The organism is Streptomyces sp. FIT100 (genome assembly GCF_024584805.1).
Lineage (GTDB): Bacteria > Actinomycetota > Actinomycetes > Streptomycetales > Streptomycetaceae > Streptomyces.
The window spans coordinates 4,065,885-4,178,596 of record NZ_CP075715.1; the positions used below are offsets into that span (position 1 = coordinate 4,065,885).

Here is a 112,712-nt window from a genome sequence, read left to right on the forward strand (position 1 = left end):
TCGACCGGATCCGAGCGGGCGACGCCGACGGCGCCGCCGCGTGCGTACGGCAGCATCTGGGCTGGGTCAAGGTCCTGGTCCGGGGTGAGGCCGGATGAGCGGCTCATCCGGGGCCCTGCCCCTCTCACTGCCGGGCGACCCGCCCGGCGGCCGCCGCGCCTACGCGGTCTGGGGCATCGGCGTCGCCGTCTACTTCGTCGCCGTGATCTTCCGTACGTCGCTGGGCGTCGCCGGACTCGACGCCGCCGACCGCTTCGACGTCAACGCCTCCGCGCTCTCCACCTTCTCCATACTCCAGCTGCTCGTGTACGCGGGCATGCAGATACCCGTCGGCCTGATGGTCGACCGGCTCGGCACCAAGAAGGTCCTCACCCTCGGCGTCGTCCTCTTCACGGCGGGCCAGCTCGGCTTCGCGTTCTCCCCCTCGTACGGCATGGCACTCGCCTCCCGCGCGCTGCTCGGCTGCGGCGACGCGATGACCTTCATCAGCGTGCTGCGGCTCGGCGCACGCTGGTTCCCGGCGCGGCACGGGCCGCTGACGGCCCAGATCGCCGCGCTGTTCGGGATGGCCGGCAACCTCGTGTCGACGATGCTCATCGCCCGGCTGCTGCACGGCCTCGGCTGGACCGCCACGTTCGCCGGCAGCGCGATCGCCGGCGTGGTCGTCCTCGTCCTGCTGCTGCTCTTCCTCAAGGACCATCCGGAGGGGTACGAGCCCGCCCCGGCCCGGCACACCGGGGCCGCCTTCGTCCGCCGGCAGATCGCCGCGGCCTGGCGCGAGCCCGGCACCCGGCTCGGTATGTGGGTGCACTTCACCACCCAGTTCCCGGCCATGGTCTTCCTGCTGCTGTGGGGGCTGCCGTTCCTCGTCGAGGCACAGGGCCTGTCGCGTCGCACGGCGGGCGAACTGCTCACACTGGTCGTGGTCGTCAACATGGCCGTGGGGCTGGTCTACGGCCAGATCATCGCCCGGCACCACGCGGCCAGGGCCCCGCTCGCGATCGGCACCGTCGGGGCGACGGCGACGGTCTGGGCCATGACCCTCGCCCACCCCGGCGACCAGGCGCCGATGTGGCTCCTCGTCACCCTGTGCTCGGTGCTGGGCGCCTGCGGCCCCGCCTCGATGATCGGCTTCGACTTCGCCCGCCCCGCGAACCCGCCCGAGCGGCAGGGCACGGCGTCCGGGATCGTCAACGTGGGCGGATTCACCGCCTCGATGGCGACGTTGTTCGCGGTGGGCGTGCTGCTGGACATGACCGGCGACAACTACCGGATCGCCTTCGCGTCCGTCTTCGTCCTTCAGGCGCTGGGCGTCGTGCAGATCCTGCGGCTGCGGGCGCGCACGGCGCGGCGGGAGCGCGAACGGCTGGTGGCGAGCCGGGTGGAGGCCGTGCACGTACCGGTGTGACCGCCCGTGCGGCTCGGCCCCGCGCGCTCGCCCGGCGGGGCTCGGTCCGCCCGTCCGCACGGCCCTGTCTGCACGGCCCCATCCGGGCGGGCGGGCCGGGATGAGGCCGTCCGGGCGAGGCCGTCCGGACTGGGCCGTCCGGACGAGGCCGACCGCTAGGGCGTGATCGCGAACGAGTCCAGGATGGCCGCCGCCAGCTCCGCGTCGCCCTCGACCTTGATCCGGTCGGCGACGGCCGCGGGCCTGACCCGCCCCGTGGCGAGCCGTACGTACGTCTCCCAGTCCAGCGCGAACGTCACCGCAGGACCCAGCGACGGCGCTCCGTCGATCGTGCCGTGCCCGTCCGCGTCGACACGGACGGTCCGCAGGAACTCCACGGGCCCGCTGACGTCGAAGACCACGGCGGAGTTCGGCGGTGCGCCCGCGTCCTTGGCGACGACCTTCGGCAGGACCGCGAGGAAGTTGTCGCGGGCGCCGAGTGCGGCGGGGGAGTCGAGGTTGCCCGGCTTGCCGAGCGCCGTCCGCAGATCCTGCTCGTGCACCCAGACGTCGAACGCCCGCATCCGGTACGCCAGCTCCAGCGTCTGCTCGGCGCCGAGCGGAGCGCGCACCATGGTCTCGGGCGAGCGGCTCTCGTTGCGCAGCTGCCGGTTCCGCCGGATGATCGTGTACTCGAGCTCGGAGGTCATCTCGGGCGCGGTGTGGTGGCGGCGCACATCGACCTGCATCTCCATGTAGCGCGAGAACTCACTGCGCACATGGTAGAGATCGCGGGGCAGCGTGTGGATCGGCCGGGGGTCACCGAGCATCTCGCACTCCATGCCGATGACATGCGACACGATGTCGCGCACCGACCACCCTGGGCACGGCGTTGCGCGGTTCCACTCACCCTCCGCGAGCGGCTGCACCAGCTCGGATATCGCTTCGATGGAGTGGGTCCAGGCGTCGGCGTAGGTCTGGAGACTGGGATGGACGGTCACGGAACCCCTCGGCGGTTGTGCGCGGGCTGGGTGCTGGGCAGCTCTGCCGGGGGTCTTGGGGGTGACCCCGGGACAGAACAGTACGCTGCCACCGGGCACCCCGGCAGTGCTTTCGTGTGACGATCGTAGGCCCGTGTTGACGACTCGAATGCCAGGACGGTGGTAGTGTGCGCGCCTCGCTCATTCAGATCGCAGTAGACCCGGACGAATCGGTTGATCCCCGTAGGCAGCGCGCCGCCTCGCTCGTACGCGCGCAGGCCGGCGCCGATCTCGTCGTCCTCCCCGAGCTGTGGCCCGTCGGGGCCTTCGCCTACGAGTCGTTCGCGACGGAGGCGGAACCGCTCGAAGGCCCCACGTACGAGGCGATGGCGAAGGCGGCGAGCGACGCGGGCGTCTGGCTGCACGCGGGCTCCATCGTCGAGAGGGACGCCGACGGGGCGCTCTACAACACCTCCCTCGTCTTCTCCCCCGCCGGCGAGCTCGCCCGCGCCTACCGCAAGATCCACCGCTTCGGCTTCGACAAGGGCGAGGCGGTGCTGATGGCCGCGGGCACCGAACTCGTCACCGTCGCCCTCCCCGACGCCACCCTCGGCCTCGCCACCTGCTACGACCTCCGCTTCCCCGAACTCTTCCGCGGCCTCGTCGACGCGGGCGCCGACACCCTCGTCATCGCCGCCGGCTGGCCCGAACGCCGCCGCGCCCACTGGACCCTCCTCGCCCGCGCCCGCGCCGTCGAGAACCAGTCCTACGTCCTCGCCGTCGGCTGCTCCGGCACCCACGGGGGCGTTCCCCAGGCCGGCCACAGCCTCGTCGTCGACCCCTGGGGCGAGGTCCTCGCGCAGGCCGGCCCGGACGAGGAGATCCTCACGGTCGACCTCGACCCCACGAAGCCGGCCGAGACCCGCGACCAGTTCCCGGCCCTGAAGGACCGCGTCCTGGGCCTCCCGACCCCTCGGTGACCACGGGGCGCGGGCGACCTCACCGAGTCCGTGGGCCCGTGGCGGAGTACACCGCCGTCCACGGCAAGAAGGCACCGCGGTCCTGCTGACCCCGCAGGTCGGCCGGTGCTCATGGGCGGATGGCAAGCTTGAAGCATGAACGATGCTGCCCCGGCGCCCACCCCCGCCCCCGCACCCCGCAAGCGTGCCCGTGTCCGTGCCCCCGAGCTGATCGGCAAGGGCGGCTGGATCAATACCGGTGGGAAGGACCTGAAGCTCGCCGACTTCCGAGGTCGCACATTGATCTTGGATTTTTGGACCTTCTGCTGCATCAACTGCCTGCACGTCCTGGACGAGCTGCGCGAGTTGGAGGAGAAGCACCGGGACACCCTGGTGATCGTCGGGGTGCACTCGCCGAAGTTCGTGCACGAGGCCGATCACCAGGCCGTCGTCGACGCCGTGGAGCGGTACGAGGTGCACCACCCCGTGCTCGACGACCCCGAGCTCGCGACCTGGAAGCAGTACGCCGTGCGGGCGTGGCCGACGCTGGTCGTCATCGACCCCGAGGGGTACGTCGTCGCGCAGCACGCGGGCGAGGGGCATGCGCACGCCATCGAGCGGCTCGTGGAGGAGCTGGAGGTGGAGCACGGGGCGAAGGGGACGCTGCGGCGCGGCGACGGGCCGTACGTGCCGCCGGAGCCGGCCGCGACCGATCTGCGGTTTCCGGGGAAGGCCGTCGTGCTGCCGTCGGGGAACATCCTGGTCTCCGACTCGACCCGGCATCAGCTGGTCGAGCTGGCGGCGGACGGTGAGACCGTGGTGCGGCGGATCGGGGACGGGGAGTTCCGGGAGCCGCAGGGGCTCGCGCTGCTGCCGGGGGGTACCTCCCAGGCCGGAGGCTCCGGGGGAGGCAAGGTGATCGTCGCCGACACGGTGAACCACGCGCTGTGCACGTACGACCCGGAGACCGGTGCGATCGAGCGGGTCGCCGGGACGGGGCGGCAGTGGTGGCAGGGGTCGCCGACGGCGGGGCCCGCCCTGGAGGTGGATCTGTCGTCGCCGTGGGACGTGGCCTGGTGGCAGGGCAGGGTGTGGATCGCGATGGCGGGCGTCCACCAGCTGTGGACGTACGACCCGGAGAGCGGGACGGTCGGGGTGGCGGCCGGTACGACCAACGAGGGACTCGTCGACGGTCCGGCCGCCGAGGCGTGGTTCGCGCAGCCGTCCGGGCTCGCCGCCACCGATGACCGGCTGTGGATCGCCGACTCGGAGACCTCGGCGCTGCGCTGGATCGACATCGAGGGCGTCGTCCACACCGCCGTCGGCACCGGACTGTTCGACTTCGGCCACCGGGACGGTGCCGCCGGCCAGGCGCTGCTCCAGCATCCGCTGGGCGTCACCGCGCTGCCGGACGGCTCGGTCGCGGTGGCCGACACGTACAACCACGCGCTGCGCCGCTACGACCCGGCGAGCGGTGAGGTGACGACGCTCGCCACCGATCTGCGCGAGCCGTCCGCGGCCGTGCTGGACGGTGACGAGATCGTGGTCGTCGAGTCGGCCCGGCACCGGCTGACCCGGCTGCGGCTGCCGGAGGAGGCCGTACGGGTCGAGGCGGTCGCCCATCGCACGCAGCGCGCTGCGACCGCCGTCGCCCCGGGCACGCTGCGGCTGGACGTGGTCTTCCAGGCCCCGGCCGGCCAGAAGCTGGACACGCGTTACGGCCCCTCCACCCGGCTGCTGGTCTCCTCGACGCCGCCGGAGCTGCTCGCCACCGGTGATGGCGCGGGCACGGACCTCTTCCGTGAGCTGGAGCTCGACCCCGCGGTGACGGAGGGCGTGCTGCACGTCTCGGCGATGGCGGCGTCGTGCGACGACGACCCGGCGAACGAGTACCCGGCCTGCCATGTCCACCAGCAGGACTGGGGCGTTCCGGTCCGGGTGACGGCCGAGGGCGACTCGCGGCTGGCGCTCGTGCTCGCGGGCATGGACGAGGGCGAGTAGGTCTTCCGACGGCCGGCACGGAAGCCCGGTACGGAGGTAAGCCCGGCCCGCAGGCCCGGCACGGAAACCGGCCCCGGCCCTGTCAGGGCCGGGGCCGGTGCGGGTGTGAGTGCGGGTGCCGGACGCCGCGTCAGCGGGGGTAGCCGGTCGAGCGGCCCTCTTCGGTGATCGTCGGTGCGACCGGTGGCACCACCGCCCGCCGCCGTCGCGCGATGCTGGTGAACGTGGCGACGCCGATGACGCCCACCGCCATCATGATCAGCCCGACCACGTCGAGGTTGACGCTCTCCACCTCCCAGTCGGTCGCGAAGGTGAGGATCGCTCCCGCACCGATCAGCAGGATGCAGCCTCCCAAGCCCATGATTCACCTCCGGAATCAGCTAGGGACACCGGGTACCCCGACCCGTGGCACCTAAGCGGGGGAGGCGGGCTGACGTCGGCTCAGTCCTCCAGGAACGCCACCAGCGCGTTCGCCAGCAGGTACGGGTCGTCCGCCCCGCACAGCTCGCGCACGCTGTGCATCGACAGGATCGCCACACCGATGTCGACGGTGCGGATGCCGTGCCGGGCGGCGGTGATGGGGCCGATCGTCGTGCCGCACGGCATCGCGTTGTTGGAGACGAACGTCTGCCACGGCACCCCGGCGCGCTCGCACGCCGCCGCGAAGACGGCGCGGCCGCTGCCGTCGGTCGCGTACCGCTGGTTGACGTTGACCTTGAGGATCGGGCCGCCGTTGGCGCGCGGGTGGTGCGTCGGGTCGTGGCGCTCCGCGTAGTTGGGGTGGACGGCGTGGCCGGTGTCGGAGGAGAGGCAGACCGTGGCGGCGAAGGCGCGCGCCCGGTCCTCGTAGGTGCCGCCGCGGGCGAAGACCGAGCGCTCCAGCACGGAGCCGAGCAGCGGGCCGTCCGCGCCGGTGTCCGCCTGGGAGCCGTTCTCCTCGTGGTCGAAGGCGGCGAGCACCGGGATGTACGAGAGGTCACCGCGGGCGGACACGGCGGCGAGCGCGGCCGTGCCGGCGTGCACGGAGAGCAGGTTGTCCATCCGCGGGCCGGCCACCAGCTCGCGGTCGCGGCCGAGGTGGGCGGGCGGCTCGACGGAGTGGGTCATCAGGTCCCAGCCGGTGACCTCGCCCGCCGCGAGCCCGGTCTCCTGCTCCAGGAAGGCGATCAGGTCGCCCTCGTCGACGGAGTCGCCCAGGCCCCAGATGGGCTGCATGTGCCGCTGCTTGTCGAGCTGGAGGCCCTTCTCGTGGATCGAGCGGTCCATGTGGATGGCGAGCTGCGGCACACGCAGCAGCGGCCGGTCGATGCTGACGAGGCGGCTCGTGCCGTCGCGCAGCGAGAGCCGGCCGGCCAGGCCGAGGTCGCGGTCGAGCCAGGAGTTGAGCAGCGGTCCGCCGTAGATCTCGACGGCGATCTGCCGCCAGCCGTGCGCGCCCATGTCGGGCTGCGGCTTGACCCGCAGATTGGGTGAGTCGGTGTGGGCGCCGACGATCCGGAACGGGGTGTGCGGCTCGGCGCCCTCGGGGACGTACCAGGCGATGATCGCGCCGCCCCGCAGCACGTACTTCCCGCCGCTGCCCGCGGCGGAAGCCGCTGATGTCACAGCGTCCCAGGCGTCGGCTTCCTCGACCTGCCGGAAGCCGGCCTTCTCCAGGCGCGCGGCGGCGTTGGCCACGGCGTGGTACGGCGACGGGGAGGCCGCCAGGAAGGACATGAGGTCGTCGGTGTGGCCGCGGTCGAAGGGGGCGGTTCCGAGGCGGGCGGGTTCGCTGCTCATGTTGCTCACCTTAACGAGGGACGGGGGCCCGCTCCCGGTGAGGAGCGGGCCCCCGTACGAGGGGATGTACCAGGAGGACTAGAAGGCGGCCTCGTCCAGTTCCATCAGCTCGTTGTCGACGCTCTCGGCGGTCTCGCGGGCGAGCGAGACGCCGGGCAGGACGTTCGCGGCGAAGAACTTCGCGGCGGCGATCTTGCCCTGGTAGAAGGACGCGTCCTTGGCGGATGCGGTCTCCAGCGCCTCGGCGGCGACCGCGGCGCCGCGCAGCAGCAGATAGCCGACGACGACGTCGCCGGAGGCCAGCAGCAGGCGGGTGGTGTTGAGGCCCACCTTGTAGATGTTCTTGACGTCCTCGCCGGTGGCGGTGAGGTCGGTGAGCATCCGGCCGACGATCGCCTCCAGGTCGACGGCGGCCTTGGCGAGCGCGTCGCGGGCGCCGGCCAGCTCCTCGCCGCCGGTGCCGACCGCGAGGAACTTCTTGATCTCCTCGGCCAGCAGGTTCAGCGAGGCGCCCTGGTCGCGGACGATCTTCCGGAAGAAGAAGTCCTGGCCCTGGATGGCCGTGGTGCCCTCGTAGAGGGTGTCGATCTTGGCGTCGCGGATGTACTGCTCGATCGGGTACTCCTGGAGGTACCCGGAGCCGCCGAAGGTCTGCAGCGACTGGGCGAGCTGCTCGTACGCCTTCTCGGAGCCGTAGCCCTTCACGATCGGCAGGAGCAGGTCGTTCAGGCCGTGCAGGGTCCTGGCGTCCTCGCCGGCGGCCTCCTTGACGGCGATCTCGTCCTGGACGGCGGCGGTGTAGAGGACGAGGGAGCGCATGCCCTCCGCGTACGCCTTCTGCGTCATGAGCGAGCGGCGCACGTCGGGGTGGTGGGTGATGGTGACCTTGGGCGCGGTCTTGTCCATGAACTGCGCCAGGTCGGGGCCCTGGACGCGCTCCTTGGCGTACTCCAGCGCGTTCAGGTAGCCCGTCGACAGCGTGGAGATCGCCTTCGTGCCGACCATCATGCGGGCGAACTCGATGATGCGGAACATCTGGCGGATGCCCTCGTGCTTGTCGCCGATCAGCCAGCCCTTGGCCGGGTGCCGGTCGCCGAAGGTCATCTCGCAGGTGTTGGACGCCTTGAGGCCCATCTTGTGCTCGACGTTGGTGGCGTAGACGCCGTTGCGCTCGCCGAGCTCACCGGTCTCCCAGTCGAAGTGGAACTTCGGCACGAGGAAGAGGGACAGGCCCTTGGTGCCGGCGCCGTGGCCCTCGGGGCGGGCCAGCACGTAGTGGAGGATGTTCTCCGACATGTCGTGCTCACCGGACGTGATGAAGCGCTTCACGCCCTCGATGTGCCAGGAGCCGTCGTCCTGCTGCACGGCCTTGGTGCGGCCGGCGCCGACGTCCGAGCCGGCGTCCGGCTCGGTGAGGACCATGGTGGAGCCCCACTGCTTCTCGACCGCGATCCGGGCGATCTCCTTCTGCTGCTCGTTGCCCTCTTCGAAGAGGATCCCGGCGAAGGCGGGCCCGGACGAGTACATCCATATCGCCGGGTTGGCACCCAGCACCAGCTCGGCGTAGGCCCAGATCAGGGAGCGGGGGGAGGTGGTGCCGCCGATCTCCTCCGGCAGCCCGAGCCGCCAGTACTCCGAGTCCATGAAGGACTGGTAGCTCTTCCTGAAGGAGGCGGGGACCGGTGCGGTGCTGGTCGCGGGGTCGAAGACCGGCGGCTTGCGGTCGGCGTCCTCGAACGACTCCGCGAGGTCGTTCTCCGCGAGGCGGGCGATCTCGTCGAGGATGCTCTTGGCGGTGTCGACGTCCATCTCCGCGAACGGGCCGGTGCCGTACAGCTTGTCGCGGCCGAGGACCTCGAAGAGGTTGAACTCGATGTCGCGGAGATTCGACTTGTAGTGCCCCATGGCGACGGCTCCGTAAGGGATCGGAAGGGTTCCTCGTACCGTACGCCGGTACGTCTACCAACTAGTAGCCACGATGATGCTACCCGTCGGTAATAACGTGCAACCCCGATCGCGCATCTGTGACGCGTCCCGCACGTTCCGGGTGTCTGCCGCCGTCTGCCGCCGTCTGCCACCGCCGGCCACCGCCGGCCGCAACGGCGGGTGGGGGGTGCGCGGAGGTGCCGATCCCCGTGCCGACCACAGCAGTGGCTGATGTGTAGTTATGCGGTTTATGGCATGAAAAATGGGGGAGTGCTAGCAAAGTCGGAAAATCCGACCTTTGGTGGGGGCGTTGTGGCGAATAAGACCCGCGCCCCTGACGTCGAGAAAGGATGACGATGCGAAAACTGATCATGCTCCCGCTCGCGCTCGCCCTGACTGTGATCCCGATGGTCGCAGGCAGTCCGTCCGCAGCCGCTGCGACGGGTTCCTTCGAGGTGTACGGGTTCGATGCCGAGCGAGAAGAGAGCTCCTCGACCCGATTAGACGACCCGGCCGACTGTGCCTGTCACAACACCGGGGTGGTCGGCACGACGGACATCGACAACAACACGAATGCCTTGGTGGTCATCTACCGGTTCTCCGGCTGCACCGGTGACCGCTTGGTGATGCAGCCCGGCGAGACGCGGTCCGAAACCAAGGGGAATCTGCCTGGCTGGGATCTCAGCAGCGCCAAATTCCTGACGGTGTAGAAGAGTTGGTCGAGGCCCGCGGCGCGTGGATCCCGTCGTGGGCCTCGACCGCGGTGCCTGCTGAGCCGGGGCCCGGGCGGCACCCGGGATCGGTACGCTGGGGGCATGTACGGCTACGACCAGAACCCCGGTGCCCAGCAGCACTACGGCGCTCCGCCGCAGCAGCCGATGGCCGGGGCCGGCGTGCCCGGTGGGGGGTACGGGCAGCAGGCGCCGCCCGGGTACGGGCAGCAGCCGCCGCTGTATCCGGAGCCGTCGCCGCCGTCGCTCGCCGATGCGGTGCGGGCGTTCACGACGGGGGCGATGTCGGCGGAGGACTTCCAGCAGATCTTCGCGACGTCGAAGGTGTACTGCCCGCGCGGCGACAACCCCGGGTTCCTCGCGCTGCACAACACGCAGCAGCCGGTCATCCCGATGTTCACGTCGCTCAAGGAGCTGCGGCGGTACGCGGGCAAGGAGTCGAAGTACTTCGTGATCACCGGCGCCGAGGTGATCGACCTGCTGCCGACCGGTTACGGCTTCGTCCTCGACATGGAGGGCGACCACCGGATGGTGTTCGACGCCAAGGCGGTCGAGCAGATGGTCGACTTCGCGATGCGGCGCATGTACGGCTGAGGTGCGGCCGGGGTGCGGCTTGCGCGGCACGGGATCCGGGAGCGCCCGGAGGGAATTCCCTCCGGGCGTTTCGTGTTGCGGGTGGCAAGAAGTTCAGCGTTCAACTAAACTTTGTCGCACAAGGAGGTCGTCCCATGCCTGCAGTGACTGTCGAGAACCCGCTCACCCTGCCGCGCGTCACCGCGCCGGCCGACGCCGTCGCCCGGCCGGTGCTCGCCGTGACCACGGCGCCCGGCGGTTTCGAGGGGGAGGGCTTCCCGGTGCGACGCGCGTTCGCCGGGATCAACTACAAGTACCTCGACCCGTTCATCATGATGGACCAGATGGGCGAGGTGGACTACGCGCCGGGCGAGCCCAAGGGCACGCCCTGGCACCCGCACCGCGGCTTCGAGACCGTCACGTACCTGATCGACGGCACCTTCGTGCACCAGGACAGCAACGGCGGCGGCGGCACCATCCGCAACGGCGACACCCAGTGGATGACCGCCGGCTCCGGGCTGCTGCACATCGAGGCCCCGCCGGAGGACCTCGTCATGTCCGGCGGGCTGTTCCACGGACTCCAGCTCTGGGTCAACCTCCCGGCCTCCGACAAGATGATGGACCCGCGCTACCAGGACATCCGCGGCGGCCAGGTCCAGCTGCTCACCTCGCCGGACGGCGGCGCGCTGCTGCGGGTCATCGCCGGTGAGCTCGACGGGCACGAGGGGCCGGGCATCACCCACACCCCGATCACGATGATCCACGCGACCCTGCGCCCCGGCGCGCAGATCACGATCCCCTGGCGCGAGGACTTCAACGGACTGGCGTACGTGCTCGCCGGGAGCGGCGCCGTCGGCACCGAGCGGCGCCCCGTCCACATGGGGCAGACCGCGGTCTTCGGCGACGGCGGCTCGCTCACCGTGCGGGCCGACGACAAGCAGAGCGGCGGTCCGCACGACGGCGACCTGGAGATCGTGCTGCTCGGCGGCCGGCCCATCCGGGAGCCGATGGCGCACTACGGGCCGTTCGTCATGAACACCCGCGAGGAGCTCCAGCAGGCGTTCGAGGACTTCCAGAAGGGGCGCCTGGGGACCGTCCCCGCGGTCCACGGGATGTGATCCCCTCCCGGAACCACCGAAGCTGACGCGGCGTCACCCGTCCGGCCCGACAGGCGGGACGGGCCGCCGCGCATATGGTCCGCTGGGCGGATGGAGCCCCGCGAGACACGTCAGCCCCGCGAACCCCTGCTGCCCACCCCGGTACGGCGCCTCGCCGCCTGGTGCGGGGTCGTGCTGCTCGTCGCCGCGGTCTGCGCCGTCGGCGTATGGCTGATCGTCGTCTTCAAGACCGCCGTCACGCCCGCGCTGCTCGCGGTGCTCGGTACGGCGCTCCTCGGCCCCCTCCACCGGCGGCTGGTCACGATGAAGGTGCAGCGCTCGCTCGCCGCGGGGCTGACCTGCGCCGCCGTGGTCGCCGTCGTCGGCGGGGCGGGGTACGTCGTGGTCACCGCGCTGGTCCAGAGCGGCGACCAGATCATCGCCTCGGTGCGGCAGGCCGCCCGGGCGCTCTCCGAGCACTTCGGAGCCCTGGGCACCTCCATCGACGACCTGGCGGCCAACTCCAAGGACCTGCTCGCCAAATTCGGCGGGTCCGCCGCCTCCGGGGTGATCTCCGGGCTGAGCGTCGTCGCCGAGGGGATCGCGATCGCGGTCCTCGCGCTGCTGCTGATCTTCTTCTTCCTCCGCGACTCCGACCGCGCCGTCGCCACCCTGCGCTCCCTCGCGCCGCGCGCCACCGGGGACACCGTGGAGGCGATGGGGCGGCGCGCCTTCGGGGCGGTCGAGGGCTTCATGCGCGGGACGACGCTGATCGCGCTCATCGACGCCGTCTGCATCACCGTCGGGCTGCTGATCCTGCGCGTGCCCGGGGCCGTCGGCCTCGGGGCGCTCGTCTTCGTCTTCGCCTACATCCCCTACCTCGGCGCGTTCATCTCCGGCTCGCTCGCCGTCCTCGTCGCGCTCGCCGACCGCGGCTGGGTGATCGCGCTCTGGGCGCTCGGCGTCGTCCTCGCCGTGCAGGTGCTGGAGGGGCACATCCTCCAGCCGATGATCCAGAGCCGTACGGTCCAGATGCACCCCGCGATCATCCTGCTGGCGCTCACGGCGGGCGCCGGCCTCGCCGGGATCCTCGGCATGCTGCTCGCCGTGCCCCTGACCGCCGCCGCCTTCGGTGTGATCGGCGAACTGCGCAAGCGCTACACACCCGTCGGCGAGCCCACCGAGGGCCCCGCCGGCAGCACCTCGGGGCCGCCGTCCGCCGGCCCCGGCTCGTAGAGCTCGAACCAGATCGACTTGCCCTCGCCTCGGGGGTCCACGCCCCACACGTCCGCGAGCATCTCCATCAGCAGCAGACCGCGCCCGGACGAGGCCATCTCGCCGGGCCGCCGGCGGTGCGGCAGCTCGTCACTGCCGTCCGAGACCTCCACGCGCAGCCGCCTGCTGCCGCGCTCACCCGCCGCCTCCGCCACCAGCAGCGCGTCGCCGTCGGTGTGCACGAGCACATTGGTGACCATCTCCGAGACCATCAGGACCGCCGCGTCGATCTGCTCCGCGTCCGCCCAGTCGTGCAGCAGGTCGCGCAGGTGCTGCCGGGCGATCGCGATCCGCTCAGGGTCGGCCTGGGCGACGGTGAGGGCCGTGCGGCGCGGGGCGCGCCGGGGCGGCCTGCCGTGCCGGGACAGCAGCAGGACGGCGATGTCGTCCTCGCGCCGGTCGGCGAGCGGGCCGGTCGTGTAGTGGGACGCCGGGCCGTGCACGGCCCGGACGAGCGCGTCGGCGAGCTTCTCCAGCTCCAGCGCTCCGCCGTCGTCGCGGTGGTCCTCCAGGACGGCGCGGATCCGCTCCCAGCCGCTGTCCAGGTCGTGCCCGCCGGTCTCCAGCAGCCCGTCCGTGCAGACCATGATCGTCTCGCCGGGCTCCAGCACGATCCGGGTGGTCGGGTAGTCGGTGTCCGGGTCGATGCCGAGCGGCAGTCCGCCGGCTGTGGGCCGCATGATGACCGTCCCGTCGGCCATCCGGATCGCCGGGTCGGGGTGCCCGGCCCGGGCGATGTCGAGGGTGCCGGTGGCCGGATCGCACTCCAGATAGAGGCAGGTCGCGAAGCGCGGCCCGCTGAACGGGCCGACCGGGTCCCCGTCGTCGTACGTCTCGCTCTCCGCGTACTCGTGCAGCCCCACCAGGAAGCGCGAGGCGCGCGAGAGCACGGCGTCCGGGCGGTGCCCCTCGGAGGCGTACGCGCGCAGGGCGATCCGCAACTGGCCCATCAGTCCCGCCGCCCGTACGTCATGGCCCTGCACGTCCCCGATGACCAGCGCGATCCGGCCGGTCGGCAGGGGGATCAGGTCGTACCAGTCGCCGCCCACCTGGAGCCCGCCGCCGGTGGGCACGTACCGCGCCGCCACCGACATGCCCGGGATGCCGGGCCCCAGCGACGGCATCATCGAGCGCTGGAGACCGCGCGACAGCTCCCGCTCGTTCTCCGCGACCCCGGCCCTGGCCAGTGCCTGCGCCAGCATCCGGGCGACGGTGCCGAGCACCGACCGCTCGTCAGGGGTGAAGGCGACGGGATGCCCGAAGGCCGCCATCCAGCAGCCCATCGTGCGTCCCGCGACGGTCAGCGGGACATAGGCCCAGGAATGGCGCTTGTAGCGCTCGATCAGCGGCCACATGGCCGGGTAGCGCCTGCGGTACTCGGCGGGGGACGGGATGTAGAGCGCCCGTCCGGTACGGATCACCTCGGCGGCCGGGTAGGCGGTGTCCAGCGGCATGTCGGCGAACGGGCCGCCGGCCGCCGGGTCGTATCCGTGCATGTCCAGGACGCGCAGCCGGTCGCCCTGGATCCCGAAGACGGCGAGTCCGTCCGGCGAGAAGCCCGGCATCGACAGGGAGGCGGCGACCCGCAGCACCTCGGCCGTGGACCGGGCCTCGGCCAGCGCCCACCCCGCGTCCAGCAGGAACGCCTCGCGGTTGCGGCGCCAGTCGCCGGTGACGGGGGTGCGTGCGGCGCTGGTGCCGGGCGGTGGCTCGGCGACCTCCTGGAGGGTGCCGGTGAGCTTGTACTCGCCGCTCTCGACGACCGGCTTGGAGCGGCTGCGCACGGTGCGCAGCACCTGGCCCTCGGCGTCCACGACGCGCATCCGGGCCTCCGCGAGGGTGCCTTCGGCGGCCGCGAGCGTGACGACCCCGTAGATCTCGTTCCAGTCGACCGGGTGGAAGCGGCTGCGCACGGCGGCCTGGGACAGGGTGACGAACCCTTTCCCGGCGGGGGCGGGGCCTTCCCGGAGTCCGGAGTCCTCCGTCGGCAGCCCGAGCAGCCGGGCGGCCTCGGCGTCGAGGGTCACCGTCCCGGAGGCGTTGTCCCAGCTCCACACGCCGGTCGCAATCGCGGCCAGGACGTCCTCGGTGCGCACTTTCCTACTGTATTCACGTTTACGCGGCATTTACCTCCCGGCTCCGCGGCAGGGCCTCGAATCCCTGGCGGGGCCGGGGGATCCCGACCCGGACGGTAACCTGGGTGGGTCTGCCCCCATCTCCATCGCGACGAAGACTGGATGATCGACGATGCATCGGTACAGGTCCCACACCTGCGGCGAGCTCCGCGCCTCTGACGTCGGCTCCGACGTCCGGCTGAGCGGCTGGCTGCACAATCGCCGAGACCTGGGCGGCATCCTCTTCATCGATCTGCGCGACCACTACGGGCTCGTCCAGCTGGTCGCCCGCCCGGGCACCCCGGCGAACGAGGCGCTGAGCCACATCACCAAGGAGTCCGCCGTCCGCATCGACGGCAAGGTCTCCGCCCGCGGCGCGGAGAACGTCAACCCGGAGCTGCCCACCGGCGAGATCGAGATCGAGGTCACCGAGGTCGAGGTGCTCGGCGCCTCCGCCCAGGTGCCCTTCACGATCAACACGGACGACGGCGTCAACGAGGAGCGGCGCCTGGAGTACCGCTTCCTGGACCTGCGCCGCGAGCGCATGCACCGCAACATCATGCTGCGCACCGCCGTCATCTCCGCCATCCGGCACAAGATGACCGCGCTCGGCTTCAACGAGATGGCCACCCCGATCCTCACCGCGAGCTCCCCCGAGGGCGCCCGCGACTTCCTGGTGCCGTCGCGGCTGAACCCCGGCAAGTTCTACGCGCTGCCGCAGGCCCCGCAGCAGTTCAAGCAGCTGCTGATGATCGCGGGCTTCGACCGGTACTTCCAGATCGCGCCCTGCTTCCGCGACGAGGACGCCCGCGCCGACCGCTCGCCGGGCGAGTTCTACCAGCTCGACATCGAGATGTCCTTCGTCGAGCAGGAGGACGTCTTCCAGCCGGTCGAGAAGCTGATGACCGAGCTCTTCGAGGAGTTCGGCGGCGGCCGCCACGTCACCTCGCCGTTCCCGCGGATCCCGTTCCGCGAGGCGATGATGAAGTACGGCTCGGACAAGCCGGACCTGCGCGCCCAGCTGGAGCTCGTCGACATCACCGATGTCTTCGAGGGCTCCGAGTTCAAGGCGTTCGCGGGCAAGCACGTGCGCGCCCTGCCGGTGCCGGGCGTCCAGGACCAGCCGCGGAAGTTCTTCGACCAGCTCGGCGAGTACGCGGTCGAGCAGGGCGCCAAGGGCCTCGCCTGGGTACGCGTCGGCGACGACGGCGCGCTGTCCGGCCCGATCGCCAAGTTCCTCACCGAGGAGAACGTCAAGGTCCTCACCGAGCGCCTGGGCCTCAAGCCCGGCCACGCGGTGTTCTTCGGCGCCGGGGACGTCGAGGAGGTCTCCAAGATCATGGGCGCGGTACGGGTGGAGGCCGCGCGCCGTGCGGGCCACTTCGAGGACAACGTCTTCCGCTTCTGCTGGATCGTCGACTTCCCGATGTACGAGAAGGACGCCGAGACCGGCAGGATCGACTTCTCGCACAACCCGTTCTCGATGCCGCAGGGCGGCCTGGAGGCCCTGGAGACCCAGGACCCGCTGGACGTCCTCGGCTGGCAGTACGACATCGTCTGCAACGGCGTCGAGCTGTCCTCCGGCGCGATCCGCAACCACGAGCCCGAGATCATGTTCAAGGCGTTCGAGATCGCGGGCTACGACCGGGCGACCGTGGAGCACGAGTTCTCCGGCATGCTCCGCGCCTTCCAGTACGGCGCCCCGCCGCACGGCGGCATCGCCCCGGGCGTCGACCGCATCGTGATGCTGCTCGCCGACGAGCCGAACATCCGCGAGACGATCGCGTTCCCGCTCAACCAGAACGCGCAGGACCTGCTGATGGGCGCCCCGGCGGAGGTCGACGACGCCCGCCTCAAGGAGCTCCACATCAGCGTCTACAAGGGGCCGGCGAAGCCGACGCCGTACAAGCCCACCAAGTGAGGCCGTGAGAAGGGGCCCGGAACCGTACAGGTTCCGGGCCCCTTCGGCGTTCGACCGTGCTTTCTGCGTCTTTCGCGTTTTCTGCCTTCCTCCGCGTTCATTTCGTGCTCCTTCCGAGTCGTTCGCGCCGGGCACGCCGACGGCGGGCTCCGTCAGCGGGAAGGGACACGACCGGTGACGGACCACGAGAGGACCGCGGAGTGCTGAGCACCCTACTGACCAGAGCAGCGGCGGCACGTCCCGCCGCCGTACTGCTGGCCGCCGTACTGCTGCTCGCGGGCTGCGCGACGCCCGCGGAGCCGCCGCCGCCGGCCCCCGGGCCGGAGCTGCCGACGAAGATCGTGCGGGCCGGGCCCGCGGAGATCCCCGGGCTCGGCCCGGACACCCGCCGCCTCATCCCGGACGGCACCTCCCAGGCCGTCGTCGTCACCGGCGAGGACGCGGACTCCAGCAACTCCGAGGTCGTCCTGTACGAGCGCGACCCCGGGCGCGGCTGGCAGGCCGTCGTCGGGCCCTGGCCGGCCCACAACGGACTCAAGGGCTGGACCGACGAGCACTGGGCCGGCGACAACCGCTCGCCGACCGGGGTCTTCGGCCTCACCGACGCGGGCGGCCGGCTGCCCGACCCGGGCACGAAGCTCCCGTACCACGAGTCCCCGTCGCTGTTCACCGTGGCCGGCACCGGCTTCCTGGGCGAGCCGCTGGAGGGCTCGTTCGACTACGTCGTGGCCATCAACTACAACCGCCGGCCGGGCACGTCGCCCCTCTACGACGAGGGCACCCGGCCCATGGGCTGGGACCGCGGCGGCGGCGTCTGGTTCCACGTCGACCACGACGGGCCCACGCAGGCGTGCGTGTCGCTGGAGCTGGACCAGATGCGGGAGCTGCTGCTGTGGCTGGACCCGGAGCGCGATCCGGTCGTGGTGATGGGCGACGGGGGATCACTGGCACGCTGACGGGCCGGCGCGCTGGGCCGCTGACGCGCGAAGGGCCCGGGAACCTCACGGTCCCCGGGCCCTTCGCGGCCGTCGTCGCTCCCGCGCCCGCTACTGCGCGGGCTTCTCCTCCAGGCGCGGACTGCATCTTCTGGGGGGCGACCCCCAGACCCCCGTGTGCTCCCGCGCCGAGGGTTCAGCCCTTCTTCGGCTCTTCCAGGCGCGGGAACAGCACCGCGCCCTTCGTGACCGTCGAACCGGCCGGGAGCCGGCCCCAGTCCGACGCGTCCTGGACCCGCTGGTCCGCCAGGGCGCCGAGTGACCCCTCCGCGCCCAGGGAGTCCCACAGCTTCTGCGAGGTGTCCGGCATGACCGGGTTCAGCAGCACCGCCACGGCCCGCAGGGACTCCGCCGCCGTGTACAGGATCGTCGCGAGGCGGGCCCGGCCCTCCTCCGACCCCGCTGCGTCAGCAGCATGATCGAATGCGGTCTTGGCGACCTTCCACGGCTCCTGCTCCGTGATGTAGCCGTTGACCTGCTTCACGAAGTCGAAGACCGCCAGGATGCCGCCCTGGAAGTCCAGCTCCTCGCCGATCTTCCGGTCGGCCTCGGCGACGGCCTTCGCCAGGCCCTCGTGGACCGCCTTCTCGGCCTCGCCGTTCGCCGTCGCCTCCGGGAGCGCCCCGCCGAAGTACTTGCCGACCATCGCGGCGACGCGCGAGGCGAGGTTGCCGTAGTCGTTGGCGAGCTCGCTCGTGTAGCGGGCGGTGAAGTCCTCCCACGAGAACGAGCCGTCCTGGCCGAACGCGATCGCGCGCAGGAAGTACCAGCGGTACGCGTCCACGCCGAAGTGCGAGGTCAGGTCCTGCGGCTTGATGCCCGTCAGGTTCGACTTCGACATCTTCTCGCCGCCGACCATCAGCCAGCCGTTGGCGGCGACCTTGCCGGGCACCGGCAGGCCCTGCGCCATCAGCATCGCGGGCCAGATGATCGCGTGGAAGCGGAGGATGTCCTTGCCGACGAGGTGCACGTTCGCCGGGAAGGTCGCCTCGAACTTCGCCGGGTTCTCGTTGTAGCCGACCGCCGTCGCGTAGTTGAGCAGGGCGTCGACCCACACGTAGATGACGTGCTTCTCGTCCCACGGGATCGGGATGCCCCAGTCGAACGTCGACCGGGAGATCGACAGGTCCTGAAGGCCCTGCTTGACGAAGTTCACGACCTCGTTGCGGGCGGACTCGGGCTGGATGAAGCCGGGGTTCTCGGCGTAGAACTCCAGCAGCTTCGGGCCGTACTCGCTGAGCTTGAAGAAGTAGTTCTCCTCCTTGAGGATCTCCACCGGCTTCTTGTGCACGGGGCACAGCTTCTGCCCGGCGAACTCACCCTCGCCGTCCAGCAGCTCGCCGGGGAGCTTGTACTCCTCGCAGCCCACGCAGTACGGGCCCTCGTACCCGCCCTTGTAGATCTCGCCCTTGTCGTACAGGTCCTGCACGAACTCCTGGACGCGGTCCGTGTGGCGCTTCTCCGTCGTACGGATGAAGTCGTCGTTCGCGATCTCCAGGTGCTCCCAGAGGGGCTTCCACGCCTCCTCCACGAGCTTGTCGCACCACTCCTGCGGGGTGACGCCGTTCGCCTCCGCGGTACGCATGATCTTCTGACCGTGCTCGTCCGTGCCGGTGAGGTACCACACCTTCTCGCCGCGCTGACGGTGCCAGCGCGTGAGCACGTCGCCTGCGACGGTCGTATAGGCGTGGCCCAGGTGAGGAGCGTCGTTGACGTAGTAGATGGGGGTCGACACGTAGAAAGCCTTCACGGCTTCGCTCGCCCCCTGCTTCTCGGATCCAGTGGCCGCCATGGTCGAAATCCTAACGGCCGACAGAAGATCGACTCACACGCGCGGGACGGGCCCGGAGCGGGCGGGCCCGCCCCGCGCGGTGGCGATCAGCTGTCGCGGCTGCCCAGCCATCCGGGGAAGCGGGCGAGGAGCCCCCGGTACAGCTCGTCGTCGGTGAGCTCGCGGGGGTCGGGCCCGGCGTGGAAGAACGCGGCGTTGCCGGCGTCCTCGTCGGCGTCGAGCTTGCGGAGGAAGTCGAAGCCCTTGGCCTCGTACTGGCCGAACGCCACGAACTGCCAGAAGAACGGCCTGCCGGCCGTGTCCGTGAGGGCCTGCCTGGCGGGCTGCTTCGCGTCGGGCGCCCCGTCGGTCTGGAAGACGACGAGGGCGGGGCCTTCGGCGCCGGACTTCTCGTAGTGCTCGACGACCTCCTCGACGGCGCGGTGGTAGCTGGTGCGCCCCATGTGCCCGGCGGCGGCGTGCATCTCGTCGACCCGGCCCTCGTGGTCGGTGAGCGTCAGCTCCCCGGCCCCGTCGATGTCGGTCGAGAAGAACACGACGTGCACGGTGGCGGCCTCGTCGAGATGCGCGGCGAGGGCGAGCACCTGCTCGCCGAGCTGCTGCGCGCTGCCGTCCTTGTAGTACGACCGCATCGACCCGGACCGGTCCAGCACCAGGTACACCCGGGCCCGCGCCCCCGCGGCCCCGGCGTCCTTGAGCACGGTGCCCGCGGCCTTGTACGCCCCCACGAGCCCTGCGGCCCGCGCCTTGAGCCGGGCGAGCGAGTGGGCGGGCTTACCGTCCCCGGCGCCCGCGCCCGCGCCCGCGCCCGCGCCCGCGATCGGCTCGTCCTCGGCGGGTGCGGCCTCTGTGCCGGGCGCAGGCGCCTCGGCGTCGACGGTGTCCGCGGCCGACGTGGCGGGCTCGTCCGTGGTGGTGTCGCCTTCGGTGACCTGCTCGGGCTTCTCCTCGGCGGCGGCCGCGACCGGCTGGTCCTCGGTGGCGTTCTGCTCGGCCTCGGCGCCCGTGTCCTCGGCGGCGGCCGCGACCGGCTCGTCCTCGGTGGCGACCGGCTCGTCCTCGGCGGGTGCGGCCTCGGTGCCGGGCGCAGGCGCCTCGGCGTCGACGGTGTCCGCGGCCGACGTGGCGGGCTCGTCCATGGTGGTGTCGCCTTCGGTGACCTGCTCGGGCTTCAGCTCGGCGGTGTCCGCTACCTGGGCGGCCTCGCCAGCGCCCGTGTCCGCGGCGGTGGCCGCGACCGGCTTGCTCTCAGCCTCGGCGGGTGCGGCCTCGGTGCCGGCGGTGTCCGTGGCCGACGTGGCGGGCTCGTCCGTGGTGGTGTCGCCTTCGGTGACCTGCTCGGGCTTCTCCTCGGCGGTGGCCGCGACCTGCTCGGCCTCGGTGCCGGGCGCAGGCGCGGGCGTCTCAGCGTCGGCGGTGTCCGCCGCCTGGGCGGCCTCGCCGCGCTGCTCAGGGATCCCGGTCGCGGTGGGTGCCTCGGCTTCGTCAGCCGTGTCGCTCCCGGTGTCCTCGGCCGTGGCGGACACCGGCGTCGCCTCGGCGGCCTCGGCGGGCTCCGCCTCGGTGGTGTCGCCGCGCTGCTCGGGGAGCGCCGTCGTGGCGGGTGCCTCTTCGGTGGCCGCCGTCGCCGGCTCGGCCTCGGCGAGCTCGGTCGTGCTTTCGGCGGCTTCCGGAGCCTCGTCGGTGCTGACGTCGGCTGCGGGCGCCTCCGTGGCGGGGTCGTCGTCGGTGGCGGGCGCGGGGTCCGCCTCGGGTGCGGCAGCGACCGGCTCGGCGTCCGCGTCCGCGGCCGCGTCGGCGGCCACCGCCTCCGCCTGGGGCGCAGGCGCGTCCCCGTCCGCGGCCCCGTCCCCGTCCGGCGTCACCGTCGCCGCTTCCGAGCGCGCCGACGGGATCGTCGGCCTCGGCGCCGGGGCGTCGAAGGCCGCCGCCACGAGGTCGGCCGCGCGGTCCTCGGGGGAGGGCGCCTCGGCCTGGGGCGGGACGGCGGCGGCGGTGGAGGTCGTCGCCGGGGCCACCGGGGACGACGGCTCCGTACGCTCGCGTCCGAACACCTTGCGCAGCAAGCTCCGAATGCCCATGGGCGAGGCCTTTCGCGTGAATTGGGTGCGATCCATGTCCGGTCCAGTGCGCCGGGGGCGGCAGCCCCGCATCGCCGGCCACGACGGACACGTAAGGTTAGCGGCCGCCCGTAGCTCAGCTCAGCAACCCCCTCCGGTGTCAAGACCGCCCCGGTCGACCCGCATTCATCCCTCGTTCATTTGTCCGCCGCCGCAGTGCACATGTGTGCGCCTAGCGTCACGGCCGGACGTATTCCGACACAATGTCGGCGCGGGGTGCGCCGAAGGGGATGGGGAAGAAGTGCGCAAGCTGCTGCCGCTCCTGAGCTCGAATCACGCGGGCGGCCGGTCCGCTCTCACGTGCCGTTACCGCTGTGGTGACGCCTGCTTCCACGAGGTGCCCAACACCAGCGACAACGAGTACGTCGGCGACATCATCGCCGGCGCGCTCTCCCGCCGCTCCATGATGCGTACGGCCGCCGCCGCGACCGTCGTCGCCGCCGCCGGCGGTGCCGTCGTGGCGAGCAACGCCCCGTCCGCGGAGGCTGCGGCCACCGCCTTCGGCGGCCACGGCCACGGTCACGGCGGCACCGCCGACGGCGCCCGCGGTCTCCGCTTCACGCCGGTCGCGCCGAACACCGCCGACCAGGTGACGGTCCCCGAGGGCTACACCCAGAACGTCGTCATCCGCTGGGGCGAGCCCATCCTCCGCAACGCCCCCGCCTTCGACGCCGACAAGCAGACCGCCAAGGCGCAGGCCGGCCAGTTCGGTTACAACAACGACTTCCTGAGCCTGCTCCCGCTGCGCGAGCACGGCCGCCAGGTACTCGTGGCCAACCACGAGTACACGGACGAAGTCCTGATGTTCCGGAACTACGACTCCGCCAACCCCACCCGCGAGCAGGTCGAGATCGCCTGGGCCGCCCACGGCCTCTCCGTCGTCGTGGTCCAGGAGGAGCACCGGAGCGGCAAGCTCACGCCCGTCACGCGCCACTACCTCAACCGCCGCATCACCGCGACGAGCGAGTTCCGGCTCACCGGCCCGGCCGCGGGCAGCGACCTGCTGAAGACCTCCGCCGACCCGACCGGCACCGAGGTCCTCGGCACGCTCAACAACTGCGCGGGCGGCACCACCCCGTGGGGCACGATCCTGTCCGGCGAGGAGAACTTCAACCAGTACTTCGCCAACGGCTCCAGCGCCACCGACAAGCGCTACGGCCTCGGCACCGCCGCCACCGAGCGCAAGTGGGAGCGGTTCGACAAGCGCTTCGACGCCGCCCAGGAGCCCAACGAGTCGCACCGCTTCGGCTGGGTCGTCGAGCTCGACCCGTACGACCCCGACTCCACGCCCCGCAAGCGCACCGCGCTGGGCCGCTTCAAGCACGAGGCCGCGCAGCCGCGGCTGACCCGCGACGGCCGCCCGGTCGTCTACATGGGCGACGACGAGCGCTTCGACTACTTCTACAAGTTCGTCTCGTCGAAGCGGATGAAGAAGGGCAGCAGCCGCGCCGACCGTGAGCACAACCTGACGCTGCTCGACGAGGGCACGCTGTACGTCGCCAAGCTCACCGGCGACTCCCCGGCCGCCGAGATCGACGGCACCGGCAAGCTCCCGAACGACGGCGAGTTCGACGGCAGCGGCGTGTGGATCCCGCTGGCCACCGGCGATGTCTCGCACGTCGAGGGCATGACCGCCGAGGAGGTGTACGTCTTCACCCGCCTCGCCGGTGACAAGGTCGGCGCCACCAAGATGGACCGCCCCGAGGACGTCGAGCCGAGCCCCCGCAGCGGCCGCGTGTACATCGCGCTCACCAACAACACCGACCGCGGCAAGGCGGGCAAGGCCGGCGCGGACGAGGCCAACCCGCGCAACCTCAACAAGCACGGCCAGATCCTGGAGCTCGCCGAGCACTGGGACGACCCGGCGAACGACGGCTTCGCCTGGCGGCTCTTCCTGGTCGCCGGTGACCCGAACGACCCGGCCACCTACTTCGCCGGGTACCCGAAGGAGGCGGTCAGCCCGATCTCCTGCCCGGACAACGTGGCGTTCGACCCGCACGGCAACCTGTGGATCTCCACGGACGGCGCCCAGCTCGGTTCGCACGACGGTCTGTTCGGTGTCGCCACGCAGGGCGAGCGGCGCGGTGAGCTGAAGCAGTTCCTCACCGTCCCGAAGGGCGCCGAGACCTGCGGTCCGATCATCCAGGACCGGCGCGTGCTCGTCGCCGTGCAGCACCCGGGCGAGATCGACGGCGCGACCGTCGACAAGCCGGCGTCCGCGTGGCCCGACGGACCGGGCCGCATCGTGCGCCCGTCGGTCGTCGCCGTCTACCGCAAGGACGGCCGCGACATCGGCGTCTGATCCGGCCTGATCGGAACGACAGGCCCTGAGACTCCAGTGACCCCTGTGGGCCCGGCCGCTCCCGCCGGGCCCGCAGGGAGGAGCAGCAGTCCGGGCTCGCCCGTCACTCCGGACCGGTCGCCGTGCGGAACCGTACGAACTGCTCCGCCGGATCGCCCGTGTACGACCACGGCACCCGTGCCGCCCGTGCGCCCAGCATCCCGAACAGCCCTCGCGCCAGCTCCGTCTCACCGGCGTAACAGGCGGCGTGGGTGAGGTAGTTGAGCTCGGGGATCTCCTCCGGGAGCACCGGGCCGTTCTCCCGGCCCCCGATCCAGCGCTCCCAGGTGCGCCGCACCTCCGACACCGCCAGCTCGTGCTTCCAGTGCTGGCCGAAGTCCGGTGCCGAACCTCCCGCCGAGGCCGCCCGGTGCCGTCGGCCCAGGGCGCCCTCGGCCACGTAACGGAACTCCTCCACCCGCGCGATCTGCACCAGCACGGGCAGCGGGGACCCGGGCGGCGCCGCGCCCGCCGCGTCGCGTGCGATGTCGTACATCGCGCCGTGCGTGCCGTGCCACCGCGCCGACCAGTAGCGCAGCAGCTGCACATGGCCCTCGATGCTGCCGGGGTCCCGGCGGCGCAACTCGTCCCACCAGCCGTGCAGTCGGCGCCGTCCGACACCGCCCTCGTACAGCCTGGCCACGGTCAGCAGCGACACCCACGGCATCGGGTCGGCGGGCGCGGCGTCCGCGGCGCCGAGGCAGACCATCACCGCCACGTCGACCCGGGCCGGGTCGACGGCCGCGCCCCGGCCCGCCGCGATGGCCTCGTCGAAGACGCGCACGACCTCGGTCGCGGCGCGCAGCACGGCCGCGTCCGGGTTGCCGGGTTCGGCCGCCCGCCAGGACTCGACCGCCGACGAACCCGCCGCCGCGTGCGCGAGCAGCCGTACCCGGTGCGTGCGCCGCGGCCAGTCCTCGCCGGTGGCGTGCAGCAGGTCCCGTACGCCCTGCCAGCGGCCGATCACGATGTCGTGACGGGCCTCGGTGAGCGCACGGTCGCCGGAGTCCGGGTCGAAGACGGGCTCGAAGCGGCGGCGGGCAGCGGCCATGGTGGCGCCTGCTTTCTGGGGTCTGCCTGCGTGCTGGTCCTTGGGGTGTGCTCCGGGGGCGCTGCGGCGCCGGGTGTCAGAAGTCCGTGGCCATGGCGTCCGAGCGGCGGCCGGAGCCGGAGCCCGGGTAGGGCGTCTCCACCTCGATCGCCCGGACCGCGTCGAGCTTCGCCGGCCGGTAGTAGGCGCTCCCCCGCCGCCAGTACCAGATCATCGGCACGAGCCCGGCCGCAAGGCCGCCCAGCCCGATGGCCACCGCCGCGCGGCTCAGCTCGCCCAGCGAGGCGAAGAAGGTCCAGAACATGAACACGGCGCCCAGCAGCGGCCACACCCCGCCGAGCAGGAAGTTCGCCGCCGAGGTGAGCAGCATCTTGCGGTACGCGACGACCGCGGCGATCCCGGCGAGTCCGTAGTAGACGGCGATCTGGAGCGAGATGGCGCTCACCGCGTCCGAGATGATGACGCCGACCGAGCCGAGCGCCGTCGCGGCGACGAACATCGCCAGGGCGACCGCGCCGACGACGGCGATCGCCACCCAGGGCGTGTTCCAGCGGCGGTGTACGGCGCCGAGCGCCGCCGGCATCGTACGGTCGCGGCCCATCGCGAAGAGCGAGCGCGTCACCTGGATGAGGGTGGTCTCCAGGGTGGCCACGGTCGACAGCATCACCGCGACGATCAGCAGCTTTCCGCCGACGCCGGGCCAGATCGCGTCACCGAGCACACCGAGGACGTTTCCGCTGCCCCCCTGGATCTGCTCGCTGGTGAGGATGATGTTGACGGCGATCGTGAACGCCTCGAAGAGCAGGAACACGACACCGACGCCGACGAGGGCTGCGAGTCCCGCCGTCCTGCGGCTGTTGCGGGTCTCCTCGCTGAGGTTGCTGGTGACGTCCCAGCCCCAGTAGTAGAACGCGGCGATCAGCGCGCCCGACGCGAAGCCCGACGCCCCGTCGAAGTGGCCGAAGCCCAGCCACGACCAGTCGAAGGCGTGCGCGGCGCCGTTGTGCAGCAGGGCGCCGAGGAGGAAGAGCAGCAGGAGGGCCAGTTCCACGCCGGACATGAGCAGCTGGGCGCGCACGGTCAGCCGGGCGCCGCCGAGGACGACGAGCAGCATGACCAGGAACCAGCAGGCGCCGACGGCCGTGGCGAGCACGGTGTTGTCAGCGAGGCCGGGGTCGACGAGTGCGAGGGTCATCGCGCCGGCCGGCAGCGAGCCGGCCACCATGAAGATCGTCGCCGAGACGACCAGGGCCCAGCCGGAGAGGAAGCCCAGGAACGGGTGGAGGGTGCGGCCCACCCAGGAGTAGCTGGCGCCGGCGTTGACGTCGATCCGCCCGAGCCGGCTGAACGCCAGGACGATGCCGAACATCGGTATCGCGCAGTACAGCAGCGCCGCGGGGCTGGCCAGACCGACGGCTCCGGTCAGGACCGCGGTGGTCGCGGCGAGCGAGTACGCGGGCGCGCTGCCCGCCACGGCCATCACGATCGTGTCGAACGTGCCGAGGACGTTGGGCTGGAGCCCTCTGCCGGAGTTGCTGGTCATCGAATGTCCTTGTGTGGCAGGGCATATGGCGATGGATCAACGGGGAACTGAGCGCATCGTAGTCGCCCCCCGTACCCTCGTCGGTATGGCGGAGACAGATACGGAAGGGACCGTTCGGGTCGACAGCTGGATCTGGTCCGTGCGGATCACCAAGACCCGCTCCCAGGCGGCGTCGGCCTGCCGGGCCGGCCACGTCCGTGTGAACGGCGACCGGGTCAAGCCTGCGCACCCCCTGAAGGCGGGGGACGAGGTACGGGTGTTCCACGCGGGCCGGGAGCGGATCGTGGTCGTGTCGAAGATCATCCGCAAGCGGGTGGGCGCGCCGGTGGCCGTGCAGTGCTACGTGGACAACAGCCCGCCTCCGCCGCCGCGGGAGTTCGCGGCGCCGATGGGCCTGCGGGACAGGGGCACCGGCCGCCCGACGAAGCGGGACCGCCGGGAGCTGGAGCGGCTGCGCGGGTCGGCCTCCCCGCCACCCCGCCCCTGACCGGGGCCCCGGCGTACGAGGCGGGGCTTCCGAAAGGCGGGGGCTCCCGGAAGGCTGGGCTCTCGAAAGGCGGGGGCTCCCGGAAGGCGGGACTTCCGAAAGGCGGAGGGCTCCCGGAAGGCCGGGCTCCCGAAGGCGGGGTTCCGCTGCGGATCGGGCGGATCAGCGCGGTGCGGAGGCGATCGCCCGCGCCGCCGCCACCTCGTGGCGGAGCGGCGCAAGGACCGAACGCTCGTCGCCCGAGAGGTCGGCCTGGACCGTGTACAGCTCCTTGCTCGAACGGAGCCCGTCCGCCAGTTCCCGCAGCTCGCGGGCGATCGACGCCACCTCGTCGGGCTCGGGCGGCTCCGCACCGTGCGTCACCCGCACCCGAGCCGCCGTCGTCGCGTCCGCGATGCGCTCGACGGCGACCGCCAGCGGCCACCACGCGGCCGCCCGTGTCCCCGTCGGCGGCGGCTCCGTCAGCGCCCGCTGGAACTCGGAGCGCACCGCCGACAGGTCCCGGTAGAGCCGGCGCCTGGCCCGCGCACGCTCGCCGCGCTCGACGTCGCCGTCCGTGGCGAAGGACAGCTCCACATAGCGCGCCGCGGCCCCGACGGAGTCGGCGAGCCGGTCGCCGATGCGGGTGTGCCAGCTCTCCGGCCACAGCAGATAGCCCGCGACCAGCGCGATCGCGCAGCCGATGAGGCTGTCGACGAGCCGCGGCCTGAGCAGCGCGGTGCCCTGCCGGTTGAGCAGGTCGGACAGGAGCAGGATGACCGGGGTGATCGCCGCCGTCTGGAAGGCGTACCCCTTCGCGGAGAACGCCGGGATCAGCGCGGCCAGCACCATCATGACGGGCACGTCCCACCAGCCCCGCTCCACCTCCGCCAGCACGGCCGCGGCGACGACGAGCCCCGCCGCCGTGCCGAGACCGCGTGCCACGGCCCGTGAGAAGACCGAGCCGAAGTCCGGCTTGAGGACGAAGGTGACGGTGAGCGCGACCCAGTACGAGCGGTCCAGGACGACGAGCGAGACCAGGGCCTGGGCGAGGCCGATGCAGAGGGCGAGCCGCAGGCCGTAGCGCCAGGACGCCTCGGAGAGCAGGACGTTGCGGGCCGTGCGGCGGGCCCGGATGCGCAGCGCGGCGGGCCGGCCGAGCCGGTCGTCGACGTTGTCCGGGTCCGGGTCGGCCTCGTGCACGACGGTGGCCGCGTGCCGCAGCGCGTCGTCGACGGCCCGCTCGGTGGGGGTGCGGGGCGGCGGCAGGTCCGGTCCCGGCGGTCCCGTGCGGCCCCGCTCGACGGCGTCCGCCAGGGCCCGGACCGCCGCCGGGATCGGCTCCGGCAGGGGCCGTCCGCGCTGGTGGGCGGCGGGCGCGGCCTCGACGACCGGGATGACGGCGTTGAGCTGGGCGAGCAGCCGGACGAGGGCCGGATTGCGGCCGTGGTCGCGGGTGCGGCGGGCGAGCACCAGGTCGTAGGAGGTGTTGAGGGACTGGGTGACGGCCTGCCGGCGTTCGTCGTACGTGGCCGTGTCGCTGTCCGCCGCCTCCAGCAGATCCGCGACGGCCCGGTAGGTACCGGCGACCGCCGAGCGCTCGGGCATGCCGCCGCGCAGCGGCCAGCCGAGGAGGGCGAGGGCGAGGACGACCAGCCCTCCGAGGGAGAGCAGCAGGGGCGCCGTCCACCAGGGCTGCGGCAGTGGCAGCCCGGCTCCGATCACCGCGTTGAGCAGCAGGAGCAGTCCGGACACGGAGGCGACCGCGCCGATCGACGAGATCATCCCGGAGACGAGCGCGACGAGGGTGAGCACGGCGACCGCGGTCCAGCCCCCGTCGTACACGAGCGTGCCGACGGTGACGCCGACGGCGCCGAAGAGCTGCGGGACCGCGATATTGAAGATCCGCATCCGGTAGGCGTCGGCGGTGTCGCCGATGACTCCGGAGAGCGCGCCCATGGACACGAGCGCCCCGTACTCCGGCCGGCCGGTGGCGAAACCGACCGCGAGCGGCGCGGAGAGCGCCACGGAGGCGCGGGCGACGGCGGCCCAGGGGATCGGCGCGGGCTGCGGGCGCAGGCCGGTGACCAGCCAGGCCGGCGGCGCCAGCCGCACACGGTCACGGTCCACGATGGTCACCCACTGTGCAGTGCGAGATCGACGAGCAGTGCGCGGTGGTCGGTGCCGGCGAGATCGAGGAACCGGGCACCGCGTACGCCGAAATCATCGCTCACCAGGACGTGGTCGATCTGCGCGCCCAGCGGCCGGGGCGCGGCGGCGGGCCAGGAGGGGGTCCGGGAGGCGCCCGCGGCACGGGCGCTGTCGTGCAGCTCCCCGGCGTCGAGGACGCGGCGGAAGGCGGCGTGGTCCTGGGTCGCGTTGAAGTCGCCCGCGAGGATCGTGGGCGTGCCCCTGCTCGCGGCGGCGTACGCCCGCACCCGGCCGAGCTCCGCGCGCCAGGCCCCGGTGCCGCCGGGCACGGGCGGCAGCGGATGGGCGAGCTGGAGCCGGACCGTGCGGCCTCCGATCCGGGCCTCGGCGCCCGGCATGGCCAGCGTGGCCGGGATGCCGGCGGTCAGGCGGGTGAGCGGGTGGACGGAGAGGATCGCCGAGCCGGAGGCGAGGTCTCCGTCGACGACGTGCCGGTACGGGTAGTCGGTGCGGGGGAGCTCGGCGGCCAGGGCGGCGGTGCAGGAGTGGTCGCACTCCTGCACGAAGAGCAGGTCCGGCTTCTCCTTGCGGACGGCGGCGATCAGGTCCCCGGTGGCCTGCCCGAACTCCACGTTGGCGGTGAGTACGCGGAGCCGGGCGACGACCGGGCCGCCCGGGGCGGTCGCGCCGGCCCCGTACGGCAGCGCGTACCAGCCCGTCAGGGCCAGGACGACGACCGCGGCGGCGGCGAGCGGGCGGTGCCGGGCGAGCGCGGCGAGGAGCAGCGCGAGGCCCCCGGGGACCAGCAGCCACGGCAGGAACGCGAGCAACTGCGGCACGGGGGTGTCGGCGTCCACGCCGGCGGCACGGCAGCCGACGACCGCGGCCGTGCCGACGAGCAGCGCCCCGGCGGCCCACGCGGCGACGCGCCTCGGGGCCGGCGGGCCCGTGCGGAGAGGGTCCATGCCCGTCGAACGCGTGGCGACGGGCAGGAGTTCTGCGGGCGCTGCGCCTGCGTCGGCTGTGTCCGCCGGCCGTCGCAGCGGCGGGGTCTCGGGGGGCCCGCAAGGCCGCCCCGAACGATGGGTCAGTGGCGCACTGCCTGGCCGATCACGGCCTGGGGCGTACCGGAGAGTGCGCGGTTGCTGCGGGCGTCGGCCGTCTTCGAGGCACCCGCGGGGATGTCCTCGACGGTGACGACGACGGCGTCGAGGACGTTGCCGTCGGCGTCCTTGAAGCTGACCAGGGCCGTGTAGTCCGCGGTGTTGCCGGAGCTGTTGGTGGCGGTGATCTCGGAGACGGCGCGGCCGTCCTCGTTCTTGGTCGGACCCGCCTTCACATCGTCCTTGGCGTTGATGGCGCCGCGGATGTCCCCCAGTTGGGCCGACGCCGACGCGACGACCTCACTCGCGCGCGCCGACAGGGATTCGGGGGTCTCCGTCGTGTCCGAGCATCCGACGAGCGACGCCGCGATCAGCGCGGCGGCGGCGAGGAGGGCGCCACTGGCGCCACGTACCTGTTCCATACGGCCAGACTGCGCCCGGTCGCCTCGTTCGGCCACTCGGGCGACCGAGGGAAAGCTACGGAGACCGGGACTGATCTCGTGGGTCTACCAGTTCCACTTGTTCGAGTTCTTCATGTACGTATACGACGCAATGGCAAGTGCTAGGGAAGTTATCCCCAGACCCAGCATCAGCAGCCGCTCGAATACGCCAAGGCTGAGGAGCGGGTTGACGACACTGGAAAACCCTACCAATACCCCTCCGCAACTGAGTAGCAGCATCCTCCAGCCAAGAAGCATGGCGCTGACGGTATTGATGAATCCTTTGGTGACCTTTCCGGATTTGGTTGAATTGAGCCAGGCTTTTATGGGCATTATGGCAGTCTGTTTCAGATGATGGAGGGCTTGGGGCGGTGGTCGAGTGGCCCGGGTTCGAGGTATCGGACGGGCCCGCCTTCGGGGAGCAGGTAGTCGACGATGGTGGCACCGAACGCCACAGGCCACCCGAAGATCTTAGCCCCTATTGCTCCGCCTGCTCCCACGACCAGTCCGACTTTCTGGCCTCCACTGATCGCGTACCCGAACGACTGGCCCACAATGAACGGTCCGATGAATCCCTTGAAAGATTGTTTCGCTTCATCGGTCCGTCCCAGCAGTGAGAGAGCCACAGTGTCGAAGAACCCTCGCAGGCTGAAGAATCCGACGATGTTGCGTACTTCGGGGGGCACTCCTGCGTCACTGTGCGAGGGGAATTGCGAGGAGTGGTCGTTCTTCGGGTCGTCCTGGGGCCTGTAGTGGTTGGCGGCGTCGGTCTCGGCCTGCTTGCGGGCGACTTCAATTGCGGCGAGCTGTTCCTGGTTGCGCTTCTCGGCGGCGGAGGCAAGTGCCTGCTGGGCCGCACGGCCGGCTTCGGCCGCGTCCTTGCCTGCGTCCAGGGCGGCCTGGCGTGCCGTGGCCGCCCTGGACGCAGCGGTGTCGGCGTAGCTGCTGGCCTGGGCGGCTGAGCTGGTGGCCTGGGCTGCCGAGTAGTTGGCTGCCCTGCTGGACTTCTGGGCGGTTGCCGCGGCGTCCTTGGCGAGTTTCGCGGAAGAGGCTGCTTCGGCGGCCGATTTGTCGGCAGCCTGTGCGCTCTCCTTGGCCCGCCGGGCTTGGTCTTGGGCGTCCGCCGCGGACCTATTGGCGGCGGCCTCGTACCGCTTGGCGTCTTCGGCCCGGCCACGGGCCCAGGCCGCTGCCGCGGCAGCGGTGTTGGCGTTCTCGTATGCCTCGGCAGTGGTGCGGGCCGCGATGCTGAGCTGGGTGCTGATGGCGGCTTCATGGGTGTACGTGTCTTGGTCGGCCTGGGCGGCCTTGTACTGGATCTGGGTGACGAAAACGTTCCTCATCCAGTCCGGTCCGGCCATGGCGATACGGGCGGCGGACTGCACATGCGGTCCGCCCTTGTCCAGGATGCGGAGCGTCTCCACCTTGTTGTCGTCAGCCAGGACGCGCGGGTACTCGGTGGTGAGGAAGGTACTCAGCGCCTTGGCCGAGCCGTCGTTGAGCGCCTTCGTCCCTGCTTCTCGCACACCTTTGCCGGCGCCTTCCATCAGTCGCAGGACCTGGATCCGGAATTCGTCACGCTGCCCCTCGAACATGCCAGTGGTCAGGAACTCCTCGACCGCCCGTGGACTGTCCTTGAGGGCCTGCTCGGCGGCAGCCGCGGTCTTGGCAGTGCCGATGGTGGCGACATGGAGGACGGTTTCCCGGTCGTCCTCCCGCTGTGCCGCAAGTCGCCCGGAGCCGAGCCAGTCGAGCATGTCCGTGTCCGTGCCGGACAAGGCATTGCCGGCGGCCATCCGAGTCCAGGATCCGTCATTGCCGATCAGGTTGAGCGCGGCCTCGCGCGCAAGGGCTGCCCCCGCCGCCTTGTCACTGGCCGCCTTCTCGGCGGCGTCAGCGAGGAGCTTCTTGGTCTCTTCGCTCATCCGGGCTGCCTGGGTCTGCGCGCGGTCGGTGGCTTGGTCCATCTCCTGGCCGAGCACGGCGAGCTGTCTGGCGTCCGCGATGGCGGCTGCTTCCTCCTGCTCGAGCCGGTACTGCTCGGCTTCGCGGGCGACCTTGCTGACAGTGGTGGCCTCGGTGGTGGCCTTTGCGGCGGCCTCGGCGGCCTTCAACGCCGCGTCGGCGTGGGCGGTGGCCTTCTTGGCCTCCGCGTCGGCCTCGCCCGCATGGTCGGCTGCCTCGTCAGCGGCCTTGGCTGCCTGCTCGGCGTGGCCGGCCGAAGCGTTGGCGTGCAGATGGGCCGCCCGCGCCGCATCGGCCGCCTGGGCCGCCAGGTTCTGCGCACGACCCGCGGACCTGGTGGCCTGGCCTGCCGCGGTGCGGGCGGTCGCGGCGGCTTCACGTGCCCGCTTGGCCTCGCTCGCGGCGACCCCGGACTGCTCACTGGCGCGGGCGGACGCGGCGGCGGCCGCGGCGGCGTTCTGCCCCGCCCGCGCTGCCGCTGCCGCGGAATCCCCGGCAGCCGCGCTCGCGTCCGCCGCGTGGCTCGCGGCCGCGGCGGCGTCCTTGGCTCCCGCGGCGGCCTCCCGCGCTACTTGGGCCGCCTTGCGGGCGTCTCCGGCCTTGCCCCGGTCCCCGATCGCCGCGTTCGCCGCGTTGTATGCGCGGGCTGCGGCCTGACCCGCCGCCGCGGCCGCGGACGCCGCGTTCGAGGCTGCCCTCGCCGCGGTCCTGGCGGCGGCGACGGCCGTGTTCGACGCCTCCACCGCAGTTCGTGCCGCTCCTGCTGCTCCTTCCGCGGCCTGTGCCGCCCGGTTCGCCGCCGCACTGGCGTTGTCCGCCTCGCCCTTGGCCTCAACGGTCTCCTTGGCAGCCTTTTCCGCCGCCTTCTTCGCCAGATCCGCGGCCACGTCGGCCCGGGCCGCTGCCTCCTTGGCCTGATCGGTCGCGGACTTGGCCTCCTCGCCGGCCTCCGTCGCGGCTTCGGCCAGCTGCGTCACCGTCATCAGCTCCTGGTCACGCGCCTGAGCCAGATACTGACCGTTCTCCAGGAAGCGAACGAGGTCCTGAGCCGTGCCGTTCATGGCACGTTTCCCGGCTTCCTGCAGAGCGGGACCCCCGGTGTTCATCAACTGCAGGACTTTGACGCGGTTGTCCTCGAAGGCAGCCTTGGGCCATCCGCTCTGCAAGAACGCGTCCAACGCCTGCGGGCTGCCGTCGTTCAGTGCTCTCTGGCCTTCGCGGTCGACCGCCCGGCCACCCTCACTCATCGCCCGCAGGACCGCGACCCTGCGGTCATCCTGCAAGTGCTTCTCGATGCCGGAGTTCACGAAGTCCAGCACATCCTGTTCAGAGCCCGACAGAGCCTTCTGCGCGGCCTCGGAAACCCCCTTCCCGGCCGTGGGCAGCAGCTTGAGGATCGTCACCCGCGCGTCCTCCGCCGAGGCCCGGCGCAGGCCGGTGGTGAAGAACTTCCGCAGATCTTCGTCATTGCCCAGCAGGGCTTTACGGGCTTCGCGTTTCACCCCCTTTCCTCCGGCCATCCACTCGCTCACCGCCTGCGCGCGGCTGCCGGAGGGAAGGGGCACACCAGCAGGATCGGCGGGGGCTGCCTGAGCCACGCTCGTGCAGAGCATGACAGCCGACGTGCCGAGCGCGACCACAGCTGCGCTCCTGGCCCGAGCACCACACAATGTGGCGCGGGACCATGCGGACCGTTTCATGATGAGGCCTCACCATCCTTAAAGAGAAGGGCGGAACGGGGAATCCATGACGGCCGTCGAAAACAGCCGCCTGACACCTCATCACGTGTAAGTCACAGGTAAATAAAGGACCAAAGTCCCGCAGCGGTTCGGCTTCGGCAGTGCTATCGGAAAGCCAACCCCCCGCTCTGCCTGCGGTTTTGCTCGTGGGACTTTCGTCCCTGCCGGACGCTCCAAGGCGTCAAAGTGCAGAAGAAGATGATCTTTGTCACGTTCCATTGGTCCTTCGGTCCCCGATGTGCATGAAATTCTTTGACACCCGGAGTGGTCGCAGTTCCGTCGCTGCTCTCGAATACCCAAGCCGGGCTGCCGACTTGCTCGGTCTCCTTCCAACTCCACAGAGAGGATTGGTTTTTCATGCGCGTGCGATGGCGCTGGATGATCCCCGCAGCGGCAAGTGCCAGCCTGCTGGTCGCCGGAATAGCCGGCGCGGCGGTCCCTACGGGAGAGGCCGTCACCAATGAGGCTTTGTCGATGCCTTCGGCGGTGGAAAGCTTCGACTACCCCGACGCGGAGAGGATCCTCAAGGAGAAGAACCTCAAGCTGAAGCGTGGTGACGGGCACATCGTGCTCGCCGAATGCGACAGCGCGCCGGGTCTCATGAGGTTCATCGGACGGGACCGGGAGGACTTCTGCTTCCGCACCATCGGTCCCAAGGGCTACCTCACGCTGGAGGTTCCCGACGTCACCGGTGTGCAGACCGCCGATCACAAGGCCCACATCGAGATGATCGTCGACGACAGGACCAAGTCCTACGATGTCGGCAAGAACGCTTGGGAAGGCATCGGCGAGACCACCGATCCCGAGAGCCGCGACCATGTGCTCGTCGAGATCCGCACCAGCAAGTAGCCCACCTCGCGCGGCTCACGGCTGGCCGGCCTGAATCACCTCCTCGACGCCGTCCCCCAGTTCGACAAGGAAGAACTCATGTCCTCTCGACGTTTCCGCACCGCCTGGGTCACCGGCCTGACCGCGGCTGCAGTGACTGGCGGCCTCATGTCTCCCGCCCCTGCGGGTGCTGTCGCCGGGCCGGTCGCGGCTGACGGTTACGCATTCACCGCCAAGGTGCTCGTCGGGGACGGTGCCCCGGTGCGTGGCTGTTCAGGGGCGTTGGTGTCCCGTGAGTGGATCGTGACCGCCGCTTCCTGCTTCGCGGACGACCCGGCCCAGGTAAGGGCGGGCAGGCCTGAGCAGAAGACCACCGTCATCGTCGACCGCGCCGACTTGTTCGCCGACGGTGCCCATACGAGCGAGATTGCCGAGCTGGTGCCCGCGAAGGGCCGCGACGTGGTGATGGCCCGCCTGGCTTCCTATGCCCCCGTCGACGTCGCCCCCGTCGCCCTGGCCGACACCCCGCTGGCCGCCGGTGACGAGGCGACCTTCGCCGGACTGGGCCGGACCGGGACCGAGTGGGCGCCGAACAAGGTCCACACCGCGGCCTTCAAGGTCGACAGCGTCACCGACACCACCCTGTTCATCTCCGGCAAGACCCGGACCGACTCGGCCTGTCAGGGCGACAGTGGCGGCCCCCTCCTGCGCGAGACCGACAACGGCACCGAGCTCGTGGGTATCGGCATCCGCTCCTGGCACGGTGGCTGTCTGGGCGAGTCCGATACCCGTACCAACGCCCAGGCGGTCCGCACCGACGACCTCGTCGAGTGGATGAGTGCCACGGTCAACCAGACCTGGGCCCGTCAGCTGGCGGCTGGGGACTTCACCGGCGACGGCAAGACGGACGCGATCGCCATCGACAAGAACGACAACAAGCTCCACGCCCATCCCGGCGATGGCAAGGGCGGCTTCACGGGCCGCCGCCAGATCGGCGTGCAGTGGGACACCAGCCGTGTCATCACCGCCGGTGACTTCACGGGCGACAACAAGTCCGACATTGTCGCGATCCGCGACAACGGAGTCCTGCTCACGTACCCGGGCAACGGCGCCGGCGGCTTCGGGACGGCCGTCACGGCGGGCACGGGCTGGAACAGCATGCGCCTTCTGGCCGTCGGCGACTTCACCGGCGACAAGAAGACCGACCTGCTCGCGGTTCACGACGACGGCACCCTGTACATCTACCCCGGCACCGCGGACGGCAAGGTAGGCCGCGGCATCGTGGCCGGTGCGGGCTGGTCCGGTATCCGCCTGATCGCCGGCGGCGACTTCAACGGCGACGGCAGGGCCGACGCCACCGCCGTCCACGACAACGGCACCCTGTTCAGCTATACGAACAATGGCAAGAACGGCTTCAACCCGGGCACCGCGGTCGGCTCCGGATGGAAGAGCACCCGCCTGATCACCGGCGGCGACTTCGACGGTGACGGCAAAGCCGATCTCCTCGCCCTGCGGGGCGCCAGCACCTTCTACACCTACCTCGGCAACGGTAGGGGCAACTTCTCCACCCCGGTCATCACCCAGCCCTGACCGCCCAGCCATGGTCAGCCCCGGCAGCGCTGTGACGCGGTAACGGGCGACGAACGCACTCGTCAGGCCGCAGGTTCGGCTGCCCCTCGCCGGTCACGAACCGCTAGGGGGTGTGGGGGCCAGATTTCCCAGGGCGTCGATCAGCAGCTCGACGCCGAAGGCGAACTCCGCCTCGTGGTCGTTGACCGCAAGGACCGGCGCGACCTTCGCCACCGCCGGGAAGCCGGAATCCGCGAAGTACGCGGTGCGGACGGCCTCCCGTGCCGCCGTGTCGCCCTCGTCGGCAGCGCCGCCGCCCAGCGCCGTCGAGCCGTGGAACTGCCGCAGCAGCGTGCCCACCTGAAAGGAGATGAACAGGCGCAGCGCGTGCACCGCCGTCTCCTCGTCGAAGCCGTGGTCGAGCATCATCGCGAGCATCGTGTCGACCGGTGCGAGCGCCGTCGGCGTCGACAGCTGGCGCATCAGGACCAGTTCGCACGCGCGCGGGTGGCGCAGCGACGCCTGTCGGAAGGCGTACGCGATCGAGCGGATGCCGTCCTCCCAGCCGCCGGTCATCCGCCGGGGCATCCGCATCTCGGTCGTGATGAACTCGGTGACCCCGTCCAGGATGTCCGCCTTGCTCCGCACATGGTTGTAGAGCGACATCGCCTGCACCCCCAGGCGTGCCGCGATCCGGCGCATGGAGAGCGCGTCCACGCCCTCCTCGTCGATGATCGCCAGCGCCGCCCCGACGATCCGCTCCCGGGTCAACGGCTCACGGGTTCGGGGGAGTTCGCGTCTGGTTCCGTGGGCCATGGGTGGCCGCTCCTCTTTCGGGTGGCTACGCGCGGTAACGCTTGACGGCTTACAGCGTAAGTGCTTCGCTCGTGGCTCGTACTTACGGTGTAAGTGGCACAACTGCGGTGGAGGCAAGGTGAAATGTGGCCATCCACGTCAGCACAGCCACCATCCTCTCCCAGCCCGGCCCCCCGCCGGGTCTCCCCCTGGCAGCAGGAGGCACAGATGTCTGTGCGTACCACCCCCGTTCCCCGGCACCCTGTCCCCCAGCGGCGCTCGCGCGCGGCCCGTACGATCCACCACCTCGACTGCGCCCCCCTGCGCCCCATCGGCGCCGCTCCGCTCGTCTCGCACTGCCTGCTGATCCCGACCGGCAGCGGACTCGCCCTCGTCGGCACGGGGCTCGGCGCGGCGGAAGTCTCCGACCCGCGGCGGCTCGGGGCGCTGTTCCGCCGCACGATGCGTCCCGAGCTCGATCTCTCCCGTACGGCCGTGCACCAGGTGCGGGCGCTCGGCTACGACCCGTACGACGTCACCGACATCGTGATCACCCACCTCGACCTCGACCACGCGGGCGGCATCGCCGACTTTCCGCAGGCCAGGGTGCATGTGATGGCCGATGAGTACCGCTCGGCGATGCGCCGCGACACCCGGCTCGAAGTGAACCGCTATCTCCCCGCGCTGTGGGCGCACGGCGTCGACTGGGTCGTCCACGACACCGCCGACTCCGACTGGTTCGGCTTCCCCGCGGCCCGGGTGCTGCGCGCACCCGACATCCTGCTGGTGCCGCTGCCGGGCCACACCCGCGGCCACAGCGCGGTCGCCGTCCAGGAGCCGGACCGCTGGCTGCTGCACGCGGGCGATGCGTACTACTTCCACGGCGAGGTCGATCTGCGCCGCCCCCGCTGCCCCCGTCCCCTCGCTCTCCACCAGCGGCTCGTCGCGGACGACCACGAACTGCGGCTGAGTCAGCTGGAACGGCTGATGGAGCTGCGCAGGGCACATCCGCGGCTGGTCCGCGTCTTCTCGTCGCACGACGCGCACGAGTTCGACCTGCTGGCGAACGGCGAATAGCGGTCCCGCCCGCCCCCCCCACGTGACTCAGACCCTGGCGGTGGTCCTGTCCGTCGCCAGGGCCCAGATCACGAAGACCGAGATGGCCATCGAGAAGATCGCCCAGACCGGCTGGTACGGCAGGAACAGGAACTGGGCGACGATGTTGAGCGCCGCCAGCGCGATACCGGCGACCCGGGCCCATTCGGCGTCCTTGAGGATTCCCCAGCCGGTGACGACGAGGATGACCCCGAGGATCAGATGGATCCAGCCCCAGCCGGTGAGGCTGAAGGAGAAGACGTAGTCGCCGATGCGGGTGTAGACGTCGTCCTCCGCGATGGCGGCGATGCCCTCGATGATGTCCATGATTCCGACGACGGTCATCAGGACACCGGCGAAGAGCGTGCCGCCCGCCGACCAGGCGTCGGTGCTCGTGCCGGTCCGGTGGCCCTGACCGCGCGGTGCTGTGTTCTGGCTCATGGGGTCATCGTGCGGCGGAGGCGCCCGTCCGGCATGTCGGCTGGGCCGTTCGGGTGAAGGGGGCGGCGATCCGCACCGCCTGATCCGGCCTGATCCGGCCCGCCCGTGCCCGTTACGGGCTGTTCCGGGCTGTTCCAGCCTGCTTCCACTTGCCGTGTACGCCGTACGGGTGTCCGCTGGTGGGTGGAGTAGTGGATGGAGCGGAAGGAGCTCTGCCATGGCTACGCACGCTGCGGTGCCGGTCCACCGCCACGGCGCCCTCGGATGGGTGGTGCCCCTCACGATCGGCGCGCTGTACGGCCTCTACACATCGTTCATGACGCGCGAGGACGGGGCGTCCGCCGGCGCGCAGTTCGCGGTCGGGATCGTCTCCGCCGCCGTGATGGCCGGGCTGTGCTACGCCATGGGCCGCTTCCAGCACGCCATGCCGCGCGAGGTGCGCGCCGCGGCGTACGCGGTGCTCATGGGCTGCGCGGTCGGCTATCTGTACAGCCTGAGCGGCCGGAGCATCCTCACGGTGACGGTGCTTTCGCTGGCCATCGCGGCCGCGACGTTCATCGTCACCTTCTACTACTACTACACGCACGAGGACTGACGTATCGCCGTACCTCGAACCCCCATACCCCCCTCACCCCGTGCCCCCGCGCGGCCGCCTGGTAACAAATCCGGCGGCCGCGCGGTGAGTTTGTGCCACGGTGGCGGTCTGCACTCCAGCGCTTCCGCGAGGAACGAAGGAACCGAGGACCGAAGGACCGAGGGAACCGAGGATGAGTACAGAACTGGCCATCGAGACGACCGGCCTGGTGAAGGTGTTCGGCGAGAACCGCGCGGTCGACGGCGTCGACCTCCGCGTCCCCGCCGGCACCGTCTACGGCCTCCTGGGCCCGAACGGCGCGGGCAAGACGACCACGGTGAAGGTGCTGGCCACGCTGCTGAGACCGGACGGCGGTGAGGCGCGGGTCTTCGGCAGGGACGTGCTCGCGGACGCCGACGCGGTACGCGGCCTGGTCAGCCTCACCGGACAGTACGCCTCCGTGGACGAGGACCTGACCGGCACCGAGAACCTGCTCCTGCTCGCCAGGCTGCTCGGCCACAGCAAGCCCGCCGCACGCGAGCGGGCCGCCCAGCTGCTCGACGCGTTCGGGCTGTCGGAGGCGGCCGGCCGCCAGGTGAAGAGCTATTCCGGCGGGATGCGGCGCCGTATCGACATCGCCGCGTCCATTCTCAACACACCCGATCTGCTGTTCCTGGACGAGCCGACGACCGGGCTCGACCCGCGCAGCCGCAACCAGGTGTGGGACATCGTGCGGGCCGTCGTCGCCCAGGGCACGACGGTGCTGCTGACCACGCAGTACCTGGACGAGGCCGACCAACTGGCCTCCCGGATCGCCGTCATCGACCACGGCCGGGTGATCGCCGAGGGCACCAAGGGCGAGCTGAAGGCGTCCGTCGGCTCGGGCGCGGTCCATCTGCGGCTGCGCGAGGCCGAGCAGCGGCCGGAGGCCGAACGGATCCTCGCGCTCGCCCTGAAAGCCACGGTCCAGCTCGACGCCGACCCGGTCGCCCTGACGGCCCGCGTCAACGGCCACGGCACCGAACTGGGCGCCGCCGAGCAGGCCGCCCGGGCGCTGTCCGAGCTGGCCAGGGCCGGCATCACCGTCGACAACTTCGCGCTGGGCCAGCCCAGCCTGGACGAGGTCTTCCTCGCCCTCACGGACAAGAAGGCGCTCAACGGCGGTGACGCCGACATGAACGGCGCGAACGGCGCGAACGGCGCGAACGGCGCGAACGGCGCGAACGGCGCCAGCGGCGCGAACGGAATGAACAGCGCGAACGGCATGAACGGGACGGCCGAGCAGAAGGAGACCGCGGTATGAGCACCGTCGCCACCAAGGAGACCGAGGACCACTCCTTCACCGCCCCCAGGGCCGAGGACCTGGCCGCCCTCCTCGTCGCCGGGGACCGCCCGCTGCGTCCCAGCGCCCTCTCGGCGTCCCTGACCTTCGGCTGGCGCGCCATGCTCAAGATCAAGCACGTGCCGGAGCAGCTCTTCGACGTGACGGCGTTCCCGGTCATGATGGTGCTGATGTACACGTACCTCTTCGGAGGGGCGCTGGCCGGCTCGGTCGACGCGTACATCCAGTTCCTGCTGCCCGGCATCCTCGTGATGAGCGTCGTGATGATCACGATGTACACGGGCGTCGCGATCAACACCGACATCGACAAGGGAGTCTTCGACCGCTTCCGCACGCTGCCGATCTGGCGGCCCGCGCCGATGGTCGGCTATCTCCTCGGCGACGTCGTCCGCTACTTCATCGCCTCCGTGGTGATGCTGACGGTCGGCGTCGTCATCGGCTACCGCCCGGGCGGCGGCGCGACCGGGATCCTGCTCGGCATCGCGCTGCTGATGCTGTTCTCGTTCTCCTTCTCGTGGATCTGGACGATGTTCGGCCTGATGCTGCGCACCGAGAAGTCGGTGATGGGCGTCAGCATGATGGTGATCTTCCCGCTGACCTTCCTGAGCAACGTCTTCGTCGACCCGAGGACGATGCCGGGCTGGCTCCAGGCGTTCGTCAACAACAGCCCGGTCACGCATCTGGCCACGGCCGTGCGCGAGTTGATGGCGGGCAACTGGCCCGCCGCCGACATCGCCTGGTCGCTGGGCTGGTCGGCGGCGTTCGTCCTCGTCTTCGGTGCGGTCACGATGCGGTTGTACAACCGCAAGTGAGGCCGAGCGGGGCGGCGGCCGGTGGCTCCCACGGGGGTGGAACCACCGGCCGCCGTCCCGCCGGGTCCTGCTCTGATCAGAGCAGGTGGTTGTAGGTCTGCCAGGCGTGGAAGAGCACCGAGCTGCCCGTGCGGGCACGGAACGGAGCGCTCGCGCTGCCCGTGCTCTCGTAGTAGTACGACGCGGCGTTGGGGCCGAACGCGTAGAGATCGGGCCTGCCGTCGACGTTGGCGTCGCCGATGGCCACGATGTGGGTGTACGCGTTCCAGCCGCTGCCGATCCTCACGCGGGGGCTGAACGTCCCGTTGCCCTTGCTGGTGGAGCCAGAGCACCCCGGCCGTGTCCCGCGTGACGAGGTCGCCCACGGACGAGCCGGCGATGTTGCCGACGGCCTCGACCTTGGTCTAGACGTGCCAGCCCGACCCGACCCTCGTGCGCGCGGCGAAGGGCGCGGTCGTGCTGCCGGTGCCCTTGTGGATCCACAGGGTGCCCCCGGCGTCCTTGGCGACCAGGTCGGGCCTCCCGTCGCCGGTGACGTCGCTGCCTCCGGCCAGCACCGGGTAGATCTGCCGGCCTGTGCCGATCTTCGTACGCGTGGCGAAGGTGCCGTCGCGAGCCGCAGCGGTGGACGAGCGGGAGGAGTTCGCCCCTCGTTCACGCAAGCCGCAGGAGTATCAGTCGAAGCGGAGGTCGGCCAACTGCTCCTCGAACTCGGCGATCTCGTCGGCCTCCCTCGTCTCCCTCGCCTCTCCCTCCCCAGCCTCACCGGTCGGCCGGGCGGCCATCAGCCCGGCCAGTTCGGTGCCCGCCCGGCGGATGCGGGCGGGCAGGCCCTCGGTGTACTCGTCACCGCTCGCGCCCCAGTCCTCCGACGCCGCGTAGACGGCGGTCGGGACGACCAGCGCCCGCAGATAGGCGAAGAGCGGCCGCAGCGCGTGGTCGAGGACCAGGGAGTGGCGGGCGGTGCCGCCGGTCGCCGCGATCAGGACCGGCTTGCCGGTCAGCGCGTCCGGGGAGATCAGGTCGAAGAACGACTTGAACAGTCCGCTGTACGAGGCCGTGAAGACGGGCGTCACGGCGATCAGTCCGTGCGCCCGGGTCACGGCGTCGACCGCGGCGGCCAGCGCGGGCGGCGGGAAGCCGGTCACCAGGTTGTTGGCGATGGGCACGGCCAGGTCGCGCAGTTCGACGACCTCGACCTCCACCTTGCGGTCGCGCTCGGCGAGTTCGCCGCGTACCGCCTCCGCCAGCCGGTCGGCGAGCAGCCGGGTCGAGGACGGACTGCTCAGCCCGGCCGACACGGCGACGAGCCTCAACTGCTCCATGGTCAGTCCTCCTTGGTCGTGTTGCGGGCCGTGGTGCGGGCGGCGGCGACTGCCGGGTGGACGGGCGCGTCCGGGACCCCGGCGGGCCGCTGGTTCGCGAACTCCTTGCGCAGCACCGGGACGACCTCCTCACCGAGGATGTCGAGCTGCTCCAGCACGGTCTTGAGCGGGAGTCCCGCGTGGTCCATCAGGAACAGCTGGCGCTGGTAGTCGCCCACGACCTCACGGAAGCCCAGCGTCCGTTCGATCACCTGCTGCGGGGAGCCGACGGTCAGCGGGGTCTGCTCGGTGAAGTCCTCCAGCGAGGGGCCGTGTCCGTAGACGGGCGCGTTGTCGAAGTACGGGCGGAACTCCCTGACCGCGTCCTGCGAGTTCTTGCGCATGAACACCTGGCCGCCGAGGCCGACGATCGCCTGCTCCGGTGTGCCGTGCCCGTAGTGCGCGTACCGCTTGCGGTAGAGGGCGACCATCCGCCTGGTGTGTTCCGCCGGCCAGAAGATGTTGTTGTGGAAGAAGCCGTCGCCGTAGTACGCGGCCTGCTCGGCGATCTCCGGCGAGCGGATGGAGCCGTGCCAGACGAACGGCGGGACGCCGTCCAGCGGCCGCGGCGTGGAGGTGAAGCCCTGCAGCGCCGTGCGGAACTTGCCCTCCCAGTCGACGACGTCCTCCCTCCACAGCTTGTGGAGGAGGGAGTAGTTCTCGATGGCGAGCGGGATGCCCTGGCGGATGTCCTGCCCGAACCACGGGTAGACCGGGCCGGTGTTGCCGCGGCCCACCATCAGGTCGACGCGGCCGTCCGCGAGGTGCTGGAGCATCGCGTAGTCCTCGGCGATCTTCACCGGGTCGTTGGTGGTGATCAGCGTCGTGGACGTGGACAGGATCAGGTTCTCGGTGCGGGCCGCGATGTGGCCGAGCATCGTCGTCGGCGACGAGGGGACGAACGGCGGGTTGTGGTGCTCGCCGGCCGCGAAGACGTCCAGGCCGACCTCCTCGGCCTTCAGCGCGATGGCGACCATCGCCTTGATCCGCTCGTGCTCGGTCGGGGTGCGGCCGTTGGTCGGATCGGTGGTCACGTCACCGACGGTGAAGATCCCGAACTGCATCGCGCTCGCCTCCAGGGGGGTTCCAGTTGGTTGAATCTTAAACCGTCTCCTTGAACCGGCGCGGCCCCGGGTCTATTCCGCCGTACTCTGGAGCGACGTGTCCGGTATGCACAGGAGGCCGTGGTGAGCGAGAGCGAGCGCTGGAAGGAGCGCGGTGTCGCCCTGCGCGTCTTCGTCTACGTCTTCGCGACGCACCTCTTCGCGGGCTTCGTGTGGCTGCTCTTCTACGTGGGCGGGCACGCCCAGAAGTGATCAACCGCCCCGGGGCGGGGACGCGAGCTCCTCGGGCGCTGCCTCCCGCCCGGCCCGGCCCGGCTGCTGCGGCCCGTGCCGGAGCCTGAGCCGGTACTGGAGGTGACGCACGGCCGGCTCGGTGAAGCGGGCCGTGAACGGTCCCAGGATCACCAGGATCAGGACGTACGCCGTGGCGAGCGGCCCGATGCGGGGCTCCGTGGCCACCGCCAGGCCCGCGATGACGATCGAGAACTCGCCGCGGGCGACGAGCGCGCCGCCCGCCCGGAGCCGGCCCCGCGGCCCGACGCCGGCGCGGCGGGCCGCGTACCAGCCGGTGGCGATCTTGGTGACCGCGGTGGCGAGGGCCAGCAGGAGCGCGGGGACGAGGACCGGCGGGATCGCCGCGGGGTCGGTCGACAGTCCGAAGAAGACGAAGAAGACCGCGGCGAAGAGGTCCCGCAGCGGCGCGAGCAGCCGCCGGGCGCCCTCCGCGACCTCCCCCGAGAGCGCGATGCCGACGAGGAAGGCGCCGACCGCCGCCGAGACCTGGAGCTGCTGGGCCACGCCCGCGACCAGCAGGGTGAGGCCGAGGACGACGAGGAGCAGCATCTCCGGGTTGTCGGAGGAGACGGCCCGGCTGAGGACCCGGCCGTGCCGGATGGCGAGACAGAGGACGACGAAGACGGTGCCGAGGGCGATGACCAGCGTGATGCTGCCGCCCGCGAGGCCGAGACCGGCCAGCAGGGCGGTGAGCAGCGGCAGGTAGACGGCCATCGACAGGTCCTCGATGACGAGCACGCCGAGGATGGCCGGTGTCTCGCGGTTGCCGAGCCTCCCCAGGTCGGTGAGGACCTTCGCCACCACCCCGGACGAGGAGATCCAGGTCACCCCGGCGAGCGCGACGGCGCCGACCGGGCCCCAGCCCAGCAGCAGCGCGGCGCCCGCGCCGGGGAGCGCGTTGAGGACGAAGTCGACGGCGCCGGACGGATACTGCGTGCGCAGGCTGGTGACCAGCTCGGACGCGCTGTACTCCAGCCCCAGCAGGAGCAGCAGCAGGATGACGCCGATCTCGGCGCCGACCGCGATGAAGTCCCCGCTGGCGCTGAGCGGCAGCAGCCCACCCCGTCCGAAGGCGAGCCCGGCGAGCAGATAGAGCGGTATCGGGGAGAGCCCGATGCGTCCGGCGAACCGGCCGATCAGCCCCAGCGTGAGGATGATGCCGCCGAGCTCGATCAGGAGGGTGGTGGTGCTGTGCACGGTCAGTCTCCCGTGTCGCCGTCGCTGTCGTCGCCACCGTTGCTGCCCTCGCTGTCGCTGTCGCTGTCGCTGTCGCCGGCGTCGCTGCCGTCGCCGGCTTCGTGCTCCGTCCCGGAGATGATCCCGGCGAGGCCGTCCACGCCCTCCCGGGTCCCGACCGCCACGAGCGTGTCCCCGATCGCGAACCGGAAGTCCGGACCGGGCGACGGATGCGCGCTGGTCCGGCGCAGCACGGCGACGATCGACGCGCCCGTCCGGGTGCGCGCCCGGGTCTCACCGAGCCGCCGCCCCGCGTACGGGGAGCGGGCGGAGACCGGGATGCGCTCCGTGACCAGGTCGATCCCGTCGGTGCGTACGGCATCGATCGTGTCCGGGGCGATGAGGTGGGCGAGCGCGGCCGCCTCGTCGGGCGACAGCGGTACGGACGCGACGCTCGCGTCCGGATCGGCGGCGGCGTAGAAGCCGAGGAAACGGCGGCCGTCCTGGTGGACGACGACGGAGAGACGGCGTCCGCTCTCGGTGGTGAAGTCGTACTGCGTGCCGACGCCGGGGAGCGAAGTGCGCCGTGTGCCCATGGATGCCTCCCGGTACAGGAGTTGAGCAGTATGTCTTTAAACTACCATTACCTTTCCATTGGTCGATCTTGACCATCGTCGGGGGGCGGCGGGCGGCGGGGGCCCGAACAGTAGAGTTCCGGTCCGTGAACGCCGACCCGTACCCCGCCGACCACGTGCTTTCCGTCGTCGGGATCGGCGCCGACGGCTGGGACGGGCTCCCCGAGACCTCCCGCGCCGCCCTGCGCGCCGCCGACGTGCTCATCGGCGGGGCACGCCAGCTCCGCCTGCTGCCCACCGCCGAGTGCGGGGGCGAGCGCGTGCCGTGGCCGTCGCCGCTGCGGCCCGCCGTGCCGGGGCTGCTCGCCGCGCACGCCGGCCGGCGCGTGGCCGTGCTCGCCAGCGGCGACCCCATGTTCTACGGCATCGGCCGTGCGCTCGCCGAGGAGCTCGGCGCGGACGGGGTGCGCGTCCTGCCGCATCCGTCGTCCGTGTCGTACGCCTGTGCCCGCCTCGGCTGGCCGCTGGAGGACACCGGCACGGTGACCCTGGTCGGCAGGCCGGCGGCCTCGCTCACCGGCGCGCTGCACGACGGGCGGCGGCTGCTGGTCCTGAGCGCGGGCGCGGCGACGCCGGGGGAGGTGGCCGGGCTGCTGGCCGCGAAGGGCTTCGGGCCGACCCGGATGCGCGTACTCGAACAGCTCGGTTCGGCGCGCGAGCGGGTACGGGACGGAATCGCCGGGAGCTGGGCCCACCCGCCCGGCGACCCCCTGAACGTCATCGCGCTCGACTGCGTACGGGAAGCCGGCGCCCTGCGGCTGGGCGCCGTGCCGGGGCTGCCCGACGAGGCGTACGAGCACGACGGCCAGCTCACCAAGCGGCATGTGCGCGCCGCGACGCTCGCCGCGCTCGCACCCGCGCCCGGGGAGCTGCTGTGGGACATCGGCGGCGGATCGGGGTCGATCGCGATCGAGTGGATGCGTACGCACCGGTCGTGCCGGGCGGTCACGGTCGAGCGCGATCCGGAACGGGCGCGGCGCATCGCGCGCAACGCGGAGGCGCTCGGCGTTCCCGGTCTGCGGATCGTGGCGGCCGCCGCGCCCGAGGGGCTCACCGAGCTCCCCGCGCCCGACGCGGTGTTCATCGGCGGCGGGCTCACCGCGCCCGGTCTGCTGGAGCACTGCTGGGCCGCGCTGCCGGCGGGCGGGCGGCTCGTCGCCAACACCGTGACGCTGGAGTCCGAGGCGCTGCTCGCCGACCGGTACCGGCGCCACGGGGGCGAGCTCGTACGGCTCGCCGTCGCGCACGCCGTGCCGGTCGGCGGTTTCACCGGCTGGCGCCAGGCGATGCCGGTCACCCAATGGTCCGTCACCAAAACGGAAGGGCAGGAGCAATGACTGTCTACTTCATCGGCGCGGGCCCCGGCGCCGCCGACCTGATCACCCTGCGGGGCGCACGGACGCTCGCCTCGTGCCCGGTCTGCCTGTACGCCGGCTCGCTCGTCCCGGCCGAGCTGCTGGCCCAATGCCCGCCGGACGCACGGCTCGTCGACACCGCCCACCTCGACCTGGACGCGATCACCGCCGAGTTCGTCCGCGCCCACGAGGAGGGCCACGACGTGGCCCGGCTGCACTCGGGCGACCCCTCGGTCTTCAGCGCCGTCGCGGAACAGATGCGGCGCCTCGACGCGGTGGGAATCCCGTACGAGGTCGTGCCCGGGGTGCCGGCGTTCGCCGCGGCGGCGGCCGCGCTGAAGCGCGAACTGACCGTCCCGACCGTCGGCCAGACGGTCATCCTGACCCGCATCGCACAGCAGGCCACCCCCATGCCCGACGGCGAGGACCTCGCCACCCTGGGCCGCAGCGGCGCGCTGCTCGTCCTCCACCTGGCGGCGCGCCACGCCGACCGCGTCGTCGCCGAACTGCTGCCGCACTACGGCACCGACTGCCCCGCCGCGGTCGTCGCCATGGCCAGCCGCCCCGACGAGATCGTGCTGCGCGGCACCCTCGGCGACATCGCCGGTCTGACGAAGGCGGCGGGCATCACCAGGACGGCGGTGATCCTGGTGGGCCGCACCCTGGCCGCGTCCCAGTTCAGGGACAGCCACCTGTACGACCCGGCCCGCGAGCGCCACGCCTGCGGCGACTGACCCGGGGGCGCCGCGGGGCGGCGCGGAGCGGCTCCGGGGCGCTCACGCCCGTGCCGCCACCCACGCCACCGCCTCGTCCACCGTCGCCGCCACCGGCACCCCTTCCGGAACCGGCGGGCGGCGGACCACCACCACCGCAAGGCCCGCCTCGCGCGCGGCCGTGAGCTTCGGGGCGGTCGCCGCGCCGCCGCTGTCCTTCGTCACGAGGACGTCGACGCGGTGGCGGCGCAGCAGTTCGCGCTCGCCGTCGAGGGTGAAGGGCCCCCGGTCCAGGAGGGTCTCCATCCGGGACGGGTGCGGAGGCGAAGGGGGGTCCACGGAGCGGACCAGGAACCACAGCTCGTCGAGGTGGGCGAAGGCCGGAAGCCCCATGCGGCCCGTGGTGAGGAAGATCCGGGTGCCGAGGGCCGGCAGGGCGCGTGCCGCGTCCGCCAGGGAGTCGGTGAGGTGCCAGGTGTCGCCGTCGGCGGGGGCCCACCCGGGGCGGCGCAGGGCGAGCAGGGGAACATGGGCCAGAGCGGCGGCGCGTGCCGCGTTGAAACTGATCGTTCCGGCGAAGGGATGGGTGGCGTCGATGAGCAGGTCCACGCCGTGGTCGCCCAGCCACGCCGCGAGGCCCTCCGCGCCGCCGAAGCCGCCGACGCGCACCTCACCGCGGCGGGGGAGCCGCGGCGCCGCGACCCGGCCGGCCAGCGAGGTCGTCACCCGGATCCCCCTCGCGCACAGCGGTTCGGCGAGGGCACGGGCCTCGGTGGTACCGCCGAGGACGAGGATGTGCATGGGGTCCTTCGATGGGTGAGGCCGGTGGTGGCGGTGGCGGTCGTGCCGCCCAACTGAAGCACACCGGTCTGCGCCCCGGGTGGACGACCGGCGCCTGCGCCACCGCCGCCGCGACCGCCGCGTACACCGCACTGCTGTCCGGCGACTTCCCCGACCCGGTGACGATCGTGCTGCCGAAGGGGCAGACCCCGGCGTTCGCGCTGGCCGCCGAGGAGCTGCGGGACGGACACGCGATGGCCGGTGTGGTCAAGGACGCGGGGGACGACCCGGACGTCACCCACGGCGCGCTGGTCCGGGCCGCGGTGCGGATCCTGCCGGCCGGTTCCGGTGTCGTCTTCCGGGCGGGCGCAGGCGTCGGCACGGTCACCCGGCCCGGGCTGCCGCTCGACGTGGGGGAGCCCGCCATCAACCCCGTGCCGCGCCAGTTGATGCGCGAGCACATCGCCCGGGCGGCGGCCCGGCACGGCGGCACCGGCGACGCCGAGATCACCGTCTCCGTCGACCACGGCGAGGAGATCGCCCGCTCCACCTGGAACCCGCGGCTCGGCATCCTCGGCGGACTGTCCATCCTCGGCACGACCGGGATCGTCGTCCCGTACTCCTGCTCGGCGTGGATCGACTCGATCCGCCGTGGTGTGGATGTGGCCCGGGCGGCGGGCCGTACGCATGTCGCCGGCTGCACCGGCTCGACGTCCGAGAAGGCGGTCGTCTCGCTCTACGGTCTGCCCGAGGACGCCCTGCTCGACATGGGCGACTTCGCGGGCGCGGTGCTCAAGTACGTACGCCGGCACCCGGTGGACCGGCTCACCGTCTGCGGCGGCTTCGCGAAGCTGTCGAAGCTCGCCGCCGGGCATCTGGACCTCCACTCCGCCCGCTCCCAGGTCGACAAGGGCTTCCTTGCGGAGCTGGCGCGGGCGGGCGGGGCGGACGAGGCGCTGGCGGCACAGGTCGCGGCGGCCAACACCGGCCTCGCCGCCCTCCAGTTGTGTGCCGCACGCGGTGTGCCGCTGGGCGACCTCGTGGCGGCGGCCGCCCGGGAGCAGGCGCTCGGCGTGCTCCGGGGCGCACCGGTCACGGTGGACGTGGTGTGCGTCGACCGGGCAGGGACGGTGGTGGGGCGCTCGTCCCCCAAGGGGCCCTGACCACGGGCGGTCGGGCCGGTCGCCCGGCCGGTCACGCGGTCGCCCGGCCGGTCATGGGGACGCCCGGTCGGTCACCCGCCCGGTCGGTCACCCGGACGGCTCCCCCGTCGCGCCCGGCCGGATCACCCACCGGGCGCCGCGGGCACCGGCGGGCGAGGCTGCTCCGTGGAGGTGGCCATGGAGCAGGTGAGCGCAGACGTGTGCGTCGTGGGCGCGGGGTTCGCGGGTCTTGCGGCCGCGCGGCAACTGGTCGGGGCCGGCCGGGAGGTCGTGGTGCTGGAGGCCGGGGACCGGGTCGGCGGGCGGGTCTGGAACAGGGAGCTGCCCGACGGCACCGTGGTCTCCGCGGGCGGCACCTGGCTGGGAAAGGGCCAGGAGCGGATGTTCCAGCTCTGCCGGGATCTCGGACTCGAGGTGTACCCCCAGTACGACGACGGCGATCACCTCGTGCGTCTCGACGGCGTCAACCACCGCTACCGGGGCACCGTCCCCAAGGCCGGCCCGGCCGCGCTCGCCGCGCTCGGGACCGCCCTCCTGCGCCTGAACCTGATGGCGCGGCGGCTTCCCGCGGACGCCCCCTGGCAGGCCCGGCGGGCACGGGCCTGGGACGCCCGGACGCTCGGGCAGTGGCTCTCCCAACCGCTCAACGTGCCCTCGGACACCGCCCGTACGCTCCTCCGATCGACGATGAGCCTGCTCTTCTGCGCCGACCCGTCGGAGGTCTCGCTGCTCGGCGCGCTCGTTCTGGCGCGGGGCGGCGGGCTCGGCGGGTTCGGCTACTACACCGACAGCCGGAAGACGGAATCCCACCTCGTGGACGGCGGAGCCCCCGAACTGGCGCGGCGGATGGCCGAGCGCCTGGGAGCGGCGGTACGGCTGTCCAGCCCGGTCCGGCGCATCGAGCAGAACGCCGCCGACGTGCGGCTCGTCTCCGACGCGCTCGCCGTGCGGGCACGGCGGGTCATCGTCGCCACTCCGCCCGTGCTCGCCGGCCGCATCGTCTTCGACCCGCCGCTGCCCGCCGCACACAGCCACCTGCGGCAGCGGGCGGTGCCCGGGGCGATCATCAGGGTGATCACGCAGTACCCCGAGCCGTTCTGGCGGGGGCAGCGGCTGTCGGGGCAGACGCTCGCACCCCGGTCGCCCGCCCCGGTCACCATCGACCAGACCCCGCGCTCGGGGCGGCCGGGGGTGCTGAGCAGTTACGCGTTCGGGCCCGGGGCCGTGCGGCTGGGCCGCCTCGCCCCCGAGGAGCGCCAGGACCTCTGGCTGGGCGCGCTCGCCCAGCGGTTCGGACCGGAGGCGCGCCGTCCCACCGCGTACCTGGAGACGGACTGGTCGGGACAGCCGTGGTCGCTGGGCGGGATGGTCGCCCACTTCCCGCCCGGCGCGCTGACCGGTTACGGCAGCGCGCTGCGCGAGCCCGCGGGCCGGATCCACTGGGCGGGCACGGAGTCGGCGACGCTGATGCACGGACTGATGGAGGGGGCGGTGCGCTCCGGCGAGCGAGCCGCCCACGAAGTCCTGGCCGCGGACTGACCACGGACTGACTGTGGACGGACGACGGCCCGGCCGCGGCCCGGCCGTCCGGGCGGGCTCGCCCCGTGCACGGGCCGGCGCGGGGCGTGTCGTCGGCGTCCCGGCTGCTGTCGGCGCCCGGCACGCCCCCACCGGGACGCCGCTATGCGTCGGACGCGCCCTGAGCGGGGTACGTCCGCGGAGTCCAGGCGACCGTCGTGCCGTCGCCCCGCGACACCGTGCGCGTCCGGGACGAGCCGACCAGCAGCAGCGTCCTCATGTCGACCACCGCCGGGTCGAGTTCGGCCAGGCGCACGATCCGTACGCTCTCCTCCGCACCGCCCGCATCGCGGGCGACGACGACCGGGGTGTCCGGGGCGCGGTGCTCCAGGAGCAGTTCGCGGACCTTGGCCACCTGCCAGGTGCGGCTGCGCGAGCCCGGGTTGTAGAGAGCGAGGACGAGGTCGGCGGCGGCCGCCGCCCGGATCCGTTCGGCGATGACCTCCCACGGCTTGAGCCGGTCGGAGAGCGAGACCGTCGCGTAGTCGTGGCCGAGTGGCGCTCCCGCGCGGGCCGCCGCGGCGTTCGCCGCCGTGACACCGGGCAGGACGCGCACGGGCACGTCCGCGTACGGCTCCAGCGACGCGGCCTCCAGCACCGCCGTGGCCATCGCGAAGACGCCCGGGTCGCCGCCCGACACGACGGCCACGCGCCGCCCGCGCCGGGCGAGGTCCAGCGCGAACTCCGCGCGCTCCGCCTCCACTTTGTTGTCGGAGCCGTGGCGGCGCTGGCCCGGCCGCACCGGCACCCGGTCCAGATAGGTCGTGTAGCCGACCAGATCGTCGGCGGCCGCCAGCGCACCCCGGGTCTCGGGCGTGAGCCACAGCGGTCCGGCCGGGCCGGTGCCCACCACGACGACCTCGCCCTGCGCCCGCGCCTCGGGCCGGACCTCGTCGACACGGCTCGGCAGCACCGCCACCGAGAAGTACGGCACCGACTCCGGATCCACCTCGGCCAGCCGCTCCGTGCGCTCGCCGTCCATCGTGGCGCGCTCGACGTACCGCGCGTCGTCCAGCCGCCCCGCCCGCTCCAGCGCGCGCCGCACCGTGGGGAACGTCCGCCCCAGCTTCATCACCACAGCCGAGTCGGTGGCGGCGAGACGGGCCGCCAGCTCCTCCTCCGGGAGCGTGCCGGGGATGATCGTCAGGACCTCCTCGGCCTCGCACAGCGGCTCGCCGAGCCGGGCCGCGGCCGCGCTCACCGAGGTGATCCCGGGGATGACCTCGGTCGGGTAGCGGTGGGCCAGCCGCTTGTGCATGTGCTGGTAGGAGCCGTAGAAGAGCGGATCGCCCTCGGCCAGCACGGCGACCGTCCGGCCCGCGTCGAGATGGGCCGCGAGCCGCTCCGCCGCCTCCTCGTAGAAGTCGTCGAGCGCGCCGCGGTAGCCGCCGGGATGGTCGGTGGTCTCCACGGTGATCGGGTACATCAGGCGCTCCTCGATGTGGTCGGGGCGCAGATGTCCCGCCACGATGGAGCGCGCGATGGAACGGCCGTGGCGGGCGCTGTGGTAGGCCACGACATCCGCCTCGGCGATGACCTCGACGGCCCGCAGGGTCATCAGGGACGGGTCGCCGGGTCCGAGCCCGACGCCGTAGAGCCGTCCGGTCCGCTGGGTGCTCATTCCGCCTCACTCGCGATCGCGTTGACCGCGGCGGCCGCCATGGCGCTGCCGCCGCGCCGGCCCCGCACCACCAGATGCTCGACGCCGCTGCCGTGCCCGGCGAGCGCGTCCTTCGACTCGGCGGCGCCGATGAAGCCGACCGGGATGCCGATGACGGCGGCCGGGCGCGGCGCGCCCTCGTCGATCATCTCCAGCAGCCGGAACAGGGCGGTGGGCGCGTTGCCGACGGCGACGACGGCGCCGTCGAGGCGGTCGCGCCACAGCTCCAGTGCGGCGGCGCTGCGGGTCGTGCCGAGCTCGGCGGCGAGCGCGGGCACGGACGGGTCGGAGAGCGTGCAGATCACGTCGTTGTCCGCGGGCAGCCGCTTGCGGGTGACGCCGCTGGCGACCATCTGCGCGTCGCACAGGACCGGCGCCCCGGCGCGCAGGGCGGCGCGGGCGCGGGCCACCACACCGGGCGAGTACGCGAGATCGCGCACCAGGTCGACCATGCCGCAGGCGTGGATCATCCGCACCGCGACCCGGCTCACGTCGGCGGGGAGCGCGGCGAGGTCGGCCTCGGCGCGGATGGTGGCAAAGGACCGGCGGTAGATCTCCGCCCCGTCCTTCTCGTAGTCGAACACGGTGCTCTCGCTCATTTCGTCGTCAGTGTGGTGCCGGTGGTGCGGGCCGCCGCGACGGTGGCGGCGAGTGAGGAGCGGGCGCAGGGCACTCCGTCGACCTCGTAGCGGCCGTCGGCCGTCGCGACGACGTCGGTCCAGTCGCCGTGCGGGTGCCCGCAGCGCCGTTCGCAGCCGGAGAAGTGGACCGGGAGGCCGCCGCGGCCGGGTGCCGCGTCCGCCCGTACGTCGGCGAGGGCCTTGCCGCAGCCGGGGCGGCCGGTGCAGGCGGTGGCGCCGTACCAGGGGTCGGCGGGGCCGGTGATGAACCCGGCGGCGTCCAGCGCGCGGAGTCGTTCCTCCGCAGCCTCGGGCTCGGCGAAGCCCGGCACGACGACCCCGCGCCACGGGGTGAACCGCACTTCGCCCGCGGGCGCGGGGAGCAAGGCGCGGAGCTGCGCGGCGGTGAGGCGCCCGAGGGGCGCGGCGGCGACCGGGGCCCATGCGCCGGGCCCCTCGACGATCCCGGGCGGCGGGCCTGCGGTGGGTTCTGTCCCCACCCGGCCCTTTCCCGCAACTGGGGGGGCAAGCCCCCAGCCCTCCGTACGGCCTCCGGCCGTGTCCTCGAACTCCCCCAGAGCTTCGCCTGGGAGGTGCCCCCAACGGGCTGGAAATGCGGGGCGCAGCCCCGGTTTCCAGCCTCGCTGGGGGTCCCCCCACGCCGCAGGGCGTAGGGGGAGTTTGAGGCGCGGGGGTGCGGGGGCGGAGCCCCCGCCGTCGGGGTCTGGGGGCGAAGCCCCCGGTTCGGGAAGGGGCGGGGTGGGGAAAAGCTCGCCGCAGGCGCCCGCCAACCCCGCTCCCCCGTCCGGCAGGTCCCGGACGCGCCACGCACCGGTGCCGGCCGCCGCCGCCAGAAACGCCTCTGCCGCGGCGAGGGCCGCCCGGGCCGCAGCCGCGGCGGGGACGCGGAACCCCGCGCCCCCCACCCGCACCACCACCGTGTCCCCCGGCTCTGCGAGCAAGGTCACATCCGCGCCGAGCCCCGCCACATCGCCCCGCCCGTCGTCCAGCGCGAACAGGAAGCGGCCCGAGAGGTCCGCCGCCCGGGTGGTCGCGCACAGCAGCGCGTCCAGCTCGCGCGCCCACAACTGCACGTCGGCGCAACCGAGTCCGTCCAGTCCGGCGAGCGGGGACGCCACGATGTTGCGCACCCGCTCGTGGGTGTCGGAGGGCAGCAGTCCGGCTCCCCGCAGCAGTTCCGCGAGCTCCGCCCCGCAGTCGTCGCCGAGGCCGCGCAGTTCCACGTTGCCCCGGGAGGTGATGCTCACCGCACCGTCGCCCAGGCGCTCCGCCGCGTCGGCCAGCGTCATCAGCTGACGTGATGTCAACAAGCCTGCGGGCAGCCGGAGTCGGGCCAGTCGCCCGTCGTCCGCCGCGTGCAGCCGCAGCGCGCCCGGGCAGGCGTCGCCCCGGTCCCGTATGCGAGGTTCGCCCGGGTCCGCCGGGGTTGAGGGTATGGGCGGCATGGCGGCGAGCATACTGCCGCCCAGGTGAGCCTCTACTATGCAGACGGCACAGGGTCCCAGGACCCTAGGGAGGAAGCCCGGTGAGATTCCGGCGCGGTCCCGCCACTGTGAGCCAGGTCCTCAACGGCCTGGTGAGTCAGGAACTCCCGCCGACCACGACCACCCGGGGCGCGGAAACCCCGAGGAAGGCCTGCGCACGCGATGACGCACGCGACGATCCTGCTGCTGTCGACCTCCGACACCGACCTGCTCAGCGCCCGTGCCGCGCGGGGGCCGGTCCAGTACCGCTTCGCGAACCCTTCCCGCCTCCCGCTCGACGAGCTCCCGGGCCTGCTCGACGGCACCGACCTCGTCGTCGTCCGCCTCCTCGGCGGCATTCGCGCCTGGCAGGAGGGGATCGACGCGCTGCTCGCCCAGGAGCGGCCCGTCGTCGTGCTCACCGGCGAACAGGCCCCGGACGCCCAGCTGATGGAGGCGTCCACCGTCCCGATCGGCATCGCGGCCGAGGCACACGCCTACCTCGCCCACGGCGGCCCGGGCAATCTGGAGCAGCTCGCCCGGTTCCTCTCGGACACGGTCCTGCTGACGGGCCACGGCTTCGAGCCCCCGGCCCCTGCCCCCACCTGGGGCCCGCTGGAGCGCACCCCCGAGGCCACCACCGGCCCCGTCATCGCCGTGCTCTACTACCGCGCCCACCACATGAGCGGCAACACCGCCTTCGTCGGCGCCCTGTGCGACGCCATCGAGGAGGCCGGTGGCCGGGCCAGGCCGCTGTACGTGGCGTCCCTGCGCGCCCCCGAGCCCGAGCTCCTCGACCGGCTCCGCGACGCCGACGCCGTCGTCACCACCGTGCTCGCCGCGGGCGGCACCAGGCCCGCCGAGGCGCAGGCCGGCGGCGACGACGAGTCCTGGGACGCGGGCGCGCTCGCCGGGCTCGACGTGCCCGTGCTCCAGGCGCTGTGTCTGACGGGGTCGCGCAGCGCCTGGGAGGAGAGCGACGAGGGTCTGTCCCCGCTGGACGCCGCCAGCCAGGTCGCCGTACCCGAGTTCGACGGGCGCCTGATCACGGTCCCGTTCTCCTTCAAGGAGATCGACGAGGACGGCCTCCCGGCGTACGTCGCCGACCCCGAGCGCGCCGCCCGGGTCGCCGGGATCGCCGTACGCCACGCCCGGCTGCGGCACATCCCGAACGCGGAGAAGCGGATCGCGCTCGTCCTGTCCGCGTACCCGACGAAGCACTCCCGCATCGGCAACGCGGTCGGCCTCGACACCCCCGCGTCCGCCGTCGCGCTGCTGCGCCGACTCCTCGCCGAGGGCTACGACTTCGGTGCCGAGGAGGTCCCCGGCCTGGTCTCCGGCGACGGCGACGAGCTGATCCACGCGCTCATCGAGGCCGGCGGCCACGACCAGGACTGGCTCACCGAGGAGCAGCTCGCCCGCAACCCCGTCCGGGTCCCGGCCGCCGACTACAGGCGCTGGTACGCGACCCTGCCCGCCGCGTTGCGCGAGCACGTCGAGGAGCACTGGGGCCCCGCGCCCGGCGAGATGTTCCTGGACCGCTCCCGTACCGCCGAAGGCGACCCGGACGGCGACATCGTCCTGGCGGCCCTGCGGCGCGGCAACCTGCTGATCGTGATCCAGCCGCCGCGCGGCTTCGGCGAGAACCCGATCGCGATCTACCACGACCCGGACCTGCCGCCCTCGCACCACTACCTGGCCGCCTACCGCTGGATCGCGGCCCGGCAGGACGACGGGGGCTTCGGCGCCGACGCGATGATCCACCTCGGCAAGCACGGCAACCTGGAGTGGCTGCCCGGCAAGAACGCGGGCCTGTCCGCCGCCTGCGCCCCCGACGCCGCCCTCGGTGATCTGCCGCTGGTCTACCCGTTCCTGGTCAACGACCCCGGCGAGGGCACCCAGGCCAAGCGCCGGGTGCACGCCACGCTCATCGACCACCTCGTCCCGCCGATGGCCCGCGCCGACTCCTACGGCGACATCGCGCGCCTGGAGCAACTGCTCGACGAGTACGCGCAGATCTCCTCCATGGACCCGGCGAAGCTCCCCGCCATCCGCGCCCAGATCTGGACCCTGATCCAGGCGGCGAGGCTCGACCACGACCTCGGCATGGACGACCGCCCCGACGACGACGGCTTCGACGACTTCCTGCTCCACGTCGACGGCTGGCTGTGCGAGGTCAAGGACGCCCAGATCCGCGACGGTCTGCATGTGCTGGGCGGCGCCCCGGCCGGCCCCGAGCGGGTCAACCTGGTCCTCTCCATCCTCAGGGCCCGCCAGATCTGGGGCGGTACGACGGCCCTGCCCGGACTGCGCGAAGCGCTCGGCCTCGACGAGTCCGCCGCGAGCCGGACCACCGCCGACGAGGCGGAGGCCGCCGCCCGCGCACTGGTCGAGGCGATGGAGGAGGCGGACTGGAACCCGGCCGCCGTCGCCTCCGTGGCCGAGGGGCACGGACGGGCCGTCGCCGACATCCTCGGCTTCGCCGCCCGCGAGGTCGTCCCGCGCCTGGCCGCCACCACCGACGAACTCGACCACGCCGTCCACGCGCTGAACGGCGGCTTCGTCCCCGCCGGCCCGTCCGGCTCGCCGCTGCGCGGGCTCGTCAACGTCCTGCCGACCGGCCGCAACTTCTACTCCGTCGACCCCAAGGCCGTGCCGTCGCGCCTCGCCTGGGAGACCGGCCAGGCCCTCGCCGACTCGCTGCTCACGCGGTACCGCACCGACAACGGCGACTGGCCGACCTCCGTCGGCCTCTCCCTGTGGGGCACCAGCGCGATGCGCACCGCCGGCGACGACGTCGCCGAGGCGCTCGCGCTGCTGGGCGTGCGCCCGGTCTGGGACGACGCCTCGCGCCGCGTCACCGGTCTGGAGCCGGTCCCTGCCGCCGAGCTGGGCCGTCCGCGCATCGATGTCACGCTCCGCATCTCCGGCTTCTTCCGGGACGCCTTCCCGCATGTCATCGGCCTGCTCGACGACGCCGTACGGCTCGCGGCCTCGCTCGACGAGCCCGCCGACGCCAACTTCGTACGGGCGCACGCCCAGGCCGATCTCGCCGTCCACGGCGACGAACGCCGCGCCACGACCCGTATCTTCGGCTCCCGGCCGGGCACGTACGGCGCGGGACTGCTCCAGCTGATCGACTCCCGCGACTGGCGCACCGACGCCGATCTCGCCGAGGTGTACACGGTCTGGGGCGGTTACGCGTACGGCCGCGGACTCGAAGGCCGCGCGGCGCGCGACGAGATGGAGACGGCGTACCGGCGGATCGCGGTCGCGGCGAAGAACACGGACACGCGCGAGCACGACATCGCCGACTCCGACGACTACTTCCAGTACCACGGCGGCATGGTCGCCGCGGTCCGCGCCCTGCGCGGCACGGCCCCCGCCGCGTACATCGGCGACTCGACCCGGCCGGAGACGGTCAGGACGCGCACGCTCGTGGAGGAGACCTCGCGGGTCTTCCGCGCCCGGGTGGTCAATCCGAAGTGGATCGAGGCGATGCGGCGCCACGGGTACAAGGGGGCGTTCGAACTCGCCGCGACGGTGGACTACTTGTTCGGCTACGACGCGACGACCGGCGTCATCGCCGACTGGATGTACGACAAGCTCACGGAGACATACGTCCTGGACCCGGAGAACCGCGAGTTCCTCCGGCAGGCCAACCCCTGGGCGCTGCACGGCATCGCCGAGCGGCTCCTGGAGGCGGAGTCCCGCGGGATGTGGGCCAAGCCGGACCCCGCGGTCCTCGAAGCCCTCCGCCAGGTCTTCCTGGAGACGGAGGGCAGTCTGGAGGACGGCGGCGCGTAGCGAGGAGCGGGGGACTTCGGGAAGTCCCCCGCTCGGCACCGCGTCAGGCGCGGGCGGACTCCAGCTCCGCGAGGTCGAGCCGCTCGATGTCCCTGACGATGACGACGTAGCTCACGACCGCCAGCGCGGCGCACACGCTCACGAACGCCAGCGCCAGGTCGAAGGAGCCCGTCGCGTCGAGGATGTAGCCGATCACCAGCGGCGTCACGATCCCCGCCACCGCGCCGAAGGTGTTGAACACCCCGCCCGCCAGCCCCGCGATCTGCTTCGGCGAGACGTCCGCCATCACGGCCCAGCCCAGCGCGCCGAGTCCCTTGCCGAAGAAGGACAGCGACATGATCAGCACGACCAGCCAGTCGGCCGTGACGTAGTTGCAGATCATGATGCTGGTGGACAACAGCAGGCCGGTGACGATCGGGATCTTGCGCGCCGCGGTGAGGCTGACGCCGCGCCGCGCGAGCAGGTCGGACAGGAACCCGCCGAGCACGCCGCCCGCGAATCCGCACAGCGCCGGCAGGGAGGCGACGAAGCCCGCCTCCAGGATGGTCATCCCGCGCTCCTGGACCAGGTAGACGGGGAACCAGGTCAGGAAGAACCAGGTGATCGTGTTGATGAAGTACTGACCCACGAACACACCGAGCATGGTGCGGTTCCCCAGCAGCGCCCTGACGTGGCGCAGGTTCTCCTTGCCCGCGGCGGCGGCCTCCTGCTTGCGGGCCTCGGCGGCGTCCGCGGGCGCGTCCATGTCGATGAGGGCGCCGCCCGCACCGATGTGGTCGAGCTCGCCCTTCGTCATCCGCGGGTGGCTGCGCGGCGGGTGGATGACCCGGGTCCAGATCAGCGCGAGGGCGACGCCGACTCCGCCGACGACGGTGAAGACGTGCTCCCAGCCCATGGAGACCACGAGCCAGCCCATCAGCGGGGCGAAGGCCACGGTCGCGAAGTACTGGGCGGAGTTGAACAGGGCGGCGGCGAATCCGCGTTCCTTGGTCGGGAACCAGGCGGCGACGATGCGCGAGTTGCCGGGGAAGGACGGCGCCTCGGCCAGGCCGACGAGGAAGCGCAGGACGAACAGCAGCGCCACGGCCGCACCGGCGAAGAAGCCGATGGCGCCCTGGAGCATGGTGAAGACCGACCAGAGGAAGATCGCCGCGCCGTAGACCTTCTTCGACCCGTAGCGGTCGAGCAGCCAGCCGCCGGGGATCTGGGCGATGAGGTACGACCAGGAGAAGGCGGAGAAGAGGACGCCCAGCTCGCCCGAGCTGATGCCGAGGTCCTTCTGCATCGAGTCACCGGCGATCGAGAGCGTGGCCCGGTCGGCGTAGTTGATCGTGGTGACGATGAACAGCATGGCCAGGATCCAGTACCTGAGGCGGCCTGCTGTGACGGCGCGGACGGCGGTAACCGGCTTGTCCTGCCGGTCGAGAGCTGTCATGAGGGTCGATCTCCTAGACCTGCGGTGGGCGGCTCACGCCGCGGTGTGGTCCAAGCCACAGCACCAGCGGCTGGGAGTCGACCGTAGGTTCGGTTCTCATTCCCGTCTAGATCGATTTTTGTAGGCTGCGATACCTTCTCGGCATCACAGGTGGCGCAGCAGCGCGTGCAGGGCGGGGTTGTCGTTGTTCTTCCGCCACGCCAGGTTCAGTTCGACGGGCTGGGGAGCGGGCAGCGCCACGGGCCTGAAGGTGATGCCCGCGAAGCGCATCTGCGCGGCGGTCTCGGGGACCAGCGCGATGCCCCAGCCCGCGTTGACCAGCGCCAGGATGCTGTGGACCTGGCTGAGGTACTGGATGAAGGCGGGCGAGACCTGCGCGGCGCGGAAGATGCTGATCAGCAGCTCGTGGAAGTAGCGCGCCTCGACGGGCGAGTACATCAGGAACTCCTGACCGTCGAAGTCCTCGACCCGCAGCGCCTCCTCCCTGGCGGCGAGGGGATGGCCGGTCGGCAGGGCCGCGAGCAGGCCCTCCCGTATCGCCGGACGGGTCTCCAGGTCGGGCCCGGTGGCGGCCGGGCGCACCATGCCGAGGTCCAGGGCGCCTTCGGTGAGGGCCTCCAGCTGGTCGCGGGTGACCATCTCGCGCAGCACGATCTCGGTGCCCGGCATGGTCTCGCGGGCGATGCCGAGCAGCTTGCCGAGGGTGGAGTAGGCGCTCGCCGCGGTGAAGCCGATGGCGATCGCACCGGCCTCACCGGCGGAGACCTGCCGTACGGCGAGGGTGGCGTGCTCGGCCTGGCGCAGGATGCGGCGCGCCTCGTTGAGGAAGGCCCTCCCCGCGGGGGTCAGCCGCACGGACCGGTTGGTGCGGTCCAGCAACTGCACGCGCAGCTCGTTCTCCAACAGCTGGATCTGCCGGCTCAGCGGCGGCTGCGTCATCTGGAGCCGCTCGGCGGCCCGGGTGAAATGCAGCTCCTCGGCGACGGCCACGAAGCTGATCAGCTGCGTCAGCGTGAACAACCATGCCCTCCGGGTATCAGTGGATGCAAAAGTTATGTTGGACTTGGATCAATCGTCGACCTTAGCGTCAGAAGGCAACGACCGGCACCGACTCCGGAACGCCCGCCTCACACCCAGGGACACGATGTGGTGACCACGACGCAGACGACCGCCAACGCCGCGCACACCGCCGGCGACGCGACGCTCGACAGGATCTCCTGGATCAAGCTCTCCTCGGTGACGCTGCCGCTGGCCACCCCGGTCAGCGACGCCAAGGTGCTGACGGGGCGCCAGAAGCCCATGACCGAAGTCGCCTTCCTCTTCGTGGAGCTCGCCACCGAAGAGGGCCACCAGGGCATCGGCTTCAGCTACTCCAAGCGCGCGGGCGGGCCCGGCCAGTTCGCCCACGCCAAGGAGCTCGCCCCGGACCTCATCGGCGAGGACCCCAGCGACATCGGCCGGCTGTGGACCAAGCTCTGCTGGGCCGGCGCCTCGGTGGGCCGCAGCGGTCTCGCCACCCAGGCCATCGCCGCGTTCGACATCGCCCTGTGGGACCTCAAGGCCAGGCGCGCCGGTCTGCCGCTGGCCAAACTCCTCGGCGCCCACCGCGACTCCGTCCGCTGCTACAACACCTCCGGCGGCTTCCTGCACTCGCCCACCGAGGAGGTGCTGGAGAACGCCACCGCCTCGCTCGCCAGCGGCATCGGCGGTCTGAAGATCAAGGTCGGCCACCCCGACGGCAAGCAGGACCTGCGCCGGCTGACCGCCGTGCGCGAGCACATCGGCGACGACGTGCCGCTCATGGTCGACGCCAACCAGCAGTGGGACCGCCCCACCGCCCAGCGCATGGGCCGGGCACTGGAGGAGTTCGGCCTCGTCTGGATCGAGGAGCCGCTCGACGCGTACGACGCCCAGGGCCACGCCGCCCTCGCCGCCTCCCTCGACACCCCGGTCGCCACCGGCGAGATGCTCGCCAGCGTCGCCGAGCACTGGGAGCTGATCCGCGCCGGCGCCGCGGACATCATCCAGCCCGACGCCCCCCGCATCGGCGGCATCACCCAGTTCCTCAAGCTGGCCGCGCTCGCCGACCTCCACCACCTCCAGCTCGCTCCGCACTACGCCATGGAGATCCACCTCCATCTGGCCGCCGCGTACCCGAGCGAGCCGTGGGTGGAGCACTTCGACTGGCTGGAGCCGCTCTTCAACGAGCGGATGCACATCAGCGACGGCCGGATGCACGTCCCCTCCCGCCCCGGCCTGGGCATCACTCTCAGCGAGCAGGCCCGCGCCTGGACCCGGGCCGAGTTCGAGGTCGGCAAGCGCGCCTGACGCCCCGGCGCCCGGCGGCCGGGCGCGGACCCCGCGCCCGGCCGCGGACCCCGCGCCCGGCCGCGGACCCCGCGCCCGGGCGCCGTCGCGCACGCGCACCGTCGTGGCGCCGCCTTCCTTCTTCCTTCCCTCTGGAGCAGTACGCAGATGACGTCCTTCACCCCGGCCTTCACCCCGGCCGAGCTCGGCCGCCGTATCGGGTCCGGGCTGCTGTCCTTCCCGGTGACCCACTTCACGGCCGACCTGTCCTTCGACGAGAGCGCCTACCGCGAGCACATCGCCCGCCTCGCGGGGTACGAGGTCGGCGGCCTCTTCGCCGCCGGCGGCACCGGTGAGTTCTTCTCACTCACCCCCGACGAGGTGGAGCGGGTCGTCGCCGCCGCCGTGCAGACCGCCCCCGAGGGCACCCCGATCCTCGCCCCGGCCGGCTACGGCACCCGTACCGCCGTCGAGTTGGCCGCCGCCGCGGAACGCGCCGGCGCCGACGGGATCCTGCTCTTCCCGCCGTACCTCACCGAGGCCGGACAGCAGGGCCTGGCCGAGCACGTCGAGGCCGTCTGCCGTGCCACCTCACTCGGCGTCGTCGTCTACAGCCGCGCCAACGCCGTCTACACCGCCGACACCCTCGCCCGGCTCGCCGACAGCTGCCCCAACCTCGTCGGCTACAAGGACGGCGTCGGCGACATCGACGCCATGACCCGCATCCACACCCGCCTGGGCGAGCGCCTCACCTACATCGGCGGCCTGCCGACCGCCGAGACCTTCGCCCTCCCCTACCTCGAACTCGGTGTCACGACCTACTCGTCCGCCATCTTCAACTTCCTGCCGAAGCTCGCCCTCGAGTTCTACGGCGCCGTCCGCGACCGCCGCCACGACACCGTCGTCAAGCTGCTCAGGGACTTCGTCCTGCCCTACACCGCCATCCGCAACCGGCAGCCGGGATACGCCGTGAGCATCGTCAAGGCGGGCATGACCGCCGTCGGCCACGGCGCGGGCCCCGTCCGCCCCCCGCTGAGCGACCTCACGGCCGGCGAGCACGACGAGCTCGCCGCGCTGATCGGCGGACTGGCGTAAGGATTCCGTCACCGGTGGAACCGCCCGATCCTGTCTCACCTGGACTTCAATGGGTCCATGAGGAAGTCAGTGATCTCCGCAGTCGTGGTCGTGGCCGCGGTTCTCGTCGCCGTCGGTCTGTACTGGTTCCAGCCGTGGCAGCTCTGGGTGGACCGGACCGTGCGGGACGAGCTGCCCTCGGCGGCGGCTCCGTCGGCGCCCCCGTCGGCCCCGGCGGAGTCGGGGAACCCGGTGCCGGGCGGGCCCAGGACCCTCGCCACCGGGTCGTTCATCAGCCATGAGCACACCACCGAGGGCACGGTCAGGATCATCGAGCTCCCCGACGGCAGCCGCACTCTCCGCCTGGAGGGCCTGGACACCAGCAACGGCCCCGACCTGCGGGTCTGGATCACCGACGCACCGGTGAAGGAGGGCGTGGCGGGCTGGCGCGTCTTCGACGACGGCGCCCACGTCAGCCTCGGCAAGCTCAAGGGCAACAAGGGCGACCAGAACTACGCGCTCCCCGCCGACGTCGATCTCGGCACGTACACCAGCGTCGCCATCTGGTGCGACCGGTTCGACGTCTCCTTCGGCGCGGCGGAGCTGTCGAAGGGGGCCGCGTAGCCTGGGAGCACGATGAACATCCTCACCACGTCACGGGGCGCCCTCGGCCTCACCCGCTTCCCCGAGGACCCCCGTGACCAGCTCCGGGCCTGGGACGCCTCCGACGAGTACCTGCTGCGCCACCTCGAAGGCGAGACGCCCCGGGGCACCGTCGTCGTGGTGGGCGACCGCTGGGGCGCCCTGGTCACCGCTCTCGCCGCACTCCGGCCGGTGCAGATCACCGACTCGTACCTGACCCAGCAGGCCACCCGCGCCAACCTGGCGCGCAACCGCACACAGGACGAGGCCGCCGGCGTACGGCTGCTGTCGACGCAGGACACGCCCCCGGACCGGATCGACGTACTGCTCGTACGCGTCCCCAAGAGCCTCGCGCTCCTGGAGGACCAGCTCCAGCGGCTCGCTCCGCACCTGCACGCGGAGACAGTCGTCGTGGGCACCGGCATGGTGACGGAGATCCACACCTCGACGCTCCGGCTGTTCGAGCGGATCGTCGGCCCCACCAGGACCTCGCTGGCCGTCAAGAAGGCCCGGCTGATCTTCTGCACCCCGGATCCCGGCCGCACGGGTACGGCGGCGGTGGCGGGTGAGCCCTGGCCGCGGAGCTATGAGCTGCCCGGCGGCATCGGAGCGATGTCGGGACGGACCGTCACCAACCACGCGGGCATCTTCTGCGCCGACCGCCTCGACATCGGCACCCGTCTCTTCCTCCAGCACCTGCCGCAGCCCGGCGGCCCGGTCCGCGTCGTCGACCTGGGCTGCGGAAACGGCGTGGTCGGTACGGCCGTGGCCGTGGCCGACCCCGAGGCCGACGTGGTGTTCACGGACGAGTCGTTCCAGGCGGTGGCCTCGGCCGAGGCGACGTTCCGGGCGAACACCGGACCGTCCGCCAAGGCCGAGTTCCTGGTCGGCGACGGGCTCGCGGGCATGGCGCGCGAGTCGGTCGACCTCGTGCTGAACAATCCGCCGTTCCACACCCACCGGGCCCTGACCGACAGCACCTCGTGGCGCATGTTCACCGGCGCGCGCGCCGCGCTGCGCCCCGGCGGCGAGCTGTGGGTGATCGGCAACCGCCACCTCGGCTACCACGTCAGGCTGCGCCGGCTCTTCGGCAACTGCGAGACAGTCGCAAGCAACCCGAAGTTCGTGGTCCTGCGCGCGGTCAAGCGGCGCTGAATCGGCGCCGGTTCGGACCCATACGGACTCAGCGGGTGCCGGTGCCGGTGCCGGTGCCGGTGCCGGTGCCGTTGTCGATGCGAGCGCCTGCGGCGCGGGGGTCAGCGGGACTCAGGCCACGGACGCGGTCATGCGCGGCCGGGACGCCGCGGAGCACCGCGGCGTCCCGGCCGGTGAGCAGGTGAGGCGTGGTCAGCTGTTGCCGGTGCCATTGCCGGACAGGAGCGCGAGGCCGTCGGCGATGTGCGAGAGCGGCTCGTCGCCCTTGGCCTGCGTCGAGTTCTCGGTGCACTGCTGGTTCTGCGGGTTGGACAGGACGTTGACGTCCTGGACCGCGAGCTGCGCGAGACCGGCGATCGAACCGGCGTTGAGCTTCGCCGGCAGACCGATGCAGGGCTTGTTGAGCGAGCCCTGGACGAGCCCAATCTGCGGGCTCATGTCGCCGAATGTGGCGGAGTTGCCGTACGACTGCATGGCGCCGACGCCGCTGGCCGACGTGGTGCCGGTGTCGTTGTTGATGGCCAGGGCCTGCGGAGCGGCGGCAGCGGAGGCGCCGACGATGGACGCGGTGACGGCGGCAGCCGCCATGACCTTCTTGATCACGTCTGATCCCTTTCTGGGGGTACGGAGACCGGGGTTCTCGGAACCGTGGGGTTCTGAGAGGGGAGAGGAAGGGTCTGAGAGCTCGTTCCCGGAGCCTCCTGACCAACTCCGGCACCCGGAGTTGGTTGCTCCGCTTCACTCGAAAGGCCGGTACGGAATCCCGACGGGCGGACCCGGAATTCCCTCACTTGACCCCGGCCTCCACTCCACGGCGAAGAAGTCGCGGCATGGGGCTGTTCGGGTGAAGCCGCGAAACCCGGGTCCCCGCCTTTCCGTTGGTCCGGTGCGCAGACGAGCTCGAGTGTTCCTGCAAGAAAGGCAATCAAGTGATGATCAAGAAGGTTATGGCTGCGGCTGCGGTCACGGCCTCCGTAATCGGTGTCTCCGCTGCCGCCGCGCCTCAGGCGCTGGCCACCAACAACGACACCGGCACCACGTCGGCCAGCGGCGTCGGCGCCATGCAGTCGTACGGCAACTCCGCCACGTACGGCAACATGAGCCCGCAGATGGCGCTCGTCCAGGGCTCGCTCAACAAGCCCTGTCTCGCGCTGCCGGCGAAGGCGAACGTCGGTTCGCTCGTCGGTGGCGTGCAGGGCGTGGTCCAGGACGTCAACGTCCTGTCCAACCCGCAGAGCCAGCAGTGCGTCGAGAACTCGACGCAGGCCAAGGGCGACGAGCCGCTTTCGCACATCCTCTCCGACATCCCGGTCCTGTCCGCAAACGGCACCGGCAACAGCTGAGACCGGTCATGAAGTACAGGAAGATCGCTGCGGTTCTCGCCGGGATCGTGATGGCCATGGGCGTGGCCTCGCCCTCCCTCGCCGACTCCGGGGCGACCGGTGACGCGGTGGGGTCGCCGGGAGTGCTGTCCGGGAACGTCATCCAGATTCCCGTGCATGTCCCGGTCAACGTGTGCGGCAACACCATCAACCTCGTCGGCGGGCTGAACGCCGCGCTCGGCAACCTCTGTGCGAACGACTGACCAATCGGTCTTCGCACGCAGCCCTGAAGGGTCGTTTTCCGCCGGTCCTGGGGCGTGCCGCCCGGCACGCTTCAGGACCGGCTCGCAAAGCGGAAGCGGGAAAAACAACAAGATGCGACAGGTCATTACCAAGGGAATTCTGACGGCCGCGGCGGCCACCAGCGTTCTGTCCGTGAGCAGTGTGTACGCCAGCGCCGATTCCCAGGCCGACGCAGTGGCCGCGGAGTCCCCCGGCGTGCTGTCGGGGAACGTCGCCCAGGCCCCGGTCCACGTGCCGGTCAATGTCTGCGGCAACTCCGTGAACGTGGTCGGGCTGCTGAACCCCGCGTTCGGCAACAACTGCGCCAACGTGTCGGACGGCACGGCGCCGGGCTCCGGCGCCACGGCCGACGGGGCCGCGGTCGGCTCGCCGGGCGTCGGCTCCGGCAACGTCGTCCAGCTTCCGGTCCACGTGCCGGTCAACGCCTGCGGCAACACCGTCGACGTCATCGGCGTGGGGAACCCGGCGTCCGGCAACACCTGCGCCAACGGCGAGGTGCCTCCGGTGACGCCGCCGGAGCCGAACACTCCCGACACGCCGGATACTCCGAATCCGAACACACCGGACACCCCGAGCGTCCCGGACACCCCCGTGACGCCGGAGGAGCCGAACACGCCGGAGGAGCCGGGCCTTCCCGAAGAGCCCGGCACACCGAACACGCCGCAGGTGCCGGGCGTCCCCGAGACCCCCGAGACCCCCGAGACCCCCGAGACCCCCGACACCCTGGTGCCGGTCGTGGACACCCCGGACGACCGGACCCCCGGCAACGTCCCGGGTGAACTGGCCGAGACCGGTGGCAACGAGATGGGCATGCTCGCCACCGGTGCCACCGCCGTGGCCCTGCTGGCCGGCGGTCTGCTGCTCTACCGCCGCGGGACTGCTGCCGCCCAGCGGTGACGTGAACGCGTTTCCCGTACGAAGGCCGGCCGGGAGAGTCCGATCAACGGACCCTCCCGGCCGGTTCGTTCTGCCGGTACGCGCGAATCCGTCCGCTGTGTCCTGTGCGCAGAGCCTGTGGATTCGCCCGGCTCACCGCACGAGCGGTGTCCGGCGGCGTACGGGTTCCACACCCGCCACCTCGCGGTACACGTCCGCCACCGCACCCGCGGCGTGCCGTACGTCGTGGGCGGACAGCACGTGCTGATGGCCCTGCCGGCCCAGGGTGGCCCGCAGTGGCGCGTTGAGCAGCAGGTCGGCGACGGCCGTGGCCAGGGCGTACGGATCCCTGGACGGCGTCAGACAGAACAGGGCGTGCCCCGGGGGCAGACTCTCGCGGGCCCCGCCGACATCCGTGACGACGACGGGCCGGCCGCAGGCCATGGCCTCCAGCGGTGGCAGCGCCATCCCCTCCCACCGGGACGGCAGGACGACGAGATCGGCCGCCCGGTACCAGGACGCCACGTCCGGCGCCGCTCCGGCGAACCGTACGGACGCGGGCGCGTTCGCGCGCAGCTCCTCGGCGTCCGGGCCGTCGCCGACCAGGACGAGACAGGCGTTGGGAAGCCTGCGCAGCACGTGCTCCCATGCCGCGAGGAGCATGTCCTGGCCCTTCTGCCGGCACAGCCGTCCCACGCACACCACGAGCGGGGCGGACTCGGGCAGGTCCGCGACGAGCGGCGGCAGGGCCCGCGGCCGGTCCTCCACGGCGGGCCGGAACCGCCTGGTGTCCACCCCGTTGGGAATGACGGTCCACCGGGCGTCGATGCCCGCCCGCTCACCGGTCCGCTGCTCCGCCTCGCTGACGCAGACGACCTGGTCGGCCCAGCGCGCCCCGTAGCGCTCCCAGCGGCGCGCGAGCCGGGCCGTGACACCGCCGCCTGCCTCGAAGGACCAGGTGTGCGGCTGGAACACGGTGGGGATCCGGCCGCGCAGGGCGAAGCGCGCGGCCAGCCCGGCCCTGACGCCGTGGGCGTGCACCACCTGCGGGTGCACCCGCTCCAGTACCCCGGCGAGCTGCCGGATCTCCAGGGGCAGCAGTGGGCCGGGCACACGCCGGGCCCGCCACGGGTGGACGTCGGCCCCGAGCGCCCGTACCGCGTCCGCGAGCGCGCCCGAGGCCGGGCAGGCGACGGCGGCGGGGAGACCGGCGCCGAGCTGATCGGCCACCAGATCCGTGACGACCCGGGCGACTCCGCCGTCGACGGGCTGCACGACGTGGAGCACCGCCGGACGAAGGCCGCACCTAGGGGACTGCGCCGGCACGCAGGGACCTCCGCTCCTGTACTGGTCGCTGCTGAATTCATATCCAACGGTATTCACACGAACATGCCGGCGGGCGGCGGGAATGCCGTGTGCGACGCCGTGCATGAAATGTCGTATGACCGGTTCTCCGTATTCCGGAGAAAGCCTTCCGTGCGTGCTCTCGCCCCGTACACCCGGGGCGAGAGACGACTCTAACGCCTTTTTCTCCCGGATTTGCGCAGGGTGGTCCGGCCGGGGTTCGTCCATTCGGCGGTCGTCCGTGTCCGGAGTCCGCATTGGCTCGTTGATGGTTGTGCCTCATCGGTAACCGGGAAGGAAGAAATGATGAAGCGAATTGCCAAGTCGGTTGCGCTCGCGGGCTCGGGTGCTGCCCTGATCATGGGCGGCGCGGGCATGGCCGTCGCCGACGCCGGGAGCACCGGTAGCGCGGCGAACTCGCCGGGCGTCCTGTCGGGCAACGTCGTCCAGGTCCCGGTCCACGTGCCGGTGAACGTCTGCGGTAACACCGCCAACGTCATCGGTGCACTGAACCCCGCCTTCGGCAACGGCTGCGCCAACAACTGACACACCAGCGCCAGGCGCCCGGCGGCACACCGCCACCGCGCGCCGCGCGCATATCGGCTGACCGGTGTTCACTCTTTCGGCCGCACAACCTGACAGTCCCCGCCGCCGTTGACACAGATACCGGGCAGTCACGCACGGCAATGAACATTTGATCAAGGAGTGCTTCTCCATGTCGCGTACCGCGAAGGCTTTCGTTCTGTCCACCCTCGCCGCCGCCGCTGTCGTGGGCTCCGCCGGTCTGGCCACCGCCGACGCCGGTGCGGAAGGCGCCGCTGCGAACTCGCCGGGCGTCCTGTCGGGCAACGTCGGCCAGGCCCCGGTCCACGTGCCAGTGAACGTCTGCGGCAACACCGTCGACGTCATCGGCCTGCTGAACCCGGCTTTCGGCAACACCTGCGTGAACGACTGACGATCCGTCGAGGCGTTCCACGCGGCCGCCCTCCCCCCTGCCACGGCAGGGGAGGGCGGCCTGTTCGTGTTCCGGTGCCGTGGCGGCGGGATCTCATACGAGAATCCGGCCGGGCCGGTTCTTTCGGGTGGGGTTACGAGAATTCGCGGACTTCGGAGTTTCTGACGCGCCCAGGGGTCGTTACACAAGGCATAGCAGCAGGCGGACGGCACCGCAGACCTGCGGTCGCAGTACGCCCGAACGGTACGCAATATGCCTGACCCGTACGAAACTTGCGCACGCGACACGCGGCGCCGAAGGAGAGATTCACTGATGAAGCCCATGAAGGTCGCAGCGGTCGTGGCCGGTTCTCTGGCGGTCGCGGGTGCCTCCGCCCCGGCTTTCGCCGCTTCCGGCTTCACGACGCCGACCAGCCTCAACGGGGCGGTCACGACCGTCGCCGAGCAGACCACGGCCGCCGCGGCGCCGATCGCGAGCAAGACGCTGGACACCGAGCAGCAGGGTTCGCTGCTCAACAGCGTCAAGGGCGCGACCGGCGAGCTGGGCAAGGCCAAGGGCGGCGTACCGGCCGGGCTCCTCGGCGGCCTTCCCCTGGGCTCCTGAGCGACGCCCCTGCCGGTGCTCCTGTCGGTGTTCCTGGGCGGCGCTCGTGCTCGGCGCCCAGGAACGGCGGCCGTCCGGCGGCCCGCCGTGCCGGACCGTACACGCGAGCGAGCGCGACACCTTAGGGGTAATCGGCGGCGGAGCTCCCCCGGGCAGGTGACACGGACGCCCGGAGGATCCCGGTACGTCGCTAAGGTCCCCCGGGTGACCACAACCTCCGGCGCTGTACGCGCCTACCACCCGGCCCAGTTGGGCACCCTCGCCGTCATCGCCTGGAGCGGCGAACACCCGGACGACGAGCGTGACATGCCCTTCCTGCTGGCCTACTCCCTCGGGGACGGCTCCGGCGGACCAGAGGCCGTGGAGCCGGCCGCCAGGCAGCTGCTCGGCCAGGCCGGACTGCGCGTCGGTACCGAGTACGTGGACGCCGTCCGGGCGGACGCCCTGCCCATCACCCTCCTCGTCGAGGCCGGGCAAGCGGTGCTGACGATGCCTCACCTGAGCGCCCAGTGCACGGTGCCGCCGGAGTGGCTGACCGCGGTCGGGGAGCGGGGGCACGTCTACTTCCTCTTCGCCACCCGCCCCTGGCCGCAGGCGACGCCCGGGGTGCCGGTCACGGACGAGATGCTGCGGGACTTCGTGGGCGACGAGGAGATGCTGTCGACGGCGGCGCACTGTCTGCTGCCGGTGCGTCAGCTGCGGTGAGGGGCCGGAGCCGTCGCCGAGGGCTCCGTACGGCGGCCCGGCACGGCAAAGGGCCCGGCGGGCGGCTGGTGAACCGCCTGCCGGGCCATGGGTATGCCTGACGGATCAGAGGCGAATCTGCTGGGGCTCGCTCGCCGGGCAGGCGGCCGCGGGACGTACGGCCGGCCTGGGGCCCCCGGCGAGCCGGCGTCTTATGTGGCGAAGCGTCAGCTTCATGATCGAGCTCCTCGGCATAGAGGCAGGGACACCCGCGACGCTAATCCGAATCTGACGATCCGTCGCGTCGGGAGAGGCCGTGATTACTGCGTGCGCGCATCGGCCCAGGTGACACCCGGAGAGGACAGAGGTATGGGGACACACGGCAGGACACCCGCCAGGACGCTCGTCAGGCCACCTGTGAGGACACCCGGCGGGGCACGGGTCCCGCGCCCCGCGAAGGCGCCGGACGACGCACCGTCAGATTCGGCCGGCGCCCGTCCCGGTCTCGCCTGGCTGATGGTCGTCACGGGCGCGGCGGGACTGCTCGCCTCGTGGGTCATCACGATCGACAAGTTCGCGCTGCTCGAGGACCCGGACTTCACGCCGGGGTGCAGCCTCAATCCCGTGGTCTCCTGCGGCAGCGTCATGAAGAGCGAGCAGGCCGCGGTCTTCGGCTTCCCCAACCCGATGCTGGGCCTCGTCTCGTACGCCGTCGTCGTCGCCGTCGGCGCGGGCCTGCTGGCGGGCGCACGCTACGGCCGTCTGTTCTGGCTCGGCCTCAACGCGGGCGCCCTCTTCGGCGTCGGCTTCTGCACCTGGCTCCAGTTCCAGTCGCTGTACCGCATCAACGCCCTGTGCCTGTGGTGCTCGCTGGCGTGGGTCGCCACGGTCTTCCTCTTCTGCCACGTCACGCGGCACACCGTCGAGCACCGGTTCCTCCCGGCGCCGGAAGGGCTGCGCCGCGGCCTGCGTGAGTTCGGCTGGGTGGCGCCGGTGGTGTGGACGGGGGCGATCGGGATGCTGGTGCTGACGCGCTGGTGGGATTTCTGGACGAGCTGAGCCGGTGTCAGACCCGGCGGGGGGAGGGCACCACCCCGGGCCACCGCCCTGGAGCGATGGCCCGGGGTCCTCGTGCGCTCACGTCCAGGCGGCGGCGGAGAACAGCCCGCCCAGGCCGAAGGCCCCCGAGTCGGTGTAGTCGGACGACGCCTCGTTGCGCCGGTGGCGGCCCGAGTACTCCCTGGAAGCGCTGGAGTAGTCCATCGACGTCACCTGGTTGGTCGTCTTCACGAGATGGCCCTCGGCGGCGAGGATCTGCACGCGCTGGAGCACCGTCCCCAGTTCGAGGCCCAGTTCGTTCGCGACGACCTGCAGATCCAGACCGGAGTGCCAGCTCCACACCAGCACCGAGTCCATCGACGGCGACCAGACGGGCACGGTGGTCTGCGCGGGCTCGGTCCACGTCTGCTCCTCGGCGCCCGCGGTCGGCCAGCTGCTGACCACCTGGGGCTGCTGTGCCGGGTGCGGGGCGGACGCGGCCGCGGTCTGGGCGGTCTCCGCTCGGGGGTAGGACGCGTGGGGCTCCGTGACCGGCTGCCCCGCACCGCCGTGCGCGGCGCCGTGCGCGGTCTCGCTGCCCGGCTCGCCGGACTGCTCGGAGGCGCGCGTCAGGAGGTTGGCCGCCACTGTCCGGGCGCCTTCGCGACCGACGGTCCTGCGAGCGATCCTGACCTCGCGCTCCTGGAGGCCCATCATGCCGGCGACGGTGCCATCGTCCCCCACGACCACGGCGAAGGCGGCAAGCATGCGCGAACGATCGGCCTGCGCCTCGTCCAACGCGCTCTGCGCCAGGCGCACCCGGTCATCGCTGGCACAGAAGGCCTTCGCCAGCACAGTATTTCTTTCCCACAACTCACGCGGTTCCACATACGCACAAACGCCCCTTGTACCCAGGGGACTCGCGATCGCACCAGAATTCACACGATGAGCTCCAATGGCTCAAGTTTTTCCGATTCCCGATCGCGGCAACGCCAAAGCCTTCTGTCATTCGAAGTGTGATGCATTCAATTGCATGTACCGTTCGTCCTACGAAACCACTTGAGTTTCATGGGACGATGTTCCCGTCGTCGGATCACCGGGGCCGCGGGACGCGTCCTACGGCATCCGGATCCGCCTTCGGCACGCCGGACGGCGCCACCGGATCCCGTTCGAGCCGCAGCATCCGCAGTGTCCGCTGGGTCTCCTCCTCGAACGCCCAGCTGGAGGCGAGTCTGTCCCACTCCAGGTCGCGGCTGCCCGGCAGCATGGCCCCGCGCGCCCGCCACTCGGCGATCAGCTGCACGTACAGCGGTGTCTGCGCCGCCTGGCCCTGGCCGTAGGGGCGCGGCGGGGTACTCGAAGAATTCATCACCGGCAAAACGATTTCCCCTGGCGCCGGACACGCCCGGAGCGGCGCGTTCCTTCGCGCGTCACCCGTATGGCTCGAACTCCGGGTGCAGTTCACGGCACTTATGCGGTAGGTGTGGTGGTCGATTTGGACCGCACCGCGGCGCACCGCGGCCGGTCGCTGAGAAGGGGTGCAGCAATATGTATGTCGATGAATTGGTCAAGACGCATCCGCGCCGGGCGGACGGCCTGTGCGGTGGTACCGCGCAGTGGAGCGAGCCGGTTGCCATTTCGCACTGCCAGACCATCGAGCGCACGCTGGTCATCGCTCTGCGGGGGGTGATCGACGAAACGAGCGTCTATCCCGTCCGGCTGATGCTTGCCGTCGCCGTGAAATCCGGTTACGTCGGCCTGGTCGTGGATTGTGCAGAAGTGACGGACTGCGGAAAAGAGCTTCTCGATCTTCTTCTTTCCTGGAAGCGCAACGGCAGAAATCTTGTCCTTGTTTCCCCTTCGTCTTCCGTTCGCCGGCAGATTGCCGCGGAGATCGCCATGCACCTATTCCTTTGCGCGCTCTCGGTCCGGCACGCGATGGATCTGGTGGAGAGGTGAGGTCCGGTTCCGGCGTATCCGCCAACTGGCAGGCTATGGTGCTGCCATGCGCGGAATTCTGCTGGCCGGCGGAACCGGATCGCGGCTGTGGCCGCTGACCCGTTCGGTGTCCAAGCAACTGCTGCCGGTCTTCGACAAACCAATGGTCTACTACCCGCTTTCCACACTGGTGATGGCCGGGGCAAGAGAGATCCTGATCATCACCACCCCCGAGGATCAAAACCAGTTCCGCCGGCTGCTCGGTGACGGAGGACAACTGGGCCTTCGGCTGGAATACGTGGCACAGGAGCGGCCGGAAGGCATTGCCCAGGCATTCCTGCTGGGCGCCGACTTCATCGGGGGCGAATCGGTCGCCCTGATCCTGGGCGACAACATCTTCCACGGCAGCGGCCTCGGCACCCGGCTCGCCCACCACGGCGACATGAAGGGCGGCAGGGTCTTCGCGTACCAGGTCGCGAACCCCTCGGCCTACGGAGTGGTGGAGTTCGACGAGCTGGGCCGGGCGCTGTCCATCGAGGAGAAGCCGGCCCGGCCGAGGTCCCGGTACGCCGTGCCCGGGCTGTACTTCTACGACGATCAGGTCGTGGACATCGCCCGGCGGCTGCGGCCCAGCGCCCGCGGCGAATTGGAGATCACCGATCTCAACCGTGTCTATCTGGAGTCCGGTGACCTCCATGTCACCCGGCTCGACCGGGGCACGGCGTGGCTGGACACCGGCACGTTCGCCTCCATGGTGCAGGCGTCGGAGTTCGTCCGCGTCATCGAGGAGCGCCAGGGCTTCAAGATCGGGTGCGTCGAGGAAGCGGTCTGGCGGGCCGGCCTGATCGACGACGACCGGCTGCGCGAACTGGCCCAGCCCCTGCTCAAGAGCGGCTACGGCCACTATCTGCTGAGCCTGCCCGACGACTCCCGGTACGCCGTCATGCCCCAGAGGGGCAGCGGAGCACGCCGGGAAGAACTGCAGCGGACGGGATCCGGCGCATGAGGCCGCTGGGTATCGAAGGCGCCTGGGTCAGCGAACCCCCCGTGTTCGCCGACGACAGGGGCCGCTTCCACGAGTGGTTCAGGAGCGAGGCGTTCCGCGATGCCACGGGCCACGGCCTCCGTCTCGAACAGGCCAACTGCTCCCGCTCCGTGAGGGGAGCGCTGCGCGGCATCCACTTCGCTTCGGTCCCGCCCGGCCAGGCCAAGTACGTCACCTGCGTCGGCGGCGCCGTCCTGGACGTGATCGTCGACATCCGCACCGGCTCTCCTACCTTCGGCAGCTGGGAGGCGGTGCGGCTCGACGACCGGACGCACCGGAGCGTCTACCTCTCGGAAGGACTTGGCCACGCCTTCATGGCGCTGGACGACCACAGCACCGTGGTCTATCTCTGCTCGTCGGGATATGCGCCGCAGCGCGAATTCGGGATCGATCCGCTCGATCCGGCGCTGGCGATCTCCTGGCCGGAGGGTCTCGTGCCCGAACTCTCCGAGAAGGACGCAGCGGCACCCACACTGGAAGAGGCCGAGAGCCTGGGCCTGCTGCCGTCCTACCAGGATTGCCGTGCGTATCGCCGCAGTCTGCGAAGCGGCGCCTTGATCGCGCAATCGGGTGCCATTGACGTGAATGGAAATGCGGACGCAAACGAGACTTCACGGCCGCTCGGGTGATCTCCGGGTGCGACACGGCACATCTCGTAATCATTCAATTGCCGAGAGTGAAGACTGCTGATGTCCGTGGCCGCTGGGCAACGCGACGCGCATGCGAATCACGCGCACATACCGGGTGCGCACGCTTGCGGTGTGGTCACTCCAAGTTCCGTGAGGAAGGTTCTCTGGTGAGCCGTAAAACGATCCGAACTTCCCGCATGAAAACCGCAACGCTGGTTTCTGCGGGAGCACTTGCCGCGGTGCTCAACGTGGTACCGGCCACGGCGGCCATCGCCGACGCGGTCCACAGGGCCGGCCCCACCTACAGCGAGGGCGTGCCGGGCCCGAACGGCGCCCTGAGCGCCGACGGTGACCGCGACAAGGACCGCGACCGTGGTCCTCAGGGCAGGCCGGGCGCCCAGGGCCCGCAGGGTGTGCCGGGAGCCACCGGCCCGCAGGGTGTCCCGGGTGTCGACGGCATCGACGGCGCCCAGGGCCCGCAGGGTGTCCCGGGTGACCCCGGTGGCCCGCAGGGTCCGCAGGGTCCGCAGGGTGTGCCGGGCACTGACGGCGCCGATGGTGCGCAGGGTCCGCAGGGTGCCCAGGGCGCCGACGGTGCCGATGGCGTCGACGGTGCCCAGGGTGCGCAGGGCGCACAGGGTACCCAGGGGCCGGCCGGTGCCGATGGCACCGACGGTGCTCAGGGCGCTCAGGGCGCTCAGGGCACGCAGGGCGCGACGGGCCCGCAGGGTGTGCAGGGCGAGAGCGGGCTCGACACCTCTGTGGAGTTCACGACGGTGCCAGTCGGCCTCCTGGACACCTCGGTAACCGCGACCGTCGAGTGCGAGGGCAACGACGTCGCCATCGGCGGTGGGTTCAGCTCCGACTTCACCCCCCTCGGCGTCGCCGTCAACGTCCAGGAGAACGCTCCGGTGTTCACCGGCGATGGGCCGGCCACGGGGTGGCAGGCCACCGCCTCCTTCGCGGCGGGTGTCCAGGGCAACTTCACCGCTTACGCGATCTGCCACGACGAGCCGTAAACGTGTGAGCGGCGGTGCGGTACCGGCCGCCGGCTTCATGCGGGCAACGATTGACGGTGTCCCGGGGCTTCGGCTTCGGGGCACCGTCGGCGTTTTCCCGTGACATCGGGAAACGGCAGAAGACGACAGAGAATTCGGAGAACCATGCGCATCCTTGTGACCGGCGGCGCCGGCTTCATCGGTTCGGAGTACGTCCGCCGGCGGCTGCACGCGGACCCGGCGGCACGGATCACGGTCCTCGACACACTCACCTATTCGGGTGTCGAGGCCAATCTCGCCCCCGTGGCCGGACACCCTGGCTACACCTTCGTCCGGGGCGACATCTGCGACCCGGACGCGGTCGGGCAGGTGATGGCGGGCCATGACGCGGTGGTGCACTTCGCGGCCGAGTCGCACGTGGACCGCTCCATCGAGGGGGCCGGACCCTTCGTCCGCACCAATGTGCTCGGCACCCAGGTGCTGCTGGACGCCGCGGTGCGCCACGGCGTCGGCCGTTTCCTCCATGTCTCCACCGACGAGGTGTACGGGTCGATCAGCGAGGGCTCGTGGACCGAGGAGTGGCCACTGGCGCCGAACTCCCCGTACGCGGCCTCGAAGGCCGGCGCCGACCTGCTGGCGCTCGCGTACCACCGCACCCACGGCCTGGACGTCGTGGTCACCCGCTGCACCAACAACTACGGGCCGTACCAGTTCCCGGAGAAGGTCGTCCCGCTGTTCATCACCAACCTGATCGACGGCAGGACGGTGCCCCTCTACGGGGACGGCCGCAACATCCGCGACTGGCTGCATGTGTCCGACCACTGCCGGGCCATCGACCTCGTCCTGAACGGCGGCAGGGCGGGGGAGGTCTACAACGTCGGCGGCGGGACCGAGGTGAGCAACCACAAGCTCACCGGTCTGCTGCTGGACGCCGTCGGCGCGGGCTGGGACCGGGTCGCCTACGTCGCCGACCGCAAGGGCCACGACCTGCGCTACTCACTCGACGACAGCAAGATCCGCGAGCATCTCGGCTACGCCCCGCAGGTGTCCTTCACCGACGGGCTGGCGGCCACCGTCGCCTGGTACCGCGAGCAGCGCTCCTGGTGGGAGCCGCTCAGGGCGCGGGCGGCGCTGTGATGGGCACACGCTGGCTGGTGACCGGCGCGGGCGGGATGCTCGGCCGGGACGTCCTGGCCGAGCTCGGCGCGGGCCCGGACGACACGGTGACGGGGCTGGGCCGGGACGGGCTCGACATCACCGACCCCCCGGCCGTGCACGCGGCCGTCGCGGGCCACCACCTGGTCGTCAACTGCGCCGCCTGGACGGACGTCGACGGCGCCGAGCGGGCCGAGACGGCGGCCACCGCCGTGAACGGCACCGGTGTACGCAACCTCGCGCGCGCCTGCGCCGGCAGCGGGGCCCTCCTGCTGCATGTCTCCACCGACTACGTGCTGCCCGGCGACGCCCGGCAGCCGTACGCAGAGTCCGCGCCGACCGGCCCCGTCAACGCGTACGGACGGGGCAAGCTGGAGGGCGAGCGTGCCGTGGCCGAGCTGCTGCCCCGCACCGGCTACACCGTGCGCACCGCCTGGCTCTACGGCGCGCACGGCCGGAACTTCGTGACGACCATGCTCGATCTGGCGACGCGGCGCGAGACCCTGGACGTGGTCGCCGACCAGCACGGCCAGCCCACCTGGTCCCGCGCGCTCGCCCGGCAGCTGGCCGCTCTCGGCCGCGCCGCACTGGCCGGCCGGGCGCCGGCGGGCGTCTACCACGGCACCGCGGCGGGCCGGACCACCTGGTACGGCCTGGCACGGGAGACCTTCCGGCTGTGCGGTCTCGATCCCGAGCGGATCCGCCCGGTCGGCACGGGGAAGTTCCCGCGCCCCGCCGCCCGCCCGGAGTTCGGCGTCCTCGCGCACGGCGGCTGGACGGGGACCGGGGTCGCTCCCCTGCCGGGGTGGGAGGAGCAGCTGACCGAGGCCCTGGACTCGCCGGAGTTCGAGGCCCGGGCCGCCGCCGCGCGGGCGGCCCGCTGACAGCCCGGCCCCGGCCCCGGACGCGCGAGGCGCCCGGCGGGAGCTCTCGCCCCGCCGGGCGCCTCGCGTATCGGACGATCCAGGAAGATGCGACCTAGACCTTCAGCGCGCCGCCGCACCGTGCGGCGCCCTCCTTCATGGCGATGAGGTTCGCCACCACGTAGGAGATGTTGTTCTTGGAGTGCCAGTCGGTCGGGAAGTAGGTGACCAGCCGGGAGTTCTGGAACCTGGCCTCGATCTCGGGCACGAACGTGCGGTACTGGTTGTCCGTGTAGTACCAGAACGAGTTCTCGTTGTAGAAGGCGACGTGCGTCGGGTCCTGGTACGCGCCGCGGCCGTCGGCGCTGGGGGTCATCGTGAGGAGCATGCCGCCGGGTGCCAGCAGCCGGTACAGCTCGTTGATGAGCGGCACCTTCGAGGGCACGTGCTCCAGGAAGTCGACCGCCCGCATCAGACCCACCGAGTTGTCGGGCAGGTCCAGCGGGTCCGGCAGTGTGGCGACGATGTCGACGCCCTCGCCCGGGTACTGGTCCACGCCCAGGTAGCCCGGGGGCTTGCGGTGGGCCGCGCCGAGGTCGAGCGCGAGCAGCCCGCGGCGCTGGGTCCAGGCGAGGGCGTTGGCCTCGATGTACTTGTCGTACAGGGCGACCGTCTCGCGCTGGATGTGCGCGTTGATCTGCGGATCGCGCTGGGTGTTCGCGGCGTGGATCCGCTGGAGGTACAGGCAGCGGGGGATGTGGTGGAAGTCGCCGGCCTGGAAGAGCCGGCACATCAGGTCCTGGTCGTCCAGGACCGTACGCGTGGCGTCGTAGCCGCCCACCTTCTCGTAGACGTCCCTGCGGAACGCCCGCACGTGGTTGGGCGCGTACCAGATGTACGAGACGTTGTGCGGCGTCGGCTCCATCGACATGGCCTGGAGCAGCCGGTGGCCGTCGACGTCCACGTCCTCGTACTGCCAGCCGTGCGCCTCGTTGAAGCGGGTCTCGTCGCGCTCGCCGTCCTCGGTGATCTGCGCGGTGTTGCTGTAGACGAAGACGGCCTCGGGGTTCTCGTCGAACGCCGTGGCGAGTTCCGCCAGGCAGGACCTCGCGAGGAGGTCGTCGTGGTCGAGTTCCACGAGGATCTCACCGCGGGCCAGTTCGCAGGCCCGGCGCTTGGCCGCCCCGACGCCGCGGAGTTCGTCGCCGATCTCCACACGGACGCGCTCGTCGGGCTGCTCGGGCCGCCACCTGGCGCCGTTGTTGAGCAGGACGATCCACTCCCAGTCCGAACAGGTCTGCGCCTGAAGGGTCGCCAGGCACTCGTCGAGGAAACGGGGCCGGTGGCTGGGCGTGAAGACGGAGAACCTCGGTGTCGCAGTCGACGTCATCTGTTGGCACCTGCTTCGCTCGATGTCGGTGAGGGGCTTGCGGAGTCCTTGAACGGCTCCGGTACGAAGGGGTGCAGCGCGGGGTCGGCCGCCACGGCGCGACGGAACGCGTTCCTGGCCTCGTCGTCGCGGTCCTTCTTCGCCAGCACCTGTCCGAGGTGCAGATAGGCCGTGGAAGCCTTCGGGTCGGCGGCGACGGCGCGCTTCAGGAGCGTGATGGCGCGGTCGGGCTCGCTCGACTCGACCAGCACCGCCTCGTTGAAGAGGGCGGGAGTGAACTTCGGGTCGGTCTTCAGCGCCTTCTCGTAGGCGGCGCGGGCTTCGGTCTTCCTGCCGTCCCGCTGCGCGATGACGCCCAGGTTGTACCAGGCGAGCTTGTTGCCCGGATCCAGCTCCACCACGTCCCTGAAGGTGCCGGCGGCCCCGGTGTAGTCCTGGTACTTCGCCTGGAGGAGACCGGCGTGGAGAAGCGAGTTCGCCTTCACGATCCGCCGGGACTCCGGTGTGCCGCTCTCGGCGTCGGACGTTCCGTCCGGCCGGTCGAGCGCCGCCCAGGTGACCACTCCGGCGGCAACGGCCGCCGTCGCGACGAGCCCTGTCCACAATCGCCCACGTTTCACTTGGTCACATCCCGAGTTCGAACCGCCCTCAATGTCGCCAAAGTTACGAGGTGGCTGTTATGACATCCCACGCCCTGAGGGGCTTTGGGCGTACAGACCACCCGAACGTACGCATTCCGGAGGGCCGGCCGGCCAGTCGATGTTCCGTGAATCCGCTTTTACGGAGCGGTTGTTCAGTATTTCGTCGGCTAATAGACCGGCGCGGGGACGGCTGTCGCGCCGTGCTCCGGCCTACGGCTCCCGAGGGGTCAGATGGACGGTGAACCAGTCGCGGGCGAGGTCCGCGACCTCGTCCAGTGCGCCCGGCTCCTCGAAGAGGTGGGTCGCGCCGGGGACGACCTCCAGCCGGCACTCGCAGCGCAGCGCGGACCGGGCCTGACGGTTGAGGTCGAGGACGGTCGTGTCCCGGCCGCCGACGATCAGCAGCGTCGGGGCGCGCACCCCCGGCAGCCGGGAGCCGGCCAGGTCGGGGCGGCCGCCGCGGGAGACGACGGCACCGACCTCGGGGCCCGCGCCCGACGCCGCCCAGAGCGCGGCGGCGGCGCCGGTGGACGCACCGAAGTACCCGATCGGGACGGACACCCGGGTGCGCAGCCACTGGGTGGCGCCCGCGAGCCTGCGGGCGAGGATCTCGATGTCGAAGACGTTCGCCCGGTCGCCGGCCTCCGCCTCGGTGAGCAGGTCGAAGAGGAGGGTGCCGAGGCCCGCCTCGTTCAGGGCGGTCGCGACCGCGCGGTTGCGGGGGCTGTGGCGGCTGCTGCCGGAGCCGTGGGCGAACATCACGACCGCACCGGCGCCGTCCGGCACGGTCAGTTCACCAGCCAGCCGCACACCGCCCGCGTCGATCTCCGCCTCCTCGGGCTTCACCGGTGCAGGCTCCTCCGAGGCTGCCCGCTCCAGCAGGGCGACGACCTCGTCGTCCGGGGTCTGCGAGAAGTCCCTGTACCACTCCCCGACCGCCGAGAACGCGCGCGGCGTCGACAGACACACCACCTCGTCCGCCTCCGTGCGCAGCCACGCCACCGCGTCCGGCGGCGCCACCGGCACGGCCAGCACCACCCGGGCCGCGCCCTGGGCCCGTACGACCTCGCAGGCCGCGGCGGCGGTGGCGCCGGTGGCGACCCCGTCGTCCACGACGATCACGGTCCGCCCGGCGATGCCGACCCGCTCCCGGCCGGCCCTGAACCGCTCGGCCTGGCGCGCGAGTTCGGCATGCTCGGCCTGTTCCACGGACTCGACGTCCTTGCGGGAGACATGCCCGCGGCGCACGATGTCGTCGCTGATGATCCGTACCCCGCCCTCGCCGATCGCCCCGAAGCCGAGCTCGCGGTGGTACGGCACGCCCAGTTTCCGCACGACGATCACGTCCAGCGGGGCGCCGAGCGCCCGCGCCACCTGGAACGCCACCGGGACACCGCCCCGCGGCAGCCCCAGCACGACGGGATCGGCCGCCCGCAACGGGCCCAGCGCCTCGGCGAGGCGCTGTCCCGCGTCCACACGGTCGTTGAACAGCACAACGGCTCACCCCCTACAGGGGCTCTCCTTCGAACCAACCCCATGCCGCGCGGCTGCGCAACTCGGGCTCCCCGGCCCCGGCGGCGGGCTTGAGTCTCCAGCCGGTGGAAGGTCCAGACTCGCCGTATGAACGCCGACGACAGCAGTCGGCAGCCGCCCGAGCCGCCCGAACCGTCCGAGTCGCCCGAACCGTCCGAGCTGTTCACCATCGGGCAGCTGTCCCTGCGTACCGGGATGCCGGTGCGCACCATCCGCTACTGGTCCGACACCGGCGCCCTGCCGCCGGCCGGTCGCAGCAGCGGCGGCTACCGGCTCTACGACGCCGCATCCGCCGCCCGCCTCGAACTCGTCCGCACGCTGCGCGAGCTCGGGCTGGGTCTGGACGACGTGCGGCGGGTGCTGGAGCGGGAGACCACCGTCGCGGATGTCGCCGTCGACCACATCAAGGCGCTGGACGCGCAGATCAAGGGCCTTCGGCTGCGGCGTGCGGTGCTCGCCGCCGTCGCCGCGGGACGGAGGCCGCCGACCGAGGAGATGACACTGTTGAACAAGCTCGCCCGGCTCACCGCCGGAGAACGCCGCCGCATCATCGACGACTTCCTGGACGAGGTCTTCGGCGGCCTCGACCTCGATCCCCGGCTGCGGGACCGGATGACCGACATCCGCGTGGAACTTCCCGACGACCCCACGGCCGCGCAGGTCGACGCGTGGGTCGAACTCGCCGAGCTCGTCGCCGACCCGGAGTTCCGGCGGCGGCTGCGCTCCGTCGCGCAGTCCGGCGCCGCGGGGCGCGCCGAGGAGGGGCCCGGCCGGGAGCCGGGGGCGTACCTCTTCTTCGTCAGGAAGGTCGTCGGCATGGTGGGCGAGGCCCGCGCGGCCGGGATCGCCCCGGACGCGCCGGAGGCCGCCGGCGTGCTGGACCGGCTGCTCGGGCCCGCCGACCGCGTCCGCAGGGCCGAGGTGCTTGCCCGCATCGAGGACGCGGGCAACGCGCGGATGGAGCGGTACCGGCAGTTGGTCGCCGCCGTGAACGGGGAGCCGGTGCGGCCCTCGCACGCCGAGGAGTTCGCCTGGCTCGCGGCGGCGCTGCGCGCTCACTCCTGAGCGCAGAGCACCACGAGACGCTGCACGAGGTTGTTGCCGAAGCCGCCCCGGTTCCACGGCTGCTCCAGGGGCTGGGTGCGGCCGTCGGCATCGGTGGCGCGGACCGCGAGCACATGGCTGCCCGGGGTGGCCGTCCACGCGGTGTGCCAGTGGCGCCACGCCCAGGGGTGGCCCTCGGCCGGGTCGAGCGCGGCGTCGTGCCATGTACCGCCGTCGTCGGCGCTGACCTCGACCCGTACGACCGGGGCGTGCCCGGACCAGGCCCGGCCCTCCAGACCCACCCGGCCGGGGCGCACGGCGCGGGCGCGGGACATGAAGTCGGGGAAGCCGGGCGGGACCATCAGGGCGCGGGGCTCGATGCGGGTGACGGGCTCGCCGGGGTCGTCGGCGGACTGCTTGTATCGGTAGGCGACCGACTGCTGGTAGCCCGTGAACGGGGTGGCGGTGAGGCTGATGTCGCACAGCCACTTCACCTGGGCCATGCCGTACCAGCCGGGTACGACCAGCCGCACCGGGTGCCCGTGCTGCGGCGGCAGCGGCTCGCCGTTCATCGCGTACGCGACCAGCACCTCGGGGTGGTCGCCGGTGGCCACCGGCAGCGGCAGGCTGCGCCGGTAGTCCTGCTCGACGCCGCGCTCGACCCCGTGGTCCGCGCCGGTGAAGACCGCCTCGACGGCGTCCGGCGCGGGGCCCGCCTCGTCGAGCAGCACCCGCAGCGGCACCCCGGTCCACTCGGCGGTGCCGACCGCCTCCACCAGCCAGGGCTGGCTGACGGGCCGCGGGCTGAGCAGGGCGCGTCCGTTGCCCGCGCACTCCATGGTGACGCGGTGGGTGCGGGGCGGGTACGCCTTGAGGGCGGCCAGGTCGAGCACGAGCGGGGTCCGCACCCGGCCGCCGACGGTGAGCCGCCAGTCGCCGCCGGTGTCCGGGATGTCGTAGTGGACGAGGATGTAGTGCAGCCCGGCCGGTGTCACCTCGTACCGCAGCGCCTCCAGCGGCATCCCGTGGTTGCGGGCCGCGAGCGCGAGTTCCTCCAGGCTGATCCCCTCGCCGGGCCCGGCGAGACGGCCCGGGCCGCTGATCGCCCCGAGAGGCCGGTCGGTGCGCGGGTCGTCCATGCCTCCATGGTGCGCGTGCCCGAGGGGGGACGCTCAACGATGCGCCCGCGGCGCGGACCGCCGGGCAACGGGACGGCAGGCAACGGGAGGTCCAGCAACAGGACGTCCGGCAGTAGGACGTCCGGCAACAGCCCGTCGTGCGTTCGCGGGGCGGCCCCGCCCGGACCAGACTGGTCAGTGTCGGGCACACCGGAAAGGACGCCGCCGATGACCATGGACGATTCGTACGGCTCGGCCGACGGCGCTCCCGGTCCGCTGCGCGTACTCGTCTTCGGCGCCGCGATGCGGGCGGCATCCGTGAACGCCCGCCTCGCCTCGCTCGTGGCCCGGCTGGTCGCCGACACCGGTGCCACCGTCGATCTCGCCTCGATGCGCGACTTCCACATGCCGCTGTACGACGGTGACATGGAGGAAGCCGAGGGGCTGCCGAGCGGTGCCCTCGCGCTGCGGGACCGGATCGAGCGGTGCGAGGCGTTCGTGATCTCCTCGCCCGAGTACAACGCGTCGGTGCCGGGCGTGCTGAAGAACGCCATCGACTGGGTCTCGCGGGTGCGTCCGCAGCCGTTCAAGGACAAGCACGCGATGCTCGTCTCCGCCTCCCCGTCGATGGTGGGCGGCAACCGGGGGCTGTGGGCGCTGAGGGTTCCGCTGGAGCACCTCGGCACCCGCGTCTATCCGGACATGTTCAGCCTGGCCAAGGCCCACCAGGGCTTCACCGAGGACGGGCAGCTCACCGACTCCGGGCTTCAGCAGCGGCTCGCCGAGACGGTGGAGGCGTTCCTCCGCCTGGTCGAGGCCGACATGCGGTACGTGTGCCTGGAACGCCGCTGGTACGAGTTCCTCGGGGACCGTACCGAGGCGGCGATCACCCAGCGGGCCGAGGACTGACGAGCGCCGGGGGCCGGGGGCCGGGGGCCGGACGACGAGGTCCGAGAGGGCCGGCCGGGGCTATTCGCCGATCCGCACCACCGCGAGCGTGATGTTGTCGGGACCGCCCGCCTCCATCGCGGCCTTCCACAGCTCGTAGGCGGCCCTGCCGTCGTCGTGCGCCCGCAGCAGCTTCTCCACCTCGTCGTCCGGCACCGGGTCGGTCAGCCCGTCGGAGCAGACCAGATAGCGGGTGCCGGTGGTCACCGGGGCGACCGAGACATGTGCCGTGACGGGGCTGAAGACGGGGCTGCCGCCGAGCGTCTGCGTCACGGCCGACGTGGTGCGGCGTCCCGGCGCGGGCGGCGGGCTGTCGTCCACGCTGACCTGGCGCAGTCCGTCCGGCGCGAGGTCGTACACCTTGCTGTCGCCGACGTTGAACGTCAGCAGCGACCCGTCGAGCACGACGGCACCCGCGACCGTGGTCCCCATCGTGGTCAGTTCCGGATCGCCGTCCGCGACCGCGTACACCGTGCGATTGCAGAGGTCCAGGGCGTCGTGGACGGCCTCCTCGCCGTCGAGCGAGGGGCCGAGCGAGGCGAGCCTGCGGACGACCAGCCCGCTCGCCACCTCCCCGGCGGGCTGCCCGCCGAGGCCGTCGGCGACCGCGACGACGAGCGGTGTGCCGAGGGCGAAGAGGAGCGTCTGGGGGTTCTCGGTCACCGTGCCGCACAGGGTCCACGGTCCGACGACGAGGCTGTCCTCGTTGTGGTCCCGTATCAGTCCGACATCGCTCAGAGCGGTGACAGCTACGTACGGCACGGATGGCTCCTCCCCACCATTGTGACGCGGTCGGCATGGTGACGCGGTGACGCGGTCGGCGGGAGCGGCGCGGGCGGTCAGTGCGAGATGGCGGCCTTCATGGCCACGAGGACCAGCCCCAGGAGCAGATTGACGACGCCGGTGACGACCACCAGACGCCGGGCGGCCCCGGCGCGAACGACCGCGGCGGTGGCCCAGCACACCTGTCCGGCGAGCGCGACGCCGAGCGCGAGCCACACGGTGTCGTTGTGCCCCAGATCCAGCAGCGGGCTCACCGCCACGGCGGCGGCCGGCGGGAAGGCGGCCTCGGCGATGGGCCACTCCTTGCGCGCCTCCTCGCGGACCTGCCGCCACGACAGGTCCCCGCTCGCCAGCCGGTGGCCGACGAGACGGGAGTAGACGTGGATGAGCCAGAAGACCAGACCGGTGGTGATCAGCATGATCGTGAGTTGCAGCTTGGGGTACGGACCCAGCGTCCCCGCCGTGGCGATCACGGAGGCGGCGAGGAGCGAGCCGTGGACCGCGCCGGAGAAGTCCCGTGCGGGAGCGGGCGGCCGGGCGGCGCCGGGGCTGCTGGATCTCATCCCCTCAGCATGCCGGGGTGCCCGCGGCGCACCCGGCAACCGCGCCCGCCGGGACAAATGAGTTGACGACCGATCCGGCGGCTCGCTTGCATCGGCATCGCCCGGGCGGGCCTTCCCGTCCCTCCGGTACGACGGCCCGATCGGAAGGCGCAGGTGCTCCATGGCCGCTCGCAGGATGCATGCCGACGAGGCGGAGACCGATGTCTGCCTGGTGCGACGGCTGCTGGGCGCGCAGTTCCCGCAGTGGGCGGAGCTACCCGTCACCCAGGTCGGTCCGGTCGGCACGTCCAACGCGATGTACCGGCTCGGCGAGGACATGGTCGTACGGCTGCCCCGGGTCGCCGGATCCGCCGCCGACGTCGACAAGGAGCACACGTGGCTGCCGCGGCTCGCCCCGCCGCTGCCGGTCGCCATTCCGGTGCCGCTGGGCAGGGGCAGGCCCGGTGAGGGCTATCCCTGGCCCTGGTCCGTCTACCGCTGGCTCGACGGCGAGCCCCCCGGCCGCGCCGGTGCATCCGGTGAGGCCGGCGAGGTCGGAGACGTCGGAGACGCCGGTGGGCTCGCGGAGGATCTGGCCGGATTCGTCGGGGCGCTGCACCGGATCGATCCCGCGGACGGGCCTCCCGCCTACCGCAGCGAGGCGCTGGCGACACGCGATACCTCGACGCGGGCCGCGATCGAGGAGCTGGCCGGGCGGGAGTACGGGTTCGGGTACGGGCACAGCGCCTCCCCAGCCGCGTCCGTCGCCGTCGCGACCGCCGTCTGGGACGCGGCCCTGCGGGCGCCCGGGTGGGACGGCCCGGCCGTCTGGATCCACGCCGGCCTGCAACCGGGCAACCTGCTGACCGTACGGGGACGGCTCAGCGCCGTCATCGACTTCGGCTGCCTGGGGGTGGGCGATCCGGCCGTCGACCTGATCGTGGCGTGGTACGTGCTGCCCGCCGCCGCCCGCGGCGCCTTCCGCGCCGCGCTGGGCCCGTGGGCCGATGACGCGGCCTGGGTGCGGGGGCGCGGCTGGGCGCTGTCGATCGGGCTCATGGAGCTCCGGTACTACCGGGAGCCCAACCCGGTCATGGCGGCCACCGCCCGTTATGTGATCGGTGAGCTGCTCAGGGACCACGAGGCCGGCCGGGCCGGCCGGCCCGGCCGACGCCTCACGGCGTCGGGACCGGCGGCCTCACAGCGCCAGGACCAGCGCCGCCCCCAGGCCGCCCAGGAGCAGCGCGAAGGCCATCGGGACCCATCCGCCGTCCCGCCAGGGGAAGAAGGCGTCGAGAGAGAGGCGCCGGGGGCCCACGGCGGCGATGGTCAGGGCGGCGACGGAGAGAAGCATGGGGTACGCGAAAGACGGGGGTCCGGCCGGCCACAGGCTCAGCTGGGGGGCGACGGACATGGCGTTCATCAGGACCCCGATCACGGCCGCCGCGGCGAGCGGGGTGAGCAGCCCGGCGGCCAGGCCCAGGCCGCCGAGGAGTTCCGAGATCCCGGTCAGGGCGGCGAAGAAGACGCCGGGTTCGTACCCCATCGCGGCGAAGCCCTTTCCGGTGGCCTCCAGGCCCGGCCCGCCGAAGCTGCCGAACAGCTTCTGGGCGCCATGGCCCGCCATGATCAGGCCCACGGCCAGCCGGAGGAGGAGCATCCCGACGTCGTCGGCGCCCACCGCCCCCGGCGCGGGCCGCGCGGTGAGGGCGTCTCGGCGGCGATGGGGCCGCTCTGTGGGGGAAGTCATCGGGGAATCACCTCCGGGCAAGGCCGTCGGCGGGTCTCACCTCTTCCGATACTGCCCTCCGCCCGGGAGGACGGCCAAAGGAGCGCGGGCGTTCGTGTGGCCGCTCTTGTACGGCTGCTCATGTACGGCCGCACTTGAGCGGCCGCAATCGAGTGGCTGCTCCGAGTGGCAAACGGTATTGCCGTTTCGGGGACGTCGGCGGTCCAATGGGTGGTGTGGAGCTCTCACCCGCCATCGCCCGTGCCCTGACCGAGGTCGGCCCCAGGCTCAAGCGCCTGCGCACCCAGCGCGGAGTGACCCTGGCCGCGCTCTCGGAGGCCACCGGCATCTCCACGAGTACTCTGTCCCGCCTGGAGTCGGGGCAGCGCCGCCCCAGCCTGGAGCTGCTGCTCCCCATCTCCCAGGCCCACCAGGTCCCCCTGGACGAACTGGTCGGTGCGCCCGAGGTGGGCGACCCCCGGGTCCGGCTCACGCCCACGGTGGTGAACGGGAGCACCGTGGTCCCGCTGACCCGCCAGCCGGGGCCGCTGCTGACCTTCAAGATGATCATCCCGGCGTCCCGCAACACCCCCGATCCCCGTACGCACGAGGGCTACGAGTGGCTCTACGTGCTCGCGGGGCGGCTGCGGCTCGTCCTGGCCGACCACGACCTGCTGCTGGGCGCGGGCGAGGTGGCCGAGTTCGACACCCGGCTCCCGCACTGGTTCGGCAGCACCGGTGACGGACCCGTCGAGATCCTCAGCCTCTTCGGCCGCCAGGGCGAGCGCATGCACGTCCGTGCGCGGCCCGGCAGCGGCAAGCCCCGGGCCGACGGCCCGGGGCTCGCTCAGGCGTGACAGGGCGTGACGGGGCGGCGTCCGCGCCTACGGGTGCAGCACGACCTTCGTGTAGCCGTCGATCCGCTTGTCGAACTTGTCGTACGCCGACGGCGCCTGGTCCAGCGGGAGCTCGTGCGAGACGACGAAGCTCGGCTTCGCCCGGTCCTCGATGATCATGTCGCGCAGGTAGCGGTTGTAGCGCTTCACATTGCACTGCCCCGTACCCATCTTCAGGCCCTTCTCGAACATCTTGCCGATCGAGACGAGGAGCATGCCGTGCTGTGCCTGCTCGTCGGGGCCGCCGGGGTCCGACGGTACGTAGAGTCCGGGTACGCCGAGCATCCCGGTGGCCCGTACCGTGCCGACGAGCGAGTTCAGTACGGTCGCCGGCTCCTCGCGGTCGGTGCCGTGGGCCGTCGCCTGGTAGCCGACGGCGTCCACGCCCTTGTCCGTGCCGATGCCCTCGGTCTGGTCCTTGATCTGCTGGACGGGGTCGCCCTCGGCGAAGTTGATCGGGACCGCGCCGATCTCCCGGGCCTTCTCCAGCCGCTCCGGGACCCGGTCCACGACGAACACCTTCCGTGCGCCGCGCAGCATCGCCGAGTACGCGGCCATGAGCCCGACCGGCCCGCCGCCGTACACCGCGACGCTCTCGCCCGGACGCACCTGGGCGAGCTCGCAGCCGTGGTAGCCGGTGGGGAAGATGTCGGCGAGCAGCATGAAGTCGGTCTCGTGCTCGTTTCCCGGCGGGAGCTTCAGGCAGTTGAAGTCGGCGTAGGGGACGCGCAGGTATTCCGCCTGGCCGCCGGGCCAGGGGCCCATGGCCACATAGCCGTAGGCACCGCCCGCGAAGCCGGGGTTGACGGTCTGGCAGAAGCCGGTGAATCCCTCGTTGCAGTTGGTGCAGAAGCCGCAGGCGACGTTGAAGGGCATGACCACCCGGTCGCCTTCCTTGAGCGAGGTGACGCCCTGGCCGGTCTCCTCGATGATCCCCATGTTCTCGTGCCCGAACACGATGCCCGGCTCGGCCGCCGTACGGCCCTCGTACATGTGCAGGTCGGAGCCGCATATCGCGGTCGACGTGACGCGTACGACGACGTCGTTGGGGTGCTTGATCGTGGGCTTGTCGACGTCCTCGACCGCCACGGTGAACGGTCCCTTGTACACGACGGCCTTCATGGCTGCCACCTCCGCTCGGCGATGCACGTGTGATTGCCGCCCCGCCCGCCCGCCCTTCGGCGCCCCCTCGTTCCGGCCCTTGGCGCCGCGCCATGTCAGCGTGACCCTTCTCTCCATGATTCTCCGGCCACCAGGATCGGACAACCCGGTAATCTCGGGAGGAATATCCGCCCCTGGTATGACCCGAGCGGGAGCGGACCGAGACACGGAGAAGGAGGGCGAGAAGTGGCAGCACAGCGGCTCGGGACCCTGCTCGTCCCAGTGCCCGGCCTGTCCGGCACCACCTACCCGGCCGGAACGACGGTGACCGTGCGCGGTCGCGGCGCGACGGTCGACGCCTTTGTGAACGGCGACTGGCTTCCGCTCTCGTGGTGGGAGTTCTGCGACGGACTCCGCGAGGACGTCGCGGACCGCTGACGGTCCACCGGCCGGACACGGTCCCACCTGCGGTGATCGGTGACGCCGACCTGTAGTGATCGTTGAGGCGGACATGCGGGCCGGACGGTCCGCATGCCGCCGCGCCACCCATGTCCTGCTCGCGATCGGCCGGCCCGCCCGCCGCGCCGAGGGCCGTCTCAGCGGGGGAACAGCCTCGCCAGCGGCCGTACGAGCAGCCGGGTCGCCCGCCAGGCGGCGAGGAGCGAGGCGAGGAGCAGCAGCACGCCGAGCAGATGGTGCAGGGCGCCCGCGATCCCCGCACGGCCGAGCAGCAGGGAGCCGGTGAGGCTGGTGGACCAGCCGAAGGCGATCAGCAGGGAGCCCGCGACGGAGACCGGGACCCCGCCCATGCCGAGCGCGTCGAGGTCCGCGTCCGCGTCGAAGGTCTCGGCGCCTGCGGCGCCGAGCAGGACCGTGAGCCAGAAACCCGCGGTCACGACGAGCGCCGAGGAGAAAAGGACCGTGGGAAAGGCCGCGGCGGCTTCGAGGAACTCGCCCATCCGTCTTCGCTTCCTCCCCCTCGCAGGCGCCGTCGGCGTGCCGGCCCCGGCGCGGGCCCCGGTGCGGGTGCCGATGCCGACCCCGGTGCCGGCCCCGGTGCGGCAGTTCCTTCCGGACTCCCGCACCGGGAACGTCCCCCGTGTTTCCCCGTACGCATCCTGACAGTGCTGCACAGGTGTTCGCATTGCCGGTCTCCGGCAGTCTTTACACTCTCCTGATGCCGGGTGCCGTCACTCCCGGCCCCTCTGCCACCCTGACTCCCGGACGTCAAAGAACCGTCAGAGGGACGTCAGGAAACAGGGGGATCGGATGACAGGGTCCGAGATACGCGCCATACGCGCGACGCGCGAGATGCCCGACGCCTATCTGGACGGCTACGCCCGGATCCTGGCCGACGTCGCCCTGACCGGCCGCCGCCTCACCCGCGACGAGCTCGACGCCCGGCGCGCCCTCGGCGAACGGGCCGCCGAGGACGGCCACGGGCTGCGGGCCCTCGTGGCGAGTCATCTGGCCACGACCCGCCAACACTGGCCCGCCGCCGCGCCGGGCGCGTCGGTGGACGGGGTCCTCGCCGCCATGGCCCAGGCCGTGGACGCCTTCGCCGAGGGCTTCGAACGCGCCCAGCGGTTCGCCGTACGCCAGGAGGAGGCCGCACGGCGGGAGTTCATCGACGACCTGCTGTACGGACGCAGCGACCTGGGCAGGCTGGCCGAGCGGGCGGAACGGTTCGGCCTGCGCCTCTCCCACGCGTACGCGGTCGCCGTGGCCCACGGCCCGGAGCCGTACGACGACACGCATCCCGTCACGCGGCGCGTGGACGGCGCGCTCGTGGGCCGCTTCGGCGACCGGCTGATCCTGCTCGCCACGAAGGAGGGGCGGATCATCTGCATCGCCCCCGGCGACCAGCCCGAGATGCTCGGCCACTTCGCCAAGCACGCGCACGCCGCCACCGACGGCGGCCAGGTGGCGATCGGCCGGCCCCATCCGGGCGCGGGCGGCGTGGTGCAGAGCTACGAGGAGGCCCTCGGCGCCCTCGACCTCGCCGCGCGGATGGGGTACGAGGAACCGGTGCTGCGCGCCGCCGAGTTGCTCGTCTTCCCCGTCCTCACCCGGGACAGACAGGCCATGGCCGACCTCGTACGCACCACCCTGGGGCCGCTGCGCACGGCCCGCGGCGGAGCACAGCCGCTCATCGACACGCTGGCCGTCTACTTCGACGCCGGCTGCGTGGCCGCCGAGGCCGCCCGCCGGCTGCGGCTGAGCGTGCGGGCGCTCACCTACCGACTCGAACGCGTCCGCACCCTGACCGGGGCCGACCCGGCCGACCCGATGCACCGCTACACGCTGCAGACCGCGGTCATCGGGGCCCGGCTGCTGGACTGGCCCGCGCGGGAACTCTGAGGACTCACGGGTGCGGCCCGGCGGCGCCGCCCGGGTCGTCCACCTCGCGCAGCAGCTCGTGGAGGAGATGGGCGGCGGTGATCACGCCGAGGAGGCGGGGGGTCGTTCCGGTCCCGGACCTCTCGGCCACGGCGACGAGGGGGCTGCGGACGCGGGACATCAGGGCCGCGACCTCCAGGGCGGTGTCGTCGGGGTCGGCGACGGGCGGGGCGGGGGCGTTCCTGGGGAGGCAGTCGCCGACGCGGCGGCCGATCAGGGACCGGCAGAGGCGGTCGGCGTGCTTTTCGTCGACGACGGCGGCGAGGGTGGGGTCCTCGATCACGTACTCGGGCACCAGGACCTTGATCATCTGGGAGCCGGCGAGGGCGTCGCTGTCCACGGTCACGTATTCGTACTCGACTGCCAGGTCTCGTGCGCGCACGGCCGGCTCCTCGTCTGCTGCCGTTGGTCGCTGTCTCCAGCGTCGTCCATGTGGTCTGAGTCGTCTGCGGTATCTGCGGTATCTGCGTTCATGGGTTCTGACCGGTCAGGCCAGGGCGAAGTAGCGCAGCCATACGTACACCGCCGCGAGGGCCACCGTGATGGCGGTCACGACGAGTCCGTACCTGGTGAAGTGCCAGAAGGAGATGGGGGTGCGGTTGCGTTCGGCGATGCCGAGGACGACGACGTTGGCGCTGGCCCCGATCGCGGTGGCGTTGCCGCCGAGACCGGCGCCGCCGAGCGCCGCCGCCACGCGGTGCACCTTCTCGCTGATGATCAGCGCGTATGTGCCGATGAAGATGACGAGCGCCGCCCAGCTCTGCCAGTCCTTCACGATCCTCCGATGCGCGGGGAACCCCTGACGCCCGACTCCCGACTCCCGGCGCCTGACTCCGGTGTGGCTCCAGCATGACGGGGAGCGGCGGGAAGGGTGCTGCACGGCGCGGCCTCCCGGGGGGAGGATGGAGGAGTCAGGAGTAGGGGATGGCGCCCAGGGAAGCGGGGCGGCGGCGATGGGACGGGGACAGCTTGCCCGGCCGGGCGGGCACCGCGGTGTTCCGCACACCGCTGACCTGCGGGTCGAGGCATGGGCCCCCACCCGTGAGGACTGTCTGGCGCACGCGGTGCGCGGCGTCGCCGAGTCGTTCGCCGACCTCGGCGGGGCGGCGGTCACCCGCACGCGGGACGTGATGATCCGGGCGGAGCGCGACGAGGAGCTTCTGGTGGCCCTCCTGGAGGAGTTCGTCTACTGGCTCGACACCGCGGGTGAGGTGCCGGTGGACGTCGAGATCACCCCGGTCAGGGGCGGGTTGCAGGTGGGCTTCCAGGTCGCGCACGTCGATGCGCTGCCGCTGATCGGCGCGGTGCCGAAGGCGGTGACGCTGCATGAGCTGGCGTTCGCCCACGGGCCCGGGGGCTGGCGCTGCTCGGTGACGCTGGACGTGTAGGAGGGGCTTGCAGGAGGCGATCGATCATGGTCCGGACCGTCGAGAAGACCGTTGAGGTCGTCAAGGAAGGACCCTTCCGCTTCCGTATCGACCGGCACGGGGACATGCGCGTGCCGGGCGTGGTCTTCGCCAGCCAGGCCCTGCTGCCCGAGGCCGCAGGCGACCAGGCCCTGCTCCAGGTCGTGAACGTGGCGGTGCTCCCGGGGATCGTCGGCGCCTCGTACGCGATGCCGGACGTGCACTGGGGATACGGCTTCCCCATCGGCGGCGTCGCCGCGACGGACACGGCGGACGGGGGCGTGATCTCGCCCGGCGGTGTCGGCTTCGACATCTCCTGCGGGGTGCGGCTGCTCGCGGCCGGCGACGACCGCGACGCGCTCGCTCCGCACCGCCTCCGGCGTCTGATGGACGAGCTCGGCATGCGCATCCCGCGCGGGGCGGGGCGCGGGGCGGTGTGGCAGGTCGGCCGGGCCGAGCTGGGGCACGTCCTGACGGAGGGCGCGCGGTACGCGGTCGAGCGCGGGCACGGCGTCGCCCGCGACCTGCGGCGCTGCGAGGACGAAGGGGTGCTGTCCGGCGCCGACCCCGGACAGGTCGGCGACCGCTCCGTGGAACGGGGCCTCGGGCAGCTGGGCAGCCTGGGCTCGGGCAACCACTTCCTGGAGGTGCAGGCGGTCGAGACCGTCTACGACGAGGCCGCGGCCGGGGCGATGGGGCTGCGGGAGCGGCAGGTCTGCGTGATGATCCACTGCGGCTCGCGCGGCCTCGGGCACCAGATCTGCACCGATCACGTCCGCACCATGGACCGTGCGATGGCGCGGTACGGCATCGAGGTCCCCGACCGGCAGCTCGCCTGCGTCCCCGCGGACTCGGACGAGGGCCGCGCCTACCTGGCGGCGATGGCCGCCGCGGCCAACTACGCCCGCGCGAACCGCCAGTTGCTGTCCGAGGCGGCCCGGCGGGCCTTCGCCGACACGGTCGGCTGCGGTCTCGACCTGGTGTACGACATCTCGCACAACCTCGCCAAGCTGGAGACGCACCAGGTCGCGGGGGCCCCGCTGCGGCTGTGCGTCCACCGCAAGGGAGCCACCCGCGCGCTGCCGGCCGGCCACCCCGATCTGCCGCGCGAACTCGCCGGGTTCGGCCAGCCCGTGCTCATCCCGGGGACCATGGGCACCGCCTCGTACGTGCTGGCGGGTGTGCCGGGCGGCGGGGCCTGGCACTCGACGTGCCATGGCGCCGGGAGGGTGCGCAGCAGGCACCGCGCCGCACGGGAGGTCGACGGGAGGCGGCTGCGCTCGGAGCTGGAGGCGCAGGGGATCGCGGTACGGGGCACCTCCTGGCGCGGACTCGCGGAGGAGGCCCCGATGGCGTACAAGGACATCGACCGCGTCGTGGAGGCGAGCGAGGGCGCGGGGCTGTGCCGCAAGGTGGCCCGGCTGGTCCCGCTGGGGGTCGTCAAGGGCTGACGCGGCGCTGTCGTGAAGGGCTGACGCGGCGCTGTCGTGAGGGGCTGACGCGGCACTGACGTCAAGGGCTGACGCGGCCCGCTGACGCCGCGGGCCGCATGGTCTCGAACGGCGCCAGGGGCGCGATACGGCGCCGCGCGGTGGCGCCTTCGGACAGTCATGCGCACCTTTCATCCCGTATCGCCACTATTTTGTGGCGGTGTCGGCGACGAAGGGACACGGCATGCACCGCACGCGATGGGCCGCGCTGCTGGCCCATCCGGCGCGGGTGGTGGTCGGCGCCTTCGCCGCGGCCATCGCGTTCGGCACCGGGCTGCTCGTCCTCCCCGTCTCGGCGGCGAACGGGCTGCCGACCGGCGTGGTGCCCGCCGTGTTCACCGCGACCGGCGCGATGTCCGGCGGGCTGTCCCTCGTCGACACGGGCACGCACTGGAGCCTCTTCGGCGAACTGGTGGTGCTGGGCCTGATCCAGTTCGGCGGCTTCGGCATCATGGCGTTCGCCTCCCTCCTCGGGCTGCTGGTCTCCGGCCGGCTCCGGCTGAGCCTTCAGCTGACCGCACAGGCCGAGACGAGGAGCCTGGGCATCGGGGACGTCCGCAGAGTGCTGCTCGGCATCGCCCGCATCACCGCCGTCGTCGAGCTCACGGCCGCCGTCTGGCTGGCGCTGCGCTTCCACTTCGGCCATGGGCAGCCGATCGGGCAGGCGGCGTACTCCGGGGTGTTCCACGCGGTCTCCGCCTTCAACAACGCCGGATTCGGACTGCGCCAGGACAACCTCGTCGGCTACGCCTCCGACTTCTGGGTCATGGCGCCGATCGCCCTCGCCTGCATCCTCGGCAGCATCGGCTTCCCTGTCCTGCTCGAACTGCTGCGCAGCCGCCGCCGGGGCACGTTGGCCCGCTCCGCCCGTCACTGGTCGCTGCACACCCGGCTCACGCTGCTCACCACCGCCGTGCTGCTCGCCGTCGGCAGCGTCCTCACCTGCCTGCTGGAGTGGACCAACCCCGGCACGCTCGCCCCGCTCGCCTGGCCGGACAGGCTCATGAACGGCTTCTTCAACGCCGTCACCGCCCGTACGGCGGGCTTCAACAGCGTCGACGTCGGGGAGATGCGGCACTCGACCCTGCTCGTGACCACCGTCCTGATGTTCATCGGCGGCGGCAGTGCGAGCACCGCGGGCGGCATCAAGGTCACCACCTTCGCCCTGCTCGCCGCCGCGATCCTGGCCGAGGCCCGCGGCGACACGGCGGTGGAGGTGATGGGCCGCCGGGTCGCGCCCGGCGTCGTGCGCCAGGCGCTGACCGTCGCCCTGCTGGGCGTGGGCGCGGTCATGGTCGCCACCATCATCGTCCTGACGGTCAGCGACGCATCGATGGAGGAGGTCCTCTTCGAGACCACCTCGGCGTTCGGCACCTGCGGACTGACCACGGGAATCACCCCCGACCTGCCGGTCGAAGGGCAACTCGTCCTGATCGCCCTGATGTTCGCCGGCCGGCTCGGCCCGATCACCCTCGCCTCCGCGCTCGCGCTGCGCGAACGCGGCCGCCGCTACCAGCTGCCCGAGGAGCGACCCGTCATTGGCTAGATCCCGATACCTGGACCGGCTGCGTCGCCGCGGCGCCCACCGGCCCTCCGAACGCGCCGCCGCCGCACCGCGAGCAGGACAGCTCCGGGGCGACCTCCGGGTCGCCGTGATCGGGCTGGGGCGCTTCGGCTGCTCGCTCGGCACCGAACTGATGCGCCGCGGCTGGGACGTCCTGGGCATCGACTCCGACGCCGCCCTGGTGCAGCGGATGCGCGACGTGCTGACCCACGCGGCCGCCGCGGACTGCACCGACCCCGAGGCCCTGGACCAGCTCGGGGTGGTCGAGTTCTCCCGCGCCGTGGTGGCCATCGGCGACTCCCTGGAGGCCAGCGTCCTGGTCACCTCCAACCTCGCCGACGCGGGGGTGCCCCTCATCTGGGCCAAGGCCGTCAGCCGCCAGCACGGCAGGATCCTGGAACGGGTCGGCGCCCACCATGTGGTCCTGCCCGAGCAGGACATGGGCGAGCGGGTGGCGCACCTGGTCACCGGCCGGATGCTCGACTTCATCGAGTTCGACGACGACTACGCCCTGGCCAAGACCGTCGCACCGGCGTGCGCGACGGGGCAGCCGCTCGGCGAACTCAGGGTCCGCGCCAGGTACGGCGTCACCGTCGTCGGCATCAAGCGCTCCGGCGAGGACTTCACGTACGCCACCGCCGAGACGGTCGTACGCCTCGGTGACATCGTCATCGTCACCGGACGGACCCGGGCGGTGGAGACCTTCGCCGACCTCGTCTGACGGCGCCCGGGGCCGTATTCGCCTCCGCCGCTGTATCCGCCCCTTCGCCCCCTCCGCCGCACCCCTCAGGACCGGTCGGCCGCGCGGTCCAGGCCCGGCTCCAGGTCCAGGCCCGGCTCCAGGTCCAGGTGCGGAAGGTGGTGGCCGAAGCGCTCCCGCTTCGTGCGCAGATAGAGGATGTTCTCCTCGCGGGGCGTTGTCAGCAGCGGCACCTGTTCGGTCACCTTGATGCCGTGCCGCAGCAACGCCTCGCGCTTGCGGGGGTTGTTGGACAGCAGCCGTACGGATCGCACCCCGAGGTCGTGGAGGACGTCCGCCGCCACCTGGTAGTCGCGCGCGTCCGCCGGCAGCCCGAGCGCGAGGTTGGCCTCGACGGTGTCCAGCCCCTCCGCCTGGAGCTGCATCGCCCGGAGTTTCGCCAACAGGCCGATCCCCCGCCCCTCGTGGCCCTGGAGATAGACGAGCACGCCGCGCCCTTCGCGCACGACGGCGCGCAGCGCCGCGGACAACTGGTCGCCGCACTCGCAGTGCCGGGAACCGAAGGCGTCACCGGTCAGACACTCCGAATGCACGCGGGTGAGTGCGTCGTCCCCTTCGACGTCGCCGTACACCAGCGCCATGTGTTCGTCACCGCTTTTCCGGTCCAGATAACCGACGGCGAGAAAAACCCCGTATTCGGTGGAGAGTTGGACAGTTGCCATGCGTTCGGTGCCGGCTGAACGCGCACCGTCGCGGTGTACGCCATAGCTGTCTGTCATGACCGGATCCTATCGGGTAGCCTCTGGGAAATGGGCTCGGAAATGGGGCGGGGAAGGGGTCGGGGAAGATGAACGGCCCGGACGCGGGAGCCCCGGTGCGGGGACTTCTGCCGCTGGACACGACGCTGGACGCGGGGGCGCGGCGGGCCGGTGTCGCGGTCCTGCCCATCGGCAGCTTCGAGCAACACGGGCCGTATCTCCCCCTGATGACGGACACGCTCATAGCCTGCGCCATCGCCCGGGAGGTCGCCGCCGCGTATCCGGTCCTCCGGCTGCCCCCGGTGACGGTCTCCTGCTCGCACGAGCACGCGGCATGGCCGGGGACCGTGAGCATCTCCGCCGCGACGCTGTACGCCGTCGTGCGGGACATCGCCGACTCGCTGCGCCGCTCGGGCATCGGCAGCCTGGTCCTGATCAACGGCCACGGCGGAAACTACGTCCTGCGCAACGTCGTCCAGGAGTCCGCCGGGTCCGCCGGGTCCGCCGGGTCCGCCGGGTCCGCCGGGTCCGCCGGGGCCGCAGGCGGCGGTACGCGCATGGCGCTTTTCCCGGGATCCGCCGACTGGAGTGCGGCAAGGGACCGGGCGGGCGTGCGGACACCGGCGCACAGCGATATGCATGCCGGTGAGCTGGAGACGTCCATCCTCCTGCACGAGCATCCGGAACTCGTCCGCTCCGGCCATATGACCTCCGATTTCCTCGCCGACGACCGCGAGCATTTCCTCACCCTGGGATTGCGTGCCTATACGGAGACCGGCGTGATCGGCCGGCCGTCCTTGGCAACGGCCGAGAAGGGCAAGGAATTGCTCGCCGGACTCACCGATTCGTTCGCCGGGTATTTCTCGTTGCTGGCCCCCACGGAATCCCCGGACCCGGCGCCGGGGGAGGCACGATGACCGGCCGCCGCGGCGCGGTGGAGAGCCGTGCCACCGTGCTCGGCGCCGCGGAAGCCTGGGAGCGGCTGCTCCGCGTACGGTCCGAGGCGGACGCCGCGTCCGCCGGGCTGCTCAGGGGTGCCGACGGCCGGCTCCGGTGGCGGGACGCCTCGCCCGCCGCCGCTGTCCTCGCCGACCGCTATCTGCCGCTCTGCCTGGCCGGTCCGCGCACCACGTTCGCACAACTGGGGCAGAGCCTCGACGGGTTCATCGCGACCCGCAAGGGTGACGCCGACTACGTCACCGGTGCGCAGGACCGGGAGCACCTGCACCGGCTGCGCGCGCTGGCCGACGCGGTGGTCGTCGGGGCCGGCACCGCCGTCGCCGACGATCCCCGGCTGACGGTCCGGGCCTGTGCCGGGCAGCACCCGGTGCGCGTCGTCCTCGACCCGCACGGCCGGGTGCCGCTGCGGCGCAGGGTGTTCACGGACGGGGAGGCGCCGACCCTGTGGGTGGTGGGCGCCGACAGCGCCGCTGTCGCCGGTGCCGGTGCCGGTGCCGGAGGCGTCGAGAACGTCGAGGGCGTTGACGTACTGACGCTGCCCGACAGCGCCGCGTTCGCCCCCCGCCGCCTGGTGCACGAGCTCGCGCGGCGCGGTCTCGGCCGGGTGCTGGTCGAGGGCGGCGGTGTCACCGTGTCGCGCTTCCTGCACGCGGGTGCGCTTGACCGGCTGTACGTGACCGTCGCGCCGGTCCTGATCGGCGACGGCGTCCCTGGCATCGGCTTCCCCGGCCCCGACCTGATGCGGGACGCGCTCCGGCCGGCGGTGCGGCGTGCCGCCCTCGGCGAGGACACCCTCTTCGAGCTCGACCTGCGGACGCCGCATTCCGGCGACCCACTGGACGGCGAGCACCCCGAGCCCCGGCAGGCTCGCGACGAGGGCCAGTAGCCCGTACACCACGGCGACGGTCAGCCCCTGCGCGGTGCCGAGGCCCGCGGCTCCGAAGGCCCAGGCGGTGACGCCCTCCCGGGGGCCCCAGCCGCCGACGTTCAGTGGCAGGGCCATCGCGAGCAGCGCCAGCACCATCAGGGGGAGCAACTCGGCGGCGGGAGCGGTCGATCCGGCCGCGCGGGCGGCGAGGAGGAACATCCCGAGATGCCCCGCGAGCACCGCGACCGACGAGACCAGCACCCCCGGCCAGTTCGCCCGGGCGAGCAGTCCGAGGCGCGCTTCGGCCAGCGTGGTGCGCAGCGCACGGCGCCACCGTGAGCTGTCCGGCCCCCGGCGCAGCCGTACGGCGGCCACGGCCCCGAGCCCGCACACCGCGCACACCGCGCCGACCGCGGCGATCACACCGGTCGTGCCGCTCGTGCCGCTCGTGCCGAGAGCCGCCGCCGGGGCCGCGGCGGGGTACGCGGCCAGGAGCGCCGCGCCCGTCGCGACCAGCACCGCCTGGCCCGCGACCCGTTCGAGGACGACCGCGCGGATGCCCCGGCCGACGGCACCGGCGCTGCGGCCGTGCCGTACCCCCCGGTGCACATCGCCGATGACGCCCCCGGGCAGCGCGGCGTTGAGGAACAGGGCCCGGTAGTAGTCGGCGACGGCCCGGCCGAGCGGCAGCCGGATGCCCAGCCCCCGCGCCACCAGGCACCAGCGCCATGCGCACAGCACGGTGGTGAACAGGCCGAGACCGAGCGCCGCCAGCAGGGTCGTGCCGTCGACACCGCGCACACCGGCGAGGAGGGCGCCGGTGCCCTGCCACCACAGCGTCGCCGCAAGGATGCCCGCGCCGGCGAACAGGCCGAGGCGCGCCCGGACCGCCCCCACCGCCCCCACCGCCCCCACTGCCTCGATCGGCACCACTGCCCGGATCGCCCCGTTCACGGGGTGCGCCCCGCCGGCCGGGGCAGCGCCAGCACATCGCTGTGGTGCACCACCACCCGCAACTCGCCCGCCTCGCAGGCGGCGAGACGCCGCCGCAGATACGCGTCGGCGCGCGACGCGAGCTCCGGCCGCTGCTCACGGGCGGCCCCGACCCAGCCCCGCAGCCACTGCTCCGTCAGCGCGGAGGACGCAGGCCCTGGGGCCCGTCGTCCGGGCCCCTCCGCGCTCGCGAGCCCTGGTACGCACAACTGCGGCTCCTCCCTCCGGGCCCTGCGGGTCCGGGAGGCGCCCCCAGTGGTCGCTCGCCCATGCTCCGCCGCGGCTCCGTCCCCCGCCTCGCAGCCGCACGGACCGGACCCACAGCCGCACGGACCGGACCCCGCTTCCCCCGTGGCGGCAGCCTCTGACGTCCCCGTCGGCCCGACCCGGTCGACGGGACCCAGCCGCCACGGGCTGCTCTGGGCCCGTACGGTCATGCCGTGCCGGGCGAAGGCCACCGACGCCGCCGCGACGGCGTCAGGTCCGAGGAGTCCCCGGCCCCGGTCGGCACGGCGCTGGTGGGCGTTGAACGCGTCGGCGATCTCGGCGTCCATCGGGTCGGCAGGGGTGAGGTCGACCCGCCCCAGCACCGACAGCGCCAGCAGCGCCGGGCAGCCGGCCCCGGCGCAGGTCGCGACGAGCCCGTCCAGCTCCTCGCGCGTGAGCAGGTCAAGGAGCGCGGATGCCGTCACCAGCGAGGTGCCCCGGAGCCCGGCCGCGGTCAGGCGCGCGATGTCACCGTGCTCCGTCGCGACGGTGACCGCGCCGCCGTCGGCGGCCGTACGGGGCAACTGCCCGGCGGCCAGGGCGAGCAGACCGGGGTCGTGGTCGTGCAGGATCCAGTGCTGGGGACCGTCGAGGCGCGGGGCGAGCCAGCGCCCCATGGAACCGGTGCCGCAGCCGAGGTCACGGATCACCAGGGGCTTGCCGCCCCCGGGCCGCGCGAGGAACTCCCGCAGCGGATCGAGCAGTTCCACCGCGCGGGCCGCCTCGTCGGCCGCCTCCCGCAGCGCCAGCCACTCCGGTGTGTAGTGGGCGACACCGGTCGCGCTCATGCTGCCTCCAGGGGGTGCTGCCGGGTGTGTTCGAGGGCCTTGGCCAGGGCCCGCGCGGTCGTCTCCCAGCCGGCCAGGGCGGTACGCCGCCGTCGCGCGGCCGACTTCGCCCGGTGGCGCTCGCCTGAGTCGGTGAGCCAGCGCCGCAGCGCCGCGGCGAGCGCCGCCGGGTCGTCCGGCGGGACCAGGGCGCCCGGCAGGCCCCCGTCGGGGGCGCGTCCGAGCGCCTCGGGGACGCCGCCGACGGCCGTCGCCAGCACGGGGACGCCGCGTGCGAGCGCCTCGGTGACGGCCATGCCGTAGGTCTCGGCGTGCGAGGTGAGCAGCAGGAGGTCGGCTGCGGCGTAGCTGGCGTTCAGTTCGGGGCCGTTCCGGGGGCCCGCCAGGTGGATCCGGCCGTCGAGGCCGTGCCGCGAGATCAGCTCGCGGACCCGGGCGGCGTAGCCGGGGTCACCGCCCGGTCCGCCGACCAGGGAGCAGCCCCACGGCAGGTCGGCGACGCCGGCCAGGGCCTCCACCAGTAGGTGCTGCCCTTTGCGCGGGGTTACCGAGGCCACGCACAGCAGACGCGGCCCGCCGCCGGTGCCCGAGGCCGTACCCGCCGCCAGGGGCGCGATGTCGGCGCCGGGCACGGCGACATGGACCCGGCGGGCGGCGAGTCCGTGGTGGTCCCGGAGCCTGCGGGCCGCCCAGTCGCTGGTCGCCACGATCGCCGTGGCGGCCCGCAGCGTGCTGCGTTCCGCGGCGTCCAGGGCCGCGGCCACGTCCGGCGCGAGTCCGGTCTCGTCGGCCAGCGGCAGATGCACGAGCACCGCCAGGCGCAGCCGTCCCGCCTCGGGCACGAGGGTCTCCGGGGCGGCGCAGGCGACGAGCCCGTCGAGGAGGACGAGGGAGCCGTCCGCCGACTCGGCCAGCGTCCGGGCCAGTTCCGCGCGCGCCCCGGCGCTGGGACGCGGCCAGCCGCCGGCGACACGGTGCTCGTGGAGCCGCCAGCCGAGCTGCGGCAGCTCCCGGCAGACCCTGCGGTCGTACGTGTTGCCGCCGCTCGGCGCCCCCGGATCGTCGACGGCGCCGGGCATCATGAACCGGACCGTGCGCCCGGGTTCGGGGCTGCCGGCCGCGAGGCTCACAGGGGCCGCTCGTAACTCGCCCACGCGATGTGCGATTCGTGGAGGGTGACCGCGATCGCGGACAGACCGCGGGCGCCTTCGCCCAGCGCGCCCGCGTGCACCCGGTCGGCCAGGCGGTCGGCGACGACCTTGGCCAGGAACTCGGTCGAGGTGTTGACCCCGGCGAACTCGGGTGCGTCGTCGAGATTGCTGTAGTTGAACTCCGCCACCACCTCGCCCAGTTCGCTCGTCGCCAGCCCGATGTCGACGACGATGTTGTCGGCGTCCAGCTCGGTGCGGCGGAAGGTGGCGTCCACCAGGTAGGTCGCTCCGTGCAGCCGCTGCGCGGGGCCGAAGACCTCGCCGCGGAAGCTGTGGGCGATCATCAGATGGGTGCGGACGGTGACGCTGAACAACGGCTGTGACCTCCCGGTGCGACGTGGCCGGCCTGCGCGGCCCCCTGCCCTTCACTACGGCGGAAGGGCGCGGACTGTTCAACGACGCAGGTCGTCCGGTGTCAGGTGCCGAAGGGCCCGCTCGGGGCGGCCCGATGGGTGTCCTGGTCGTACCGCACGCGGTGGCACAGCCCCGGCAGCTCGCCCGAGGCGATCCGCGGCAGCACCGACGGCAGTTCGTCGAAGCCGCACTCGCCGGTGATCAGCGCGTCGAAGACGGGGTCGGCGAGCAGGTCGAGCGAGAGCGCGAGCCGGTCGGCGAAGCTCCGGCGGGAGCGCCGGGCCTCGGCCACCCGCCCCACCTGGCTGCCGCGCAGGACCAGCCGGCCGGAGTGGAACGCCTCCCCCAGCGGCACGCTGATGCGCCGGTCGCCGTACCAGCTCAGCTCCAGGACCGTGCCCTCCGGGGCGAGCAGCTCCAGACAGCGGGTGAGTCCGGCCTCGGTGGCGCTGGCATGGACGGCGAGGTCGCAGTCGCCCAGCGCGTCCTCGGGGAGTGCGAAGCCGACGCCGAGCGCCTCGGCGACGGCGGCGCGGGCGGGTTCGGGGTCGACCAGTTGGACGCGTACACCCGGGTACTTGGCGAGGAGCGCGGCGACGGAGCAGCCGACCATCCCCGCTCCGACGACGGCGATCCGGTCGCCGACCAGCGGGGCGGCGTCCCACAGGGCGTTCACCGCCGTCTCCATCGTCCCGGCGAGCACGGCCCGCTCGGCGGGGACGCCGTCCGGCACCGGGGTGACGGCGCTCGCCGGCACGACGTAGCGGCTCTGGTGCGGGTACAGGCAGAAGACCGTGCGCCCGGAGAGCCGCCGCGGGCCCTCCTCGACGACGCCGACGCCGAGATAGCCGTACTTGACCGGCCCGGGGAAGTCGCCCTCCTGGAACGGCGCCCGCATCGCCGCGTGCTGGCTCCGCGGCACGCCCCCGCGGAAGACGAGGCTCTCCGTGCCGCGGCTCACCCCGGACCAGAGCGCGCGCACCACGACGTCGTCGGCGCCGGGCTCGGGCAGGACCACGTCCCGTATCTCGCCGTGGCCGGGGGAGCTGAGCCAGAAGGCGCGTGCGGCACGCTCCATCGGCGCCCTCCCGCTGAACGCTCGTACGACGGCTTACGTTCTGACAATCATGAGGCCGCGCACACGGTACGCGGCACCCGTCGACTCTGTCACACGGCCGGAGGGTGGTGAGCGGTGGCCCCGAGCGGCAACCACGACACGAGGCGGCTGCGCCCGGAGCCGGCCGCGGGGGCGCTCGCGACGACGCTCCTGCTGGTCCTGCTCGCCGCGGCGGGCGGATTGGGGCCCGCAGGCCTGCTGGCGGGTCTGGCGTTCACGGCCGCCACCTGGGCGGTGCTGGCGCGTGCCCTGAGCCGGTCGCGGACCGGGCCGTTCGGGCCGGCCAACGGCGTCACCCTGGCCCGGACGACGCTCATCGGCGGGGTGACCGCCCTGGTCGCGGACTCCTTCGCGGGCCGCACCCCGGTCGCGGTCCTGGTGGCCCTCACCGCGGTGGCGCTCGTCCTTGACGCGGTCGACGGACAGGTCGCCCGGCGCACCCGGACGGAGTCCTCCCTCGGGGCGCGTTTCGACATGGAGGCCGACGCCGTCCTCATCCTGGTGCTCAGCGTCCAGGTCGCCCTGTCGCTGGGCGCATGGGTGCTGGCGATCGGCGCCATGCGCTACGCCTTCGTCGCGGCGGCCCGCGTACTGCCGTGGCTGCACGGGCCGCTTCCGCCGAGCACGGCACGCAAGACGGTGGCCGCCCTTCAGGGGATCGTGCTGCTCACGGCCACCGCCGGGATCCTCCCGCGGGTTCTCGCCCACGCGGCGGTCCTGGCGGCGCTCGCCTGCCTCGTCTGGTCCTTCGGACGGGACATCGGATGGCTGTGGCGCGTCAGGATCCGCCCGGGCGCGGCCGTGGTCAGGGACGCCGACGCGGTGCGCGAGAGGGCGTGACCGAGGCGGTTCCGGAGGCGTGCACCAGACCCCGCTTCCGATATGGCATCCCGGACGACAAGCCCTAGCTGTATTGACCCGCAGGGTTGTTGACGAGTGATGCCCTCGCACACGGCTGCCACCGCCCGGGCGGCGTCCTCCACGATCGGCCGGACATCGATTGACGACTCAGGCGTGGTGGGCCCGGGGGGAAGCCTTGATCCTTGTGCGCCTGAGTACCGCGCTCGCGTATCGTCGCCAAAGTGACTGACACGACCATCGCGGACAGGACGCATATCTCGGTTCACGATGTTGACGGCCTGATCACTGCGTTCGGTCTCGGCGGCGTGCTGGGTAGACACCATCTGGCCGAGGGCCTGATGAACGTGAACTGGCAACTGGACACTGTCGTCGGGTCCTTCGCCCTCAAGCGGGTCATGGATGTACCGCTCGACCGACTGCGGCGCAACCTCGCAGTTCTCCCCGCCCTCGGCGCCGAAGGCATCCCCGTGCCCACCCCGGTCACCACGGCTTCGGGCGACGCCATCGCCGAGGTCGGTGGCGAGGCATACTGCTTGTTCCCGTGGGCGGTAGGGGAACATATGCGTGGAATTGATCTCCCTCTTCCGCGAGTGTCCGCGCTGGGTGCACACCTTGCGCGCCTCCATAGGGCGCTCGGGGCAGTTGCCGACAGCGGGCAACTGCCCCCCGTGCCCGAGAGGGGCAGAGCGGACGTGACAGCACCGGAGCAGGCCGTTCAGAAGGCTGACCGGCACACGGCGGCAGTGCTGGCGCGCAGTGCCGGCGACGCGTTTGACGCTGTGGCGAAGGTCGCCCTGGAACGACGCCGTGCCCTGCTGGCCGAACGCTCCCATCTGCGCCCGCAGAGCGCTGTCCCTGTCGGCCCTCACGGCTGGACGCATGGAGACTTCCAGTACCGGAACCTACTCTGGGCAGATGGCGAGCTGGCCGCTGTCCTGGACTGGGACCGGCTGGGCGTCCGCCCATACGCGGAAGAAGTCGTTCGTACGGCGCAGGTGCAGTTCGGGGTGGAGGGTGTCTTCGACCTGGAGCGGGTGTCGGCCTTCGTTGCCGGCTACCGGTCGGTGATCCCGTTGGAGTCGGCCGACCTGGCCGACGCCGCGCGCCGCCTGTGGTGGAAGCGGATGACGGACTTTTGGCAGCTCGAATTCCACTATGACCGGGGCGACTGCTCCTTCGACGAGCTGTTCATCGCCGATGAGGCGCTCCTTCACTGGTGGACGGAGCGACTCGACGTGGTGGAGCGGGCGTTCGCCGGGTCTGCCTAGATCCCCAGCTCCCGGAGCTCGGGCAGGCACGGCCGCGTGAACCCGGCCGCCCGGCGCCGGGCCCTTGCGCCGAGCGCCTCGCGGTCCGCTGCCCGGATCGCGCGCGCCCATGTCTCGGGGCTGGCGGCGGGCAGGACGATGCCCGCGTCACCGATGGCTTCGGGGATGCCGCCCCGGTCGGTCCCGATGGTCGGGACGCCGTGGAGCGCGGCCTCGATGATCACGCGGGGGAAAGCGTCTTCCACGGTGGAGGGGACCAGCAGCAGGTGGTGGCTGCGGTACAGCGGCCCCATGTCGTACACGCGGGGCACGTACGTCACGTTCGGGTGGGCGGCGAAGTCGGCGGCGGTGTCCCACCAGCCTTCGACCAGGGTGAAGTGCTGTTCCGGCATGAGACGGATGAGCCGGTGCAGTAGCGCGGAGCCCTTGGCGGGGATGGGGTTGATCATGAGTACGGACGCGGTGCGGGCCTCGCCCGAGCTCTCGTCGGGCAGCGCGAACGGCGGGTACATCACGGCGAGGCGGGTGCCAGGCGCGTGGGGTGCGCGCGCCCGGACGAACTCTGACACGGCGAGGCCGTAGTGGGGTCGGCCGCCGAGGACTCCTAGGCCGGTGGCGGAGACCGAGTGCAGGAGGCCGACAACGAGCGCACTCGGTCGGGCCCGCGTGGCGAGCTGTGCCGAGCCTTCCTGCGAGGTGAACACAATGTCGGGGTGGAGGTCTCCCAGGAGGCCGTCGAGGGCGTGCTCCACGTTGTTCTGCGTCAACGCAGAGCATTCGACCCCGTTCCACCGGTAGCGCAGGGTGCCGTCCGTCTCGTCGTACGGGACGCGATGCCTGTCGAGGTGGGCGCGCATGTCGGGGAGCTGAGTCACTCCGTCCCAGGGCGCCTCGTGCGAGCCGAGGTAGGTGACGTGCCAGCCGGCGGTGGCGAGTTCTTCGGCGAGGAGCTGCTGGGTGACCTCGGCGCCGCCGATGAGGAACGGGGGCGGGGTGCGGCGCCAGGCGAACAGGGCGGTGGGCATCCTTCTTCACCTTGCCCAGTAGGTGACGAGGGCTTCCACCGCCTGCGCGACGTCGTCCGGAACGGCGTCGGCGGCCAGGACGACGAGTTCTCTCGTCGCGGGCCGCCGGGGCGTGTGGACGAAGTAGTCGCGTGCATGGCGGAGGAAGCCGGGCTCGTGGAGGAAGTACTCGGACTCAGCGGCGGTGTGGCCGGCGGTCTTCCGGCGGAGGTGGAGCGTGTCCCCCGGTACGTCGAGGTAGAGGGTGTGGTCGGGGCGCAGGAAGGAGAGCGTCCTGAGGCGGTCGCGGAGCTGGTGGTGGACGCCGTACCCGAACAGGGCGTCCAGGGCGTACGCGTGGGCGAGGAGGGTGTCCACGGAGCGGTCGAGGATGACGAGTTGCCTGCCGCTTGTGGTGGCCTCGGCGAAGCGCGTCGCTTCGATCTCCATGAACCTCTCGAAGGCGGCAAGTTGGGCAGCCGCCGAGTCGGTACGGGCCGGAGGGATGTCGTCGCGGTGGGCGATGTGCTTGACGTAGCAGTCGGAGACGAACGCCCGCGATCCGAGGTCGGTGCGGCGGAGGTGGCGTATCGCCGTGGACTTGCCGGCGTAGGAGGGTCCTTCCAGGGCGATGATCAGCACGTCGGCTCCTCCGTCCGGTAGAAGCGCTCGGCGTAGAGCCCGGGCCCGTCGACGAGGTCGGCCGCCGTTGTGAAGGCGTGCCGGATCGGGCGGTACATCTTCCGGGCCGGGTACATCTGCGAGCCGTGCATCCGCAGGACGGTGACCTTGTCGAGGACGACGTTGGTGATGTCGACCAGCTCGGACCGCATCGTCGCCCCCGTACGCGTACGGAAGAGGTGCTGGTCGCAGCCTGCGAGCGCGTACGTGGACCAGAAGGCGAGGTCCTCCCAGAACCAGCGGCAGCCGAGGCGGACCGCTGCCTCGTGGACGAGGAGGTGGTCGGGGTGGCGGGTGACGGCGGCGGGCGCGAGGAGTTCGGCGCCGGGGTGGGCGGCGACGATCCGGCGGAGCTCGTCCGTGATCCGGTCGAGCGCTTCGGGCGTGTAGGGCCGGTACGGGGGCTCGGCGTCCTTGTGGCCGAGGAGGTGCCGGCGGGCGACGAACGGCGCGAGCGCGGCGGCACCCTCCCGGTCGCGCAGCTCGGACACGGTGTCGACGTCGGCGTACGTGGTCTCGAGGGCGGGGTGCACGCTCCGGGATCGGGTGAAGACGGTGACCACGGTCAGCGGTCGGGGGTGGGCGAGGAAGGTGCCTGAGGCCGAGAGGGCGAAGTCGTCGTGATGGGGTTCGATGGCGAGGACCGGGCGGCCGGCGAGGGTGCGCGCCTCGATGTAGTACGGGACGCGGGCGTGGGGTGCCGTCACCTCCAGGACGCGGTGGTCGTGGTATCGGTGGCGGGCGGCGAGCTGCTGGGTGTGCGACTGGTGGGCGCGGTGGAGGTCGTCGGGAAAGGTGTAGATGCCGGTCCCGTCCGGCATGGGCAGGGTCAGGGTCGATTCCACGGTGGTCCCCTTCGTCATCGCACGGTCGTCTCGTACCAGTGGCGCCACATGCGCGGTGACCGAAGGCGCAGGCGGGCGGTTACGGGGTTCTGCCACCAGAGCATCCGGAGGCTCGACCACTGGTCGTAGCGGCGGGTCGACGGGCGTACACGCAACTCGTCGAGGATGGTCACGGGCCGGTCGGTGGCCTGGCCGTGGGCGGTGAGTCGGGCGAAGAACTCCACGTCCTCGCTCATGAACAGGTCGTCCCGGTACCCGCCGACGTGGTGGAAGGCGTCGGCGGTGCAGAACTGGTTGACGCCCTGGGCTCCGCCGCGGCGGGTTCGGTAGTGGTCCCAGTACGCGCACAGCAGGCGGGCGCCGAGCCGTTCGGGCGTGTAGAGCGGGGGGATGGCGCCGCCGACGGCCCCGGCGTCCATGGCCGCAGCAGCGGCGGTGACCGCCTCCAGGGGCAGCGCCACGTCGGCGTCGGTGAAGAACAGGCGTCCGCTGCGGGCGGCGTGCGCTCCGGTGTTACGGACCCGGCCGATGTTGCGAACGGCTTCGGTGACGACGCGGACGCCGAAAGAGGCGGAAATGTCGGCGGTGGCGTCGGTGCTGGCGTTGTCGACGACGATCACCTCTCCCGTATGGCCGGTGATCTCCTCCCAGCGGGCGAGGGAGGCGAGGACGGAGGGCAGGTAGCGGGGCAGGTAGGCGGCCTCGTTGAAGGCCGGTCAGGGCGAGGGCAGCGCGCGAGACGGCCGGCGGCACTCTCGTGTTCACCGCAGACCCGCCGGTTCCACGCCGATGGCACCCAGGCGCCGGACGTGACGCATGGTTCTTGCCAGGTGCCGCCGGTATTCGACGACTTCCTCCGTGCCGGGGCAGTCTGCCTGCCACGGCTTCTCGGGGCCGACGAAGTGCACGAGGGCGGCGGTCGGATCGGGCTTCGGCGACCGTGTGACGACCCGGCGTACCCAGTTCCCGCGTTCCAGGAATCGGCCGACCTCGAACCGGTTGAAGCCGCCGGCCACGGGGCGCACTCGGCCGGATCGCAGCAGCCACAGGTTCAGGGCGTCCTGGTCGTTGTGGAGGATGTGGCGCCGGGCGTGGATCAGGGTCTGCTCGACGCCCTGGCGGATGCGGGGCATGTGGTCGGTGTGGGTCCAGAGCACGCCTGCGTTGAAGTACGGGCGTCCTCGCAGGTGGGGCCAGCGCTCGGCGGCTCCGGGCAGCGCCGGGCACTCGCCGACGGCCGGGTTGAACTCGTCCCGCACAGCGCCGGTCTCGTCCGAGGTGAGGGAGCCGAGCGGCTCGCTCACGTCTCCGCGTACGAGCACGTCGGCGTCCACGTAGATCAGGTAGGGACGGCGGACGAAGCTCGGCGTGAACTCGAACCGCAGATAGGTGGTGACGGTGATGTACGAGGCGTCCGCCATGCGCGAGGTCCGCAGAGGGGCGCATCGGCGGAGGCCGAAGGAGCCGAAGCCGACCCGCTTGGCGAAG

105 protein-coding genes, 5 pseudogenes and 1 riboswitch (2 of these 111 cut by a window edge) are annotated in these 112,712 nt (G+C 72.0%); of the genes and pseudogenes, 56 read left to right on the plus strand and 54 right to left on the minus strand.

The features are described from left to right. On the plus strand, window positions 1-98 hold the 3' portion of the coding sequence (locus tag KK483_RS18265) for a GntR family transcriptional regulator (RefSeq protein WP_262006273.1). Its footprint begins 544 nt before the window's first position; only the last 98 of its 642 coding nucleotides appear in the window; its start codon lies beyond the left edge, outside the window; its stop codon occupies window positions 96-98. Next, the gene (locus KK483_RS18270; protein ID WP_262006274.1) at window positions 95-1,408 is read left to right on the plus strand and encodes a nitrate/nitrite transporter; all 1,314 of its coding nucleotides are present in this window, start codon (window positions 95-97) and stop codon (window positions 1,406-1,408) included. The genes KK483_RS18265 and KK483_RS18270 overlap by 4 nt, the downstream gene beginning before the upstream one ends. A gap of 155 nt (window positions 1,409-1,563) precedes the next feature. Here the strand turns inward: KK483_RS18270 and KK483_RS18275 are convergent, their stop codons facing one another. Beyond that, window positions 1,564-2,388 carry a maleylpyruvate isomerase family mycothiol-dependent enzyme gene (locus tag KK483_RS18275; protein ID WP_262006275.1) on the minus strand — a complete coding sequence of 275 codons (825 nt, stop codon included), beginning with the start codon at window positions 2,386-2,388 and terminating at the stop codon, window positions 1,564-1,566. Between the two features lie 167 nt (window positions 2,389-2,555). Here KK483_RS18275 and KK483_RS18280 point away from each other — a divergent pair, with 167 nt between their 5' ends. Beyond that, window positions 2,556-3,347, plus strand: coding sequence for a carbon-nitrogen family hydrolase (locus KK483_RS18280; protein ID WP_262006276.1), 792 nt, complete (start codon window positions 2,556-2,558; stop codon window positions 3,345-3,347). A 135-nt stretch (window positions 3,348-3,482) separates the two neighbouring features. Continuing rightward, on the plus strand, window positions 3,483-5,327 hold the full coding sequence (locus KK483_RS18285; RefSeq protein WP_262006277.1) for an NHL domain-containing thioredoxin family protein: 1,845 nt from the start codon (window positions 3,483-3,485) through the stop codon (window positions 5,325-5,327). 130 nt (window positions 5,328-5,457) lie between these two features. Here the strand turns inward: KK483_RS18285 and KK483_RS18290 are convergent, their stop codons facing one another. The 3 genes from KK483_RS18290 to KK483_RS18300 form a co-directional block, all read right to left on the minus strand. Beyond that, on the minus strand, window positions 5,458-5,688 hold the full coding sequence (locus tag KK483_RS18290; protein WP_262006278.1) for a DUF6458 family protein: 231 nt from the start codon (window positions 5,686-5,688) through the stop codon (window positions 5,458-5,460). An 80-nt stretch (window positions 5,689-5,768) separates the two neighbouring features. After that, entirely contained in the window at window positions 5,769-7,106 is a 1,338-nt protein-coding gene (locus KK483_RS18295) for a M18 family aminopeptidase (RefSeq protein ID WP_262006279.1), read from the minus strand. Window positions 7,107-7,184: 78 nt separating this feature from the next. Further along, window positions 7,185-9,011, minus strand: a complete 1,827-nt coding sequence (locus KK483_RS18300) for an acyl-CoA dehydrogenase (RefSeq protein ID WP_262006280.1) — start codon at window positions 9,009-9,011, stop codon at window positions 7,185-7,187. Between the two features lie 377 nt (window positions 9,012-9,388). Here KK483_RS18300 and KK483_RS18305 point away from each other — a divergent pair, with 377 nt between their 5' ends. The 4 genes from KK483_RS18305 (at window position 9,389) to KK483_RS18320 (ending at window position 12,669) form a co-directional block, all read left to right on the plus strand. Then, window positions 9,389-9,742, plus strand: coding sequence for a hypothetical protein (locus KK483_RS18305; RefSeq protein WP_262006281.1), 354 nt, complete (start codon window positions 9,389-9,391; stop codon window positions 9,740-9,742). Window positions 9,743-9,847: 105 nt separating this feature from the next. Beyond that, complete coding sequence (locus tag KK483_RS18310; protein WP_262006282.1) at window positions 9,848-10,357, plus strand: SseB family protein; 510 nt, start codon at window positions 9,848-9,850, stop codon at window positions 10,355-10,357. A 134-nt stretch (window positions 10,358-10,491) separates the two neighbouring features. Then, entirely contained in the window at window positions 10,492-11,454 is a 963-nt protein-coding gene (locus KK483_RS18315; protein WP_262006283.1) for a pirin family protein, read from the plus strand. 90 nt (window positions 11,455-11,544) lie between these two features. Further along, complete coding sequence (locus tag KK483_RS18320) at window positions 11,545-12,669, plus strand: AI-2E family transporter (protein ID WP_262006284.1); 1,125 nt, start codon at window positions 11,545-11,547, stop codon at window positions 12,667-12,669. On the opposite strand, the gene KK483_RS18325 is transcribed toward KK483_RS18320, so the two are convergent. Further along, window positions 12,591-14,804, minus strand: a complete 2,214-nt coding sequence (locus tag KK483_RS18325; protein ID WP_262006285.1) for a SpoIIE family protein phosphatase — start codon at window positions 14,802-14,804, stop codon at window positions 12,591-12,593. The two genes, KK483_RS18320 and KK483_RS18325, sit on opposite strands and share 79 nt — an antisense overlap. 151 nt (window positions 14,805-14,955) lie before the next feature. Between KK483_RS18325 and aspS the strand changes: the two genes are divergently transcribed. After that, window positions 14,956-16,743 (plus strand): aspartate--tRNA ligase, encoded by a 1,788-nt coding sequence (gene aspS / locus KK483_RS18330; RefSeq protein ID WP_262006286.1) that lies wholly within the window; start codon window positions 14,956-14,958, stop codon window positions 16,741-16,743. 200 nt (window positions 16,744-16,943) lie between these two features. Beyond that, window positions 16,944-17,699 (plus strand): hypothetical protein, encoded by a 756-nt coding sequence (locus KK483_RS18335; protein WP_262006287.1) that lies wholly within the window; start codon window positions 16,944-16,946, stop codon window positions 17,697-17,699. A gap of 175 nt (window positions 17,700-17,874) precedes the next feature. Here KK483_RS18335 and metG read toward each other — a convergent pair whose 3' ends face one another. Further along, window positions 17,875-19,530, minus strand: a complete 1,656-nt coding sequence (gene metG, locus KK483_RS18340; RefSeq protein ID WP_262006289.1) for a methionine--tRNA ligase — start codon at window positions 19,528-19,530, stop codon at window positions 17,875-17,877. A gap of 86 nt (window positions 19,531-19,616) precedes the next feature. Then, window positions 19,617-21,611: a VWA domain-containing protein gene (locus KK483_RS18345; protein ID WP_262006290.1), complete on the minus strand. Its 1,995-nt coding sequence runs from the start codon at window positions 21,609-21,611 to the stop codon at window positions 19,617-19,619. 280 nt (window positions 21,612-21,891) lie between these two features. Here KK483_RS18345 and KK483_RS18350 point away from each other — a divergent pair, with 280 nt between their 5' ends. Further along, window positions 21,892-23,952, plus strand: coding sequence for a PhoX family phosphatase (locus KK483_RS18350; protein WP_262006291.1), 2,061 nt, complete (start codon window positions 21,892-21,894; stop codon window positions 23,950-23,952). A gap of 103 nt (window positions 23,953-24,055) precedes the next feature. Here KK483_RS18350 and KK483_RS18355 read toward each other — a convergent pair whose 3' ends face one another. After that, the gene (locus KK483_RS18355; protein WP_262006292.1) at window positions 24,056-25,042 is read right to left on the minus strand and encodes a hypothetical protein; all 987 of its coding nucleotides are present in this window, start codon (window positions 25,040-25,042) and stop codon (window positions 24,056-24,058) included. A gap of 76 nt (window positions 25,043-25,118) precedes the next feature. Continuing rightward, a complete protein-coding gene (locus KK483_RS18360; RefSeq protein WP_262006293.1) occupies window positions 25,119-26,585 on the minus strand; it encodes an APC family permease in 1,467 nt (488 codons plus the stop codon). Between the two features lie 85 nt (window positions 26,586-26,670). Between KK483_RS18360 and KK483_RS18365 the strand changes: the two genes are divergently transcribed. Next, the gene (locus tag KK483_RS18365) at window positions 26,671-27,072 is read left to right on the plus strand and encodes an RNA-binding S4 domain-containing protein (RefSeq protein ID WP_262006294.1); all 402 of its coding nucleotides are present in this window, start codon (window positions 26,671-26,673) and stop codon (window positions 27,070-27,072) included. Window positions 27,073-27,234: 162 nt separating this feature from the next. Here the strand turns inward: KK483_RS18365 and KK483_RS18370 are convergent, their stop codons facing one another. The 5 genes from KK483_RS18370 to KK483_RS18390 form a co-directional block, all read right to left on the minus strand. After that, complete coding sequence (locus KK483_RS18370; protein WP_262006295.1) at window positions 27,235-29,181, minus strand: FUSC family protein; 1,947 nt, start codon at window positions 29,179-29,181, stop codon at window positions 27,235-27,237. A 5-nt stretch (window positions 29,182-29,186) separates the two neighbouring features. Then, entirely contained in the window at window positions 29,187-30,167 is a 981-nt protein-coding gene (locus KK483_RS18375; RefSeq protein WP_262006296.1) for an endonuclease/exonuclease/phosphatase family protein, read from the minus strand. Between the two features lie 122 nt (window positions 30,168-30,289). Further along, on the minus strand, window positions 30,290-30,727 hold the full coding sequence (locus KK483_RS18380; RefSeq protein WP_262006297.1) for a hypothetical protein: 438 nt from the start codon (window positions 30,725-30,727) through the stop codon (window positions 30,290-30,292). 84 nt (window positions 30,728-30,811) lie between these two features. After that, a complete protein-coding gene (locus tag KK483_RS18385; protein WP_262006298.1) occupies window positions 30,812-31,078 on the minus strand; it encodes a hypothetical protein in 267 nt (88 codons plus the stop codon). 14 nt (window positions 31,079-31,092) lie between these two features. Then, complete coding sequence (locus KK483_RS18390; RefSeq protein ID WP_262006299.1) at window positions 31,093-34,350, minus strand: ALF repeat-containing protein; 3,258 nt, start codon at window positions 34,348-34,350, stop codon at window positions 31,093-31,095. Between the two features lie 456 nt (window positions 34,351-34,806). Between KK483_RS18390 and KK483_RS18395 the strand changes: the two genes are divergently transcribed. Together KK483_RS18395 and KK483_RS18400 are read left to right on the plus strand one after the other, a co-directional pair. Continuing rightward, entirely contained in the window at window positions 34,807-35,298 is a 492-nt protein-coding gene (locus tag KK483_RS18395) for a hypothetical protein (RefSeq protein ID WP_262006300.1), read from the plus strand. A 78-nt stretch (window positions 35,299-35,376) separates the two neighbouring features. Beyond that, window positions 35,377-36,867, plus strand: coding sequence for an FG-GAP-like repeat-containing protein (locus KK483_RS18400; RefSeq protein ID WP_262006301.1), 1,491 nt, complete (start codon window positions 35,377-35,379; stop codon window positions 36,865-36,867). 93 nt (window positions 36,868-36,960) lie between these two features. Here KK483_RS18400 and KK483_RS18405 read toward each other — a convergent pair whose 3' ends face one another. Then, window positions 36,961-37,662, minus strand: a complete 702-nt coding sequence (locus tag KK483_RS18405) for a TetR/AcrR family transcriptional regulator C-terminal domain-containing protein (RefSeq protein ID WP_262006302.1) — start codon at window positions 37,660-37,662, stop codon at window positions 36,961-36,963. 207 nt (window positions 37,663-37,869) lie between these two features. Between KK483_RS18405 and KK483_RS18410 the strand changes: the two genes are divergently transcribed. Beyond that, complete coding sequence (locus KK483_RS18410; RefSeq protein WP_262006303.1) at window positions 37,870-38,718, plus strand: MBL fold metallo-hydrolase; 849 nt, start codon at window positions 37,870-37,872, stop codon at window positions 38,716-38,718. Window positions 38,719-38,745: 27 nt separating this feature from the next. Here the strand turns inward: KK483_RS18410 and KK483_RS18415 are convergent, their stop codons facing one another. Beyond that, the gene (locus KK483_RS18415; RefSeq protein ID WP_262006304.1) at window positions 38,746-39,177 is read right to left on the minus strand and encodes a hypothetical protein; all 432 of its coding nucleotides are present in this window, start codon (window positions 39,175-39,177) and stop codon (window positions 38,746-38,748) included. Between the two features lie 217 nt (window positions 39,178-39,394). On the opposite strand from KK483_RS18415, the gene KK483_RS18420 reads away from it, so the two are divergent. The 3 genes from KK483_RS18420 to KK483_RS18430 all read left to right on the plus strand — a co-directional run bounded on the left by KK483_RS18420 (window position 39,395) and on the right by KK483_RS18430 (window position 41,905). After that, window positions 39,395-39,772 (plus strand): hypothetical protein, encoded by a 378-nt coding sequence (locus KK483_RS18420; protein ID WP_262006305.1) that lies wholly within the window; start codon window positions 39,395-39,397, stop codon window positions 39,770-39,772. Window positions 39,773-39,944: 172 nt separating this feature from the next. Then, window positions 39,945-41,054 (plus strand): ATP-binding cassette domain-containing protein, encoded by a 1,110-nt coding sequence (locus tag KK483_RS18425; protein WP_262006306.1) that lies wholly within the window; start codon window positions 39,945-39,947, stop codon window positions 41,052-41,054. Continuing rightward, window positions 41,051-41,905 carry an ABC transporter permease gene (locus tag KK483_RS18430; protein ID WP_262006307.1) on the plus strand — a complete coding sequence of 285 codons (855 nt, stop codon included), beginning with the start codon at window positions 41,051-41,053 and terminating at the stop codon, window positions 41,903-41,905. Before KK483_RS18425 ends, KK483_RS18430 begins: the two co-directional genes overlap by 4 nt. 76 nt (window positions 41,906-41,981) lie before the next feature. Here KK483_RS18430 and KK483_RS18435 read toward each other — a convergent pair whose 3' ends face one another. The 4 genes from KK483_RS18435 to KK483_RS18450 all read right to left on the minus strand — a co-directional run bounded on the left by KK483_RS18435 (window position 41,982) and on the right by KK483_RS18450 (window position 44,333). Further along, entirely contained in the window at window positions 41,982-42,191 is a 210-nt protein-coding gene (locus KK483_RS18435) for a hypothetical protein (protein WP_262006308.1), read from the minus strand. A gap of 118 nt (window positions 42,192-42,309) precedes the next feature. Then, window positions 42,310-42,567 carry a hypothetical protein gene (locus KK483_RS18440; RefSeq protein ID WP_262006309.1) on the minus strand — a complete coding sequence of 86 codons (258 nt, stop codon included), beginning with the start codon at window positions 42,565-42,567 and terminating at the stop codon, window positions 42,310-42,312. Between the two features lie 12 nt (window positions 42,568-42,579). Continuing rightward, the gene (locus KK483_RS18445) at window positions 42,580-43,230 is read right to left on the minus strand and encodes an FMN reductase (RefSeq protein ID WP_262006310.1); all 651 of its coding nucleotides are present in this window, start codon (window positions 43,228-43,230) and stop codon (window positions 42,580-42,582) included. Window positions 43,231-43,232: 2 nt separating this feature from the next. Next, on the minus strand, window positions 43,233-44,333 hold the full coding sequence (locus KK483_RS18450) for an LLM class flavin-dependent oxidoreductase (protein WP_262006311.1): 1,101 nt from the start codon (window positions 44,331-44,333) through the stop codon (window positions 43,233-43,235). A gap of 123 nt (window positions 44,334-44,456) precedes the next feature. Here KK483_RS18450 and KK483_RS18455 point away from each other — a divergent pair, with 123 nt between their 5' ends. Next, window positions 44,457-44,585 carry a DUF6126 family protein gene (locus tag KK483_RS18455; protein WP_262006312.1) on the plus strand — a complete coding sequence of 43 codons (129 nt, stop codon included), beginning with the start codon at window positions 44,457-44,459 and terminating at the stop codon, window positions 44,583-44,585. On the opposite strand, the gene KK483_RS18460 is transcribed toward KK483_RS18455, so the two are convergent. Then, entirely contained in the window at window positions 44,586-45,824 is a 1,239-nt protein-coding gene (locus tag KK483_RS18460; RefSeq protein ID WP_262006313.1) for a cation:proton antiporter, read from the minus strand. It abuts the gene before it with no gap. A gap of 113 nt (window positions 45,825-45,937) precedes the next feature. Then, window positions 45,938-46,399: pseudogene (locus tag KK483_RS18465) on the minus strand (cation:proton antiporter regulatory subunit); the annotation flags it as partial. Window positions 46,400-46,524: 125 nt separating this feature from the next. Between KK483_RS18465 and cbiE the strand changes: the two are divergent. After that, window positions 46,525-47,775, plus strand: coding sequence for a precorrin-6y C5,15-methyltransferase (decarboxylating) subunit CbiE (gene cbiE / locus KK483_RS18470; protein WP_262006314.1), 1,251 nt, complete (start codon window positions 46,525-46,527; stop codon window positions 47,773-47,775). Then, a complete protein-coding gene (gene cobM / locus KK483_RS18475; protein ID WP_262006315.1) occupies window positions 47,772-48,527 on the plus strand; it encodes a precorrin-4 C(11)-methyltransferase in 756 nt (251 codons plus the stop codon). The genes cbiE and cobM overlap by 4 nt, the downstream gene beginning before the upstream one ends. Before the next feature lie 42 nt (window positions 48,528-48,569). Here cobM and KK483_RS18480 read toward each other — a convergent pair whose 3' ends face one another. Beyond that, on the minus strand, window positions 48,570-49,307 hold the full coding sequence (locus KK483_RS18480) for a cobalt-precorrin-6A reductase (RefSeq protein WP_262006316.1): 738 nt from the start codon (window positions 49,305-49,307) through the stop codon (window positions 48,570-48,572). An 11-nt stretch (window positions 49,308-49,318) separates the two neighbouring features. Here KK483_RS18480 and KK483_RS18485 point away from each other — a divergent pair, with 11 nt between their 5' ends. Both KK483_RS18485 and KK483_RS18490 read left to right on the plus strand, forming a co-directional pair. After that, window positions 49,319-50,449: a cobalt-precorrin-5B (C(1))-methyltransferase gene (locus KK483_RS18485; RefSeq protein ID WP_262006317.1), complete on the plus strand. Its 1,131-nt coding sequence runs from the start codon at window positions 49,319-49,321 to the stop codon at window positions 50,447-50,449. Between the two features lie 177 nt (window positions 50,450-50,626). Continuing rightward, window positions 50,627-51,988 (plus strand): NAD(P)/FAD-dependent oxidoreductase, encoded by a 1,362-nt coding sequence (locus KK483_RS18490; RefSeq protein ID WP_262006318.1) that lies wholly within the window; start codon window positions 50,627-50,629, stop codon window positions 51,986-51,988. Window positions 51,989-52,130: 142 nt separating this feature from the next. Here the strand turns inward: KK483_RS18490 and KK483_RS18495 are convergent, their stop codons facing one another. From KK483_RS18495 to KK483_RS18505, 3 genes are read right to left on the minus strand one after another with little or no spacing between them, the layout of a single operon-like run. Next, window positions 52,131-53,648 (minus strand): precorrin-2 C(20)-methyltransferase, encoded by a 1,518-nt coding sequence (locus tag KK483_RS18495; RefSeq protein ID WP_262006319.1) that lies wholly within the window; start codon window positions 53,646-53,648, stop codon window positions 52,131-52,133. Beyond that, entirely contained in the window at window positions 53,645-54,286 is a 642-nt protein-coding gene (locus KK483_RS18500) for a precorrin-8X methylmutase (protein WP_262006320.1), read from the minus strand. Before KK483_RS18500 ends, KK483_RS18495 begins: the two co-directional genes overlap by 4 nt. Further along, a complete protein-coding gene (locus KK483_RS18505) occupies window positions 54,283-55,773 on the minus strand; it encodes a cobalamin biosynthesis protein CobG (protein WP_262006321.1) in 1,491 nt (496 codons plus the stop codon). The genes KK483_RS18500 and KK483_RS18505 overlap by 4 nt, the downstream gene beginning before the upstream one ends. A gap of 33 nt (window positions 55,774-55,806) precedes the next feature. After that, window positions 55,807-55,938, plus strand: a riboswitch (cobalamin riboswitch). Window positions 55,939-55,974: 36 nt separating this feature from the next. Here KK483_RS18505 and cobN point away from each other — a divergent pair. Continuing rightward, window positions 55,975-59,598: a cobaltochelatase subunit CobN gene (cobN, locus tag KK483_RS18510; RefSeq protein WP_262006322.1), complete on the plus strand. Its 3,624-nt coding sequence runs from the start codon at window positions 55,975-55,977 to the stop codon at window positions 59,596-59,598. A 43-nt stretch (window positions 59,599-59,641) separates the two neighbouring features. Here cobN and KK483_RS18515 read toward each other — a convergent pair whose 3' ends face one another. Together KK483_RS18515 and KK483_RS18520 are read right to left on the minus strand one after the other, a co-directional pair. Beyond that, window positions 59,642-61,033, minus strand: coding sequence for an MFS transporter (locus KK483_RS18515; RefSeq protein ID WP_262006323.1), 1,392 nt, complete (start codon window positions 61,031-61,033; stop codon window positions 59,642-59,644). Window positions 61,034-61,177: 144 nt separating this feature from the next. Further along, window positions 61,178-62,053: a LysR substrate-binding domain-containing protein gene (locus KK483_RS18520; protein ID WP_262006324.1), complete on the minus strand. Its 876-nt coding sequence runs from the start codon at window positions 62,051-62,053 to the stop codon at window positions 61,178-61,180. A 126-nt stretch (window positions 62,054-62,179) separates the two neighbouring features. On the opposite strand from KK483_RS18520, the gene KK483_RS18525 reads away from it, so the two are divergent. The 4 genes from KK483_RS18525 (at window position 62,180) to KK483_RS18540 (ending at window position 66,211) form a co-directional block, all read left to right on the plus strand. Next, on the plus strand, window positions 62,180-63,361 hold the full coding sequence (locus tag KK483_RS18525) for an L-talarate/galactarate dehydratase (RefSeq protein WP_262006325.1): 1,182 nt from the start codon (window positions 62,180-62,182) through the stop codon (window positions 63,359-63,361). 147 nt (window positions 63,362-63,508) lie between these two features. Next, a complete protein-coding gene (kdgD, locus tag KK483_RS18530; RefSeq protein ID WP_262006326.1) occupies window positions 63,509-64,435 on the plus strand; it encodes a 5-dehydro-4-deoxyglucarate dehydratase in 927 nt (308 codons plus the stop codon). 57 nt (window positions 64,436-64,492) lie between these two features. Then, window positions 64,493-65,038, plus strand: coding sequence for a DM13 domain-containing protein (locus KK483_RS18535; protein ID WP_262006327.1), 546 nt, complete (start codon window positions 64,493-64,495; stop codon window positions 65,036-65,038). Window positions 65,039-65,050: 12 nt separating this feature from the next. Then, window positions 65,051-66,211 (plus strand): methyltransferase, encoded by a 1,161-nt coding sequence (locus KK483_RS18540; RefSeq protein WP_262006328.1) that lies wholly within the window; start codon window positions 65,051-65,053, stop codon window positions 66,209-66,211. A 192-nt stretch (window positions 66,212-66,403) separates the two neighbouring features. Here the strand turns inward: KK483_RS18540 and KK483_RS18545 are convergent, their stop codons facing one another. After that, window positions 66,404-66,814 carry a rodlin gene (locus KK483_RS18545; protein ID WP_262006329.1) on the minus strand — a complete coding sequence of 137 codons (411 nt, stop codon included), beginning with the start codon at window positions 66,812-66,814 and terminating at the stop codon, window positions 66,404-66,406. Window positions 66,815-67,143: 329 nt separating this feature from the next. Here KK483_RS18545 and KK483_RS18550 point away from each other — a divergent pair, with 329 nt between their 5' ends. The 3 genes from KK483_RS18550 (at window position 67,144) to KK483_RS35335 (ending at window position 68,733) form a co-directional block, all read left to right on the plus strand. Further along, window positions 67,144-67,554 carry a rodlin gene (locus tag KK483_RS18550; protein ID WP_262006330.1) on the plus strand — a complete coding sequence of 137 codons (411 nt, stop codon included), beginning with the start codon at window positions 67,144-67,146 and terminating at the stop codon, window positions 67,552-67,554. A gap of 8 nt (window positions 67,555-67,562) precedes the next feature. Continuing rightward, window positions 67,563-67,796, plus strand: coding sequence for a chaplin (locus KK483_RS18555; protein ID WP_313879325.1), 234 nt, complete (start codon window positions 67,563-67,565; stop codon window positions 67,794-67,796). A 112-nt stretch (window positions 67,797-67,908) separates the two neighbouring features. Next, window positions 67,909-68,733 carry a chaplin gene (locus tag KK483_RS35335; protein WP_313879326.1) on the plus strand — a complete coding sequence of 275 codons (825 nt, stop codon included), beginning with the start codon at window positions 67,909-67,911 and terminating at the stop codon, window positions 68,731-68,733. Between the two features lie 132 nt (window positions 68,734-68,865). Here the strand turns inward: KK483_RS35335 and KK483_RS18570 are convergent, their stop codons facing one another. Next, window positions 68,866-69,999 (minus strand): glycosyltransferase family 4 protein, encoded by a 1,134-nt coding sequence (locus KK483_RS18570; RefSeq protein WP_262006331.1) that lies wholly within the window; start codon window positions 69,997-69,999, stop codon window positions 68,866-68,868. A 363-nt stretch (window positions 70,000-70,362) separates the two neighbouring features. On the opposite strand from KK483_RS18570, the gene KK483_RS18575 reads away from it, so the two are divergent. The 5 genes from KK483_RS18575 (at window position 70,363) to KK483_RS18595 (ending at window position 73,357) form a co-directional block, all read left to right on the plus strand. Next, the gene (locus tag KK483_RS18575; protein ID WP_262009589.1) at window positions 70,363-70,602 is read left to right on the plus strand and encodes a chaplin; all 240 of its coding nucleotides are present in this window, start codon (window positions 70,363-70,365) and stop codon (window positions 70,600-70,602) included. A gap of 169 nt (window positions 70,603-70,771) precedes the next feature. Continuing rightward, window positions 70,772-71,011, plus strand: coding sequence for a chaplin (locus KK483_RS18580; protein ID WP_262006332.1), 240 nt, complete (start codon window positions 70,772-70,774; stop codon window positions 71,009-71,011). Window positions 71,012-71,323: 312 nt separating this feature from the next. Next, window positions 71,324-71,614: a hypothetical protein gene (locus tag KK483_RS18585; protein ID WP_262006333.1), complete on the plus strand. Its 291-nt coding sequence runs from the start codon at window positions 71,324-71,326 to the stop codon at window positions 71,612-71,614. 204 nt (window positions 71,615-71,818) lie between these two features. Further along, the gene (locus KK483_RS18590; protein ID WP_262006334.1) at window positions 71,819-72,319 is read left to right on the plus strand and encodes a DUF5949 family protein; all 501 of its coding nucleotides are present in this window, start codon (window positions 71,819-71,821) and stop codon (window positions 72,317-72,319) included. 348 nt (window positions 72,320-72,667) lie between these two features. Next, a complete protein-coding gene (locus tag KK483_RS18595; protein WP_399014302.1) occupies window positions 72,668-73,357 on the plus strand; it encodes a vitamin K epoxide reductase family protein in 690 nt (229 codons plus the stop codon). Between the two features lie 78 nt (window positions 73,358-73,435). On the opposite strand, the gene KK483_RS18600 is transcribed toward KK483_RS18595, so the two are convergent. Then, window positions 73,436-74,104, minus strand: coding sequence for a hypothetical protein (locus tag KK483_RS18600; RefSeq protein WP_262006336.1), 669 nt, complete (start codon window positions 74,102-74,104; stop codon window positions 73,436-73,438). A gap of 325 nt (window positions 74,105-74,429) precedes the next feature. After that, on the minus strand, window positions 74,430-74,705 hold the full coding sequence (locus tag KK483_RS18605; RefSeq protein WP_262006337.1) for a hypothetical protein: 276 nt from the start codon (window positions 74,703-74,705) through the stop codon (window positions 74,430-74,432). Window positions 74,706-74,884: 179 nt separating this feature from the next. Here KK483_RS18605 and KK483_RS18610 point away from each other — a divergent pair, with 179 nt between their 5' ends. The 6 genes from KK483_RS18610 (at window position 74,885) to rfbD (ending at window position 79,985) form a co-directional block, all read left to right on the plus strand. Continuing rightward, window positions 74,885-75,295, plus strand: coding sequence for an STAS domain-containing protein (locus KK483_RS18610; protein WP_262006338.1), 411 nt, complete (start codon window positions 74,885-74,887; stop codon window positions 75,293-75,295). 46 nt (window positions 75,296-75,341) lie between these two features. Then, the gene (rfbA, locus tag KK483_RS18615; protein ID WP_262006339.1) at window positions 75,342-76,280 is read left to right on the plus strand and encodes a glucose-1-phosphate thymidylyltransferase RfbA; all 939 of its coding nucleotides are present in this window, start codon (window positions 75,342-75,344) and stop codon (window positions 76,278-76,280) included. Continuing rightward, complete coding sequence (locus KK483_RS18620; RefSeq protein WP_262006340.1) at window positions 76,277-76,948, plus strand: dTDP-4-dehydrorhamnose 3,5-epimerase family protein; 672 nt, start codon at window positions 76,277-76,279, stop codon at window positions 76,946-76,948. The genes rfbA and KK483_RS18620 overlap by 4 nt, the downstream gene beginning before the upstream one ends. A 239-nt stretch (window positions 76,949-77,187) precedes the next feature. Continuing rightward, window positions 77,188-77,967, plus strand: coding sequence for a hypothetical protein (locus tag KK483_RS18625; RefSeq protein WP_262006341.1), 780 nt, complete (start codon window positions 77,188-77,190; stop codon window positions 77,965-77,967). A 144-nt stretch (window positions 77,968-78,111) separates the two neighbouring features. Further along, window positions 78,112-79,083, plus strand: coding sequence for a dTDP-glucose 4,6-dehydratase (gene rfbB, locus KK483_RS18630; RefSeq protein ID WP_262006342.1), 972 nt, complete (start codon window positions 78,112-78,114; stop codon window positions 79,081-79,083). After that, window positions 79,083-79,985 carry a dTDP-4-dehydrorhamnose reductase gene (rfbD, locus tag KK483_RS18635; protein WP_262006343.1) on the plus strand — a complete coding sequence of 301 codons (903 nt, stop codon included), beginning with the start codon at window positions 79,083-79,085 and terminating at the stop codon, window positions 79,983-79,985. The genes rfbB and rfbD overlap by 1 nt, the downstream gene beginning before the upstream one ends. A gap of 94 nt (window positions 79,986-80,079) precedes the next feature. On the opposite strand, the gene KK483_RS18640 is transcribed toward rfbD, so the two are convergent. From KK483_RS18640 to KK483_RS18650, 3 genes are all read right to left on the minus strand, one after another. Next, window positions 80,080-81,354 carry a glycosyltransferase gene (locus tag KK483_RS18640; RefSeq protein WP_262006344.1) on the minus strand — a complete coding sequence of 425 codons (1,275 nt, stop codon included), beginning with the start codon at window positions 81,352-81,354 and terminating at the stop codon, window positions 80,080-80,082. After that, window positions 81,351-81,974: a tetratricopeptide repeat protein gene (locus tag KK483_RS18645; protein ID WP_262006345.1), complete on the minus strand. Its 624-nt coding sequence runs from the start codon at window positions 81,972-81,974 to the stop codon at window positions 81,351-81,353. Before KK483_RS18645 ends, KK483_RS18640 begins: the two co-directional genes overlap by 4 nt. 231 nt (window positions 81,975-82,205) lie before the next feature. Continuing rightward, the gene (locus KK483_RS18650; RefSeq protein ID WP_262006346.1) at window positions 82,206-83,489 is read right to left on the minus strand and encodes a phosphoribosyltransferase family protein; all 1,284 of its coding nucleotides are present in this window, start codon (window positions 83,487-83,489) and stop codon (window positions 82,206-82,208) included. A gap of 126 nt (window positions 83,490-83,615) precedes the next feature. Between KK483_RS18650 and KK483_RS18655 the strand changes: the two genes are divergently transcribed. Beyond that, window positions 83,616-84,593, plus strand: coding sequence for a MerR family transcriptional regulator (locus KK483_RS18655; protein ID WP_262006347.1), 978 nt, complete (start codon window positions 83,616-83,618; stop codon window positions 84,591-84,593). On the opposite strand, the gene KK483_RS18660 is transcribed toward KK483_RS18655, so the two are convergent. Next, complete coding sequence (locus KK483_RS18660) at window positions 84,584-85,711, minus strand: sulfite oxidase (RefSeq protein WP_262006348.1); 1,128 nt, start codon at window positions 85,709-85,711, stop codon at window positions 84,584-84,586. The genes KK483_RS18655 and KK483_RS18660 overlap by 10 nt on opposite strands. A gap of 207 nt (window positions 85,712-85,918) precedes the next feature. Here KK483_RS18660 and KK483_RS18665 point away from each other — a divergent pair, with 207 nt between their 5' ends. Continuing rightward, window positions 85,919-86,599 (plus strand): NADPH-dependent FMN reductase, encoded by a 681-nt coding sequence (locus tag KK483_RS18665; protein WP_262006349.1) that lies wholly within the window; start codon window positions 85,919-85,921, stop codon window positions 86,597-86,599. A 60-nt stretch (window positions 86,600-86,659) separates the two neighbouring features. On the opposite strand, the gene KK483_RS18670 is transcribed toward KK483_RS18665, so the two are convergent. Together KK483_RS18670 and KK483_RS18675 are read right to left on the minus strand one after the other, a co-directional pair. After that, entirely contained in the window at window positions 86,660-87,400 is a 741-nt protein-coding gene (locus KK483_RS18670; protein WP_262006350.1) for a PP2C family serine/threonine-protein phosphatase, read from the minus strand. 77 nt (window positions 87,401-87,477) lie between these two features. Next, complete coding sequence (locus KK483_RS18675; RefSeq protein ID WP_262006351.1) at window positions 87,478-87,984, minus strand: hypothetical protein; 507 nt, start codon at window positions 87,982-87,984, stop codon at window positions 87,478-87,480. A gap of 175 nt (window positions 87,985-88,159) precedes the next feature. On the opposite strand from KK483_RS18675, the pseudogene KK483_RS18680 reads away from it, so the two are divergent. Beyond that, window positions 88,160-88,987 (plus strand): annotated as a pseudogene (locus KK483_RS18680) (aminoglycoside phosphotransferase family protein); the annotation flags it as partial. A gap of 174 nt (window positions 88,988-89,161) precedes the next feature. On the opposite strand, the gene KK483_RS18685 reads toward KK483_RS18680, so the two are convergent. Continuing rightward, complete coding sequence (locus KK483_RS18685; RefSeq protein WP_399016101.1) at window positions 89,162-89,713, minus strand: DoxX family protein; 552 nt, start codon at window positions 89,711-89,713, stop codon at window positions 89,162-89,164. A gap of 206 nt (window positions 89,714-89,919) precedes the next feature. Between KK483_RS18685 and KK483_RS18690 the strand changes: the two genes are divergently transcribed. Beyond that, a complete protein-coding gene (locus tag KK483_RS18690; protein WP_262006352.1) occupies window positions 89,920-90,549 on the plus strand; it encodes a helix-turn-helix domain-containing protein in 630 nt (209 codons plus the stop codon). A gap of 27 nt (window positions 90,550-90,576) precedes the next feature. Here KK483_RS18690 and KK483_RS18695 read toward each other — a convergent pair whose 3' ends face one another. Beyond that, window positions 90,577-91,710: a glutathione-independent formaldehyde dehydrogenase gene (locus KK483_RS18695; RefSeq protein ID WP_262006353.1), complete on the minus strand. Its 1,134-nt coding sequence runs from the start codon at window positions 91,708-91,710 to the stop codon at window positions 90,577-90,579. Window positions 91,711-91,935: 225 nt separating this feature from the next. Between KK483_RS18695 and KK483_RS18700 the strand changes: the two genes are divergently transcribed. Next, the gene (locus KK483_RS18700) at window positions 91,936-92,127 is read left to right on the plus strand and encodes a hypothetical protein (protein ID WP_242328755.1); all 192 of its coding nucleotides are present in this window, start codon (window positions 91,936-91,938) and stop codon (window positions 92,125-92,127) included. Between the two features lie 158 nt (window positions 92,128-92,285). On the opposite strand, the gene KK483_RS18705 is transcribed toward KK483_RS18700, so the two are convergent. Further along, on the minus strand, window positions 92,286-92,648 hold the full coding sequence (locus KK483_RS18705; protein ID WP_262006354.1) for a hypothetical protein: 363 nt from the start codon (window positions 92,646-92,648) through the stop codon (window positions 92,286-92,288). A 310-nt stretch (window positions 92,649-92,958) separates the two neighbouring features. Here KK483_RS18705 and KK483_RS18710 point away from each other — a divergent pair, with 310 nt between their 5' ends. Further along, the gene (locus KK483_RS18710; protein WP_262006355.1) at window positions 92,959-94,050 is read left to right on the plus strand and encodes a CdaR family transcriptional regulator; all 1,092 of its coding nucleotides are present in this window, start codon (window positions 92,959-92,961) and stop codon (window positions 94,048-94,050) included. A gap of 4 nt (window positions 94,051-94,054) precedes the next feature. Here KK483_RS18710 and KK483_RS18715 read toward each other — a convergent pair whose 3' ends face one another. Together KK483_RS18715 and KK483_RS18720 are read right to left on the minus strand one after the other, a co-directional pair. Next, window positions 94,055-94,471 carry a CBS domain-containing protein gene (locus KK483_RS18715; protein WP_262006356.1) on the minus strand — a complete coding sequence of 139 codons (417 nt, stop codon included), beginning with the start codon at window positions 94,469-94,471 and terminating at the stop codon, window positions 94,055-94,057. A gap of 105 nt (window positions 94,472-94,576) precedes the next feature. Then, a pseudogene (locus tag KK483_RS18720) lies at window positions 94,577-94,765 on the minus strand (hypothetical protein); the annotation flags it as partial. Between the two features lie 277 nt (window positions 94,766-95,042). Between KK483_RS18720 and KK483_RS18725 the strand changes: the two are divergent. From KK483_RS18725 to KK483_RS18740, 4 genes are all read left to right on the plus strand, one after another. Continuing rightward, the gene (locus KK483_RS18725) at window positions 95,043-95,477 is read left to right on the plus strand and encodes an archease (RefSeq protein WP_262006357.1); all 435 of its coding nucleotides are present in this window, start codon (window positions 95,043-95,045) and stop codon (window positions 95,475-95,477) included. A 26-nt stretch (window positions 95,478-95,503) separates the two neighbouring features. Continuing rightward, entirely contained in the window at window positions 95,504-96,946 is a 1,443-nt protein-coding gene (locus tag KK483_RS18730) for an RtcB family protein (protein ID WP_262006358.1), read from the plus strand. Between the two features lie 223 nt (window positions 96,947-97,169). Further along, window positions 97,170-98,531 (plus strand): TrkH family potassium uptake protein, encoded by a 1,362-nt coding sequence (locus KK483_RS18735; protein ID WP_262006359.1) that lies wholly within the window; start codon window positions 97,170-97,172, stop codon window positions 98,529-98,531. Further along, window positions 98,524-99,270 carry a TrkA family potassium uptake protein gene (locus KK483_RS18740; protein WP_262006360.1) on the plus strand — a complete coding sequence of 249 codons (747 nt, stop codon included), beginning with the start codon at window positions 98,524-98,526 and terminating at the stop codon, window positions 99,268-99,270. The genes KK483_RS18735 and KK483_RS18740 overlap by 8 nt, the downstream gene beginning before the upstream one ends. A 65-nt stretch (window positions 99,271-99,335) precedes the next feature. Here the strand turns inward: KK483_RS18740 and ribA are convergent, their stop codons facing one another. Next, on the minus strand, window positions 99,336-100,028 hold the full coding sequence (gene ribA, locus KK483_RS18745; RefSeq protein ID WP_262006361.1) for a GTP cyclohydrolase II: 693 nt from the start codon (window positions 100,026-100,028) through the stop codon (window positions 99,336-99,338). A 68-nt stretch (window positions 100,029-100,096) separates the two neighbouring features. Between ribA and KK483_RS18750 the strand changes: the two genes are divergently transcribed. Both KK483_RS18750 and KK483_RS18755 read left to right on the plus strand, forming a co-directional pair. Further along, complete coding sequence (locus KK483_RS18750) at window positions 100,097-100,924, plus strand: creatininase family protein (protein ID WP_262006362.1); 828 nt, start codon at window positions 100,097-100,099, stop codon at window positions 100,922-100,924. Beyond that, entirely contained in the window at window positions 100,921-101,853 is a 933-nt protein-coding gene (locus KK483_RS18755; protein ID WP_262009591.1) for a RibD family protein, read from the plus strand. Before KK483_RS18750 ends, KK483_RS18755 begins: the two co-directional genes overlap by 4 nt. 30 nt (window positions 101,854-101,883) lie before the next feature. On the opposite strand, the pseudogene KK483_RS18760 reads toward KK483_RS18755, so the two are convergent. From KK483_RS18760 to KK483_RS18780, 5 genes and pseudogenes are all read right to left on the minus strand, one after another. Then, a pseudogene (locus KK483_RS18760) lies at window positions 101,884-102,789 on the minus strand (lysylphosphatidylglycerol synthase domain-containing protein); the annotation flags it as partial. Next, on the minus strand, window positions 102,786-103,883 hold the full coding sequence (locus tag KK483_RS18765; protein WP_262006363.1) for a class I SAM-dependent methyltransferase: 1,098 nt from the start codon (window positions 103,881-103,883) through the stop codon (window positions 102,786-102,788). The gene KK483_RS18765 and the pseudogene KK483_RS18760, both read right to left, overlap by 4 nt. Continuing rightward, complete coding sequence (locus KK483_RS18770) at window positions 103,880-105,037, minus strand: glycosyltransferase family 4 protein (protein ID WP_399014312.1); 1,158 nt, start codon at window positions 105,035-105,037, stop codon at window positions 103,880-103,882. The genes KK483_RS18765 and KK483_RS18770 overlap by 4 nt, the downstream gene beginning before the upstream one ends. After that, window positions 105,010-105,408 (minus strand): 6-carboxytetrahydropterin synthase, encoded by a 399-nt coding sequence (locus tag KK483_RS18775; RefSeq protein ID WP_262006365.1) that lies wholly within the window; start codon window positions 105,406-105,408, stop codon window positions 105,010-105,012. The genes KK483_RS18770 and KK483_RS18775 overlap by 28 nt, the downstream gene beginning before the upstream one ends. A 101-nt stretch (window positions 105,409-105,509) precedes the next feature. Further along, window positions 105,510-106,526 carry a zinc-binding alcohol dehydrogenase gene (locus tag KK483_RS18780; protein ID WP_262006366.1) on the minus strand — a complete coding sequence of 339 codons (1,017 nt, stop codon included), beginning with the start codon at window positions 106,524-106,526 and terminating at the stop codon, window positions 105,510-105,512. Window positions 106,527-106,640: 114 nt separating this feature from the next. Here KK483_RS18780 and KK483_RS18785 point away from each other — a divergent pair, with 114 nt between their 5' ends. Both KK483_RS18785 and KK483_RS18790 read left to right on the plus strand, forming a co-directional pair. Beyond that, entirely contained in the window at window positions 106,641-107,405 is a 765-nt protein-coding gene (locus tag KK483_RS18785) for a CDP-alcohol phosphatidyltransferase family protein (protein WP_262006367.1), read from the plus strand. A gap of 242 nt (window positions 107,406-107,647) precedes the next feature. Continuing rightward, entirely contained in the window at window positions 107,648-108,694 is a 1,047-nt protein-coding gene (locus KK483_RS18790; protein ID WP_262006368.1) for a phosphotransferase, read from the plus strand. Here KK483_RS18790 and KK483_RS18795 read toward each other — a convergent pair. The 5 genes and pseudogenes from KK483_RS18795 to KK483_RS18815 form a co-directional block, all read right to left on the minus strand. Continuing rightward, window positions 108,691-109,719 (minus strand): glycosyltransferase, encoded by a 1,029-nt coding sequence (locus KK483_RS18795; protein WP_262006369.1) that lies wholly within the window; start codon window positions 109,717-109,719, stop codon window positions 108,691-108,693. The two genes, KK483_RS18790 and KK483_RS18795, sit on opposite strands and share 4 nt — an antisense overlap. Window positions 109,720-109,725: 6 nt before the next feature. Further along, window positions 109,726-110,340, minus strand: a complete 615-nt coding sequence (locus tag KK483_RS18800) for a hypothetical protein (protein ID WP_262006370.1) — start codon at window positions 110,338-110,340, stop codon at window positions 109,726-109,728. Then, window positions 110,334-111,200 (minus strand): PIG-L deacetylase family protein, encoded by an 867-nt coding sequence (locus KK483_RS18805; protein ID WP_262009592.1) that lies wholly within the window; start codon window positions 111,198-111,200, stop codon window positions 110,334-110,336. Before KK483_RS18805 ends, KK483_RS18800 begins: the two co-directional genes overlap by 7 nt. A 38-nt stretch (window positions 111,201-111,238) precedes the next feature. Then, a pseudogene (locus tag KK483_RS18810) lies at window positions 111,239-111,928 on the minus strand (glycosyltransferase); the annotation flags it as partial. Between the two features lie 57 nt (window positions 111,929-111,985). Then, window positions 111,986-112,712 carry the 3' portion of a glycosyltransferase gene (locus KK483_RS18815; RefSeq protein WP_262006371.1) on the minus strand. 161 nt of this gene lie beyond the right edge of the window, so the window shows 727 of its 888 coding nt (coding positions 162-888); its start codon lies off the right edge, out of view; it ends in the stop codon at window positions 111,986-111,988.

Coding starts and splice junctions, on each gene's coding strand:
- KK483_RS18270 (WP_262006274.1), top strand. CDS start 95: ATGAGCGGCTCATCCGGGGCCCTGCCCCTCTCACTGCCGGGCGACCCG.
- KK483_RS18285 (WP_262006277.1), top strand. CDS start 3,483: ATGAACGATGCTGCCCCGGCGCCCACCCCCGCCCCCGCACCCCGCAAG.
- KK483_RS18290 (WP_262006278.1), bottom strand. CDS start 5,688: ATGGGCTTGGGAGGCTGCATCCTGCTGATCGGTGCGGGAGCGATCCTC.
- KK483_RS18295 (WP_262006279.1), bottom strand. CDS start 7,106: ATGAGCAGCGAACCCGCCCGCCTCGGAACCGCCCCCTTCGACCGCGGC.
- KK483_RS18300 (WP_262006280.1), bottom strand. CDS start 9,011: ATGGGGCACTACAAGTCGAATCTCCGCGACATCGAGTTCAACCTCTTC.
- KK483_RS18305 (WP_262006281.1), top strand. CDS start 9,389: ATGCGAAAACTGATCATGCTCCCGCTCGCGCTCGCCCTGACTGTGATC.
- KK483_RS18310 (WP_262006282.1), top strand. CDS start 9,848: ATGTACGGCTACGACCAGAACCCCGGTGCCCAGCAGCACTACGGCGCT.
- KK483_RS18315 (WP_262006283.1), top strand. CDS start 10,492: ATGCCTGCAGTGACTGTCGAGAACCCGCTCACCCTGCCGCGCGTCACC.
- KK483_RS18320 (WP_262006284.1), top strand. CDS start 11,545: ATGGAGCCCCGCGAGACACGTCAGCCCCGCGAACCCCTGCTGCCCACC.
- aspS (WP_262006286.1), top strand. CDS start 14,956: ATGCATCGGTACAGGTCCCACACCTGCGGCGAGCTCCGCGCCTCTGAC.
- metG (WP_262006289.1), bottom strand. CDS start 19,530: ATGGCGGCCACTGGATCCGAGAAGCAGGGGGCGAGCGAAGCCGTGAAG.
- KK483_RS18345 (WP_262006290.1), bottom strand. CDS start 21,611: ATGGGCATTCGGAGCTTGCTGCGCAAGGTGTTCGGACGCGAGCGTACG.
- KK483_RS18355 (WP_262006292.1), bottom strand. CDS start 25,042: ATGGCCGCTGCCCGCCGCCGCTTCGAGCCCGTCTTCGACCCGGACTCC.
- KK483_RS18360 (WP_262006293.1), bottom strand. CDS start 26,585: ATGACCAGCAACTCCGGCAGAGGGCTCCAGCCCAACGTCCTCGGCACG.
- KK483_RS18365 (WP_262006294.1), top strand. CDS start 26,671: ATGGCGGAGACAGATACGGAAGGGACCGTTCGGGTCGACAGCTGGATC.
- KK483_RS18375 (WP_262006296.1), bottom strand. CDS start 30,167: ATGGACCCTCTCCGCACGGGCCCGCCGGCCCCGAGGCGCGTCGCCGCG.
- KK483_RS18380 (WP_262006297.1), bottom strand. CDS start 30,727: ATGGAACAGGTACGTGGCGCCAGTGGCGCCCTCCTCGCCGCCGCCGCG.
- KK483_RS18385 (WP_262006298.1), bottom strand. CDS start 31,078: ATGCCCATAAAAGCCTGGCTCAATTCAACCAAATCCGGAAAGGTCACC.
- KK483_RS18395 (WP_262006300.1), top strand. CDS start 34,807: ATGCGCGTGCGATGGCGCTGGATGATCCCCGCAGCGGCAAGTGCCAGC.
- KK483_RS18400 (WP_262006301.1), top strand. CDS start 35,377: ATGTCCTCTCGACGTTTCCGCACCGCCTGGGTCACCGGCCTGACCGCG.
- KK483_RS18405 (WP_262006302.1), bottom strand. CDS start 37,662: ATGGCCCACGGAACCAGACGCGAACTCCCCCGAACCCGTGAGCCGTTG.
- KK483_RS18410 (WP_262006303.1), top strand. CDS start 37,870: ATGTCTGTGCGTACCACCCCCGTTCCCCGGCACCCTGTCCCCCAGCGG.
- KK483_RS18415 (WP_262006304.1), bottom strand. CDS start 39,177: ATGAGCCAGAACACAGCACCGCGCGGTCAGGGCCACCGGACCGGCACG.
- KK483_RS18420 (WP_262006305.1), top strand. CDS start 39,395: ATGGCTACGCACGCTGCGGTGCCGGTCCACCGCCACGGCGCCCTCGGA.
- KK483_RS18425 (WP_262006306.1), top strand. CDS start 39,945: ATGAGTACAGAACTGGCCATCGAGACGACCGGCCTGGTGAAGGTGTTC.
- KK483_RS18430 (WP_262006307.1), top strand. CDS start 41,051: ATGAGCACCGTCGCCACCAAGGAGACCGAGGACCACTCCTTCACCGCC.
- KK483_RS18445 (WP_262006310.1), bottom strand. CDS start 43,230: ATGGAGCAGTTGAGGCTCGTCGCCGTGTCGGCCGGGCTGAGCAGTCCG.
- KK483_RS18450 (WP_262006311.1), bottom strand. CDS start 44,333: ATGCAGTTCGGGATCTTCACCGTCGGTGACGTGACCACCGATCCGACC.
- cobM (WP_262006315.1), top strand. CDS start 47,772: ATGACTGTCTACTTCATCGGCGCGGGCCCCGGCGCCGCCGACCTGATC.
- KK483_RS18480 (WP_262006316.1), bottom strand. CDS start 49,307: ATGCACATCCTCGTCCTCGGCGGTACCACCGAGGCCCGTGCCCTCGCC.
- KK483_RS18485 (WP_262006317.1), top strand. CDS start 49,319: ATGGGTGAGGCCGGTGGTGGCGGTGGCGGTCGTGCCGCCCAACTGAAG.
- KK483_RS18490 (WP_262006318.1), top strand. CDS start 50,627: ATGGAGCAGGTGAGCGCAGACGTGTGCGTCGTGGGCGCGGGGTTCGCG.
- KK483_RS18495 (WP_262006319.1), bottom strand. CDS start 53,648: ATGAGCACCCAGCGGACCGGACGGCTCTACGGCGTCGGGCTCGGACCC.
- KK483_RS18500 (WP_262006320.1), bottom strand. CDS start 54,286: ATGAGCGAGAGCACCGTGTTCGACTACGAGAAGGACGGGGCGGAGATC.
- KK483_RS18505 (WP_262006321.1), bottom strand. CDS start 55,773: ATGCCGCCCATACCCTCAACCCCGGCGGACCCGGGCGAACCTCGCATA.
- cobN (WP_262006322.1), top strand. CDS start 55,975: ATGACGCACGCGACGATCCTGCTGCTGTCGACCTCCGACACCGACCTG.
- KK483_RS18515 (WP_262006323.1), bottom strand. CDS start 61,033: ATGACAGCTCTCGACCGGCAGGACAAGCCGGTTACCGCCGTCCGCGCC.
- kdgD (WP_262006326.1), top strand. CDS start 63,509: ATGACGTCCTTCACCCCGGCCTTCACCCCGGCCGAGCTCGGCCGCCGT.
- KK483_RS18535 (WP_262006327.1), top strand. CDS start 64,493: ATGAGGAAGTCAGTGATCTCCGCAGTCGTGGTCGTGGCCGCGGTTCTC.
- KK483_RS18540 (WP_262006328.1), top strand. CDS start 65,051: ATGAACATCCTCACCACGTCACGGGGCGCCCTCGGCCTCACCCGCTTC.
- KK483_RS18550 (WP_262006330.1), top strand. CDS start 67,144: ATGATCAAGAAGGTTATGGCTGCGGCTGCGGTCACGGCCTCCGTAATC.
- KK483_RS18555 (WP_313879325.1), top strand. CDS start 67,563: ATGAAGTACAGGAAGATCGCTGCGGTTCTCGCCGGGATCGTGATGGCC.
- KK483_RS35335 (WP_313879326.1), top strand. CDS start 67,909: ATGCGACAGGTCATTACCAAGGGAATTCTGACGGCCGCGGCGGCCACC.
- KK483_RS18575 (WP_262009589.1), top strand. CDS start 70,363: ATGAAGCGAATTGCCAAGTCGGTTGCGCTCGCGGGCTCGGGTGCTGCC.
- KK483_RS18580 (WP_262006332.1), top strand. CDS start 70,772: ATGTCGCGTACCGCGAAGGCTTTCGTTCTGTCCACCCTCGCCGCCGCC.
- KK483_RS18585 (WP_262006333.1), top strand. CDS start 71,324: ATGAAGCCCATGAAGGTCGCAGCGGTCGTGGCCGGTTCTCTGGCGGTC.
- KK483_RS18595 (WP_399014302.1), top strand. CDS start 72,668: ATGGGGACACACGGCAGGACACCCGCCAGGACGCTCGTCAGGCCACCT.
- KK483_RS18600 (WP_262006336.1), bottom strand. CDS start 74,104: ATGCTTGCCGCCTTCGCCGTGGTCGTGGGGGACGATGGCACCGTCGCC.
- KK483_RS18605 (WP_262006337.1), bottom strand. CDS start 74,705: ATGAATTCTTCGAGTACCCCGCCGCGCCCCTACGGCCAGGGCCAGGCG.
- KK483_RS18610 (WP_262006338.1), top strand. CDS start 74,885: ATGTATGTCGATGAATTGGTCAAGACGCATCCGCGCCGGGCGGACGGC.
- rfbA (WP_262006339.1), top strand. CDS start 75,342: ATGCGCGGAATTCTGCTGGCCGGCGGAACCGGATCGCGGCTGTGGCCG.
- KK483_RS18620 (WP_262006340.1), top strand. CDS start 76,277: ATGAGGCCGCTGGGTATCGAAGGCGCCTGGGTCAGCGAACCCCCCGTG.
- rfbB (WP_262006342.1), top strand. CDS start 78,112: ATGCGCATCCTTGTGACCGGCGGCGCCGGCTTCATCGGTTCGGAGTAC.
- rfbD (WP_262006343.1), top strand. CDS start 79,083: ATGGGCACACGCTGGCTGGTGACCGGCGCGGGCGGGATGCTCGGCCGG.
- KK483_RS18640 (WP_262006344.1), bottom strand. CDS start 81,354: ATGACGTCGACTGCGACACCGAGGTTCTCCGTCTTCACGCCCAGCCAC.
- KK483_RS18655 (WP_262006347.1), top strand. CDS start 83,616: ATGAACGCCGACGACAGCAGTCGGCAGCCGCCCGAGCCGCCCGAACCG.
- KK483_RS18660 (WP_262006348.1), bottom strand. CDS start 85,711: ATGGACGACCCGCGCACCGACCGGCCTCTCGGGGCGATCAGCGGCCCG.
- KK483_RS18665 (WP_262006349.1), top strand. CDS start 85,919: ATGACCATGGACGATTCGTACGGCTCGGCCGACGGCGCTCCCGGTCCG.
- KK483_RS18675 (WP_262006351.1), bottom strand. CDS start 87,984: ATGAGATCCAGCAGCCCCGGCGCCGCCCGGCCGCCCGCTCCCGCACGG.
- KK483_RS18685 (WP_399016101.1), bottom strand. CDS start 89,713: ATGACTTCCCCCACAGAGCGGCCCCATCGCCGCCGAGACGCCCTCACC.
- KK483_RS18690 (WP_262006352.1), top strand. CDS start 89,920: ATGGGTGGTGTGGAGCTCTCACCCGCCATCGCCCGTGCCCTGACCGAG.
- KK483_RS18695 (WP_262006353.1), bottom strand. CDS start 91,710: ATGAAGGCCGTCGTGTACAAGGGACCGTTCACCGTGGCGGTCGAGGAC.
- KK483_RS18705 (WP_262006354.1), bottom strand. CDS start 92,648: ATGGGCGAGTTCCTCGAAGCCGCCGCGGCCTTTCCCACGGTCCTTTTC.
- KK483_RS18710 (WP_262006355.1), top strand. CDS start 92,959: ATGACAGGGTCCGAGATACGCGCCATACGCGCGACGCGCGAGATGCCC.
- KK483_RS18725 (WP_262006357.1), top strand. CDS start 95,043: ATGGGACGGGGACAGCTTGCCCGGCCGGGCGGGCACCGCGGTGTTCCG.
- KK483_RS18730 (WP_262006358.1), top strand. CDS start 95,504: ATGGTCCGGACCGTCGAGAAGACCGTTGAGGTCGTCAAGGAAGGACCC.
- KK483_RS18735 (WP_262006359.1), top strand. CDS start 97,170: ATGCACCGCACGCGATGGGCCGCGCTGCTGGCCCATCCGGCGCGGGTG.
- ribA (WP_262006361.1), bottom strand. CDS start 100,028: ATGACAGACAGCTATGGCGTACACCGCGACGGTGCGCGTTCAGCCGGC.
- KK483_RS18750 (WP_262006362.1), top strand. CDS start 100,097: ATGAACGGCCCGGACGCGGGAGCCCCGGTGCGGGGACTTCTGCCGCTG.
- KK483_RS18755 (WP_262009591.1), top strand. CDS start 100,921: ATGACCGGCCGCCGCGGCGCGGTGGAGAGCCGTGCCACCGTGCTCGGC.
- KK483_RS18765 (WP_262006363.1), bottom strand. CDS start 103,883: ATGAGCGCGACCGGTGTCGCCCACTACACACCGGAGTGGCTGGCGCTG.
- KK483_RS18780 (WP_262006366.1), bottom strand. CDS start 106,526: ATGGAGCGTGCCGCACGCGCCTTCTGGCTCAGCTCCCCCGGCCACGGC.
- KK483_RS18795 (WP_262006369.1), bottom strand. CDS start 109,719: ATGCCCACCGCCCTGTTCGCCTGGCGCCGCACCCCGCCCCCGTTCCTC.
- KK483_RS18805 (WP_262009592.1), bottom strand. CDS start 111,200: ATGCCGGACGGGACCGGCATCTACACCTTTCCCGACGACCTCCACCGC.